Source organism: Chitinophaga sedimenti (genome assembly GCF_023156195.1).
GTDB classification, from domain to species: Bacteria; Bacteroidota; Bacteroidia; order Chitinophagales; family Chitinophagaceae; genus Chitinophaga; species Chitinophaga sedimenti.
Genome location: NZ_JAKUKA010000001.1, coordinates 3,170,024 through 3,284,939 on the forward strand (window position 1 = coordinate 3,170,024; position 114,916 = coordinate 3,284,939).

Here is a 114,916-nt window from a genome sequence, read left to right on the forward strand (position 1 = left end):
TCGAACGACCAGGCATAGTTCACTTCTTCCTTATTGAGCCCCGGAATCTTTTCCTTCATCCAGTCGCCTCCCCATGCACCGGCTTCAAACCAGGGGCGCACCCGGAAAGCGTTCGTGGCCAGTTGCTGTAGACCTGCGCTCACAGCCGCCTGCGTAGACCAGGTCAGCTGATCTTTCCACTGCCCGTCCGCAATAATTTCAATAGCCGGCAGTATCTGTTGCTTGTGTGCATTTAACACCACCCAGTCAACAAAGTAAAAACGCTTGTACGTTTCCGGATTATCGTCGCGCTGCTCCTTCCCAAGGTTGTTGGCGGTACCGGCGCGCATGCGGTATTGCAGTTCGTTCTTTGGCAGATCGATGTATACTACCGGCGCTTTAAGCCCCGTAAGCGCGGCACCCACACCAATAATAAGGGTGATACCTTCGGCTGCGGGCTGTATATTTTTCAGCTTGTCGGCTTCAAAAAATCTTCCAGTTTGATGGTGGCGCGTTTGCCCCACACACTGCCTTTTTCACCGAGGAATGGCGCTACCAGCGCTTCTATTGCTGCTGATGATTTCATCAGTGAAGCCGTATATATTACGTTCACCGTTACGCCTGCTGCCACCAGCTCGCGTTCCAGCGAAGCGCCGATGTATTCCCAGTCGTTACCAATGTAACCGTCTACCAGTATTACCGGTTGTCCCATCATCCAGTTAGCCAGGCTCGCATAACCGCAATGAATATTGCCCGCACCCAGGCTGGCAAAAGGATAGATGTCGTATACACCTGCCGGTGTAAGCTGTTTCTCCGCCGCAGATGCAGGCATCAGGGGTTGACTTGTCTTTCTCCAATTCATGATCGTATTCATTTTCTATCGCGCATTGATGTTGTTATTGAGAATAGCTTTGCATATCCATGCCGCACCGGACAAAGCAGAATTTTCACCCCGGTTGGAGATATGCACGGTAGTACGAATGCCATGTTGCCGCAGGCAGCTTTGCAACGCGGGCAAAAAGTAAGGATGCGCCTTGCGGATATTACCGCCGATCACCATCCGTTCCGCTTCGAACTGCGACAGCCAGGGGAACAGCACCTCTCCCAAAGAAGTACCTAATTCCGTAAACAGCTGCAAAGCAGTAGCGTCGCCCTTTTCGGCGAGTTCACCCAGGCATTTTACTTCATTCAGGCGTTCGCCGGTACGCTGGTGATATTCGTTCAGCAACCAGCGGGAAGAGATAAAGTCCTCCGCCATCGCGCCTTTGTAAGGCAGGTTATAGATGTAACCTTCCGGCGGTATACCATCTCCACTATGCAGGATGTTATTGTTATGCAGGAACGTGCCGCCGAGACCTGTACCCAACGTTACCGCCACCATACGGCTGCAGCCCGATCCCTCTCCGGCCCATGCTTCGCCGAGCGCAAAGCAGGACGCGTCGTTCTCGAAATAAATATCACCGGAAAACCCCAGTGCAGCCTGTAATGCCAGGCGGATGTTCATGCCGTACAAGGCTTCGTATTTAGCCACGCCTCTTATCTGCGAAATACCGGCGGGATAATCGAACGGACCCGGCATCGCAATACCGATAGCCGTTACATGGCCATTGGCCGCTTCGCATACCTGTTGCAGCGCGTTTGTCCAGCGATTGATAATATCTGCCGCATCCGCACCTGCGTTTACGGCTACTTTCACTTTGGACTCGTCCACCACTGCGCCATCGCGAAGACTTACAAGCGCTGCGGTGATATGTGAACCACCGATATCCGCACCGATTACATATTCATTGTTCATATGTTTGAACATATTAAAAATGGAAAAAAATATCCTTTTCCTGCGTGAACAAGAAAAGGATATCACTTACAGATCAACTTTCTGACCTGATCTCTATCGAATAAGTAAACTTGTCGGACCTGTAATAACCGACGTTATATTCAATGGGCCTGTCGCCCGGATCATATACAAAACGTTCGCGGAACAATACCGGGAATTTAGCATCTACCCCGAGTTTCTTCGCTACACCACCCGCCGCCATGGCGCTGATATGCTCACTGGAGCGTACCACGATGATATCGAATTTCTCGGACAGGAGTTCGTACAGCGGCCGGTTCAGATCATCGGTGTCCGACAGCGTGATACGTGGATGGAAATAACTTTCGAAGTAAACGATCGGCTCACCCTCTACACCCTTCAACTTGCTCAGTTTGCAGAGCGGCGTATTAATGGGAATATTGAAAAAGCTGGCCATCTTTTCGTCCGCCTTCGCTGTACCCAGTGTAAGCAATAGGTTCATGGTCGCGATGCCGCGCTTAGACATTTCCTTGGTGAAACTTTGCCAATCCTGCAAGCTGGTAGATAGCTGGCGCTGTGCCACCTTGGTGCCCACACCTTTCTTGCGGGCCAGCAGGCCCTCGTACTCCAGTTTGTTGGTCGCCTGGCGGATGGTATTGCGGGAAACGCCGAGCCGGTTCGCCAGTTCAACTTCCTTTGGAAGGAAGGTGCCATTCTGGTACTCTGGCGCGCTGATCAGCTTTCGCAGCAGTTCTTCAACCTGTACGTGGAGTGGAAGTTTACTTTTATGGTCTATTTTTAAACTCATGTTCGAATGTTCAAACATACTAAACTTTTGGATATTGGAAAATATTTTTTTGCTGTCCGCTAGTCCTTGCATTTATCCCAATCCGGCTCATACACTTCGTGCAATTCCCCGCATCGTCTAACGCCCTGCGAATGCGTTCTTTATCTGCCTCCGTTTCAAAAGTGAGAATGAATTTAGGACCTGTGCTGTAGAAGTATAGCTTTCCCCGGCTGGAGTCCATGCCTTTTCTGTATTTCACCTGCAGGCCGCTCAACATGGCTTCGGCGGATGCAGCTTCCACTTCTTTTTTAAATACGGCGATTAATGCGAGTTTATCTTTCATAGCGCGTTTCGTGGGTTGAAGATAAATATCAAAGCTGACAAACGGGCTGCTGTTTTGCTCCCGTTAAATTTTACGTATTTTGTCGCGTCAACCATTATCGGGGTAAAATATAGACATGGAGGATTCTACGGGAAACGATCCGGAATGGCTGATGCGGCTGTCGGAGGGAGACGAAGCCGCTTTCAGCAGCCTGTTTTCGCGGTATCACGACTTTATTTATTCATTTGCGGCGCGCATGACGGGCTCCGGCGCTATTGCGGAGGACGTGGTGCAGGAAGTGTTTTTAAAAGTGTGGTTGAACAGGGCAGACTTACCACAGGTGCAGAATCTCGGTGGATACATTAACCGGCTTACCCGCAATCATGTGCTCAACGGAATTAAACGCATGGCGCATGAAAACACGCTGCTCCAGAACATCCCGCCCGTGACAGGCAACCTGCCCCTGCCCGATGCCAGCGCCGAAATGCGGGAACTTTCTGCCCTCATCGACCAGGCGTTACGCCGCCTGCCACCCCAGCAACAACGCGTTTACCAGCTGAGCCGCACCGAAGGCCGTAAACATGAGGAGATTGCCGCCATACTCGGCATCTCCCGCGAAACAGTGAAAAAACACATGATGGCAGCGCTTCAGTCTATCAGAACCTACCTGTCCCGGCACGGTCGAATGCCCCTGTTCATCGCCGGTTGTCTCCTCGCCTGCCTCCATCAAAAATAATTTTCGTCCCGACTACCCCTATCTTCCTTCCCGTTTGTCATCTTGTTTTATTCCACCAGAAATACCCTTTGCATGCAATCATCCAGACTGGCGTACCTCGTGCGCAGACATTACGATCGTTTGAGTACCGCGGCCGAAAAGGCCGAGCTCATGACGCTTTTGCGTACGGATACCAACGATGCCGAACTGGACGTGTTGCTCGCAGAGCTGATGGAAGAACACCTGCCCGGCCATGAAGTGCCGGCCGGACAACAAGCTGCCGCTTTTGCGCAGTTCCGCCGGCAAACGCGCCCGGCAAAGGTGCGGCACCTCTGGCGGTGGACTGCCGCAGCAGCAGTGCTGGCGGTGGTAGTAACAGGCGGCCTGCTGCTCAGGCAGCCACCGGCGCGCACCGCAGGCTATCGTGGCCGACATTGCACCCGCCACCGACAAGGCCACGCTGACCTTATCCGACGGCTCGAAAGTAACGCTCGACAGCACCGGGCAACTGCAATTGCAGCAACCCGACGCCCAGGTCCGCCAGCAGGGCGGCCTGCTCGAATATGCAGCGGAACAAACCACAGGTCCCGTGCAATACAATACGCTGTCGACCCCACGCGGTGGCACCTTCCGGATCGTACTGCCAGACGGCACGAAGGTGTGGCTCAACGCAGCCTCCACCCTGCGGTACCCGACAGCATTCAATAAAAAAGCCGGCAGGTGGACATTACCGGCGAGGCTTACTTCGAAGTAGCGAAGCTGGCGGAAGCACCTTTCCGCGTGGCCATGCCGAACGGCGCAGCGGTAGACGTGCTCGGCACCAGCTTTAACATCCAGGCGTATGCCGATGTAAAAGAAATGACCACCACCCTGACCGCCGGCGCTATCCGTGTATCACAGGGTACACAACGTAACGCTGTCGCCCGACGAACAAGCGGTAGTTAGTAATGCGGCCATTACCGTGCAGCAACACGTGAACACTGAGCCGGTGCTGGCCTGGAAAAACGGCTTATTCCATTTTGATAACGCACCATTTAAAGAAGTGATGCAGCAGTTATCGAGGTGGTACGATGTGGATGTAGCTTATATGGGAGCTGTGCCCTCCCGCAAGTTCAGCGGGGAACTGCAGCGCAACCTGAGCCTTTTGCAGATTGTGGAAATCATGAACGAAAACAAGATGAATGTTCGCCTGGAAGAAGGCCGCAAATTAGTCGTATTGCCATAAAGAAGCCCCGGCTGCCACCGGGGCCTGAATGGCCTGGAATATCAACAAAGTCTGAGGGACTTATTATTAATCAACCAAACCATTGCAAAAGTATGCAAATCGCTGCGCTTTGTAAAGGGCACCTTGTGCCCCTCCCGAACCGGGTATTTATTTCTGGAATCAAAATCTGGCGAGTCATGAGAATTACCGCCTTGCTAATGTGCGTTTTCAGCCTGCATTTATCAGCCAAAAGCAGTGCGCAAACCATTACACTGACCACTAAGAACACACCGCTGCTGCAAATCTTTACCGAAATTAAAAGGCAGACCGGGTTTGTTGTATTTTATCCGCAGGACGTGCTGCAACAGGCCTCACCGGTATCCGTGTCGGCCCAACAGCAACCGCTGGAATCGTTCCTGCGCGATATCCTGAAGGACCGGGACCTTGCCTATTCAATCAAAAACCAGAACATAATCCTGCGCCGCAAAGACGCCCCGGTATATGTGGTACCTGCGCTACCCCTCCCGAGATCACAGGTGTGATCGTGGCCGACGATGGTACACCATTGCCGGGCGCTACCATCCAGGTAAAAGGAACACAGGTAAGAGCCATGACCGATGCAGACGGCCGTTTTAAGCTGGAGGCGGAATCAAATGCGGTACTGATCGTGACCTTTATCGGTTTCGAAACACAGGAAGTACGGGTGGGGCCGCGTAAGAATGTAACCGTATCGATGGTGCGCTCGGTAAGCGCGCTGGATGCGAGCATTGTACAGGGGTATGGCGTTACGTCGCGCAGGTATAGCACGAGTAATATTGCGAAAGTAAGTGGGAAAGACACGGAGATGATCCCTAATACCAATCCGTTAGCGGCGCTGCAGGGGCGGGTACCGGGCCTCGTGATCACTGCGAATAACGGGTTGCCCGGCGCACAATATAAAGTGGAAATCCGCGGCCGTACACAGGTAGAACGTTGGGGCGGTGGCGCCGGCGATCAGCCGCTGTTTATTATCGATGGCGTACCAATGGCTTCCAACAACGAAAATATCAATATGCTGCAATCGGCTATTTCCGCCAACTCTACCGGTGGTTTAAGTCCTTTTAACGGCATTAATACAGCAGATATCGAAAGTATAGAAGTGCTGAAAGATGCGGATGCCACTTCGATCTACGGTAGCCGTGGCGCGAATGGCGTAATCCTGGTTACCACCCGGCGCGCTAAAGCTGGCGGGCTCCAATTTAACATCAACGCAAATACCGGCGGCAGCCGCGCGGCTTTACCACGTATGCTGACCACCAAAGAATACATGGCGATGCGCAACGAGGCTTTCGCCAACGACGGCATCGTGAAAAACACAACCAATGCCTATGACATGTTGCTATGGGATTCTACCCGAGATAATAACCTGACGAAACAATTAATCGGCGGAACTGCCAGCTATACAAATATCCAGGCGTCTGCCTCCGGCGGTACGCAGCAACTGCAATACCGGGTGAGTGGCGGTTATAACCGTCAGACCGATATATTCCCCGGCACATTTCCGAACACCCGTTCGGCCGCCAGTTTTAGTTTAACAAGTCGTTCGAAAGATCAGAAGTTTACCATGACGGTGAACAGCAACTTCAGCGCGAACAAGAACACGAGCACGTCTTCGGACATGTCGATGAAGCTGACGCTGCCACCGAACTATAAACTGTACGATTCGCTTGGCAACATCGCCTGGAATGAAGGGGGTATCAAGAACGACAACCCGCTGGCGTACATGCTGCAAAGGTATACAGCAAATTCCGACAACCTGACGAGCAATGTCAACATGTCTTATTCCGTGTTGAAAAACCTCATCATCCGTGCTAACGTGGGTTACAACAGCATTAAAACGGATGAACTGCGGCTTACCCCCAGATCATCGATCAACCCGCTGGACGTATCCACACTGGCTTCCGCCCAATTCGGCAACAGTAAATTCGCCAGCTGGATCTTCGAACCACAGGCAGACTATATCGCCTATATCGGCAAAGGTAAGCTGACCGCCATGGTGGGCGCCACCTTCCAGAGCCAGAACAATAATGGTTACAGCTTCAGGGCGGAAGGATACACCAGTGATGAATTCCTGGGAACGCTGATCGGGCTGCCATCCACCGGTCTTAAAGCCGTGAACAGCATGGAAGCGCGTTATAAGTACCAGGCGTTCTTTGGCCGGGTCAACTACGTGCACGCTGAAAAGTATCTCCTGAACCTGACGGCCAGAAGAGATGGCAGCAGCCGCTTTGGCCCGAACTACCGCTTCTCTACCTTCGCCGCAGCCGGCGCAGGCTGGATCTTTACCAACGAAGATTTCATGAAAGAAATCCAGGTCATCAGTTTTGGTAAACTTCGCGGCAGCTATGGTACAACAGGCAACGATAAAATCGGTGACTACAAATACTGGACGCCTACAGCGTAGGAGTATTTACGCCTACATACGACGATTCTACCGCCCTTGTTCCAAGTGCACTGTTCAAACCAGATCTTCACTGGGAAATGAATAAAAAGCTGGAAGTCGCGCTGGAATTAGGCTTATTGAAAGACCGCATCCTGTTTACAACCGCTTATTACCAGAACCGTTCCAACGACCCGCTGGTAAACTACCCGCTGCCAAGCATGACCGGCTTCACTACCGTGACTGCTAACCTTGCTGGTGTAATGGTAGAAAACAAAGGCTGGGAATTGAGCGTAGCCGCTGAAAACTTCAAAAGGAAAAACTTCAGCTGGACTTCCAACTTCAACATCACCTTCCCTACCAACAAACTGCTTCGTTTCCCGGGACTGGCGCAGAGCAGTTACGCCACTACTTATAAACTCGGCCGCTCGCTGAACGTAATCCGGGCAGCACGATACACCGGTGTAGACCCGGTTACCGGCCTGTTCACCATTGAAGATTTCGATAAAACCGGCACCTTCTCTTCGGGCGACTATCAGTTCCTCGGCGATAAAGATCCTGATTTTTATGGCGGGCTTAACAACACCATACGATACAAACAATTTCAACTTGACTTCCTCTTACAGTTCACGAAACAAGTTGACCAAAACTGGATATCGGGGATGACCAGTGGCTTCACAATTATACCTGTCGGCGGCCTGCTCAATCTCCCGTACCTGGCCCTCGATCCGTGGCGCGCTCCCGGGGATAAAAAAGAACTGCAGAAGTATACTACCCGTACGTCCGCTTCCACTTCATTACAGGGTAACTATGCAGCCGGTTATTCCAGTGCCCTTTATACGGACGCCTCCTACCTCCGCCTGAAAAACGTGAACCTGTCTTACACGCTTCCTTCCGCGATCGCCAGGAAAATAAAGATGCAATCTGTACAGGTGTACACACAGGCGCAGAACCTGCTGACGTTCACGAACCGTAAAGGTATGGACCCGGAAACCGTATTCCTGTACAAAACACCGCCTTTGCGTACAGTGACAGCCGGCCTTCAACTCAATTTTTAAAGATCAATGAGAGATATCAATATGAAATCGATTATATATAGCTGTTTAGCGTTGGTCCTCTTAGTGGGATGCGACAAATTCGTGGATGTGCCGTTGCCCAACAGCCAGCTGAGCACAGCTTCCACTTTCGCCGATAATGATAAAGCCGGTTCGGCGATCCGGGGCATTTATGCCTCCACGCAAAATGCATTTGGCCCCGGCCCGTTCAGCGGCACCATGAGCAGCACCGCCGGCATGACCGCCGATGAGCTGATCAGGACTTCCTACAACGCCGACCAGGAAGCCGCCTTCCTTAACAACCTCGCACCCATGACGGCAATTATTGACGGCAGTTTATGGGGTAATTTCTATAATTACATCTACCAGTGCAATAACGCCATCGTTAACCTGGAGAAGTCTGCCGGTGTTACACCTGAGCGAAAAGTAATGCTGTTAAGCGAATCCAAATTCCTTCGCGCGCTGTCTTACTTCTACCTCGTAAACCTATATGGAAAAGTGCCGTTGCTGACGGGCACTGATTATAAAATAAACGCGCTCATACCCGAAACAGATACCGCCGCCATCTGGCAACTGATCGAAAGTGACCTGCGTTATGCTGTGGCCAACGGCGGTAGCGTCGCATACACCAAAACAGGCACCCGTAACCGGGCTGGCAGCAATGCCGCCACTGCACTGCTGGCGCGCGTGCTGCTTTACAGGAAGAATTGGGCAGAAGCCGAAATAATGTCCACAACGCTGATCAATAGCGGTCTTTATAAGCTGGACACACTCGGCGGCATCATGCTCACCACTTCTGCAGAACCTATTTTTTATCTTAACAATGCCGGCACTAATCTTTACGCACTCGAAGGTACCAGCATCCATGGCACAGCCCTGCAATACCGCCTGAGCCCTACCCTGCTGGCGAGTTTTGAAGCGGGCGACCAACGCCTCGTTAAGTGGACAAGGCCCAGCGCAGATGGTAAACTCGGTTTAGGGAAATATAAAATCATGACCGGTTCGGGCACTAGCGGTAAAGAGGAAGCGACCGTACTGTTACGCATCGCCGAACAATACCTGATCCGCGCCGAAGCCCGCGCCAAACGCGACAACCTGCCCGGCGCCATCGCCGACCTGGACGAAGTACGTAAACGCGCAGGCATTTCACTAATCGCCAACACCCTGCCGAACATTACGCAAACCGCGCTGGTAGATACGATCCTGCACGAACGGTATGTAGAACTGTTCGGTGAATTCGGCCACCGCTGGCTCGATGTAAAACGCATGGGGAAAGCCGACCAGATTTTCGGCGCCAACAAACCCGGATGGGAAACGACCGATGCGCTGTATCCCATCCCCGGAAAAGAAAGAGAAAAAAATCCTAATCTTGGACAGAATGATGGATATTAAAACTAGTAAAATGAAACAACTATTCCTGGCAATCGGACTACTCTCCGCCACCACAGGCTTTGCACAGCAACGTTACACGATCGTAGGTAAAATAGACGGCTGGAAAGGCACAGACAGTCTCACTTTAGTGAGCTTCGCCGGTACCGAAGCAAAACAGGAACCGTTCGTCGCCAAAGATGGCCGCTTTACACTGAGCGGTGAATTTACCACACCATTTACGGCCGCACTTCGCCTCGACAAACCCGCCCGCGCCGATGTTAAAGGCGCTCCGCGCGATAATATCCGCATCTGGATAGAAGCAGGAAAAATCACTCTTACCAGTAAGGACTCGCTGAAAACGCGCGCATCGTAGGCGGACCATTAAACGCCGACGCCATTGCGTTAAAAAATGCGACCAGTCCCATTACGAACAAGATGGGCGCATTGCGCATACAGGCCATGAAAGCTACGAAGGAAGATCGCGAAATGCCCGCCTTTAAAGCGCTCAATGACCAGTATTCCGCTTTGATAAAAGAGCTGAACGCCGCCAACGCTGACTTCATCCGTAAGCACCCAAAATCACTGGTAGCGCTTACGCAACTGAATGAAATGGCCGGTGCACGCATCGATTATGAAAAGATCGCACCGCTTTACGCCGCGCTGGATAGCAAGCTGAAAGCCACCGCTCTTGGTGTGGAACTCGGTGAGCGTATTAAAGTCGCAGCACAAACCATCGCCGGTGCGGTAATGCCGAACTTTTTGTCGTACGACACCGCCCGCGCCCCACTCGAACTGAAAACAGTACTGACCAGCAGCAAACTGACCCTGGTCGATTTCTGGGCCAGCTGGTGTGGCCCATGCCGTGCGGAAAACCCCAACGTAGTAAAAGCGTTCGAAGCGTTTAATGCGAAAGGCTTCAACATCATCAGCGTTTCGCTGGACGATAACGCCGACCGCTGGAAAGCCGCCATCATCAAAGACGGCATGCCCCGGTATCACGTTTCAGGTTTGAAGAAATGGGATGAGCCGGTAGCGAAACAGTTTGGCGTAAACGCCGTACCCGACAACTACCTGCTCGATGCAGACGGGAAGGTGGTAGGCCGCGGATTGAGAGGAGACGCGCTGTACGAAGCAATTGCAGCCAGGTTGAAATAAAACAGGAGAGGCTATAAACCGTGTGTTTATAGCCTCTTTTAATTACTTAGCGGTCAGCGCCTGGCTTTCGAATTTGATCCCTTCCCAGCCATGTTGCATGAACTGGCGGATGTTCTGATGGTCCGCCGCGTCCGGTGTGTTTAACACGGCCTGGTAGTGTTCCGCGAACAGGTACAATGTATCTTCCTTGCTAAGCTGCTGCAACTGGGCAAACGAAAACACTTTTGCGCTTCCCTGGTTCTGCGTCGCCTCGTTGTACGCATCGCCGTTTTTAAATGCCGCAGGTCGATGCTGGTAATACGTTTCTATAAATTCGAGCACCTCTTTAAAGGAGAGGGCATTTCTTTTTAGTTTGTCGAGTAAGGTGGACAGCTGTTCTTTCATCGGGCAAAAATAGGAATTTAAAACTCATACGCGCCGATGGAGCGGTTTTTACTAAATGAACGTCCGCTATAGTCGGTGTTTGGTTGTTGTACCGGCAAGCCCGCTCCCGCAGCAGGACTCTCCGCCCCAATACTCAAATCTTCCCGCAATAAAGGCGACTTGCCCGTAATACTGTGCTTCCCCGCAACACCGCGCCATTGGACATCTCCCTCATGGTACCAAAGGTTATTGGCGTATGCAAAACGGTCAGGTAACGTACCCTGATCAACACTGCACGCAGTGCGGAGCTGCGCGTCAACATAAACAATATTATTGCTGAAAGTATTATCACCACACCTCGCAAACCGCACCGTATCTTTATTCTCCTGTAAAATACGGATCACCCATCGGCCGGGTTTGTAAATGGTATTGTTTACCACTTCGCTGTGCGTACATCCCACAAAAGCAACCGGCACTTCCGACCCGATAAAGATGCAGCTGTATACCTGCAACCGCGTAGCTTCATAACGCGCGTCCGCCGGCCTGAAAAACGGGAGGCCGGTACTGCCACCCAGGTTAATCGCCCTGCTCCCGCAGTTTTTGAAATAACACGCCTCCACGCGAATATCGCTGCTCCCACCTTTCATCTGCACTGCATTCGACCCCATGTTCTCAAAATGGCATTGCCTTACCAGGCCATTGTGACACCCCACCATATCGATCCCGCTACCACCCTGCGCACCATTTTCAAAGCGGCATTCCACTATCGTCATTTCATCTACCCCGGACAATTTCAACAGGTCGTTATTACCCGTAGCAGCCATATCGCGGAACACACATTTTTCCAACCGGAGATGATGCGAAGGCGTGTCATAACTGCCCCCGTCATCGATATTAACCCCGTTGCCGGTTTGCCCCTTAAACGTGATCCCTTCAATATGCACATAAGCGATATCCGTACAATTCCAGGCCGTAACGCCCCCTTTAAATACCACATTTTTCTCCGCCAGGATGCAAATCCATTTATTAAATGTGCCCTGCAGCCGCAACGATTGATTCCCGGCATACTCCCCGCTGTGCAGCAGCAACGTATCGCCGGGCTTCGCAGCAACACCGGCAGCAGTGATATCGGCATACGCCTGGCCTGCGCCAATATGTAAAACAGCAGCGGAAACAGGTCGGCAAAACAGGAGTAAAAGGGCAAGAAAGCGCATATTTAAAAATACCATTTATCCATTTGTTTCATCTTTTTAATTAAACAGAAAGCATGGCGGCTGTGGGTACGGTTTTGCTGACGGCGATGGCCTGGGTAGTGTTTTTTGGATGGATGAACCGGTGAGAGGGTGGTTGAAGATGCGGTTAATTAAGTTGCCGATGAAGCTATCTCACTAAGAGGTAGCTTTTTTCCTGCATGATGGAATATTATCCTTCTTCTCTACCTCTTCACCATGCTTTCACCATGTCTTCACCATGCTTTAAAGATGCTTTGAAGCATTTTGTTAAAATACTATTACCGGTCAATATTTTCTCCAACTTGGACAACTTTTCCTCCATCCTGGCAAATTTTTCGGGCAGCTGCTGACCGATATTTGTGTTGTAATTCGATAAGCGCTAGAGAATACACCAAACAATCTTTAATTAATTCAAAAACATTTTCTATGAAACAAAAAAGGAACAGTATCATGCGTGGGGCCAGCGGCTCCTGGGCGACGAGCTCGTATTCAGACAAAGGGCAGGACAAACGATTATTAGTTTGCCTCCGACCCCTACTACAAAAGCACCAACGGCCGGACAAACTGCCGTTATGGAAAAATTCAAAGCGGCAATCGGGTATGCGAAAGTCGCAATCAAGGACCCTGAATTAAGGGCCGCTTATACACTCATAGCCCCTGCCGGCACATCCGGTTTCAACATGGCCTTTTCGGACTTTTACAGTTCCCCGGAAATTGTATCAACTGACGTCTCTGACTTCCGTAACAACGGTTACGTACTGGTGCAGGCAAAAGACGACTTCCGTGTAGCATCCGTTACCGTAACCCTCCTGAACGGCGAGGGTACAGCACTGGAAAGCGGCGAGGCCATTTCAACTCCCGAATCCGGGGAACTTTGGAGCTACAATGCCACAGGCGCCACCACAGACGCAGTAAGCCTGCGCATCGAAGTGCGCGACCTCCCAGGTAATGTGACCGCCCAGGAATTACCCCTGGCTGCATAAACGGGATATCATCAACAAAAGCCGGCCTCCGCGGGGCCTGCTTTTACTATTTTCTGACGGACGATGGTGTTACATTGAAACGCTTTTTAAAAGCCTTGCTAAATGAGGACAAGCTTCCATATCCTATTTCCAAGCCGATCTGCAACAGCGTTTGATCAGTTGTCTTAAGCAGCTCCAGCCCACGTTGCAGTTTTTGTTCCAACACCCACTCCTGCGACGACATTCCGTGCATTAACTTAAATCCTTCATTCAATTTTTTGGGATGTAATAATACACTGCTGGCCATTTCTTCTAAAGAAAGAAAAGTGTCCATGTTCTCCAATTGCAGCTTTCCGGCCGCAATTACCGCCGCACGATCTTCCTGTGTAAAGCGATAACCGCCGGGCGTTTTCACCAGATGCTCCGTCTCCGGTGCTTAAAGTACAACAACAATAAATCGATAAACCGCGCATAATGATGAAGCATCCGTTCTTCCTCCTCCATATCGCAATGCAATAACTGGTGCAATAAATTCCTTACCGGCTCCGTAATAGGACAAACATCACGTATATAACCATCCAATGAATCCTGTTGAAGACTGTTCCATATTTCAAATGTTCCGTAATACTTCAGTCCTACCACTTCCAACAGCTTTTCTGACAAATCCAACTGCAACAATGTATGCCGCCCCGCTTGCACAATTACCGGCAAGTTGAGGACCGGCATATACGACAGGTAATAAAACCCCGACGTGGCGAGAACATGGGGCATTTCTTCATCCGGGTATACCATTTCTCCCTCTAACATGTACATGATGGAAGCGGTGGGCTTCGGAAAACTCAACTGAAACTGAAAAGGCTGATTAACCTCCAACTCATGCAACCAAAGGCGATACCCATTTTCTTCGGAACATCTTTTCAGCAACGTCCCGAAAGGCCCTTTGATCAACTCCCCTTCTGCATAAGAAAAAATGCCTGATTCGTTAACATACGGTGTAGTCGTAATGTAAGGTTCCCATTCTTCGGGAAGACGGTAATTCATAAAAATGGCCACTGTGGGTTTTGCTCTCTGATGGTTAACCGGGGTTCATCTAATGTAAGATTTTTTCGCGAAAGCCGTCGTACCTTTACGCCATGGACCCCTACCAGGAAACATTCTCCACCTGGAACAAAGTGGCACAGGCCTACCAGGATAAATTCATGACCCTCGATTTGTATAACGGGAGTTATGATGCCCTACTGTCGCTGCTTAGCGGCAACGCCCGCGTTCTCGACGCCGGCTGCGGACCAGGAAACATCAGCCGGTACCTGTTGCAACAACGTCCCCTCCTGCAAATCACCGGTATCGATATATCGCCGAACATGATAGCACTCGCGGCTGCCAACAATCCGCCCGCATCATTTAAGGTGCTCGATTGCCGGGATATCGCACAGTTGCAGCAAACTTTCGATGGTATCGTCTGCGGCTTCTGCATTCCCTATCTATCCGCAGAAGATTGCCAGCGTTTATTCATCGATATCGCATCATTGCTGGAGGAAAAAGGCATTTACTATCTCAGTTTTGTGGCGGGCGAAACGGCCGGCTATCAGACAGGCAGCACCGGCGACAGGGTGTACTTTTATCATCATCCTGAAAAAGAAATTACAGCCGCTTTAAACACCGCGGGATTTATTACCTTACAGCAATTCCATATTCAATATGGAAACGATATTCACACCGTCATGATCGCTCAAAAACAATAATGCATGTCATTCCAGGCTTACATCGATAACATCAAAGCTAAAACAGGTAAAACACCCGAAGATTTTAAGCAACTCGCCGAAAAGAAAGGGTTCATGAAAAACGGCGAACCAGTGGTGAAAGCCACTGAAATCACTAATTGGCTAAAGGAAGAATTTGAACTCGGGCACGGACATGCTATGGCCATATACGCCACGTTTAAAGGAAAAACTTCGTAACCTTTACGCCCTGAAACCCGTAGGACCCATGCCCACCTGTTTCTTAAAGTAGTTAGAGAAATGTGCGAGGTCATCGAAGCCCAGCGTATACGCCACATCTGCCACCGGCCAGTTTGTTTGCTTCAATAATACCTTTGCTTCCTGTATCACACGCAGTGTAATCAGTTCCGTGGTCGTTTTTCCCACTATTTCTTTTAATACTTTATTCAGATGATTTACGTGCACCGACAACCGGCCTGCATAGTCGGCAGGCGTACGTAAGGAAAGCCGCTGAAGGGGGTTGTCCAGCGGGAACTGGCGTTCCAGCAATTCAACAAACATGGTGGATATTCTTTGTGCGGCATTATGCGGCTGTTCTACTACTGACATTGGCTGCAGCTTTTGCCCGTAATGGATCAGCTCCTGCACCAGGTTGCGCAGCAGGTCGTATTTATATTTATAATCGCTGTCGAGTTCCCGCAGCATTTTTCGAAAGATGTATTCTACCTCTCCCCGCTCCTGCACCGACAATTCAAACACAGGCGCCTGTCCCGGCTGAAAAAGCGGCAACTCCTCCAACACCATCGGCGCCAGGAAATCTGTCGTAAAAATGCAGAACATACCCGTCTGCAACATGGTTTCGGGCACCCAGTGATAAGGTATCCGCGGCGTGGCGAATAACAGTGCGTCTTCCGCGATGTCGATCACTTTATCCGCATATTCGGCACGGCTCTTACCATGTATCCAGCTGATTTTGTAATAATCACGCCGGCTATAGGGCATCACCCGTTCTTCACTGGCTTTGGCGAACAGTGCTGCCGTTTCAAACACGTTGAAATGGCCTATTTCCTTGGCTGTACCTTCGGGCGGCGATACGGCCGCCTGCCGGTAAAAGTCATCCAGTGACGAACGGGTGAGCATATAAAATTTGTATAGATCAAATGTAACACTTATTCACGTTACAGCTGCATACCGCCAGACGCTTCGATACGCTGACCGTTTACCCAGCGCGCCGCATCTGTACACAAAAACGCCACCACACCGCCAATATCTTCGGCTTCGCCAGGACGGCCCAGTGCGGTGAAGTTGCTCACCATCTGCTGCAACTGCTCATTGTTGCGCAGGTGTCCGCCGCCAAAGTCTGTCATGATCGCACCCGGCGCCACCACGTTCGCCCGAATACCACGACCGCCGAGTTCCTTCGCCAGGTACCTCGTAAACACTTCCACCGCCCCCTTCAACGAGGCGTACACCGACGATCCGGGGACCGACACACGCGTCAGGCCACTGGATACGTTCACGATACCACCGCCATCATTCAGGAGGGGCAACAGCTGCTGTGTGAGAAAGAAAACACCTTTGAAATGGATGTTCAGCAACTCGTCAAAAAAGCCTCCGTTACGTCCGGGACCGGTGAATAACCGCCGATACCGGCATTGTTAACAAGAAAATCGATCCTGTCGGTTCCAAAGTCTTTTGCCAGGGTAGCCTGCAGCGATGTTATAAAGTCCGGAAAGCGCTTTACATCACCGGTGTTAAGGGGGAGTGAGGCCGCCCGGTGTCCCTGTTGGCGGATGTCTGCCACTACTGCCTGCGCTTCTGCCTCTTTAGTAAGATAGGTGATGATCACATCGATGCCGCTGGCCGCTAACCGCAGGGCCATGTCTTTTCCTAAACCACGGCTGCCGCCGGTTACCAGTGCTATTTTGTTGTTGCTTTTCATTTTAGTTTGATTTGATAATGCAAAGATCCGCCGGAAAACCCTGACCATTGTTGTGCCATCCGATCCATTATTTGTAAAAATCAAATCATCGGGAAAGTTTTGCAGTAAAGTTCACAAGCGCTAACTTTCCGCCATGGATAACTACGCAATAGCAGACAATTTTTCCCTACTGGCCAAACTCATGGACATTCACGGGGATAATCCCTTTAAAGCGAAATCCTTTGCCAACGCCGCTTTCCAGATCGAAAAACTGACGGTGCAGCTGAAGGACACTCCTGCGAACGATATATTCCGCATCAAAGGCATCGGTGAATCCACCGGTAAAAGTGTATTAGAAATGCTGGAAACTGGCCGCAGTGCAGTGTTGGAAGATTATCTCGCCAAAACGCCCGCAGGTATCCCGGATATGATGCGTATCAAAGGCCTCGGCCCCAAAAAGATCGCCACCATCTGGAAAGAAATGGAGATCGAAGACCTGGGTGCACTGCTCTACGCCTGCAATGAAAACAGGCTGTTGCTCACAAAGGGATTCGGACAAAAAACGCAGGACAGCATCCGGCAAAGCATCGAATTCTTTTTGTCCAACCGCGAAAGGTATTTATATGCCGAACTGGAAACCTTCGCCCAACAGTTGGAAACAGCCTTACAGGAGCAGTTTGCACCCGCGCGCGTATCACTGTCCGGCGTTTTCCGCCGCAACCAGCCCGTCATCGACGAATTAGATGTAGTAATAGGAGTAGCACCCGAACTGGTACTCGAAAAAATAAAAACCTTACAGGGACTTACCATCCTCGAAAACACAAACGATGCCATATTCGTACAACACGAGCAGGGTATCAAAATAAAACTGTATGGCTGTGCGCCGGCTAACTTCGCGCAAAAGTTATTCATCACCACCGGCACCGAATCTTTCCTGGAGAAGTTTTATTTCGCCGCAGGAAATAGCATTCCGACAGATATATCCTCAGAAGAAGAGATATTCTCGCAGGCCAATATGCAGTTTATCGAGCCCTGCCTCCGGGAAGGCGGCAACGAGATAACCCGGGCACAGCAACAGCAACTGCCGGAACTTATCAATGTAACAGATATTAAAGGCATTATCCACTCCCACAGCCAGTGGAGCGATGGTCTCGAAAGCCTCGAAGCCATGGCCACTGCGGCCAAAGCACAGGGCTTCGAATACCGGTGATCAGCGATCACTCCCGTTCTGCGTTTTACGCAAACGGCCTGCAACCTGAACGCATCATCGCGCAACACCAACAAATTGATGAGCTGAACGCCAAACTCGCGCCGTTCAAAATATTCAAGAGCATTGAAGCCGACATATTAAACGACGGGAGCCTCGACTACCCTGACGAAATCCTCCGCACCTTCGATCTCGTGATAGCCTCGGTACACTCCAACCTGAAAATGCCACAGGAAAAGGCGATGGCGCGCCTCCTGAAGGCCATCGCTAATCCATACACGACTATCCTCGGTCACATGACCGGCCGGCTGTTGCTGAGCCGTAATGGTTATCCCGTAGATCATGAAGCGATCATCGATGCTTGTGTGGCCAATAATGTAGTAATTGAATTAAATGCGCATCCCCGCCGCCTCGATATCGACTGGAGTTATATCAGTTCCGCGATCAGCAAGGGCGCCCTGTTATCCATCGATCCGGATGCGCATGCTATCAGCGGGTATCGTGACATTTATTATGGAACGCTGGCGGCGCGTAAGGGCGGCATGGCCAAGCAGAACAATCTCAGCAGCTTCTCGCTGGCAGAGTTAGAAACTTTCCTGGCAGCAAGACGTGCTGCGAAAAACATATAACCGCTACCGTAAGCACCTAAAAAAGCCCTGCCGTTTCGCAACAGCAGGGCTTTCCAATTATAGCGTGCAAATCTTAAACGAGTTTAAAAAAGAAAGCCCGACTTGACAATCAGGCTTCTTCTCCAAATTAACTAGTAATGCAAAGTGGATAAAAATATGAGCTGAAGACGGTTTATGAGTTCTGCCGCAATCCACCCTGCGATTAATTATTTTAAAAAACAAGAGCCCGACACGACCATCAGGCTCCTTCTTTTTCTCCAATTTAGCTTAAGACAAAAATTTTTATTCAGTAGATGTATCGTTAATAAAGGTTGCTTCTTACATTATAACTATTCTCTGCAACTTCTCTTTTCAAGTATTACACTTCTGTCTGCCTCTTAAAAAAACGGGAGCCCGACACGACCATCAGGCTCCTTCTTTTCTCCAATTTAGCTTAAGACAAAAATTTTTATTTCGGAACGATTGTTATAATTTTTATGAGTTCAGAACGCTAACGCTTTAAAGATAACATCTATCACAAAGTATTGTTCAAATGTTCTTTTCTATTTCTTACATCAATAAGCAGTCACTTGCTTACTTTCATCTTCACTTCAAGAACCAGTTGTTTCATTTAATCAAATCTAAAAAAAAATTCTGATAGTTCATTAGGAACCCTAACTTTTTTAACACTTTTTCGTTCACACCGTTAACAAGGATTTGAGTAAACAGTGGCCCGATAGGACTATCAGGCCATTAACCAAGTTAACTATTAAAAGACACAACTAATTCGAATCTCAAATATTTTTATTACCATAAAGTGAATTCACATCAAATATGTGCATCCAACTTCAACCGGTAAACGAAAAGCGGTCATTGAAACAGTAAGTAATACTCACTATTTGAATGCTGCAACGAGCAAAGAACAAGTCCCCATTACTCATTTTTAAGTATGCTGCCCGGGGCACGCTTAACAACATCACAACAGCGTCTAACTATATAAACGTGCGCTATTCTTGTTCGGATTTAAAAAAGGATAAAAAAATATTCCTACAAATTAACATTCAGTTTAATCCGTAGGAATATTTAAATCAATGAGTAAACTTATGGTAGATAAACTTTCTGAAATACTATTTATGTATAATGAATCAATTTTTATAAATATTACCAGGTAAATCCGTCCAATCCCGGGCCGTACTCCGGCCTAAAAGTAACGCATCCCGATATCCTGCCCCTTCTTCCAGCCGAAACGATAGTTTACCATCAGCTCATGCGTGCCGGATTGCCCCCTTTGAGGTACCTTGCGGAAGCAAAGTCGTAAGCATAGGCAAACTGAAAGGCTTTACTCACCTGCACCTGTGCAAAGATACCCATCGTTTTCTCGGTTCTCCACGTACCGCCTACCCAAATCATGTTTTTGATTAACAAAGCAGCATTCAGATCCGCCTGTATGCCCGCACCCTTCACCTGGCGTATCATCAACCCCGGCCGCACTTTAAAGTCATCGTTGATATCCGCGAGGTAAGCACCGTGTAAATACAATGCCCGCTTGAATTGCAGCTTGTTTACCGAATTACCCATATCAAACTTCTGGAACGATGGTGATGATAAACCCAATTGAAATTTGTCGTTAAAGATCATAAAACCAAAGCCTACATCAGTCTTCCAATACTGCTGGTTCTGGCTGAACACCGGATCGTCCGTACCCAGCGACATATTATCTTCCTTCGTTTGCTCCATCCCCACTTTAACCCCCATAGACAAATACAGGTTCTCGTCCAGCTTCACTTTCTGCGATACGTTGGCATTAATGCCGGTTTGTTTAAAGACCGTAATTTTATCCTGTATGGCCGAAAACCCCAGCGTCGTATTGGACGCTTTCAGCGGCGTATAAAGGTAAAAGTGCCCGTCTGCGGCGCCCCTTCTACCCCCATCCACTGGTTGCGCAATTGTACCGTAGCACTCGAAGCACTATCTGTAGAGGGATACGCGGGGTTTATCACCATTGTATTAAAGTGATATTGCGAAGTCTGCGCATTCTGCTGGGCAGCTGCCGGTGTTGAAAAACACCAGCAGGCCGCGCAGACCATCAAAATCCTGTTAAGTTTAGTGTTCATAGGATTGACTTAAAATGTTATCGTTTCAACACCACGAAACCGGTGGTGCGATGTTCTTTACCGTTGCTGTCCCAAACAATGATCACGTAGAAGTAAGAACCGTCCGGCAACTCATTGCCTATTCCGGAGCCTGTGTTGGCACGGCCCCTGAAGCCGTTGGCCGTTGTGTTAGCGTATTTCGCCGAGCGGAATACCACACCACCAAACCTGTTCATCACCACTACTTCATGTTTCTGATATTTGTTAATGTTCTCGATCATCATTACCTCGTTACCTTTTCCATCTCCGTTCGGCGACAGTGCAGGATGTACACGCACATCACCACGGTTATCGTCGGTTGTGCGGCCATCGCGGAGGAAACGTTCTACGGAATCCGGTACGCCGTCGTTGTCAGAATCCAGGTCCAGGTAATTCGGGATGCCATCGTTATCGGTATCATCATCAGTTGGATCACCATTTTTATTGATATCCTCTTCTCCATCCGTCAGGCCGTCGCCATCGGTATCGCAAGCCAGGCAGAACGCATCATCGTTCAGGATTACCCCTACCGCCTTATTCCAGGCGCCGATCGCGGGTTGACTGGTACCACCGGATACATTTGCACTCACCAGTTTCACGGTAAAGAACTCATTCGCTTCCGGCGTTTCGTCACCAATCACCGGCACTGCGATATCGCGCTCGAGTGTCATGGCCGGGATTGTGATGCTCACGGTAGAAGCGTCGAAATCGTTACCAGGTGTAGCGCGACGTTTGTTCTGTACCACGCCCTCGCCTTCGAACGCATCTGCAAACGCATATTGCAGCGTAATATCGCGGGAGCTTCTGCGGCTCAGTTGTACGGTAAAGGTCGCCGGTGTAGTACCGCTGTTGCCTTCCGGCACTTTCACCGAATCTTGTTTAAAGATGATGGTGATCGCATCATTGTCTTTTACGTCTGTATGTGTACCGGTGGCGGTACCCAACTCGTAGTATGGCGTCGGACCGGTTACATAAGGTTTCAGGTCCAGTTTCAGGTATCCATCTTCGTCGTTGATGTCGTTGTCGTCCATCTGCACCTTGAAGTCTACACTGCTCGAACCAGCCGGGATCGTCACCACCATAGTATGATTGGTAATATGATAATTGCGGATCGCGTCGAAGTCTGCCCCGATCGTTACCGGCAGGTCTGCCGGCACTACGGCTGATGCTTTCAGCGTGAAATGGATCGCATCACCCTCATTTACGCTGCTTTCGGCAACGGTCAGTTCCACTTTCAGCAGATCATCGTCGCCGATGTTCATGGTGGCGCTGTTCGGTGTACCGGCCTCCCATGTCAGGCTGCCAAGTGCAGACGAGATGGTTGCCAGCGTAACCGTTACCGTTTCACCACTTTCCTGGTTGCTGTCGTCCAGCGGATAAACGGCGATCTGCACACTGTTGGCTCCGGCCGGGATGGTTACGCTGCCGGAGAGGGCCGTGTAATCCGTACCCGCGATAGCCGTGCCGCCTACAGTGTAATCCACTTTCACATCTGCAGCCGATGTGATTGCGCTATGCACAAATTTCACTTCGAAATGGCCAGGCGTACCCGGTTCCGCAGCATCATCCAATTTCGTTATGATGATACGACGGTCGGCCATATTAGCAGCTTCGTCATCGCTCAGCTGCATCGTTACCGGTGTATTGTCTACGGTCACCGCTACACTATGGTTATTCATAATAGTGGTCGCCGATTGTAATGTCAGGATAATCGTTTCGGTCACTTCAATCACGTGGTCGTCCTTCACCGTTACCGGTATGGTTACGGATGATTGTCCCGCCGGGATCGTCACCGTGTTAGAGGAAGCGATATCGTAATCCTGCCCGTTTATCGCGGTACCACTGATGGCGTACGTAATCTGCACATCTTTTTCGCGGTGGCGCCGCCCGACAATCTTACGCGGAAGCTGCCATTAGTCGCCGGTTCCGCAGCATCCGCCAGTTTTTCCACCAGGACGCTGTAAGCCGGTACATTATCGCCCGGGATCAGTACCGAAGCGTTATTAATGGTGAAGCCGGCTGTAGTAGCACGCATCACCAGTGTTTCGTCATCTTCTTCCTCGCCATCGGCCAGGGCAGTCAGATCGAATTCGGCACTGTTAGCGCCTGCATTGATCTGGATCGTCGCCGGCAGCGCGCTGTGGTCCGTACCGGTGGCGGTGGACGAAGCATCGGCCGACAGGCTGATCACGATCGGGTAATCGGCGGTGATGCCCGGGGCCAGTTGCACCTGCACCTTAGACGTGTTGCCTTCAGACAGGGAGGACGAATCGATGCTCAACTGGATATGCAGGTTACCCGGCACCAGGCTGGTAGCATCTGCGATAACCACGCTCGTGGCGAGTGACTGCGTATTGCCGTACACGTTCGCAGAAAGTGTCAGCTCCAGTGTTTCAGCGGCTTCGAGTACATTATCGTCCGCGCTGGCCGCCAGGATAAAGGTGGCGCTGTTCACACCAGCCGGAATTGTCACGCTGCCCGGGAAGCTATATTCGGAAGTGCCCAGCGAAGCCGAGCTGGCAGCGCCGCGGGCCAGGGATACGTTGATATCGCTGGTGGCGAGTATGCCCGATGGCAGGCTTACGCGGACGGTAGTGCTTTCACCTTCGTTGATGGTGGCAGCGTCCGAAGTAAAGGTCAGCTGCGTGTTCAGCGGATCGGTGCTGGTCGCGTCGTTAATGGTAAGGGTGGCCGCCATTACGCTAAACCCGGAGTAAGCACCTTCTACCACTAATGTTTCGGCAACTTCCAGCAGGTTGTCCGTATTCGTGCTGATGTTTACCATGTTGGACGCGTTGCCGCCTGCAGGAATGGTAAGCGTAGCGGGCAAAATACCATGATCGGCCGCTACCGCAGTGGAAGTAAATCCTTTATTAATGTTGATGTTGATGGCGTAAGCGGTAGTGATACCGGCAGGCAGCGTTGCCTGCAAAGTAGCGGCGCCGCCTTCGGTTACGTTGCCCGGTGTGAGCGCCAGCGTAATACTATTATGCAGGGTGATATCTACATCCACTACGTCCACATCGATCGTAGCGTGCGAGAACGCATACCCCGAAGCCGTGGGCTGGAGTTGCAGTTTTTCGGTTTGTTCGATGATGTTATCCGCAGCCGCAGTCAGTGTAAAGGAAACAGCCGCAGTGTTAGCCGGAATGGTGATACCGGACGGGATAGCGCCCGTAAAGTCGGCATCTGTCACCGTTGTTGCTGCTTGTGCCAGGTTGATCGTGATCGGGAAGGTGGAGGTTACACCGCCCGGCAGGCTGAATGTTACCGTTACCGCACCACCCTCGTTAATCGAAGCTGCACTCACGTTCACGTCAATTACCGGCGCAGGTGTCGTGTCAGTTATAGATACGATCGCGGTAGTAGTTTCGTTGTTGCCATACACCGTGGCAGCTGCATCTATATGTAAATCCTCTGTGGATTCTATATCGCTGTCGGCACCTGCGGTTACGCTGAACGTAACGCTGTTGTGACCCGCCTGGATCGTTGCGCTGGCTGGCAGCGTGTATTCACCGGTGTTGAGAGAAGCGCTGCTACCCGCGCCACGACTCAGATTTACCACGATATCCGCATCGGCAGTAATACCACTTGGCAATGATATTGTCATCGTAGCAGATGCGCCCTCTGCGATGGTCGTTGTCGCAGGATTCAGGCTGATCTTCGTATTCAGCGGATCAATGCCCGTTACATCAGTAATTGTAAGGGTGGCGGCATTCACGGTAAACCCGCTGGCAGTACCGTTCACCACCAGTGTTTCTGATGATTCGAGGATGTTATCCGACGCGGTTGTCAGCGAAGCTGTGGCAGAATTAATACCGGCGGGAATGATGATACTGGCCGGCAAAGCACCGTGATCAGCAGCTCCTGCGGTGGAAGCAACATCTTTATGTAAGGTAACGGTAATCGGGTAAGACGCAACCAGGGTGCCAGGCAGTGATGCGCGCAGCGTGCTGCCGCTACCTTCCGCTACCGAAGCTGGTGTTACCGATAAGGTCACCGTATTATTAGCTGCATAATCTCCATCTGCCACATCTACATTAATGGTAGACTGGGAGAAGGTATAACCTGTCGCGGTAGCGATCAGTTGCAGTTTTTCCAGTTCTTCTATGATATTATCTGCGTCTGCAGTAAGCGTGAACGAAGCAGCGGAAGCGTTAGCCGCAATCGTTACGCTGGCCGGGATGGCAGTCGTAAAGTCAGCATCTTCCACCGCCGGTGTCGCAGTACCTCTCGCCAGGTTAATCACGATCGGGAAGGTAGAAGTCACGCCACCAGGCAGACTAAATGTCACGGTTACCGCACCACCTTCATTGATAGAAGCCGCAGTTACGTTGACATCAATCACCGGTGTGGCAGTGGCATCTGTGATAGATACCACAGTTGTTGCGGTTTCGCTGTTGCCGTACACCATAGCAGCTGCATCTATATGTAAATCTTCCGTGGCCTCGATATCGGCATCGGTCGCAGCGCTCACTGTAAAGGTAGCGTTATTGAAACCTGCAGCGATGGTAACACTTGTTGGCAACGTGTATTCGCTGGTACCCAGCGATGCACTGCTACCCGCGCCACGGCTCAGGCTCACGGTAATGTCCGCCGCAGCGGTAATGCCCGCGGGCAGCGATACGGTCATATTAGCCGATGCACCTTCGGCAATAGTAGTCGTTGCAGGGCTCAGGCTGATTTTCGTATTCAGCGGATCGGTGCTGGTTACGTCGGTGATCGTCAATGTAGTAGTGTTCACTGTAAACCCTGTAGCCGTACCGTTCACCACCAGTGTTTCTGATGGTTCAAGCACATTGTCCGTATTCGTCGTCAGTGAAGCAGTAGCCGAATTGCTGCCTGCAGGAATCAGGATGCTCGCCGGTAGTGTACCATGGTCCGCCAGGTCTGCGGTAGAAGCAGCGCCCTTAGTAATAGTAACCGCGATCGGGTAAGATGCTACCAGCGTGCCGGGCAGCGATGCACGCAAAGTGCTGCCGCTACCTTCCGCCACAGACGTTGGGTTTACCGACAGCGTAACGGTATTGTTCGTCGGGTAATCACCGTCTACCACATCTATCGCAATCAGTGACTGGGAGAAAGTGTAACCGGTCGCAGTAGCGGTCAGTTGCAGTTTTTCCAGTTCTTCAATTATATTATCCGTTTCCGCAGTAAGCGTAAACGATGCAGATGAAGCGTTAGCGGCAATCGTTAGGCTGGTGGGTATTGCAGTCGTAAAGTCTGCATCCACTACCGCCGGTGTTGCCCCACCCTGCGCCAGGTTGATCACAATCGGGAAAGCAGATGTTACGCCGCTCGGCAGACTGAATGTCACGGTTACCCCATCACCTTCATTAATAGAAGTGGCGCTTATGTTTACGTCGATCACCGGTGTGCCGGTAGCATCTGTAATAGCAACAACCGCCGTAGCCGTTTCGCTGTTGCCGTAAACGGTAGCAGCTGCATCAATATGTAAATCTTCCGTGGCCTCGATATCACCGTCGGTACCGGCAGCTACGTTAAATGTAGCGCTGTTGTTACCGGCCAGGATCGTTACGCTGGCCGGCAGCGTGTACTCTCCAGTGCCCAGCGAAGCACTACTACCCGCGCCACGGCTCAGGCTTACCGCGATATCAGCATCGGCAGTAATACCCGCCGGCAGTGAAATGGTCATGGTGGCGGATGCGCCTTCTGCGATCGTTGTTGTCGCAGGACTCAGGCTGATCTTCGTATGCAGCGGATTGGTGCTGGTTACGTCCGTGATCGTGAGTGTAGTTGCATTTACGGTAAAACCGGTGGCAGTACCGCCGATCACCAACGTTTCTGATGATTCGAGGATGTTATCTGTAGCGGTTGTCAGCGCGGTTGTTGCGGAATTGCTACCTGCCGGGATCGTAATGCTGGCCGGTAATGTACCATGATCAGCAGCTCCTGCGGTAGAAGCCGCATCTTTATTTAAGGTAATAGTAATCGGGTAAGACGCTACAAGTGTACCCGGCAATGCAGCACGCAGCGTGCTGCCGCTACCTTCCGCCACCGATGCAGGTGTTACTGACAAGGTTACGGTATTATTGCCCGTGTAATCGCCATCTGCTACTTCTATATCGATAACAGACTGGGAGAAGGTATAACCGGTTGCCGTTGGCGCCAGTTGCAGCTTCTCCTGTTCCTCGATGATCTGGTCCGCTATGGCGTTCAGCGTCATGGAAGCGGAAGAAGTATTCGCCGCGATCGTCACGGAAGTCGGGATCGCTGCATCAAAGTCCGCATCTCCGGCTGCTGGTGTAACTGTATTTTTAGCCAGACTGATGATGATCGCCGAGCTGGAAGTCACGCCGGAAGGCAGACTGAAAGTGATCGTCGTTGAACCGCCTTCATTCACAGTTGCGGTGCTCACGTTCACGTCGATGACCGAAACGGTAGTCGCGTCCGTAATATGGATCGTGGTGGTCGCCGTTTCTACGTTGCCGTAAACAGTCGATTGGGCCAGGATCTCCGGGTCTTCCGCACCTTCGATCACCGCATCGGTTTCGGCATCCACTGTAAAGTTCACACTGTTTGAACCCGCGGGAATCGTTACACTCACAGGCATATCATAATCCGCGGCTGTGAGTCCCACACTGCTGCCAGCGCCGCTGCTCAGGGTTATGTTAATCGGGTTGCTGGCGGTAATGCCCGTTGGCAGCGACACCGTTACCGTAGTACTGCCGCCTTCCGCTATTGTGCTCAGCGACGGCGTCAGCGTCAGTTTGGTATTCAGCGGGTTGGTGCTGGTTGCGTCATTGATCGTCAGCGTAGCGGCCGATACGGTGAAACCGGTAATGGTACCTTCTGCGATCAGGGTTTCTGCTACTTCTAATATATTATCTGCAGCAGTTGTTACTGTAGTATTGGCAGATGCGTTGCTACCCGCAGCAATATGCAGCGTAGCAGGCAGCGCACCATGATCGCCCGTAGCTGCTGTAGACGAAGCTCCTTTGTTAACGGTAACGTCTATATCATAACTGGCCGTCAGCGTACCCGGAAGGCTCGCGCGGATAGCCGCACTTGTTCCCTCGGTTACGCTTGCTGGTGTAAAGCTCAGCGCGACAGGCATGCCAGCGGTATAGTCGGCATCGATAACGTCCAGGTCAATATCAGTAAGATCGAATGTATAACCGGTAGCCGATGGCGTCAGGCGGAGTTTCTCGAGTAACTCGATCATATTGTCCGCGCTGGCGTTCAGCGTCATCTGTACCATCGAAGCGTTGGCCGGAATGGTTACGGAAGTAGGAATTGGCGCGGTAAAGTCAGCATCCACAGCGGCCGGTGTAACTGTACCTTTCGCCAGGTTAATGGTAATCGGCGATGGAGAAGTATAACCGGAAGGCAGACTAAAGGTTACGGTAATGCCGCTACCCTCTGTCATCGATGCAGCCGGCACCGCTACGTGAATCTCCGGTATAATTGCTGCATCCTGCAAAGTCAGCGTAGCGTCGGCCGACAAATAAGCGCCGGAAGGATGCATTTCATCAATATAAACGATGAACATTTCATCACCATCGGTTACGCCATCGCTGTGCGTAGCCAGGTCAAAGTAGCCGCCATTCGCACCCTCAGGGAAAGTGAAAGTGGTCGGCACCGTGTATTGCGCGCCGGTCACCGTAGGATCGGTGTATACCTGCAGGCCTACGGTATAATTGAAACCAGTACCTATATATATATTGGAGGGCAGGTTTACCCACACTTTGATTGTTTCGCCTTTACCTAAAGTCGTCTTCTCCGGAACCATCGTTACCAGGAAGTTATTCTGGTCCATCGATGTTACGTCGGTAATATTGATACCGTTCCAGTTCTCTGAAAAGTTGGTTGCCGAGGCTTCCATCTCATAGTATTCCGCCACTTCGAGCGAATCGTCGGCAGCAGCAGTTACCACAAAGCTGAAATCGTGGGCGCCAGCCGGGATCGTCACCGTTGTCGGCACCCCGGTCAGGTCACCGTTGGTGGCAGTCGAAGAAGCCGTACGAGTTAATGTAACGGGGATCGCGAAGCCGGCCACGTAATCAGAAGGCAGGCTAACGGTAACAGTCGCAGTTCCGCCCTCCAACAGGTTCGGATTACTAACGTCCAGTCCCAGTTGCTGGCCGGTCATGCTGTCGTCGCCGTCGATCAGCACTTCCGCGCTGGTATGATTAAAAGTATAACCGGCCGCACTGAACGCAAGCTTCAGCTGCTCTATTTTTTCATACACATGATCATCGATCAGCGGCAGGCTGAGGGTTACAGAAGAACTGTTTGCCGGAATCGTGACCGATGTGGGAATACCACCTGCAATATCTGCGCTGGTTGCCACATCACCACTGCTGGTATTGGCCAGGTTGATAACGGTCGGTGTAGTTTCTGTATAACCGTCAAGGGTAAACGTAACCTCCCAGGTATTGCCTTCCAGCATGGTAATGCCGGAGCCGGGGTTAGTCGTTACAAGAATATTTTTACCGGTAGGTGTTGTTACCGCGGTAGTGGTATCTTCCACGATAATATTCATCGTCTGGGTTTCGGGGTGACCAAAGTAATCCACGGTCACATTCAGGATGAGGGTCTTGTCACCGTCTACCACCGCATCTCCCAAAAACTTAATCCGGAAGCTGGTAGCGCCACTGCCTGCCGGCACCACAACGGGCGAAGGCAGTTGATACTCGCTTGGATCCAGGGTAGAAGCAGGATCGGCCGATAAGGTCACGGTCATATCCTGCTCTGTAAAGCGGTTTGGCACAAAGTCCAGCGCGATATCCATCTCGTCCCCTTCCTGGTAAGTGGTGGTCCAGCTATACAGTGAGAACACGCGGTTCGCCGCGTTGGTGCTTTGCAGATCGGTCACGTCCGCACTGGCGCCTACCACGGAATAACCTGTGGCAACGCCTTCCAGTACGATCGTTTCGGTCGGCTCAAAAGTATCGTCATCAATGAACTTTACTTCACCGGTGATAGCATGCTCGCCGGCGGATATAATTACATAACTGTCCAGGTAGCTGTAATCAAAGCCGTTAATGGTAGATGTTGCCCCCGCGATATACTCACCATGATGTCCGAACCCGCCACCACCGGGCAGACTTGCTGTAAAGGTAAGCACGCCGTTTTCCGCCAGGGTAGACTGATCCACCGTGAGCGTAATAGGCATACCCGCGTAATAGTTGGCATCGATGATGTTGCTGCTGCCGCCGTTCACAACGAAGCCGGCCATCACCCCACCAAAGGAATAAGACTCTGTTTCTTCAATTATATTATCTGCCGCCAGCCCCAGCGTGTAAGTCGTGGAGTTAGCATCGGCAGGAATGGTTACGTCGACCGAATCTGTAATGACGGCATCGAAATCAGCAGCAGCTGTCGTAACATGAGAAAAGGCGATCCGCGCAGACAAAGCCTGCTCGGAAGTTACACCTGTTGGCAACGCCAGCAGGATCGAAGCATTCGCGCCTTCTGTAGCATCCGCAGCGGAAAGCGTTAATACTTTGTTTGCAGCATTATTTGCAGTTTCATCCGTTATCCTCATATATACTGAAAACGATTTGGGCGAACCTTCGAGCGTTGCCGTGGCTACGAGCTGCACAGAATCCGTCGTTTCCAGCACCAGGTCGTTCAGGGCATTAAAGTTGAACGTCGCTTCGTTGCTGCCTGCGGGAATTGTTACCGTAAACGGAAAAGTTGAGGGCGAAAAATCGGTTGCCTTCGCGTTACCGAGTCCCCTGTTAATAGTAACGGTTACCGGCGTAGCCAGGGCTGGACCATTCATCTTTACTTTGATGCTGGTGGAAGTGCCTTCGGCCAGCGTGGTAACGGTGGGAATCAGTTTAATGTCGGCCGCATCATCGTCCGCAATGGTATATACAGCGGTGGGATTGGTCGCGCTGATCTGCGCATATTTCAGGCAATCGGTCGAAATGCTCAGCGTTAATGTGCGGCTGTCTTCGATAACGGTGTTGCCTTTAATAACAATATTGGTAAGATCGAATTCCGCCGGCGTCATGGTGTAGTCGCCTGGCGGAATGGTTAAACTTCCGAGTATCTCATAATCTGTACCTGCCACTGCCGGGTGAGTACCCGATGGCGTAGCAATGATTTTAACCACCGTTGGTACACTGGTGGCGCCTGTAAACACCCTTAATTTAATTCCTTCCGGCGTGTGATCGTCCTGTCCTTCGTCACCACTGCCGGTGGCTGCCGAAAATCCAAGCACCAGCGGAAAATTATGGTCCTGGTAAGGTAACAGTACCGGGCTGTTGAGGTCTACCGCTGCATAAGATTGATTTTCATATCCTACCATGAAACGCTGCGTGCGGATCGGGTCGCGCGTGGGTGACATAGGGCCGTTGAACGTCACCACCTTATGTACGGCGATGCCTTTAGCGGCGACGGGCACCAAAGCGCCGTTGGCCACCATTTGCAGGGGAAAGCCGTTACCGGTTTTATTGTCCCTGGCATCGTCCTGTGCAGCGTACCAGGTAGTAAAACCTCCTTTAACCCGAAAAACGTGCGCGCCGCTTTCGGGGCTGCCGCAATCGCCGGGATCTTTATACACCGCCACCGTTTGCGGACGCGTGGTGGCGGGATAATACTCATCGCCGGAACTGGCATTATCGGCTATGAAGCCCATACCACAGGCCTCGCCTGCGATCATCGTTTTCTCTGACAAATAAATGTGTACCCAGGCGCCAGCTGCATCTTCCTTGGCGGTAACTATATAATCGAGTAAAAAATGACTTGCGCCATTTACATAGGTTACGACCGATTGTACCTGGTAGGTTGCATTATCACGGTCCTTTACATACCCCGTGCTGGTTACCTTCCAGGGATTCCCGGAAGTCCCGGCCCCCGACACCGCAGATATATTACAGTGTTTCAGGTATTGCGGCTCAAAAGGCGCCGTTACGTCGAACCGCGGTTCTATCACAATATAGGTACGCAATCCCCGGTCTTTCGGCGGTGCCGCCGGATTGAGGTTGGTTTCCCATTTGCCGTTCTTTTTAACGAGATACCCGGTATCCGTAACAAGGATCTGTAAACCATCGGTCAGGGTATTGCCCCCGGTGGGATTGATCGTTACAGTCGGGGCTTGCCCGAATACCTGGCCAGCCAGCAGCATTAAGCCCGTAATAAGTAGCCACAATGGCCGGTAACGCCTCTCGCGCGTGAGTAGAATTTGTTTCATAGGACAGGATAGGAATAATCTAATAATGGTTAAATGATATTACCTATGCTAAAATTTAACAGTGTCTGTATATATTGGTCACTCTTACACAAGGCTCACTCCGTAGCGGGAGAAAGCCCTGAGCGGCAGTTGATTAGCCTCCGCCCATTTATAACAATCCTCTCTCAAGTAACTTTAACGCTTTCAGGTACGGCTATCTATAATATGCAAATAGGGATATACGCTTGTTCCTGTCAGTCTTTTCCTGCTGTGGTGATTAGTGCCTAATTACCCTTAGTTTGGAGAAATAACATGTATAACTATTGTATTTACAGATAGTTCTACATTTTAACAATAAGCAAATCTATATTATATATAATATATAAACAAGAAAAAGTGGAAAAATATTTAATATATCTTTCTGATAAGCAGATTGTAGTGGGACAGGCAATAAGAAAAGGCTATGTCAGGAGTGAAAATATAGGTAGATTTGCAAAAATTATAACTGAATGTCTACCATTACGAAATCTACAATTGACTTTGACCTCAAGTACAAGGTAAAGGATATGTCGCTGGCCGAGTGGGGCCGCAAGGAGATTGAGCTGGCGGAAGCAGAAATGCCCGGTCTGATGGCTATCCGTGAAGAGTTTGGCCCGTCGCAGCCGCTGAAAGGCGCGCGTATCGCCGGTTGCTTACACATGACTATTCAAACAGCAGTACTGATCGAAACCCTGGTACACCTGGGCGCCGAAGTACGCTGGAGCTCTTGCAATATCTTCTCTACACAGGATCACGCTGCTGCTGCTATTGCTGCTGCAGGTATCCCTGTTTTCGCCTGGAAAGGTCTGAATGAAGAAGAATTTAACTGGTGTATCGAGCAGACCCTGTTCTTCGGCGGCGCTGACCGTCCCCTGAACATGATCCTGGACGACGGCGGCGACCTCACTAACATGGTGTTCGATGTTTACCCTGAGCTGATCCAGCATATTAGAGGGCTGAGCGAAGAAACCACTACCGGTGTTCACCGCCTGTACGAGAGAATGAAAAACGGTACGCTGGCCCTGCCTGCTATCAATATCAATGACTCTGTTACCAAATCCAAATTCGACAACAAGTACGGTTGTCGCGAGTCCTGTGTAGATGCGATCCGTCGCGCTACCGACGTGATGATTGCCGGTAAGGTTGCTGTTGTTGCTGGTTTTGGCGATGTAGGTAAAGGTTCCGCAGAATCACTGCGTGGCGCCGGCGCCCGCGTTATCGTAACTGAAATTGACCCGATCTGTGCACTGCAGGCCGCTATGGAAGGTTACGAAGTGAAGAAAATGGCTACCGCCGTTAAAGAAGCAGATATCGTTGTAACCACTACCGGTTGCCGCGACATCATCACCGGCGAGCACTTCAAACTGATGAAAGATAAAACCATCGTTTGTAACATCGGTCACTTCGATATCGAAATCGACGTTGCCTGGTTGAACAACAACTATGGTAAAACCAAAGTGGAAATCAAACCACAGGTGGATAAATATACCATCGACGGTAAAGATATCATCCTGCTGGCTGAAGGCCGCCTGGTAAACCTGGGTTGCGCTACAGGCCACCCTTCTTTTGTAATGAGTAACTCCTTCTCCAACCAGGTACTGGCGCAGCTGGAACTGTGGACTAACACCGCTTCTTACAAAAATGAAGTGTACGTGTTACCGAAACACGGATGAGAAAGTAGCCCGTCTCCACCTGAAAAAAATCGCAGTGGAACTGGACGAACTTACTACCGTACAGTCCGAGTACCTCGGTATTGCGAAAGAAGGTCCTTACAAACCCGATTATTATCGTTACTAGTAATGGCTTTACTATATCGTTCGAAAGCGGCTGCCTCTATGGCGCCGCTTTCTTTTTAACTAGATTTTTATTTCATCGTAGCCCAACAATCCGTTAATTTTGCGGCATGACCAAGCTGAGTGTAAATATCAACAAGATAGCCACCCTGCGCAATGCCCGCGGCGGCAATCTTCCGGACCTGTTAAAAGTAGCGGCAGACTGTGAGCGTTTCGGCGCGGATGGCATTACTGTTCACCCACGCCCCGATCAGCGGCACATCCGTTACCAGGACGTGCGCGATCTGAAACCACTGGTAACCACCGAATTTAACATCGAAGGTTACCCATCCCCCGAATTCATGGACCTGGTGCTGGAAGTGAAACCCGAACAATGTACCCTGGTACCCGACCCCCGGCGCCATTACATCCAACAACGGCTGGGACACTATACAATATGCCTCGTTCCTGAAAGACGTGATCGGCACGCTGAAGAAAGCCGGCATACGCGTATCTATCTTCCTGAACCCCGACGTTTCCAAAGTGGAAGGCGCCAAAGCCGCCGGGGCAGACAGAATAGAGCTCTATACCGGCCCGTACGCGGAAGAGTACCACAATGCCTTAACACAGCCGCAGAACTTTGCCCTGTTCAACGATTATAAAAACACGGCGAAAGCCGCCACGGAAGTAGGACTGGACATCAACGCCGGCCACGATCTGAACCTGGATAATCTTCGTTTCTTCAAACTGCACATCCCGCAGCTGAAGGAAGTATCCATCGGCCACGCACTGGTGTGCGACGCGCTGTATTTTGGACTGGAAAACACCATCCAGCTGTATAAAAGGTTACTGGTAGATTAAGTTCCACATCAACATAAAAGAAAAGCGCGGCCGTTAAATAGCCGCGCTTTTTTACGCCTTCTTAAGTTCTTCCCAACTCACCTCCCGGTAACGGGTGAAGATGAGCCATAACAAAGCGGCTGATAATACCACGAAAATCCCTTTCAGCGGTAAACTGTTTCGCACCAGGAAATGCGCTGCGCCAAATGCCATCGATACCAGAATACCTACAATGGATAAGAGGATACGGCCGCCCGACTGCTGCACGTTCTGCTCCATGGAAAAAGGTAATTTCCTCAGGAAGATGAAAGCAAATACGACACACAATACAATGATGTTCAGCAGGCCCAAAAGCAGGTCCGGTACAGCTTTTATTCCCCAGATCCACAACACGAAAGCGGTAATGAGCAGGTAATATGGGAGGAAAAATTTCACCATCAGTGCTTTGAGCGCACCGGCGAGTATTTGTCCGGGCGATTGCAACGGCGCCGCGTAATACACCCATCCCGCCTTAAATTTAGAGGAGTAACCCAATTGTGCAATAGCGGTGATAAAGGCGAAGCAACTTATATATAACAGGATAATATGCAGCTGAGAATCCGGAAGGTTGCGCCAGGCCTGCTCCGGTGTACCCCGGCTACCGGAAAACAACATATACGCGAACCAGATAAAAACGTAGGCCAGCGAAGGATATACTTTGAGTTTAAACTCGCGGCTGCGGCCGGTCATCAGCCATACCGCCTCAAAAGCCGTTTGCTCCAGGCGCCCGCGTGACAACCATTTGCCAATGTTGCGATAAAACTTGCGCTGGCTGCGTTGCGCCACCACCGCAGGCGTATCCCCGCCACTGCCCGATACCAAAGCCAACCGCCGGTTAAAGCTGGGCGCCAGGCGTGTCACCACCAGCCAGAGGCATAACATCGGCAGCACCAGCGCGCAGGCCAGCATCGCAATGTACACCATATCCCATCTGCCCAGCACCACACTTACCCAGCCGCCCGCAAACCAAAACGGTGGCAGGATGTAGAGGTAGGTATAGTCAAGGAGATGAATATCTTTCAGCGTAGCCATGTTCACGAGTTTCGGTACGAGATAATACATCGCAAACACCATGACCGAAAACGCGATCTGCAGGTAGTTAATGATCTCCTTAAACCGCTCTGGAGTGGTGATGCGGAGCGCTATGAGGTACAGCGCATTGATCATAAAGATGGTGAAGACGCTCGCGAAAAGGATCATCAAAATCAGCATCAACGCCCCTACCACCCCATATAGATAGCCCACGAGAATAATGCCCGGCACCGCCATGGGCACAATAATTTTGATACATGGATGAAGATGTGCAGCAGCCTGGAAAGCAATACAGTACGATCATTCACCGGTTTCGGCAGGATGATGAGGTTATCTTTTACATCGATGAGCACGTAAGTAAAATCCGATATTAACGTGAGCATCAGCATCGTCATAAAGGCGCAGCAATAGATGAACAGGTGCAGCAGCGGATCTTTTCCTATTTGAAAGAAAAAGAGATAGAAACAGCCCATAAGGAACGAGATGAACATCACGATCCCGGATGCGTTTTTCGATTCCTTCTTTTGCTTATGGCCACGCATCTGCGTATAGGCGTTGGGACGCCGGTCGTCCATCAGCAATTTAACGCGGAGGATGGCGAGCAGTTGCGGCATGTTGCCGCCGAGCTTTTCCCATAGCGGACGTAACAACACTACCAGTTTTAACATGAGTTTGTTCATAACAGGCGGTTTTAGTTGCCGAGGGCGTTAATGAAATCGTCGGCCACCCCGCTCAGGTTCTGGTCGCCGGTAAGGTGTGCGAAGATTTGCTCCAGCGTATCCCCTTCTGTTTGGCGCAATTGCTCAAACGTGCCATCGGCCACAATCCGGCCATCGTTGATGAGCACAATACGGTCGCTCACCTTCTCCACCACATCCATCATGTGTGAGCAGTAGAAAATGGTTTTTCCCTCGCGCTTCAACAGCGACATGATTTCTTTCACAATGATCACTGCGTTGGCGTCGAGGCCGGACAGCGGCTCGTCCAGCACAACAATCTGCGGATTATGCATCAGGCCTGAAATGATCAATACCTTCTGGCGCATTCCCTTGGAGAAAGTATCCATACGCTGGTCCTTTTCGTTGAGCAGTCCGAATGCGGTGAGCATTTTCACGGCGCGCTCCTCGATCAATGCATCGTCCATGTTGTATAACTTGCCGACAAACAGCAGGTATTCCATGGGCGTGAGCATGTCGTATATTTCCGCGTTCTCGGGAATGTACCCGATCAGGCTTTTAATCTCCAATGTGTTTTGGCGCAGGTCTTTACCAAGGATGGTCACATCCCCCTCGAAATCGCCGAGTAAGCCAATGAGAACTTTTACCGTGGTAGATTTACCGGCGCCATTAGGACCAATGTAACCAATGATCTGGCCCGGATGCACATCCAGGTTAATACCTTTTAATACCTGCTTTTGTCCATAACTTTTGTACAGGTTGCGAATGGAGATGATGGGCTGGGTATCCATACAATTGTTGTTTTACCACCCGATTTTATCGCCGAACGTGCCAAGGCCAGTCCATTGATTAAGCGGGATAGTGATGCCGAAATGATTAAATGCGTTTGCGTTCTGGTATAATGAGCGGGCATAGCGCAGTTGCAGCCTGGCAAACATCACGCCCACCCCGAAAGAGAGGCCGCTCATGCCTTTGCTTTGCAACAGCGCGAGCTCGGCGGCGCAGGTGATTGTAAGCGGCCGTTAACTCCACATGTTTGCCCACGGTAAATTGAGCGGCCAGCACAAAGTGCCGGAATATTTTGTCTACCGTACCTGCATTATTCGTAAGCGTATCGCCGTTTTCGATGATCTGTCCCTCTTCAAAGTCAGGGTCTGCATAGTTAATATCGAACTGGTAAATGTGGTGTAAAGTAGCAGACAATTGCAGTGGCACATGTTCCAGCTTTTTGAGATCCCAATCTGCAGATCGAAGGGCAGCGGTTCTTTGTCCTGCACGCCATAACTCTTTATCTGCGCCCCCATATTTTTAGCCACCAGCCCGGCCTGCCAGCCATTGGCAGAATCGAGGTAAGCGATGCCCAGATCGGCGCTGAAACCGGTGCTGCGGTATTGCTGATAACGCGAACGGATATATTTTAACGTAAGGCCATAATGCCATCTTTCTTCATATTGGCGGGATGCGGTTACCTGCCAACTGAGATCGCTGGGCTTAAACGAACCCTGCACATTGCCGCCCGCGTCTGTTTGCACGATGTTGCCATAGTTCACGAATTGCAAACTGGTAGCAAAAGTAGTGTTGATGGATTTGGCGTGGTAGCCGGCCATCACATGGCTGTAACTAACACCGGCGAAGTAGTCGGCATAGTTTACCGGAGATTGGTATGCATCGAAGGTCTTAACAATGCCGGATTAAGGAAGGCGATAGAGAGGTCGTCTGTCTGCAGCGCCACGTTCATATTGCCAAGGGCAGTGATTTGCGGCGCGGGGGCAGATCAAGGAAGGAGAACACATGTTTGCCGCCTAATACCCGGGCATGGGCCGGTATCAGGGAGGAAAGCATCAGGAGAAAGATGGCGGCGAATTTGTGCATATGTGTGCAAAATACGAAAATTGCGGAGTGGTGCGTAAACGATGTACCAATGTGCTCTCGGGCTAAGTATACATTGCCATCAAAACGGGGGCGTAAGCCATGTATACGTGGCCACCGAAACCGGCCCAACCGAGGCATGAGCCATGTATACGTAGCCTCCAAACGAGCGAAGCCGCCCTTCCGGACGGCCTCGTATAAACCCTTAAAACAATCAACATAAGTCACTTAACAAAGTAACGTACGTGCAGGTACTGCCACGATTGGCTGCAAATGCGTGCTATTTCTTTAATAACGCAGTTTCCAGCACTTGGTTCATTTGCTTCACGTAATGAAACTTCAAACCTTTAATATAGTCGGGATTGATCTCTTTAATATCCTTCTCGTTCTGCCAGCACAGGATCACTTCTTTAATACCCGCGCGTTTCGCCGCCAGTATTTTCTCCTTGATCCCGCCTACCGGTAACACCTGCCCGCGCAGCGTGATCTCCCCGGTCATGGCCAGGTAAGGTTTCACTTTACGTCCGGTGTAAACAGAGGCCAACGCCGTCAGCATCGTTACACCCGCACTGGGACCGTCTTTCGGCACCGCACCTTCCGGTACGTGAATATGCACGCTCTTGGTGGCGAACTTCTTGCTGTCGATATTATAATCCGCGGCATTCGCCGGAGGTAAGTCAACGCCGTGGCCGCCGATTCCTTCATCACGTTGCCCAGGTTGCCTGTCAGCTTCAGATCTCCTTTTCCATCGCTCAAACTGGTCTCGATAAACAGGATGTCCCCGCCTACATACGTCCAGGCCAGGCCAACGGCCACACCCGGCGGATTACCCACCTTATATATCTCGTTGCTATAACGGTTCTTGCCTAATATCTTCTCGATCTTCTCCTCCGTCATGGCATCCGGCACTTCTTCCTCGAGCGCAACATCTTTGGCCAGCGAACGCATGATCGCCGCGAACTGGCGGTCCAGCTCACGCACACCGCTTTCACGGGTATAGTCCTGGATGATTTTAGCGATGATAGCGTTGCTAAACTTGGTTTTCAGCTTAGCCAGGCCATGCGCCTCCTTCTGCTTCGGAATAAGGTGACGTTTCGCGATCTCTACTTTCTCCTCTACCGAATAACCGCTGAGGTCAATGATTTCCAACCTGTCGCGCAGCGCGGGCGGAATAGCCCCCAGGTTGTTAGCGGTGGCGATGAACAACACCTTGCTCAGGTCATATTCTGTTTCGAGGTAGTTGTCGTAGAAAGCGCTGTTCTGCTCGGGATCCAGTACTTCCAGCAAAGCCGAGCTGGGATCGCCGCGGTGATCGCTGCCGAGTTTATCGATCTCATCGAGGATCATTACCGGGTTGGAAGATTTGACTTTGCGGATCGACTGTACAATCCTTCCCGGCATAGCGCCGATATAGGTTTTACGGTGACCGCGGATTTCACTCTCATCGTGCAAACCACCCAGGCTCAACCGCGCATATTTGCGGCCGATAGCGCTCGCAATAGAGCGGCCCAGCGAGGTTTTACCGATGCCGGGAGGACCCACGAAACACAGGATCGGCGATTTCATGTCGCCCTTCAGTTTCAGTACGGCCAGGTATTCGAGGATGCGCTCTTTGATGCGCTCCATACCATAATGATCGTTGTCCAGTATCTTCTTCGCCTTTTTCAGGTCGTAACTGTCACTCGTATATTCGCCCCATGGCAGGTCCAGCAGCAGGTCCAGGTGATTGTACACTACAGAATAGTCTGGCGTGGTCGGGTGCATCCTTTCCAGCTTTTCTATGCCTTTGGTGAACAACTCCTGTGCAGCCTCGGTCCATTTCTTCGCCTCGGCCTTCCGCTTCATTTCCTTCACCTCACGGTCGTTGCTGTCGCCGCCCAGTTCTTCTTTAATAGATTTGAGCTGTTGTTGCAGGAAGTAATCGCGCTGCTGCTTATCCAGGTCCGCCTTGGTCTTGGAAGTAATCTTGTTCTTCAGTTCCGCCAGTTGCAGTTCGATCTGCAGGAGCTTCAACAGCAATTCGGCACGGGTGCGCACGTTGCTGATCTCGAGCAGCTGTTGCTTCTCTTTCAGTTCGCTGTTCAAGTTGGAAGAAACGAAGTGGATCAGGAAAGCGGCATTTTCGATGTTCTTCAGGATCATCGATGCTTCCGAAGGCAGGTTGGGCGATAGCTCAATGATCTGTCCCGCCATATCCTTGATAGAAGAAATGTACGCGCTGAACTCGGGGTCCTGTTCATCTACCTGCTCGTCATGCAGCAGATCGTAGTGAATTTTGAAGTAAGGATCGGTAGTTACCAACTCCGTAATCGCAAAACGTTTGCGGCCCTGGATGATAATAGTGGTGCCCCCGTCCGGCATTTTGATCAATTTTACAATTTTGGCAACCGTACCAACATTATAAAGATCTGCGAGCTCGGGTTCTTCTATATTACTGTCTTTTTGTGCAATAACGGCTATCATTTTGTCAGCCTTGTACGCGTCATAAACCGCTTTGATCGATTTGTCGCGGCCAACAGTGATAGGGATCACCACCCCGGGGAAAAGCACGGTATTCCGGAGGGGAAGCAGTATTAATTCCTGGGGTATCTTGTCGTCGTCCGAATTATCACCATCTTCATTTAAGGGAATAATAGGCATGAATTCCAGCTCATCTTCCGAATTCCCTAAATAAAATTTATGTAGTTCCATACTCATTAGCTGAAGGACAATCTGTCAGTAATCTGGCGTGAAAAACCCTTCTTTTTTAGATATGCTTATATAGTCAAGTTTGATGCCAAGGTAAGGAAAGCCTTTTAATGAAAAAAGGAGAAAAACAGGTTCCGGCCAAATTGTCCGGCATCCCGTTTTTCTCCCAGCCAGCTCCGCGTGCGGAGCTTATGAAAATGAATTTTTTATAATGTAACGCCTACACCAATCTGGATAGACTGATTTTTCCAGTTAGCGTCATCTACGGCGTCGCTGATACCTTTTACGTCAGTGAAGCCGATGATGTAACGGGCGCTGATGTTCACAATTGGCAGCTGGATCCAAAGACCGCCTACCCCCGACACGTCGCCGCCATGAAAAGCGTCGTCCATTCCCTGGAATACATTTTTGTTGCTGACCAGTGCACTAAACTGCGGTCCTACCTGTAATTTAATTCTATTAGTTCCCAGCGGAATATTAGCTAAAATGGGTACACTCAGGTAGTTAAGCTTGATTTTTTTACCATCGTTAGCTTCCAGGTTCTGGCCTTGATAAATTTCGCTGAAGTCATCGGTCGTTTTTACAGTAGCAGATGAGAATACCAGTTCACCCTGTACGCCGAAACCTTTGTGCAGGTTCACCTGTGCAAAACCGCCGAGATGATAACCGAGGTTAAACCCGTCTTTATAACCTTTACCATCCAGCTTACCAAGATTGGCGCCGCCTTTAATACCGAAATGCAACAGGCCACTCTGGGCGCTGGCGCTGGCGATCGTCATAAACGTGAAAGCGACCAGCGATAAAATGTTTTTTCATAGTGTGTGATGATTAAAATTATATGTTACTGTCAGGACGTTCCGTGTTTAGCGTTACCCCTATTAAACTGCGAATAAATTAAATTATTGCAGGTATGTTAATGAAGTGTTACAAAATGCATGCTAAAAATCAGAAGGTATAATTTACCGATGCAGTAAAATAACCGAACATACTCCTGTCATCGCCCTTTAACGGTTGAAACACAACGTACGAGGGGGCTACCGTCAGCTTTTTGTAGATGTACGAAACGCGGAGCGAAAGGTCGATGGCGCGGGGTTCGAAACTAGTATCAAGAATAGTTTCCTGCTCATTTTGGGTGATGCGGTTGATGTACCGCTTAAGACTTTTGCTGCGGGTAATGTACTGGCCCGCCTTGAGGTTACTGTAATAATTCGCGGTTCCGGCCGTAAAGGCAAGCACCGGCACAATCATCAGTGCATCATGTTCGCCGGTCAGTTCAGGGAAAATAAAGGTATGCCGCACATCGGCCATCATATTAAAGTCGCTGCCGGAAATGGTGCGGTTGAAAAAGCGGTTGACCTTAAAGGAACGTTGTCCCCAGCCATAATCCAGTATAAGCCCGGGTTCCAGCCACCATTTGCGGTATAGGTAGTAGGCGAACAACTCATTACGTATAGGGGTGAACGGCATATCGCTGGAATCGGCGTAAATGTAATGGGTGTAATTAATACCGGTAATGAAACTCCTGTTCTTCGTATAATCATAACCGGCGGAAAGGTCTGTTTCGAAAAGCGGCTTTTGGGTAGCATTAAACATGTAATAGGTCGATATGCTTGCAAACCCGCCGCTCTTATGAAAATAGGAAAGTGATGGAGAAAGAAAAGGTTTTAGTACGATGGGACGGTTTACATCTACCTTTTTACCACCGTAAGCCGGGTTGTTGCCATAACTCAGTCCTGCAACAAATTCGCTCTTCTCATTTGCATTCAGCAGCGAATCCAGCTGACGCTGTATTTCTGCCAGGTTTTGACCGGAAACGCGAAAACCGGACAGCAGCAATATAAAGATAAGAAAGCGATATGGCATCACCACTGATTAGATACGCAAGATAGCGGATTAGCGGCAATTTTCCGCGCGCGCCTACACCAGGTCGATCACCGTAATTTCCGGCAATATCCCCACCCTGCCCGGGTACCCCAGGAACCCGAACCCACGGTTCACATACAACTGCTGTTTACCATAGGTGTACAATCCCGCCCACTGCTTATAGAAGTACTGCGAGGGACTCCATTTGAACTTCGCGATCTCCACCCCGAACTGCATCCCATGGGTATGGCCGCTGAGCATGAGGTCTACATCCGGGTACTCCTTCAATACCGGGCATCCCAATGACTGGGGTCGTGCGACATTAATATCTTAAATGGTACGGCTTCCGTACCGGCATGCGCCTTTTTCATATCGCCGAACCGCGGAAAACGGGCATTGGCGCTCCAGTTCTCAATCCCTAACAGCGCGATCTGCTGTCCGTTACGCTCCAGGAGGGTATGCTCGTTCATCATCAGCTTCCAACCCATATCGCCATGAATCTCCTTGAGCTGGCGGAGGTTATCCTCCTTCATTTTGCTGTAATGGTCGCCATCGAAGTCGGGCCAGGGGTAATAATCGCCATAATCGTGGTTGCCCAATACGGAGTACACGCCCATAGGCGCGGTCAACTTGCTGAATACCTCTTTATAATGCTCCATCTCGATGGCGCGGTCGTTGACCAGGTCGCCGGTAAACAGAATAATGTCCGGTTTCTGGACAAGGATCATCTCCACACCTTTCGTTACTGCCGCTTTGTCTCGGAAACTGCCGGAATGAATATCCGATATCTGCACAATGCGCATCCCCTTAAAGGCCGATGGCAGGTTATTAAACCCGAGCTTCACTTTACGGACGTGATAATTATACTTATTGGAGAAGCCATACACCAGGGTGCCTACGAGGGTGCCGCCCAGGGCAAGGCCGGTGCGGGTGAGGAACTGCGAGCGGGTAATGCCCTGCTTAAAGCCTTCGGGGCCGATGTTTTCGGCCGGCTTTTTACGGAACAACCCAACAATCCACATGATGAGCCGGCGGACGTCATCTATCAACATAAAGATGGCCACCATCACCTTGGCCAGCACCGGGGCGATGAGCATGGTGCGGATATAGGTGAGCACCAGCGAGTTACCGTCGGCCGGGATAAACCGGTAGCCGGCAGCCAGGGCGAGGGCAGTACCGGACACGATCCAATAAACCAGGTTAGCGATGGAACGGGTCCGGGCAGATGCGTTTGCAAAAGCGGTACGTATGGCGAAAAAAACATAAATATCTAAAACTGCCAGGAAACCCAGCATGATGAAATAACCTGCTCCGGATCGCATTATCTATATATTATATTGATTCAAGGCTCAAAGTTAAGCTGTACTACCTTGATGACGATTACCTGCCCGTAAAATTGCAAACGTGGAAAAATAATTAACAATTGATACTGAAATACTTACTCATTCCAGGCGTTGAATATCAGTCGAATTTTAACATTTCTGCAACCGGGCGGGCATTTTTCCTCTGTGAATAAATAAATAGCGCAGCCACCCTCTTTTACGGGGTATTCGTTGTAATTTTGCCCGATTGAGTATGTTAAAAGACGGCAATTCGTATAATTTATCCTATTTTAACCTTTGAATTGAGACTTAAACAATGGCAAGAACAATCGCAATCGCCAATCAGAAAGGCGGCGTAGGTAAAACCACCAGCGCCATCAACCTGGCCAGCAGCCTGGCTGTATTGGAGTATAAAACACTGCTGGTGGATGCGGATCCGCAGGCAAACAGTACAACTGGTTTGGGCTTCGACCTGCGTAACATTACGCAGAGCCTTTATGACTGCATGGTAAATGATGTAGCCGCTAAGGACGTGGTACTTGAATCCGACACCCCCAACCTGAAGGTATTACCTTCGCACATCGACCTCGTAGGCGCTGAACTGGAACTCATCAACCACCCCAACAGGGAAAAAGTGATGAAACAGATCATCGACCCCATCAAGGACGATTACGACTTTATTATCGTCGACTGCTCCCCTTCCCTCGGCCTGATTACCGTGAACGCCCTGGTGGCTTCCGATTCGGTGATCATCCCGGTACAGTGCGAGTTCTTCGCCCTGGAAGGTTTGGGTAAATTATTGAATACGATCAAGATTGTACAAAGCAGGCTGAACACCGAACTGGAAATCGAAGGTATCCTGATGACCATGTACGATGGCCGTTTGCGCCTGAGCAACCAGGTGGTAGACGAGGTGAAACAACATTTCGAGGAAAGCGTGTTCAACACCATCATTCACCGTAACACCAAACTGGGCGAGGCGCCGAGCTTCGGTAAATCGGTTATTATGTACGATGCGGCCAGCACCGGGGCCATCAACTACCTGAACCTGGCGAAAGAGATCCTGCAAAAGCATAATTTCACTAAAATAAAATCAGAGGATAAAATCCACGGCTATAAACGATGACCAATCCGAATAAGAAAGAGGCGTTGGGTAAAGGTATCCGCTCGCTGTTGCAGAACATCGATACGGACCTGAAACAAACTACCAGTGCACTGGGAGAACAGGTGGTAACGCAGGCTACCGGTATTGAGCGTATTCCGCTCGACCAGGTAGAGGTGAATCCTAAACAGCCGCGTCGTGACTTCGACGAGCAGGCTTTGCAGGAGCTGAGCCACTCGATTAAACTGCATGATATCATTCAGCCGATCACGGTAGCCAGGGTAGCAAAAAATACCAGCTCATTTCGGGCGAGCGCCGTTTGCGCGCCAGCAAAATGGCCGGACTGAAAGACATTCCTGCCTACATCCGCCAGGTAAATGACCAGGAACTCCGGAACTGGCCCTGCTGGAGAACCTCCAACGCGAAAATCTGAACGCGATTGAAATAGCCCTCAGCTATAAACGCCTGATGGAAGAGTGTACGCTCACCCAGGAAGAAGTAGCCGACCGGATGGGCAAGGAACGGAGCACCGTTACCAACTACATCCGCCTGCTGAAACTGCCCCCGGACATCCAGGTAGCGGTACGAAGCGGCAAAATCAGCATGGGCCATGCCCGCGCACTCATCGGCGTGGAAAACGTAGAGAAACAGCTGTTCATCTTCAGCGAGGTGATGAAAGACGGGCTGTCCGTACGCCAAACCGAAGAACTGGTACGTAAAGTAACTTACATCGAAAAAGGTAACGTTAAGAAACCAGCTAAAAATACACTCCCGCCGCCCTACCAGAAGATCGAGGACAACCTTGCCTCCCACTTCTCTACCAAAGTGAAGCTGGACAGGAACAAACAAGGTAAAGGCAGCATCTCGATCGAGTTCTATTCAGATGAAGAACTGGATAGCATCCTCGAAAAAATTGAATTATACGGTGGAAAATAAAGCAGGGAATATAACCCGGTTGTCCTGTTGTTTCGGTACTGGCCCTGCTGGTATTGGGAGCAGCCATGCCCCTGCGCGCGCAGGTCGATACGACCAGCCGCGCCGCCCGGCAATTCCTGAAAGACAACCGTAAACCTGCTGCGGACACCCTCCGCAAAGCAGACTCCCTGCAAGCCGCGATCGATACCTTGCCTAAAGGCATCGTAATACGCGACTCTATCCACACCGCCCGTCCAAAAGACACCCTCATTCTGACTACCAAACGCGAACACGATCCGCGTAAAGCGGCCTTCTACTCTGCCGTGCTGCCGGGTATGGGGCAAATCTACAACCGCGACTACTGGAAACTTCCGCTCGTATACGGCGCCCTCGGCGTATCTACCGGCGTATTCATCTGGAACATGGACAATTACCGCACCTTCCGCGACGCTTACCGCGTACGGATGGCCAATGCGACTAATCCCAACTTCTCCGATGAATGGACGCAGAAAGGCTACGACGCCGCCGACCTTAAATACCTGCGCGATGCCTACCGGCAGTACGTGGATTACTCCGTGATCGTGTTCATCCTCGCCTACGGCCTCAACATCGTGGACGCTACCGTGTTTGCGCACCTGAAACAGTTCGATATGTCGGACGACCTCAGCATGCGCATCAGTCCAAAGGTGTTCGACACCAAAGCGGTGGGCGTAGCACTCACCTTTCAGCTGGGTAAAACCAACAGGAAAAAGTTCCAGAAGTCACTGTTTGCCCTGAGCAGATAAACTTTTGGCCATCATATCCTCCCTTATCTATTCCAATTATTACAATTACCAAACGCCATGAAAATAGCACTGATCGGATACGGCAAAATGGGCAAAGCCATAGAGGCGATCGCCGTTGCCAAAGGACACGAAATTTCACATATCATTGACCGGGACAGCCAACACCTGCTGGAAAAAGAAAACCTGCAGGGCGCCGATGTGGCCATTGAATTCACCACACCGGAAACCGCGTTTTCCAATATCCTGAAATGCTTTGAAGCAGGCGTTCCCGTTGTATGCGGCACCACCGGCTGGCTGGAGCATCTGCCGGAAGTAACCGCGGCTTGCCTCGAAAAACACCAGGCCTTTTTATATGCGAGCAACTTCAGCATCGGCGTAAACATCTTCTTTGAGTTGAATAAAAAACTCGCGGAACTGATGGGTCCTCATACAGACTACAACGTACAGATGGAAGAAATTCACCACACCCAGAAGAAAGACGCGCCCAGCGGCACCGCCATCACGCTCGCCGAGCAGATACTGGCCGCCAGCAAAGCCAAAAACACACGGGTAAACGAGGGCACCCATGACGCCGACAAACTGGGTATCGTGAGCAAACGCATTGATCCGGCGCCCGGCACACATATCGTAAACTACACCAGCACCATCGACGATATCACCATCATCCACACTGCTCACAGCCGCCAGGGCTTTGCTTCCGGCGCGGTAAAAGCGGCGGAATGGCTGAAAGATAAAAAGGGCGTGTTTTCCATGAAAGACGTGCTGAACCTCTAGCTCCCGCTTTTTCCATATATTTGCAGAAGGAGTAGCAAACAACGCTGTTACATTATGTTATCAAAAAGACTCAGTATGCGTTTCACGCATTGGTTCACCTGGCAGAGAATGTGGATAAAGGTCCCGTACTGATATCGGAAATCGCTTCGGAGAAAAACATATCGATCAAATTCCTCGAGAACATTCTCCGGAGTTGAAGAACGCCGGCATATTGGGCAGTAAAAAAGGTAAAGGCGGCGGATATTACCTGCTGAAACAACCGAAGGAAATTGCCATGGCGCGCATCATCCGTTTACTGGATGGCCCCATTGCCTTACTCCCATGTGTGAGCCTCAATTATTACGAGCGCTGCGATAACTGTAAAGACGAAGCTGTATGTGGCCTGCACGATGTGATGAGCCGCGTAAGGGATGCCAGCCTGAAGATATTGGAGAATAAGACCTTGAAAGATATCATAACGAAATCGTAAATACGGAACGAAGGAGTAGCGAAAGCTGCTCCTTTTTTTTGCCCCGGCGTCCCACCGGCAGCCCCCTTTGACCATCCTTACTACTGCTATCGGATGCACTTAGGATCCTCTTCGTATCAGGCTGATCTTTACAAGCTAAACCTTAGTATCTGCGGGCGTTTAGGCCCCATCGAAGTCTGCCAGGCCGTTTTACTAAGCTACCAACTACGGTTGGTGGTTCGGTGATGGTTCAGTGATGGTTCGGTGACGCCTAAACACTTAATAATCAATATATAAGGAAAACTACAAAAGTTAGTCTATCTTTTATATAGGATTTATGTATTTTTGTACCAAGGTTTAAGGAAGATACATGGAAGATATCAAGAAGATGCTGGCCCAGACTGACGACATCGCATCGGGCCTCAGATTGCTGACAGAGGAGTTTCCCGGGAAGGTGGCTTTTTCCACCTCCTTTGGGCAGGAAGACCAGGTTATTGCCGACATCATTTGGCGTAATAACCTGCCGATCAGGGTGTTTTCCCTCGATACGGGCCGGTTGTTCCGTGAAACCTACGACCTCATCGATCTTACCCGGGCCAGGTACAAAAAGGAAATAGAGATTTTTTTCCCCGAAACAGCCGATGTAGAAAGGCTTACCAGGGAAAAAGGATTCAACAGCTTTTACGATTCGGTAGAGAACCGTAAGGAATGTTGTTATATACGCAAGGTAGTACCCCTCAACCGCGCCCTCGAAGGGGTAAAGGTATGGATCACCGGGCTGCGTGCGGAACAGTCGGAAAACAGGTTGGGGATGGATGCGCTGGAACTGGACGAACAGCGGCAGCTGCTCAAGTATAATCCGCTCATCGAATGGTCGTACAGCGACGTACTGGCCCACCTCGAAAAATACAACGTGCCTTACAACAGGCTGCACGATAAAGGTTTTATCAGCATCGGCTGCGCGCCCTGTACCAGGGCCATAGAACCTGGCGAACATCCCCGCGCCGGCAGATGGTGGTGGGAAGATTCTAAGAAAGAGTGCGGACTGCACAGTCACAACACGAATACGCAAAACGAGCAGGTACCGGCGGCCAGCAAATAAGCCCCGCACGGTCGGTAACTAAACTATCGATATGAACAGTATTAAATGGCAATTTCCACGCGCGCTGGAAGACGAAGCGATCTACATCCTGAGAGAAACAGCCGCACAATTCGAGCGTCCCGCTATTCTTTTCTCCGGTGGTAAGGATTCTATTACCATCGTTCGCCTGGCGCAAAAAGCTTTCTATCCGGGTAAAATCCCCTTCCCCTTATTACACATCGATACCGGCCATAACTTCCCCGAAACTATCCAGTTCCGCGACTGGCTCGTGGAAAGTCTGGGCCTGGAGCTGATCGTACGGAACGTACAGGACAGCATCGACCAGGGTAAAGTGAAGGAAGAATCCGGCAAATACGCCAGCCGTAACGCCCTGCAAACCGTTACCCTGCTGGATGCTATCGAAGAACTGAAGTTCGACGCCTGCATCGGCGGCGCCCGTCGCGATGAAGAGAAGGCACGCGCGAAAGAACGCATCTTCTCCGTACGCGACGAATTCGGCCAATGGAACGCCAAGATCCAGCGTCCCGAACTGTTCGATATGCTCAACGGCAAAATCAACATCGGTGAAAATGTACGCGTGTTCCCCATCTCCAACTGGACGGAACTGGACGTATGGAACTATATCCGCGAAGAAAAACTCGAAATACCCTCCATTTACTTCTCCCACGAACGCGAGATCATTGAGCGCGACGGTATGTACTGGCCGTACTCCACCTTCCTCAATACGACAGACGAAGAAAAGCCTTTCGTATCGAAAGTGCGCTTCCGCACCGTGGGCGATATGACCTGTACCGCAGCGGTAATGTCCGAAGCCGATCAGCTGGAAGACATCATCGCCGAGATCATGGAAGCCAAGATCTCCGAACGCGGCGCGCGTATCGACGACAAACGCTCCGAAGCCGCCATGGAAAAGCGCAAACAGGCCGGGTATTTTTAATCATTTCAAACTGTAATCAATGGACGTTTTACGTATAACCACCTCCGGTAGTGTAGATGATGGCAAAAGCACCCTCATAGGCCGGCTGCTGTACGATACTAAATCTATCCCCCAGGATAAAATGGAAGCGCTGCACGCCGCGTCCAAACGCAAGGGGCTGGACTTTACCGATCTTTCCCTGCTGACCGACGGCCTCATCGCCGAGCGCGAACAGGGCATCACGATCGATGTGGCGCACATCTACTTCTCCACCCCCAACCGCAAATATATTATTGCCGATACGCCCGGCCACTTCGAGTACACCCGTAACATGGTGACCGGCAGCTCCACCGCACAGGTATCCCTGATCCTCATCGACGCCCGCAAAGGCATCGTGGACCAGACCTACCGCCACTACTTCATCGCCAACCTCCTGCGCATCAAACACCTGGTGGTGTGCGTGAACAAGATGGACCTGGTAGATTATGCACAGGAACGGTTCGACGAAATCGTGGAAGATTTTAAACAGCTGACCGCACAGGCCGCGTTTAAAGAGCAGGAAGTGAAGTTCATTCCCGCCTCGTCCCTCTATGGCGAAAACGTGGTAACACGCAGCGAAAAAATCAGCTGGTATGATGGGCCTACGCTGCTGGATTACCCGGAACAGATCGACTTTTCGCACGAAGGTGACGCGCTGCCCGCACGCCTCCCGGTACAGTACGTGATTCGCCCTAAAAGCGAAGCGTTCCACGACTTCCGCGGCTTTGCCGGCAAAATTGCCAGCGGCAGCTTTAAAGTGGGCGACGAGATCGTATCGCTCCCCTCGCAACACCGCAGCAAAATCAAATCAATAGAAAAATTCGAAACCCAACTTAACGAGGCGCATGCCCGCGACAGCGTGGTCATTACCCTCGAAGATGAAATAGACAGCAGCCGTGGCAACATCCTGGTGAAAGCCGGTGAAGAGCCGCAGGCGCTGAAAGAAATCACCGCAAACGTGTGCTGGATGGACCAGACGAAACTGGTGGCGGGTAAAACATACCTGCTCCAACATGGCATCAACCGCGTAAAAGCGAAGGTGCAGGGCATTCAACACGTTATCGAAGTAACCACGCACCGCCAGCAGGACGATGTGAAGGAACTCGGCCTGAACGACATTGGTAAAATCACCCTGAAAGTGGCCAGTCCTATTTTTGCAGACCCTTATATACAAAATCCGGCCAATGGTTCGTTTATTCTTGTGGACGAATTCAGCAACTCCACTGTAGCGGTGGGTTTCGTAGAATAACCCGTTATCATTTTATCAACTATAAATGTGCAAAGGAGGACAGCGTGTCCTCCTTTTTGATAGATTGATATAAAAAAGGAGCCCTTAAAAGAGCTCCCGTATCTTCAAATCTCTAAAAAATCTACTTCTTCAAATTCTTCAACATATCCGTTGTCATCTTTTCCAGGTCGTACTCCGGCTTCCAACCCCATTGCTCGCGGGCAGCGGTATCGTCGATACTCTGCGGCCAGCCGTCGGCAATCTGCTGGCGGTAATCCGGCTCATAGCTGATGGTGAACGATGGGATATGTTTCTTAATTTCTTCACTGATCTCCCTGGGAGAAAAGCTCATACCCGAAAGGTTATACGCAGAACGGATCTTGATCTTGGCGGAGTCGGCCTCCATCAGTTCGATGGTGGCGCGGATAGCGTCGGGCATGTACATCATGGGCAGGTAGGTGTCTTCGCGCAGGAAACACTCATATTTGCCCTCTTCCAGCGCTTCGTGGTAGATTTCCACCGCGTAGTCGGTGGTACCGCCTCCCGGGGCTGATTTATAGCTGATAAGGCCCGGGTAACGCAGGCTGCGCACGTCGATGCCATAACGGTGATTGTAGTACTCGCACCAGCGCTCGCCGGCAAACTTGCTGATGCCATAGATGGTCGTAGGCTCAATGATCGTATGCTGCTCGGTATCCTGTTTAGGAGAGTTAGGACCGAATACGGCAATAGAGCTCGGCCAGTAAATTTTATCCAGCCCTTCTTCTTTAGCAATGTCCAGCACATTCAGCAGGCTTGCCATGTTGATGTGCCAGGCCAGCAGTGGATTCTTTTCGCCGGTGGCAGATAAGATGGCCGCCAGCAGGTAAACCTGGGTGATGTTGTGACGGATCACCAACACGTGCAACATTTCCTTGTTCATCACATCCAGCGATACATAGGGGCCGGTCCCTTTCAGCAGTTCGTGCTCCTCCCGCAGGTCGGACGCCACTACGTTCTGATCGCCATACATTTTACGCAACGCCAGGGTAAGCTCTACTCCAATCTGTCCGCAGGCGCCGATAACAAGGATCTTATCTTTCTTCATTTTTTAAAGTTGATGGGCAAATTTAAATGTTGGGTGTAATATTACCCGGTTCCCCCTATTTATAAACTATGTCATTAATTCCATGACAAAACAATAACAAACCACTTCGCGGATAGGTTGTAACGGCTTCTTTTTATCATCCCTTTGCCATGCTTCCGCATTATTCGCGAATTCCTTTATTTTGCAGTATGAAAACGTTAAAACATTTACTCAAAGAACAATATAACCCAGACAATTTCTTTCTCATTGCCGGCCCCTGTGTGGTAGAAAGCGAAGAATTGCTGACTACCGTAGCCGAAAAGGTATCCGGTATCTGTAAAAGACTCAACATCCCTTACGTTTTTAAAGCATCGTACCGCAAAGCAAACCGCACTTCCATCCACTCCTTTACCGGTGTGGGCGACGTGGAAGCATTGGAGCTGTTGCAGAAAACAGGCCAGCGTTTTAACCTGCCCGTCACCTCCGACATCCACTCTGCCGCCGAAGCCGCTATGGCTGCTGCTTATGTAGATATACTGCAGATCCCGGCGTTTCTTTGCCGCCAGACGGACATCCTGATCGCTGCCGCCGAAACCGGCAAGGTAGTGAATGTGAAAAAGGGTCAGTTCCTGAGCGGCGAGTCCATGAAATTCGCGGTAGAAAAAGTGAAAGGCGCAGGCAATGACCACGTGATGCTTACCGAACGTGGTACCACCTTTGGTTACCAGGACTGGTGGTAGATTACCGCAACATTCCCATTATGAAGCACCACGGCGCACCGGTGATCATGGACTGTACGCACAGCCTGCAACAGCCTAACCAGAGCAGCGGCGTAACCGGTGGTAACCCGCAGATGATCAGCACCATTGCCAAAGCAGCTATTGCTACCGGTGCAGATGGCCTGTTCATCGAAACTCACCCCGATCCTTCCTGCGCACTGTCCGACGGCGCCAACATGCTTCGCCTCGACCTGTTGGAAGGCCTGCTGGAAGACCTTGTGAAAATCAGACAAGCTGTAAAATAAATAACGAAAGGGCCGGTGATTCCGGCCCTTTTTATTGTAACATAATACCTGCCGCAGGAGAAGAAATAGTAGAACACGGCGTATTTCTGCTATGCGGAATAAATTTTGTATATTCAGTTTGCACTAAACCATTTCATGTTATGATCCAGATCTCCGATGTAAGAGTTAGCGACAGGGTACTCGTAAACTTTGAGGGACAGCTGATTGAAGGTACCGTTCTCGAAGTGAACCATGAGGATAGGCAAGTATGTGTATTAACGCATGAGCAACAGGAATTTTGGTATTCGGTGGAGGATCTTTTCCCCATTACCTTAAATGAAGCCGAACTGGTACGCCTGAAATTCCACCAGGAAGACCCCGAAAATGGCAGCACTATTTATGTGCGCGGCCCTTTCAAGGTAGAGTTTCACGGGCAGGACAAACTGGCGCTGGTATACCGCGACGAACGCCGCGAAATACAGGGTCCGATTACCGTGCACCAATTACAGAACCACTACGAGTCCATGACGAAAGTGCATCTCGAGTAGTTTCTTTTTCTTTATTCCAGATTGATAAACTAACTGTTCCCGGCAGCTCACTGTCGGGCATGGAAAATATTGCTCCGGGCGTTGTATGACGTCCGGCAGGGGCTTATTGTACTTAACGGCAGGATATTACAGGTAGCGCAGCGGGTTGCGGCGGCCGTTGGTGATGTAATTTTTCATGTTTACCCAAAACGCGAGTATCATGTAAACAATCACCGGTGAGCCGATCGTGAGAAAACTGGCATAAATAAAGAACAGGCGTATCCGGGAAGTAGCCATTCCCAGTTTAGCCCCTATGGCTGCGCAAACGCCAAAGGCCTGCCATTCCATAAAGTCTTTTAAACGGTTCATATATCAAATTTATCCTAATTATTTAGGAAAACAAAATACCATACGCACGTGTTTTGTACAATTATTGCGGATGATCTAATGACAAGATCATGGCATCTGTTGGTCAATTATTAATTTATTAAATTATTTTAACCTCCATTTATGCCTATTACCGACAATTAGCTTAATGGAGCATCAGTCTCTTTTGCAATAGACACCCGTTTTGTGTAACTTTGCGAAGCATTTATAACCGCTTTTAAATAATTTTTTCCATGGTGTTTGATATTGACATGATTAAAAAATTGTATGCGGCTCTCCCGGGTAAAGTGGAAGCAACCCGTAAGATGCTAGGCAGACCGCTTACACTCGCCGAAAAGATCCTTTACGCCCACCTTTATGCGCCATCGACGACTTCGTATGAAAGGGGCAAATCCTATGTAGAATTCGCACCAGACCGCGTAGCGATGCAAGACGCTACGGCCCAGATGGCCCTGCTGCAATTTATGACCTGCGGCCGCGCATCGGTGGCAGTTCCCTCTACCGTTCACTGCGATCACCTGATACAGGCAAAAACCGGCGCTGCTGCCGATCTGGCGACTGCGAACCAAACGAACAAAGAGGTATATGATTTTCTTTCCTCTATTTCCAATAAATACGGCATCGGTTTCTGGAAACCGGGTGCCGGTATCATCCACCAGGTAGTACTCGAAAACTACGCCTTCCCCGGCGGTATGATGATCGGTACCGACTCCCACACCCCTAACGCAGGCGGTTTGGGCATGGTAGCCATCGGTGTTGGCGGCGCTGACGCGGTAGACGTAATGGCTGGTCTTCCGTGGGAGCTTAAAATGCCGAAACTGATCGGCGTACACCTGAAAGGTAAAATGAGTGGCTGGACTTCCGCCAAAGACGTGATCCTGCAGGTGGCCGGCCTGCTTACTGTAAAAGGTGGCACCGGCGCTATCGTGGAATATTTTGGTGAAGGTGCGGACAGCATGAGCGCTACCGGTAAAGCAACTGTGTGTAACATGGGCGCCGAAATCGGGGCTACCTGCTCCCTCTTCGCTTACGACGAAAAAATGAGCGCTTACCTGAAAATCACCGGCCGCGCAGAAGTAGCTGAGCTGGCAGACGGCGTACGCGACCACCTCCGTCCGGATGCAGGCGTTTACGCCGATCCTGGCAAGTTCTACGATCAGCTGATCGAGATCGACCTGGATACGCTGGAACCTTTCGTAAACGGTCCGTTTACCCCGGACCTGGCATGGCCTATCTCCAAATTCGCGCAGGCCGTGAAAGAAAACAACTGGCCCGAGAAACTGGAAGTAGCCCTCATCGGCTCCTGCACCAACTCTTCTTATGAAGATATCAGCCGTTCCGCCTCCCTGGCGCAACAGGCTATCGATAAAAACCTGGAAGTGAAGTCTGAATTCACGATCACACCGGGTTCTGAACTGGTACGTTTCACCATCGAGCGCGACGGCATGCTCAACACCTTCGATAAGATCGGTGGTGTAGTGCTGGCAAATGCCTGCGGCCCCTGTATCGGTCAATGGGCACGTCACATCGATGATCCGAACCGTAAAAACTCTATTATCACTTCTTTTAACAGGAACTTCGCGAAACGTAATGACGGCCTGGCATCTACCCACGCTTTCGTAGCTTCTCCCGAAATCGTAACGGCACTGGCCATCGCAGGCGACCTTACCTTTAACCCGCTTACAGATACCCTTACCAACAGGAATGGCGAAAAGGTGAAGCTGGACGAACCCAAAGGTTACGAGCTGCCTCCTAAAGGTTTTGAAGTAGATGATCCGGGTTACCAGGCCCCTGCGGCCGATGGTAGCGGTGTACAGGTAATCGTATCCCCTACATCTGATCGTCTCCAGCTGCTGGAAGCATTCAAACCATGGGAAGGCACCGATCTGAAAGGCCTGAAACTGCTGATCAAGGCAAAAGGTAAATGTACCACCGACCACATTTCCATGGCAGGTCCATGGTTGAAGTACCGCGGTCACCTCGACAACATTTCCAACAACATGCTGATCGGCGCGATCAACTACTTCAACGATAAAACAGATACCGTTAAAAACGAACTGACCGGCGAATATGGTTCCGTTCCGGGTACACAACGCGCTTACAAAGCCGCAGGCATCGGTTCTGTGGTAGTAGGCGACGAAAACTACGGTGAAGGTTCTTCCCGCGAGCACGCGGCCATGGAGCCCCGCCACCACGGGTGTTCGCGCAATATTGGTGAAATCTTTCGCCCGTATCCACGAAACCAACCTGAAAAAACAGGGCATGCTGGCATTGACGTTCAACGACAAAGAGGATTATGAAAAAGTGCAGGAAGACGACAGCATCGATATCGTTGGACTGGCTACCTTCACACCCGGCAAACCGTTAACAGTGGTGCTGAACCATAAAGACGGCAGCAAAGACGAGATCGTGGTGAACCACACTTACAATGAACAACAGATACAGTGGTTCATTGCAGGTGGCGCACTTAATGTGATCCGTGCTGAGTTTGCGAAAAAGCAATAATAGTTTAGTCGCTATAATGTTCAAGCCCCGGCAATTGCCGGGGCTTTATTTTTTAGTCTGATTAATATTGCTCCAACTGCACTACATTACCGCCGCTGGGATAAAAGGTAATACCGCTCACCGTTACAGGTGTGGTGCTATACGCGGGAATATAGGCGGAACCATAGTTCACCATTACATGGGTACCTAAAGGCATCGCACTCACAGGCGTCAGCTTTACATCATATACACCATCGGTGAATACCCAGTTATCTGCCGGGTTATAAAAGCCCGCCTCCATGTAATAGGTGATGGGCGACCCAGACGTACCTACCGGCGTAAAGGTGACGTAGAAATCGTAATCCGTCATGTTATTACCATAGGTATAAGCATTGCCGAATACCACGGAGTTAACAAACGCCTTACCGTCAAAACCTCTTTCAACAGCAGGTTTCAGCACCATGCTGCGGGCATTCACATAAGATGCAGGGACTGCCAGCAACGCTGACAGGGAAAACAAAATGGCTAACTTTTTCATAGTTTCAAATAATAATTAAAAGGGTGATGGATCTATTAATAACGCCCCGCGCGCCAGGGCATGATCAAACGCAATACTTCGCTTACCCGCCGGTGGCAGGCATTTCAGGTTATCAAATCAATACTAAAGTATGTTGATGACAGGTTATAGACAAACAAATCAACAATATCAATTTACATCAAAATAATTAGAAAAAACAACCTTTTAACCACACTGCTAAACACCATAATACCCGATTACTTTTAGCGCAGCAAAACGCCATAACACTTACCAGTAAAGTATTTCACCCGCTAAACAAAAACCAGGCAGCTGCTGCTAAACATTACCACCAGCGCGACGAAACACTTGCTATCAGCGCATCACTTTTTTCTATCTTTTTTATGTTGAAAGCATTAGCAACATAAAACGACGGGGAAATTGGCAAAGAAGTTAATGATGCATATTTTGTATCTTAATAAAAATATTTCGAAGGATGCAGCATATCACCGGCAAGGTATGGCAACAACTATCCGCCTCCTACCCTTCTCACCAGGCCCTGTTTCAATCGGCCTTTGAACATATCAACGAAGCCTACAGCGGCCCCAACCGCCACTATCATAACCTGGAACACCTGAGCCAGATGCTCGGCCTGCTGGAGCAGGTGCGCGATAAAGTAAAAGATCCCGACAGCATGGCGTTCGCCATCTTTTTCCATGACATCATTTACAAGGCAGGCAACAACAATAACGAAGAGAAAAGCGCCGAAGAAGCGGCCAACTTCTGGAAATGCTGGGCTATTCGCCCGCCGGCATCCGCAAAGTAAGCGAGTGGATCATTGCTACCAAAACACATGGCGATACAGCAGTGGACAGCGACCTGAGTTATCTGCTCGACATTGACCTGGGTATTCTTGGGGCGCCGTTAATGTCGTACGTGGAATACACCCGGCAGATCCGCCAGGAGTACCGTATATTCCCCGATCTGCTGTATAATCCAGGGCGCAAAAAGGTGTTAAAACACTTCTGGACATGCCGTTCATTTACAACACGCCCGAATTCCGCGCCCAATTTGAACAGCAGGCCAGGGAAAACATCACCTGGGAGATAGGAACATTGTAAGGTTAGTCGTCGGTTTTCTCAACACTGCTTAACAGGGAGCCGGGTTTGATCCGGGGTTTCTTTAACCCGAAGCGGCGGCCTACGCTCACCCGGAAACTGCCTACGCCAAAAGTCTGGTACGTACGCGCTACGGGCGATTGCCCCCTGGTGATCACTTCTACATAATGCACACCCGCAAAATACCGGTCGGAGTTATAGCCGGCCGACAAACGGATCGTGTTGTTAAACTGCCAGCCAATTTCCGGAGTTTGTCGTGGCCCTCCGCAAAACGCATGGCTGTGGAGTTGATGCCCAGTCCGCCCGAAAGCGAGCCGGTTGCGTAAAAATTCTTGCGGTAAACGAACGTATAGGCATACCCGACATTGCCTACTAATGTAAAGATGCTGCTCTTGCTGAACTGCAGTCCGTCGAAGAATTCAGGATTGCCTGTAGGAACAAGATTGGAGTCCGAACGAACTTCCATACGGTATACCTCGCCACCGGCGATAAAGGAACCCGCACTCCGCTTCTGCCATTCGTTTTGCACGAAAGCCGCACGGTACGAGAATTTGCTGTCGTTGAAGATATACTGCACTTGTGCCCCGAAGTTGGTGTGGTACAGGTCTCCCCGTTTCGGGAAGCCATCACCGGGCTGGTAACCGGGAATAAAACTGCGCGGGTTCGCGATATAGAAGCCTTTATAATAATTGCCAATCAGGTCGATGGCGAGTTTACGCAGGTAGAGGTGCGTTTGCAGATCGATGAACTTTGTTTTACCGCGTTCCTCATCATCCCTATTAATGAACGGCACGTTGAACACGAGGTTCAGTCCCAGCAACTCGTAGTTAGCGCCTACTCCCAGCGTAAAGCGGTTATTGGGGCGGTACAGCAGCTCGCGGCCTTCACCACGATCATTTAAATCGTAGTAAGAATATTTGCGCTGGCCAAGCAGCCGGAAAGTAACATCTGTAAGGTATTGCGATACGTAGATCGTATCGTTATGTGTGCGCAGGGCGCGTTTCAGCCAGCCCTCCTTCTGCTGCGCCAGGGCGCAGGAAGTAGTTATACAAGCGAAAATAAACAGTAGCAGGCCTTTTTTCATGGAACAGACAAGATAACAAAATAAGCCGTTTATCGCGGCAGCTCAATCACTTCTAATTGTGAGATGTTACCGCTGTCCAACACAAACCGTACCAGCGTTTTTACCTTATGCCAGCCCTGGTGGCCGCAGGCGCCCGGGTTAATATGCAGCAGCCCCAGTTTGGGATCACGCACCACTTTGAGGATGTGGGAGTGCCCGGTTATATAAAGGTGTGGCGGGTATTTGTGAATGATTTCCTTAATGGACGGTGCATATTTGCCGGGATAACCGCCAATGTGTGTAATCCATACTTTTACATCTTCGAGAATGAAGCGGTTTACTTCGGGATAACGTACGCGGAGATCGGCGCCATCGATGTTGCCCCATACCGCGCGGAAGGGTTTAAACGCTTCCAGTTTGTCGGCCAGTTCCGCATTGCCGATATCGCCCGCATGCCATATCTCATCTACCTGGCCAAAGTACTTAAATACCAGCGGGTCCGGTGATTGTGGGTATCCGACATTAATCCGATTCGCTTCATATAGCAGGCAAGATACTGACTTTACTGCTGAAAATAACCGGCTACGGTTTCAAACACAATGGAGGCGGCCAGCTTCGCGGTGCGATTATCCACATCAAAAGAAGGATTCAATTCAGCGATATCCACCCCCAAGCTTTCCACTGTACAGGATTTCGCGGTAACACTCCAGGAACACCGCATCGGGCAGAATACCATTGTAGGCGGTGGCGCTTACCCCCGGCGCGAAGGCGGCGGCGAATACATCGAGACAGGTGGTAAGATAAATTTTATCTACACTGTCGACGAACAGGTGCAGGTTGCGGAATAATGATTCTCTTTTAAGGTGATGGAAATACTCGCCGGGCAGATGCATTACCCCGAGCGCGTCGGCCGTATCGAACAGGCGGCGGGTATTGCTGTTCTGCTGAATACCGAGAGCGAGGTAGTAGAAGTCACGTCCCGTTTGCCGGCAATCTTCCGCCAGCTGCCAAAAGCCGGTGCCGGAACTGGCGCCTTCAGCACCGGGCTGCCGCAGGTCGAAGTGCGCATCAAAATTAATCAAACCGATCGCTGACTGTTGATAGCTATCATAGATGCCACTGGCGTGACCATATGTTATTTCATGGCCGCCACCGAACAACACGGGCAAATACCCGGCTTCGATGATTTGCTTCACCGTCACCGCCAGCGCCTGCTGCGCACCGGATAAATCGCCACCGGTGCAATTAATATCCCCACCATCGATCAGCAGATGTCCATCGAAATGCACCGGAAACGCGGCACAGCTGCGGCGCAGGACCAGTGGCCCCTGTGCCGCGCCAACGCGGCCTTTATTACGACGAACGCCTTCATCACTGGCAAAACCTACCAGCACAATGCCTTTCTGTTCTTCCTGTAACGCGGGTAAATTTTCTTTGCCCAGGTCGATGCATTGAACCACCTGGTGCCAGCGCAGCATGTCCGGGTCGGTACCATCTGTTCTGCCCTGCCAGTAGTCCTGCACCGGCGCGTTATAAAATGGCGAACGTATCATAACATGATGATCTTTTGTCCCTGTTTCCAGAGCGTAGTGGGTTTTAATTTACCCTGGTAATATAAAATATCGCGATAATCTTCTGCTTCATATGCCTGGAAGTCGGCATCCATACCGGGTTGCAGCGCCCCAACACCAGCCAGGCCCAGTGCCTTGGCGGCCCTAACGGTAAGCCCGGCAAATACCTCGGCGGTGCTCAGCTTTTCGGAAGCACTCATCACGGCGGCCTGCATCAGCAAATCCCCCATCGGCGCAGAGCCGGGGTTCCAGTCGCTCGCAATGGCTACACAAGCGCCGGCATCCAGCAGCTTGCGCGCGGGCGCGTAAGGCATGCCTAAACCCATGGAGGCGCCGGGTAACACCACCGCTACTGTTTCGGAAGCAGCCAGTTCCTGTATTTCCTTATCCGTACTGGCTTCCAGGTGATCGGCAGACAATGCGCCGCATTCCACGGCCACGGTGCTACCACCAGCTGTAAACTGATCGGCGTGTACCGTAAACGCGAAACTTTTGCGGCAGCGGCTTTGAGGTAAGTACGCGCAGCTGACTGCGAAAAGGCTGTTTCTTCAATGAAGATGTCCACGCGATGTGCGAGGTCGTGTTCTTTTAACACTGGCAGCAGTTCGTCCAGCGCCCACTGCAGGTATTCGGCCTCCGTACCTTCAAAGTCGCGCGGCTTGATGTGTGCGGCCAGGCAAGTAGCTACCAGCGTTGCCTGCGTATGTTGCGCGGCATACTTGATGGCGCGCAGTATTTTAATTTCCGAATAAGCATCCAGCCCGTAACCACTTTTCACTTCGATCGTCGTTACTCCTTCCTGGAAGTGGCGGTTAGCGCGGGAGATCAGGCTTTCGGCAAGCGCCTGCTCTTTAGCAGCACGGGTTTTCGTTACGGAATCCCAGATGCCGCCACCGGCGCGGGCAATGTCCAGGTACGACTTTCCGGCAATGCGCATCGCGTAATCGCGGCTACGCGTACCATCAAAACAAATGTGTGTGTGACAATCGACAAAGCCGGGCAGCAATACCGATGGCTGTTTGCAGAGGTCCGTATCAATGCCCGGATGTGCGGCGGCCAGTTCGTCAAAAGGGCCTACGGCCACGACTTTACCCTCATGGGTAATAACGCCGCCGTTGCCGATAATATCCAGCTGTTCGTCCTGCAAAGCACCTTTCAGCGGCAGTCCGGCCATGGTAATGATTTGTGCAAAAGGTCCTGTTAAACGCATGCGCAAAATTAAAACTGCAAATTAAAATCCTGTTGCCATTGTTGTGCTTTTTCGTAACCGGCATCGGCATGACGGAAGATGCCCAGCGCCGGATCGTTGTGCAGTACACGGCGCAAACATTCGGCCGCGCGGTCGCTGCCATCGGCCAGCACCACCATGCCCGCATGTTGCGAATAACCCATGCCTACACCACCTCCATGGTGAAACGATACCCAGGTAGCACCGCCTGCGGTGTTAGACATCAGGTTTAACAGTGTCCAGTCGGACACGGCATCCGAACCATCCTTCATCGCTTCCGTTTCGCGGTTCGGCGAAGCCACGGAGCCACAGTCGAGGTGGTCGCGTCCGATAACGATCGGTGCTTTTACCTTACCCGATTTTACCAGGTCATTAAAGATCAATCCGGCCTTTTCCCTTTCCCCCATGCCCAGCCAACAAATGCGTGCGGGTAAACCCTGGAACGCCACGCGCTCCTGTGCTTTGCGCAGCCAGTTATGTAAAGGCCCATTATCCGGGAACGCTTCCATCAGCGCCCGGTCAGTGGTATAAATATCTTCCGGGTCACCACTCAGCGCCACCCAGCGGAACGGCCCCTTACCTTCGCAGAACAATGGACGAATATACGCCGGCGTAAAACCCGGGAAGTTAAATGCATTTGCTTCTCCGCCTTCCCTGGCGAACTCGCGCAGGTTGTTGCCATAGTCGAACGTGATGGCGCCGCGCTGTTGCATTTCCAGCATAAAACCAACGTGGCGGGCCATACTCTTAAGGCTGCGCTGTTTGTAAGCTGCAGGATCAGCTTTGCGCAAAGCCGCCGCCTCGCTCAGCGACAGGCCATTGGGCACATACCCGTTGATCGGGTCATGTGCGGAAGTTTGGTCGGTGAGAATATCGGGAATGATGTTATCCTTTAAGAGTCTTTCGAGCAGATCGCCGGCATCCATGACAACGCCAATGGAAATCGCTTCTCCTTTTGACTTTGCCTCCATCGCCCATTGTATGGCTTCTTCATACGAATGCGTCATGCGGTCGATGTACTTCGTATCGATGCGTTTCTGGATACGCGTTGCATCAACATCCGCACCCAGGAAGGTAGCCCCGGCCATGGTCGCGGCCAAAGGTTGTGCGCCGCCCATACCGCCGATGCCGGCAGTAACGAGCAATTTACCGGACAGGTTGCCATTAAAATGCTGGCGGCCGCACTCGACGAAGGTCTCATACGTTCCCTGTAAAATGCCTTGTGTGCCGATGTAAATCCAGCTGCCGGCGGTCATTTGTCCGTACATCATGAGACCTTTGGCGCGCAGTTCGTTGAAGTGCTCCCAGGTTGCCCATTTTGGAACGAGGTTGCTGTTGGCCAGCAGTACACGCGGCGCCTGCGGATGCGTGCGTACGATGCCCACCGGTTTACCGGACTGCACGAGCAGCGAATGATCATTATCCAGCGTTAAAAGAATTGCTATGATCTTCTGTAATGCTTCGCGGTTGCGGGCTGCCTGGCCAATGCCACCGTACACCACGAGTTCATCGGGATTTTCGGCTACTTCATGATCGAGGTTATTGAGCAGCATGCGCAATGGCGCTTCTGTTTGCCAGGACTGTGCATGCAGCTGTGCACCACGCGGTGCTTTATAGTGCGGGTGTGCCGCGTATTGCTTAAGAAAGTCTGAATAATTCATGATAAGGTCCGTTGAGGTTGATATTTTGCGCATGCGCCACGTGGTTGGCTACACGCACGATGGAATGATCGGCGATGATGGTATGCAATGCTGCGATATCCGTAGCGAAGATGCGGTCCGCAGCAGCGAAACTTACTTTTTCGCGGGTGAACTTATGCACGGCTTCAATAACGGCAGCGGAACGTAATGGCCGCCTGAAATCCACGGCCTGTGCGGCGTACAACAGTTCTACCGCCGGGATATATTCGAGATTGCCCAGTACCTGGTGCAACTTGCGGCCACTGATGGAACCCATGGAAACGTGGTCTTCCTGGCCAAGCGAAGTAGGCACACTATCCGCACTGGCAGGGAAACAGAGCGTTTTATTCTCCGTCACCAAAGCAGCCGTGGTGTACTGCGGGATCATGAAACCGGAGTTGAGACCGGCGTCCTGGATAAGCAGTTTCGGCAGGCCATAACGTCCTTCGATCATCATATAACAACGGCGGTCGCTGATGTTGCCCAGTTCCGCGGCGGCCACGGTGGCGTAATCCAACGGCAGGGCGAGTGGTTGTCCGTGGAAGTTGCCACCGCTGATCGTATCGTCGGCAGCGAAGATGATCGGATTGTCGGTGACCGCGTTCAGTTCTATGGTGGTCAGTTCCTCCGGTGTTTCCAGGCGGTGCGGGAAGCCCCGTGTACCTGCGGCATGCAGCGCAGGGAATACGGATCCTGTACGCGGCCGCAATCTACGTGCGATGCCATGATTTCCGAAGCATCGAGCAGGGCGTGCAAACGGTGCGCTACGAGCTGGTTGCCTCTATACGGGCGAATCTCGTGCAGGCGCGGATCAAAAGGCTTGTGGGTACCCATAAGTCCTTCCAGCGACATAGCACCGATGATATCGGCGGCCTCCAGCAGGTTGTGGAAACGCTGTACGGCTTTCACCGCATGCGCTAAGATGAATTGTGTGCCGTTGATGAGCGCCAATCCCTCTTTGGGACCCAGCGCGATGGGCTGCAACCCTTCCTGTTGCAGCACGGTGGCAGCGGGCAGGCGTTCGCCTTTATACCACACTTCGCCGAGCCCGATGAGGGGGAGAAAGAGGTGCGAGAGTGGTGCCAGGTCGCCGGATGCGCCTACAGAGCCTTTTTCCGGTACGAGGGGCGTAACACGGTGATCGATATGCCATATGATACGCTCGATCGTAGCCAGTGCTGCGCCGGAGTACCCCTGTGCAAGCGCCTGTACCTTGGTGATGAGCATGATGCGGGCAATTTCCTCCGCGATGGGCGCACCTACGCCAACACTGTGGCTTTGCAGGATATTGTACTGCAGTTTGCGCGTATCTTCTTCAGAAATCTTAGTGTCGCACAACGGGCCAAAGCCCGTGTTGATGCCGTATACCGTGGTGTGTTGCTGTACAATTTCCTGTACGTGGGCATGGCTGGCTTTGATGCGTGCCACTACATCGGGGTTCAACTGCCCTTTGATATGGCCGGCTGCGATACCGAGTGTTTTGGCGACCGTAAGCTGGTCCGAACCATAATGAAATACCTGGTCCATAAATTTATTTTTCGAGTTCCTTAAAGATGCGGTCAGAGAGTGATTGTTTGTCGAGGCTGGCCTCCAGTCCGGCGAGGCCGTCGAGCAACTGTTTGCTGCGAGCGTCGGCTTCGGACACTGCCTGCATGCAGACGGCGATGGCTTTCCAGATGGGCTGCACTTTGGCGAGCAGCGCCTTGCCTTTCACCGTGAAGGCGACGCGTTGCCGGCGGCCGTCTTCTTCACACTTTTCCGTTTTTACAAGACCTTTCTTTTTTAACCCGGCGATCAGCTGGCTGATAGCCGAATGCGACACTTCCAGTTCGGTGGCAATATCCTGCAGCGTAAGCGCTGGCCGTTGCGACATCAGGTAAAATACCGGGAACCAGGAAGCGTCGAAGGCGATGCCTTCATATTCGTACACCTTGTTTACCTCGGCGAGAAAGTATTCGCTGAGGCGGCGGAGGCGGGTGCCGAAAATGAGATAACCGAGGGATGGATAAAAGCTCATCGGATTAAATTATATAAGCACTTATATAATTACAATATTAAAGGAAAAAACGGATACTGGAAAAGAAAAAGGTGGAAGATGGGCTTTTCGTGCACTATCCGTGCTCTCCCCGTGCACTGTTCAAGCACTCCCCGTGCACTCCCCGTGCACTCCCCTATAGAGATTTTGCATTTTAGCTGCGACACTTTGCGACAATCACGACATATGGCGACAATCACGACACATAACGACAATCCGCGACAACCGGGTTGGCAGGATGCAATTGCAGGGTTAATTTTACATCGTTGAATAGTAAGGAAGTGATCAACGGTGGCCGTGGATAACATCATAAAGCAGGATACATGATGATGCGCTTTGACTATTGCAGTACACAATTGCTTAGCGGCATAAAGACAGGGCATAACAAAGCCGCTCGCGGTATACACGAGCGGCCCGTCCATATTTTGGATGCTTACTTTTTTGCTGTCTTTTTCTTTACATCGAACCAGAGCGGGGAATCATCGTCCACGTCGCCGTTGTAATTGATGAAAAGCTCCTCGCCTTTTTGATGGCACGGCGGGTAATGATGCTCATGGTTTCTTCGGTGAAGTCCATTTCATACTCGCAGTTTGGATCGTAAGCGTGGTTGTAAATGCTGCAAAAGCCAAGTGCAACGCAGGATTTGGTTTCCCGTTTACCCCAAAGGAAGAGGTAATTATGCAAAAAGGTTTTGTCTGCCTTCTCGGTATCGTCGTATGACAATACCAGCACGGGGGATGTTTCGATGCGCGTACCTGCGGGGATCGCGTCTTTTGTATAAACACCGCGACCTTTGCCGGGTGATTTCTTGATATGCAAATATGGCTTAATCATAATGAACTGTAAGTGCTTCACGCCTTTACGGGCGTAAAGTAACATTAAACAAACAAGTTATCAAAATTTGATGTATTATCTAAATTCCAAAACGCTTATATATTTTTGCACAATAACCCGAGCAGTATGATCAACTATAATCCGAAAGAGTGGTTTACCTTTATTTTCCGGTTGCACAAGGCGGACACAGTGAGGAAATTGACCCCCATGTTCTTTTACCTTGGACTATATGCCGCCGCGGTGGCTTTCCTGGAACTAAACGTCTTTCAGCTTTCTAAAACACACAGCGAACATCTTAAAAACATATCGCTGATGCATGGCCTGCTGGGCTTTGTTATCTCTTTGTTGCTGGTGTTCCGCACCAATACCGCGTATGATCGCTGGTGGGAAGGCCGTCGCCAGTGGGGTACACTGGTAAACGTCAGCAGAAGCTTAGCCATCAAACTACAGGCCATTTTACCGGAAGGGCATCCGGCGCGGGCATACTTCCGCACCATGATCCCCAACTTTGCCTTCAGTATGAAGCAACACCTGCGCAACCAGTATCACCCCGGTGAGCTGGAACTGGACGAGCCACACGAGCTTTCGCAGGAAAAGCACATGCCTAACCAGATTTCGGCACACATGATGCGTAAGGTAATAGCACTGCACCAGGAAGGACTGCTGACAGGTGAGCAACTCATTTTTATGAATGAGGAACTGCGCTCGTTTACAGATGTGTGCGGCGCCTGCGAACGTATCAAGAACACGCCCATACCCTTTTCGTATAGCGTGTTCCTGAAGAAGTTCATCTTCTTTTATGTGATGACATTGCCCCTCGGGTATGTATTCAGCGTAGGCTACATCATCATACCGATGATCGTGTTTATCTTCTACGTACTGGCCAGTCTTGAGCTGATCGCCGAAGAAATTGAAGACCCGTTTGGCACGGACGCGAACGACCTGCCGGCCGACACCATCTGTAACAACATCCGGCTGCATGTACAACAGGTGCTTTAACATTATTATACTTATTTTCGCACCGTGTCAGGTTTATGGAAAATGAAGCATTATTAGAAAAATACGAGGAGCTCGCTGCCCAAAAAGCGCAAGGGGAGCTTAAAGTATACCTGGACGACCAGCTGATTACCGATATCGCCGACCTGATTTATGAATTGCCCGACGAAGGAGGCAACATCATTGAACAACTGACGATAACGCGTGCGGCGGCCGCTTTCAGGATATTGGAATTCCCCGCGCAGGAAGAGGTGATCCGGCAACTGCGTCCATCCAAAGTGGCAGAGTTGATGAACGAACTGCCGCCGGATGACCGTACCGCATTCCTGGGCGAACTGCCCAGTGCGGCCGTGAAAGAGCTCATTAAACTGCTGGACCCCGAAGAACGTAAAGTGACACTTGCCCTGCTGGGATACCCCGAAACCAGCGTAGGCCGTATCATGACACCGGACTACCTTGCTGTTAAATCCACCTGGACCGTTCAACGGGTACTCGACCACATCCGCCGCAATGGCCGCGATTCCGAAACCATCGATGTAATTTATGTACTGGACGACAGCGGCAAACTGCTCGATGACTTCCGTATCCGCGAGTTCCTGCTCGTAGCGCCCGACACCGAAGTGAGCACCCTGATGGACGACCGCTTCGTCGCCCTGAACGTAAATGACGAACAGGAAGAAGCCATCCGGGAGTTCCGTATGGAAAACCGTGTGGCACTGCCCGTAACCGACGACAATGGCATCATGCTCGGCATTGTGACCATTGACGATATGTTATGGATCGCCAACGAAGAACATACCGAAGACATTCAGAAGATCGGTGGTACCGAAGCCCCTGGATGAACCTTACCTCGATATGCCCCTCCTGAAACTGATTAAAAAACGGGTGGGCTGGCTCATCATCCTCTTCATCGGCGAAATGTTAACCGCTACCGCTATGGGCTTCTTCGAGGATGAAATTGCGAAAGCTGTAGTACTGGCGCTCTTTGTACCGCTTATCATCTCCAGCGGCGGCAACAGCGGATCACAGGCATCTACACTTATTATACAGGCTATGGCACTGGGTGAAATCAGCATCGGCGACTGGTGGCGCGTCATGCGCAGGGAACTTATTTCCGGTGTATTGCTGGGCGGTGTGCTCGGGATCATAGGCTTTACGCGTATCCTGTTGTGGAACCAGCTTTTCCATAGTTACGGCGAACACACGGTGCTCATCGGCATGGTCGTAGGCATTTCACTGGTGGGCGTGGTATTGTGGGGAACACTGTCGGGATCCATGTTGCCTTTGTTATTAAAACGCCTCGGCGCGGACCCGGCCACTTCGTCTGCCCCGTTCGTAGCCACGTTGGTAGACGTAACAGGACTGATCATCTACTTCTCCGTAGCCTATACGTTTATGAGCGGGATTTTACTGTAACGCCATAGTGTTCTACTTTCACTTCGCCGCCGTTTCTTTTCTTCTGTATGATGAAAAGATAGTCGAACTGCTGCTCTCCTATTGAATCTACCGGCGGCTTTACGTCCAGCGCCTCCATCATGGGCAGCAACGTATTGCTATGACCGATGATCAGCAGCTTTTTACCCCAGTCGTCGCGGCGGGTTATTTCATAAATCAACGATTCGCCGGTACTGTCCGGCTGATAAATAGCAGTATCGATGTGAGCCAGCAGCCGGAGCGAATCGGCGGTTTGTCCGCTACGCATCAGCGGCGTACAGTAGATTTTAGCGATGCCCGAATCGCGCAGCCGCCGGTACAGGTCACCCGCACGTAGATGTCCTTCAGCGGTAAGCGTTGAGTCTGCGCCCGGATGCTTTTCGGCATGGCGCACCATAAACACCGTACCTGTAAGGAAGGTACTGTCTTCCGTTACCGGGATCAATGTTTTAGGCGTTTCGCGTGGCTGGCAGGCGGCCAGGAAGACAACCACTGCTACGAATTTAACTGCTTTCATGGGCACCGTTCATTATATTGTGTCAATATTAAATAATTTAAACCAACTTTTGGGAACAACAACCATATGATACAACCAAAATCCCTCCTGCTATTGCTGGCGTTGCCGTTGTCCGCGCAACTACAGGCGCAGCAACTCAGTGTAGAAAAGATCATGCGTGATCCCAAATGGATCGGCACCTCGCCCTCGGGCCTGTTCTGGAGCAGCGACAGTAAAACACTGTACTTTTCCTGGAATCCCGACAAAGCGCCCTCGGATTCGCTGTACTACATTGGCACCAGCGACCGGAGTCCCCGTAAAACCATAGCAGCAGCGCGGTCGGAGGTACAGTCCACCGCCGACGTTACCCGGAATAGCGCCCGCACCCAATACCTCTACAACTTATCCGGCGATATCTACCTCCGCGATGTGAAATCCGGCAAAACCACCCGCATTACACAAACCGCCGCCTACGAAAGCGGCGAACGTTTTGGCTTTAATGACCGCCGCATTGTATACCGCAGCGGTACCGACCTCTTTGCATGGGACATCAGCACTGGTTTGACCGAACAACTGACACGTTTCCTGGCCGGCGATAAACCCGCGGCAGCTGAAAATAAAGAAGAAGGCGCCCCCGCCGAAAAATGGCTGAAGGCGCAGCAGCTGGAACTGATCGACGTACTTGCCTCCCGCAAGGAAAAAGAGAGGCGGCAGACGCTTTCCGTAAAAGCCTGACCCCCACGAAAGAGCAGCGCGCCTTATACCTGCAGGGTAAAAGCCTGGGACAAACGAGCATCAGTAACGACGGACAGCTGGTTGCCTACACTTTAATGAAATACAGCCGCGGCACCAGCACCGATGTGCCTAACTATGTAACCGAGAACGGGTATACGACAAACATTAATGCACGGGCGAAAGTGGGTACGGAGGGACAGGTATCTTCCGAACTGTTCCTGTACGACCGACAGCGCGACACCGTGTATACCGTGAACCTTAGCGTAATACCGGGCTTAACAGACAAACCCGCTTACCAGCAAAACGACACCTCGAAAGCTGCTAAGCGCGACTTCCGCATCGGCGGACTGCACTGGTCGCCCGACAGCCGTTATGTGATGGCAGACATCCGTTCCAACGATTCGAAAGACCGCTGGCTGATGCTGCTCGATGCTGCGAACGGGCAATTGAGCACGCTGGACAGGCAACGTAACGAAGCCTGGGTGAATTACAGCATTATCAACGACCTTGGCTGGCTGAACGACCATACGATCTGGTACCAGTCAGAAGCCACCGGGTATGCGCATCTGTACACAATGGATGTTCGTGCTAAAACACAGCGGCAGCTGACTTCCGGGAATTATGAAGTACAACAGGTGAGCCTCTCCAACGATAAAAATGCTTTTACCTGCATACCAACGAAACCCATCCGGGTGTGGTTAAACTTTACCGCCTCCCTGTTGCCGGCGGCAAAGCAGCGGCGCTCACCACATTGGAAGGCGGTATAGAAGCGCAATTGTCGCCGGACGAAAAATGGATCGCGTTCCGCTATTCCACGTCGAACCAGCCATGGGAATTATACCTGCAGGAAAACAAACCGGGAGCTACAGCCGTGCAGATTACCAGCCTGGCACAGTCGGCCGAGTTCAAAACATATCCCTGGCGCACGCCGGAAGTGCTGACCTTTGCCGCCCGCGATGGCGCTAACGTTTATGCCCGCTTATACACACCCGATCCCGCGAAAAAGAACGGTGCGGCGGTCATCTTTGTCCATGGCGCCGGCTATCTGCAGAATGCACACAAATGGTGGAGCAGTTACTTCCGCGAATACATGTTTCACAACCTGCTGACCGATATGGGCTTTACCGTACTGGACATGGACTACCGTGGCAGCGCGGGCTATGGCGCGGAGTGGCGCACCGGTATTTACCGCCACATGGGCGGCAAGGACCTGACGGACCATGTAGACGGTGCTCATTTCCTCGCTAAAAACTATGGTGTGGATCCTAAGCGGATCGGCATCTACGGCGGCAGTTACGGCGGCTTTATTACCCTGATGGCGATGTTTACCACGCCCGGCGAATTTAAAGCCGGTGCGGCCCTTCGTTCTGTCACGGACTGGGCGCACTACAACCACGGCTATACCCAGGCGATCCTGAACACACCAGTAGAGGACAGCATTGCCTTTGCACGGTCATCTCCCATCTACTTTGCCGAAGGATTAAAAGGCCATTTGCTGATGTGCCACGGCGTGGTGGACACGAACGTGCACTTCCGGACATCATCCGACTGAGCCAGCGGCTGATCGAACTAGGAAAGGATAACTGGGAACTGGCCGTGTATCCGGTGGAGGACCACGGGTTTGTGGAGCCATCGAGCTGGACGGACGAATACAAGCGCATCCTGAAGCTGTTTACGACGAACTTACTGACACCTTAATAACAATGGGGCCTCCGCAAGGGGGCCCCTTCTTATGCCGGCAACATTACGTATATTTACTATCCCTAGCCCTTATTTAATTAATATTATGATGAAGTTGAGAAGTAGCCTGACCGTCGTATTGTGTTTGTTGCATTGTGTTGTTTGTTCAGCGCAATCCAAAGCGAAACCCACCAATGCCCGCCAGCCCAAATACCAGGGGCTTTTATGGGAAATCAGCGGCAATGGGTTAAAGAAACCCTCCTACCTGTTTGGCACCATGCACGTTAGCGCCAAACTCGCCTTTAACCTGAGCGATTCCTTTTACTACTGCATTCGTAATGTAGATATTGTAGCCCTTGAAACGAACCCGGAAGAGCTGCAGGAAGATTTCTCGCAGTCGTTCCGCCTCAAAGCCAGTTCCAGCCAGCTATTGGGAAGAGCGATGGCCGGCAGGCTGGAGCAATCATCCTTTACGATTAACGGCTATGCACCGGCCATCCGTGCGGCGTTCGGCTACCGTCCCGAAATGATCAATCATTTGTTGTACCGCAGCTACGCGTCGAGAGAGGATTATGAAGAAGATACCTTCCTCGACATGTACATTTACCAGGTAGGTAAACGATACGGCAAACGCGCCACCGGCGTGGAAAACTTCCAGGAGTCGGAGAAGCTGATGATGCAGGCATACCGCGATGCGGCCAAAGAACGCCGCAACCGCAAAACCGTGAGCCGCACCAGCAGCATGAACGATGATGCCAATACGCTAACGGATGCTTATCGCCGTGGCGACCTCGATATGCTCGATTCCATATCGAACAACAGTTACGACTCGCCCGCTTTCATGGAAAAATTCCTGTACAGGCGCAATGAGATCCAGGCCAATTCCATCGACTCCATTTCCCGGAAAGAAAGCATTTTCGCCGGTGTGGGAGCCGCGCATCTGCCGGGCGACAGGGGCGTTATCAACCTCCTGAGAAAGAAGGGATATAAAGTGCGGCCTATCACGGTAAACAACCGCGATCACCTTCAAAAAGACGAAGTGGAAAAATTGACCGCGCCGGTAGTTTTCTCTCCTTATACTTCCCCGATAAACTGATACAGTTAGACATTCCCGGCAAGCTGTATAACTTTAACGGCATTTCGTTACTGAACCAATTACAGTACGCCGACCTGGCAAACGGCGCTTACTACCTCGTAAGCCGCGTAAAAACCAATGCCCTGGCCCTGGGACAAAAACAGGACGATGTGCTGAAGAAGATCGACAGCCTGCTGTACGAAAACATTCCGGGCAGGATCATTTCCAAAGAAAACATCACCAATAACGGTTACCCGGGTTACGATATCCAGAGCCGTACGCGCCGGGGCGACCTGCAGCGTTACCAGTTATTTGTGACGCCTTTTGAAGTATTAGTGTTTAAAATGAGCGGCAACAAGGATTATGCGGCCGGTGAAGAAGCGAAACGTTTCTTTTCTTCTATTAAGTTGACACCGTTGCCTGCCACCCGGTGGACCACCTTCACCGCGCCCTCCAACTTGTTCAGCATCCAGCTGCCACATACCCCGCATATCGGCGAAAACGGCTCACGCCGCGATATTTCCAAACGGACCGAATATGAGGCGCTGGATAAAAATACCGGCAACAGTTATATGGTGACCGTGTTTAACGCCCCCGGCAATGCCCGCCTGATGGAAGACAGTGTGGAAATGGGGTTCGCGGAAGAAAGCCTGCAACAATCGGAGTTCGTGAAACAACAGGAGAGCCGCAAGTTCATGCAACACCGCGGTTACCCCTGCCTCGAAATTGTGAACCTGAACAATGACCTGTCGCACACCCGCACCCGCATCATTTTACAGGGCATTCACTACTATGTGATCAGCGCACGGTATAAAAAAGATAAAAACACCACACAGGCATTCTTCGATTCGTTTAATCCCGCTGTTTCGCAATACTACGACTTCAGCGAGTACAAAGACAGCATCCTGCTCTTTACCGTTAAAACACCCGTGAAACCCGCTGATTCAGAAGAACAGTTGGCCGAACTGATGGGCGTAGGACTGGGAGAAGAGGATGATGAAGACCGCAGTGCTTATCTCAACACCGCACGTACATTTTCCAGCGACAGCACCGGTGAACAGGTAACCGTGTTGTACAACCGCTATGGCAAATACTTCCATATAAAAGACAGCGCCGGCTTCTGGAAAAACCTCGAAGCGGAAAGCACCAACGATGGCGATATGATCCTGGCCCTGAAGAAGTACGAACGCCTGCCCGGTTATGAAAGCCTGCTCATCACCACCCGCGACACCAATTGTTCACGTGCGCTGATGCAGAAGAGTTTCCTGAAGAACAATATGCTTTACACCCTGGTGGCGGTAACGGATACACTCAATGGTCCCTCTGATTTTGTACGTACGTTCTTTGAGACATTTACGCCTGCAGATACCGCGAACAACAATGCTATTTATACCAGCAAAGCGCCACTCCTGTTTAAGGACTTTTACAGTGCGGACAGCATTACCCGCAAACAGGCGCGGAAACGTTACATGCACGTACAATACGACGACAATGACGCCGATACGCTCATCGCTATGTTGAACCGCTGGACACCCGCCGAAAAAAACTACCGGACATTAAGACAGGGCTCATCAACGAGCTGGGCGGGCTGAAACACGACAGCATCCTGCCCTGGCTCCGCAGCGCCTACCTGCGCGCCAACGATACCGCAGCTTTGCAGAGCGCTATTTTAAAAGCGATGTTGCAACAAAAAACCAGGGCTTCCTACGATACCTTCGAAGAACTGATCCTGAAAGAGATCCCCATCTTCACTAATGATATGGCGGTATACGAGCTTACGCGGGCCATGAACGACAGCCTGGAACTTTCAGCAACCCTCTTCCCGCAGCTGCTGCAAATGACAGCGCTGGAAGATTACAAGCAGCCGGTGTACCGCCTGCTGGCTACGCTGGTGGACAGTAACCGCATCAACCCTTCGGCTTATGCATCTTATGTTGGACAAATCGCCTTCGAAGGCCGTATTGACCTGCAGAAGTCGATGATCGGCGCGCAGGAAGCGGAAGACGACGAGGACAATAGACGCAGCACTTACAACCGCAATTACCGGTATATACAGCGACAAGGCAACAGTCTGCATAACTTCGCAGTGCTGCTATTGCCCTACCGCCAGGAGAATAAAAACGCCGCCCGCTTCTTTGAGAAATATGAAACCACCAAAGACCCGGACGAGCAGATAGCGCTGGCAATCCTTTACCTGCGCAACAACCTGCCGGTGAAAGACAGTCTGCTCAAATCCCTGGCGGGCAAAGACAGGTACCGCGCAACCTTATGGTCCGCATTGAACGAAATTAACCGCCTTGATAAGTTCCCGGCGGGCCAGGCAAAACAGGCGGACATTGCCCGTTCGTTGTTATACAACCTGCAGCAATACAACAGCCGTTTTGATACGATTGCGCTGGTGGGCAGGCAGATTACTACCTATAACTTTTCGAAGAAAACAGTTTACTTCTTTAAATACCGGCAAAAAGATGATACCCAATGGTACATGGCCCTTTCGGGTCCTCAACCGGAAAATGCCAACGGCATTTCGGACGACATGGAGCTCAGCTCACTCACCGGCGTGCCTTTGCAGGACGACAAGCCTGTAATCCAGCAGTTCAACAGGGCGCTGAAGCTGGTAAAATACCGCGGAACAAGGCGTTACGACTACGATATGGATTATACGTCCACAGTGGATTTCGACGAATAAACGGGCTATAGGGGTACTTTTTGGTTTTTTATTAAGATATTGCAGCCACAAAGCAATTAGAAGTAGAAGAAAAAAATCAATCAACAACCTCAATTAGTTATTATTCTTATGTGTGGAATCGTTGCCTATATCGGCCAGCGGGAGGCCTATCCCGTGGTTTTAAAGGGACTGAAAAGGCTGGAATATCGTGGTTATGACAGCGCCGGCGTAGCCCTTATCAATGATGGCGAACTGAAAGTGTACAAAAAGCAGGGAAAAGTAGCCGGGCTCGAAGACTTCGTGACCGGCAAAAACCTGAGCAGCACGATCGCCATCGGGCACACCCGCTGGGCCACCCACGGAGAACCCTGTGACAGGAATGCACACCCGCATTTGTCGGGCGACGGCAAACTGGCCATGGTGCACAACGGCATCATCGAGAATTATGCTCAACTGAAGCAGGAGCTGCAGAAAAAGGGCCATACGTTTGCGAGCGATACCGATACCGAAGTACTGATGCACTTTATCGAGGAAATTAAACACTCGAACCAGTGCGGTACCGAAGAAGCGATGCGCATTGCGCTGAAACGTGTAGTAGGCGCGTACGTAATCCTGATCGTAGACCAGGATAATCCGGGTACGCTGCTCGCCGCGCGTAAAGGTAGTCCACTCGTGATCGGCGTAGGTAAAGGAGAGCACTTCCTCGCTTCCGATGCCTCTCCCATCGTGGAATACACGAAAGAAGTAGTGTATGTAAACGATTATGAGATCGCCATTTTAAAGGCGGATGAGCTGATCCTCAAAAACATCTCCAACGAAGTACAAACGCCGTACATCCAGAAGCTGGATATTGAACTGGCAGCCATTGAAAAAGGCGGCTATGATCACTTTATGCTGAAGGAAATTTTTGAACAACCGCAAACCATTTTCGACAGTCTTCGCGGCCGCCTGGACGCCAAGGCCGGCACCCTTACGCTGGGCGGTATCCGTGGCGAGTACGAAGACATGCTGAAAAATGCGAAACGCATCATCATGGTAGCCTGTGGTACTTCGTGGCACGCGGGCCTGATCGCTGAATATGTGATAGAAGAACTTTGCCGCATTCCCGTCGAAGTGGAATACGCATCGGAGTTCCGCTACCGCAACCCGGTAATCGGCGAAGGTGATGTCATTATCGCGATTTCGCAGAGTGGTGAAACGGCTGACACCCTGGTGGCGATCGAAGCTGCTAAAAAGAAAGGCGCGATCATCCTCGGCGTTTGTAACGTAGTAGGTTCTTCGATCGCACGCCTGTCGCACGCCGGCGCTTACACCCACGCAGGACCGGAAATCGGCGTGGCGAGCACCAAAGCGTTTACCGCGCAGCTGGCCGTACTGAACATGATCGCGCTGAAAATCGCGAAAGACCGCGGTACCATTACCGATCAGCGTTACCAGTACCTGCTCAACGAGCTGGACGCCATCTCCGACAAAGTAGCCGCAGCCCTGAAGCTGAGCGATGAAATAGCGACCATTGCTGCTAAGTACAAAGACGCACGCGACTTCCTGTACCTTGGCCGTGGTTACAACTTCCCGGTAGCCCTCGAAGGCGCGCTGAAGCTGAAGGAAATTTCGTACATCCACGCCGAAGGCTACCCCGCCGCGGAAATGAAACATGGTCCGATCGCGCTGGTAGACGAGCACCTCCCCGTAGTGTTCGTGGCGACGAAAGACAGCTATTATGAAAAAATTGTTTCGAACATACAGGAAATCAAAGCGAGAAAAGGTAAAGTAATTGCCGTAGTAACCGAAGGCGACGAAACCATCCGCGCGCTGGCCGATGATGTGATCGTGGTGCCGGAGGCAGATGAGCTGGTAGCGCCTATTTTGTCCGTAATACCGATGCAGCTGCTCGCTTACCATGTAGGCGTACAAAAAGGGTACGATGTGGACAAACCACGCAACCTGGCTAAATCGGTAACTGTGGAATAACGTTTAATTACTCGTGAATGAATCATATCCTCAAAAGGCCGCTCACCGAACTTGGTTACAATTTCGTGGGCGGCGAACACCTTCCCGAAGGCAAAAACGAATACTTTCTCCGCGACCAGCAACGGTCGTCGGCTATTGTATACCGTAAATTGTCGGCGCTGGAGCTGGAAACCTTAGTGCGGAACGACAATACCTCCGACGACTGGAACAACATCCACGGTATCGGATGAATTTAACCCGCAGCTCGTAAAACATTGTCACTTTTTTGGCCTGGTGCGCATCGGTAAACTGGAACCCTACTTCACGGAGTTTCATAACCTGCGACTCCCCGTGGGCTTATATAACAGCACGATCGCCTCCTGCGACTTTGGTGACAATGTGGCCGTGCACAATGTGAATTTCTTATCGCATTATATTATCGGGAATGAAGTACTGATTGCGAACGTTAGTGAAATGGCAACAACCAGTCACGCTAAATTCGGCAACGGTATTTTAAAAGAGGGGGAACCGGAAAGCATCCGCATCTGGCTGGAGCTATGCAACGAAAACGGTGGCCGCAGTGTGCTGCCCTTCGATGGCATGCTGCCGGGCGATGCTTACCTTTGGACGCGTAACCGTAACGATAAAGCGTTGCAGCAGCAGTTTGCCGCCTTTACCGAAAACAAATTCAGTAAACAAAGGGGGTATTATGGCATGGTCGGTGACCGCTCGGTTATCAAAAACGTGAAGATCATTAAAGACGTCATGATCGGCACGGACGCTTACCTGAAAGGCGCCAACAAACTGAAGAACCTCACGATTAACAGCAACGCCGAAGCGCCCTCGCAGATCGGTGAAGGCTGCGAAATGGTGAACGGCATCGTGGGTTACGGCTGCCGCGCGTTCTATGGTGTAAAAGCCGTACGTTTCGTGATGGCCTCCCACTCACAATTGAAATACGGCGCCAGGTTGATTAACTCTTACCTCGGCAATAATGCTACGATTTCCTGCTGTGAAGTATTGAACTCGCTGATATTCCCTGCACATGAGCAGCACCACAATAACTCGTTTTTATGTGCAGCGCTCATCATGGGACAAAGCAATATGGCGGCCGGCGCGACCGTGGGTTCTAACCACAACTCAAGGGGTGCCGACGGTGAAATTATTGCAGGCCGCGGGTTCTGGCCGGGACTTTGTGTGAGCCTGAAGCATAACTCCATGTTCGCAAGCTTTACGCTGATCGCGAAAGGCACCTACATGAATGAACTGAACATCCGCTACCCTTTCAGCCTGGTGAGTAATGAAGAAAATACCAATACGCTGAAGATCATGCCGGGTTACTGGTTCATGTACAACATGTACGCGCTGGCCCGCAACAGCTGGAAGTACGTGGACCGCGACAAACGGACCGAACGCATTCAGCACATCGAATATGACTACCTCGCCCCCGATTCCATGGAAGAAGTAATGGAATCACTGGAGCTAATGGAGTTGGCTACCGGTCGTGCTTTACTGGACGGCAGCGGCGACGATGAACTGGCGAAACAGAAAGGTCGTGAAGCTTTGCTGAACAACCCGGAACAGGTAGCGCAACTGGACATATTCGCTACAGAAGCGGAAAACAGCCGGCGTAAAGCGTACCTGCTAAAAGTGCATAAGGCATATCCCCTGTTCCGCGAGCTGGTGGTGCTATATGCTGCACGCAACCTTGCTGCGCAGAACGACCTGGATACATTTGAAAGTGTTATAACACTGGCAAAGGATGCTACACGCAGCAGCTGGCAGAACATTGGCGGGCAGCTGATGAAATCCGGTACCGTAGAAGACATGAAGGAACGCATCCGCAATGGAAAAATCGGCAGCTGGCAACAGGTGCACGAGGTATACCAGCAAGCAGGCGAACAATACGCAAAAGATAAACTACAACACAGCATTGCCTGTATGCTGGAGTCACAGCGTATCGCCGCAGAAGACCTGACCAAAGAGCAGCTGAATAAACTGCTGGAACAATCGGTGTACACCCTTGGCATGCTCACGGAAAACATCTACCGTTCGCGTGAGAAAGATTACAACAACCCATACCGCCAGATGGTGTATGATAGCAAAGAAGAAATGGAAACGGTGATCGGTCGCCTGGAAGATAATGGTTTTATCCAGCACACCATCGCCGACCTGAAAGCGTATAAAAACAAGTGAAAGAACTGATCAAGCAATGGGAGCTGTAAAAACACGCTGCGCCTGGTGTAATAAAGACGAACTATACCAGGAGTACCACGACAAAGAATGGGGCACACCCAACCACGACGATCAGCACCTGTTTGAAATGCTGAACCTCGAAGGTGCGCAGGCCGGACTAAGCTGGTACACCGTACTGACCAAACGTGAAAATTACCGCCAGGCATTTGATAACTGGGATGCGAAAAAATCAGCAAATACACCGATAAAAAAATCGCTGCGTTGTTGGAAAACCCTGGTATCATCCGCAATAAACTGAAGGTAAATGCGGTAGTAGGAAATGCAAAAGCATTTTTGAAAGTACAGGAAGAGTTTGGAAGTTTCGACAAATACATCTGGTCGTTCGTGGGTGGCAAACCCGTGCTGAACAAGTTTACCAGCCTGGGTCAGGTGCCCGCTAAAACCGCCGTATCCGATGCCATGAGCAAGGATCTGCTGAAGCGCGGTTTTAAGTTTGTAGGTTCTACCATTTGTTATGCTTTTATGCAGGCCACGGGCATGGTTAACGACCATGTGCAGGGCTGCTGGAGGTTTAAGAAGTAAATAAGGGGCTGACCAAAAAGTAAAATGAAGGCTTGAGAATCCTTAAACGATGACATGTCTCCATCAGGTACCCGAATAAATTAGGGCTGACCAATACTTTTTGGTCAGTACCTTCTTTATAACTTATCATTACTGTGAATAGCTTCTTTCCAGGCGTAGTTGTTCTTATGCAACCACCAAAGATAAAGCGCTAGTGCCACCAGCTCTCCGCGAAACACGAAGCCGCCCCCATGTGCAAGCCGCATCCACATCGTGTAACAGCAAATACCAACGGCCATATAGGCTACAATGATCCCCAGCATCACACCCCATTTTTGCTCGAACAATAATCCGGCTGCTACCACGCCATGCAGGATAAATAGTGCCAGTACGAACACCTGTGCAAACTTATCGCTGCCGCTATCTTCTATGCCATAAAGTTGTACGGAAACGTTCAGAAATGGCGAAGCTGCTAGTAGTAAAATACTAAGACCACCGACGATAAGAAAACACCAGCTGCAGATCGTAATGATCAGCGGGCGAAGTTGCTTGCGGGTTTTCGAGTCGTCTTCAAAATTGAGATCTACTTGATCAGAATGGGCCATAAGGTATAAGGATTCAATACGCCCAAAATAAACAAAAGAAGGCGCCGTTAAGCGCCTCTTTTACCTTTCTGGAAGTATTACCCCAGGAATGATTGCATTACGCTGTAAAAGAATGACTTAGGTACTACATCCACCCTCACTTTTGTGAGGCCGCGGTTATAGAACCCCAGCTTTTTAGCAGCGGCCTGTGTAAGGTCTACCACGCGGGTATTTGCCGCATGCAGGCGGTCGGTCACCTTTACGACTACCCATTTGTTATTGCGCAGATTAGTCACTTTGATAAAAGTGCCCATCGGCAGGGTATTGTGGGCGGCGGTCATCGCACTATTGTCGAATACCTCACCGCTGAAGGTTTTACGTCCATTAAACTTTTGGGCGTAAAAGCTGGCGGTACCTTCCTTTTTACAGCTTTTTGTTGCTGCTGGGCCTGCACGGCCGGCGCAATGGCAAACAGCATCATCAGTACGGTAATAGTCCATTTCTTCATACCCGCCATTTTGCAACAACCGTTCCAGAAAGACGAATACATCAACATAAAATATATAAATTGCTTATGTACATACATACACTTGTAGAAAGTCAGATGTTTGTCAATCCTCGATCAATATCTCACTGATCTCTTTATTATTGATGAAGTTCATGTCGGTGAGCGTCATGAAGAAGAAATAGAGCTCACGTTGTTCTTTGGCGCTCAGGGGAATACCGCTCTTCACTAGCGGATCGGGATTAGCGCCGGCTTCTACGCCCTTGTTATAATGCTCAAATACACGGAAGATGTCGTAAAACCTGCCATCGTGCATATAAGGCTGACTCCGTAAAATATTACGCAGGGAAGGAACTTTAAATTTAAGATAATCGCCGGTGCTATTAGTGATGCGCATGCGGCCCACATCGTTGAGGGCGGGATTGTAAGGCAACCCGTTGCTGCGGAAGCTGCCATCCGTAAACAGCGGCTCTTTGTGACAGCTGGCGCACTTGGCCTGAAACGTAGCGTAACCGCTGGCTTCTTCCGTTGTAAATGCCACACCCTGCACCTTGCGCATAATGCTGTCGTACTTGGATTCGAAGGAGTTCATCGTGGCCATAAACTGCGCCAGTGCGCGGAAAGTACGTTGGGTAGTCACTTCCGTGGTGCCGAATGCCGCTTTGTACATGCCGCGGTATTGGGCGTTGGATTGAATTTTATTGATCACGTTCTGCAGGTCCTCTCCCATTTCGTTGGGATCGGTGAGCGGCGTGAGTGGTTGAATTTCTAAATTATTCACCCCGCCGTCCCACATAAAATCTTTCTGATAAATTAGATTGAATAATCCGGGAACGGTGCGGGTGCCGGTGTTGTTGCCCACACCATGGCTCAGCGGATGATCGTAATGCGAGAACGCCGCAAACTGCTGGTGGCAGAAGCCGCAGGACACGGTACTGTCGCGCGACAGGCGCGGATCGTAGAACAGGCGGCGACCTAGTGCAATGCCTTCGCGGGTGAGCGGATTCTGGCTCATATCGTATACCGTAGCCGGGAAGTAATCGGGCAGTTGTAACGTATAAGGTACCGGCGCGGAGCCGCCCTGGTCGCTCTTACGACAGGCCCACACGAGGAAAAAGATACAAACGATATAAATAAACTTCCTGATCATTCCGACACGGCGACGCTGGTGAACATGTTACTGTAATTCTGCGAAAACTTGTAGCCATCGATGCCGGGCGTATGCACTTTATTGATGGTGATAAAACTGATCGGGTTGGGCGTATTGAACCAGGTGGCCACATCCGCGGTGAGCGCGATGTGGGTATTATCGGGCACTTTAAAGCTGCCGGTGTTCAACGCGACTGTTTGCAAGGAGTTGTACTCCCCTTTAAATCCGCCTACGTGAAAAACCAGCGAAGTATCTGCCGCGGTGGAGACTTTGGAGGTACCTTCAAACTTAGCCATGATGTAACCGCTGTTCCAGCTCCAGAACATACCGCTTAATGGATCCAGCGCGCCCGTTTGCGCGCCGCTTACGTTCCGGATGCTATCTACCCCAATCGTGAACGACATGCCCGTATAATCGCCGAATGGCACGTTTGCGATAGTCAGCTTTTTGGATTCGGGTACGGCTTCATCGACAAAGTAATATTGGCCGTTGATGCGTACTCTGGAACCGTCGGCCCTGGTAAAAGTGAAATTACTGAGGTAGTATTTGAATGCGGTCACCGTAAAGGGTTGACCTAGAGCGTTCGTATAGCTGGTATTGGCCAGGGCGAGCGGCGCCTGGTTTACTTTATGCTGAATGCTGACGGTAATCGTACTGCGCGTCGTCTCCTCATCTTTCTGGCAACCCGGCCCCCAGATAAGGAGCAGGAGCATGATCAGGCAATAGCGGTTTACAGGCTGGGTCATAAAGCTGGTTTGTATCCTGAAGGTACGATGAATTTGCCGGATTGGTGGCCTGCGTTGGCCGATAAAAAAAGCGCGCCTGCCGATTTGTTGGCAGGCGCGCAAAGCGTTTTATGACAGGGCATTAAAGTGCCCGGTCGAGCTTATATCCTTTGGTGGCGAACCAGAATACCACGGCGAAGCAGAACAGCGGTACCAGGTAGGCCATTTGGATGTTAGAGGCGTCAGAAATAAGACCCATCAACGGCGGGCAAATAGCGCCACCTACGATAGACATGATGATCAGCGAAGAGCCCAATTTAGCGTCCGCACCCAGGCCATCAATACCCAATGCAAAAATGGTAGGGAACATGATAGACATGAAGAACGGTACCGCCAATACGGTCCATACGGCCACATTGCCTTTAGTGGTCATCGCAATAATCAGCAACAATACGTTTACAGCAGCGTAAATTGCCAGCAAGGTTGGTGGTTTTACCAGGCGCATCAAACCAGTACCTACAAAGCGGCCGATCATGAAACCGGTGCCTGCCACGGATCCCAGTAACAGGGCCGCATCCTTTTCGCTGATCCCTGCCGAAAATTTAGCAAAGCGGATAAAAAATGCATTCACACCTACCTGTGCACCGATGTAAAAAAACTGTGCGATCACTGCGGCTACCAGGTGTTTGTGACGGAGAATCCCCCTTTGGACCCGGTCGCATCTATCTCCGGATTATCCTGCTCTTTTACATCCGGCATTTTGGTGATGATAAACAACACCGCTACGAGCAATACCACGAAACCAATGACCATGTAAGGCATTTTTACGGTTGACGCTTCGCTGGCCTGGTAAGCTGCTAACTGCGCCTGCGACATTGCCGCTATCTGCTCATTAGTATACTCTGTACCGGACAAGATATACTTCAAACCGATGATGGGACCGAGCATAGCGCCCACCCCATTAAAGGATTGTGCAAGATTCAACCTGAAGGTAGCTGTTTCCGGTTTACCCAAAATGGTTACGTATGGATTGGCCGCTGTTTCCAGGAAAGTTAATCCGCTGGCGATGACAAACAATGCCACCAGGAAAAAACTATACTGCCCGGAGTTTGCCGCGGGAATAAACAGGAACGCACCAACTGCATATACCAGCAATCCAAATATAATCCCGGTTTTATAACCAAACTTTTTCATCACATATCCTGCGGGCATCGCCATCACGAAGTAGGCAAAAAATATGGAGGAATCAATAAAAGATGATTGTGTGTCTGTTAGCTGGCAGGCTTTTTTAAGGTGCGGGATCAGCACCGGGCTCAGGTTGTGTATGAGCGCCCAGAGAAAAAACAGGCTGGTCACCAGGATAAACGGAAACAGGTAATTGCCTGTTTTATTGCCGCCCGTGGTGGTGTACGTGGAATTGCTTACTGCGGTTCCGGCCATAGATCTGTTGTTTTATGTTGTTGTTATAGGTATTTGTATCAGAATAAAAATAGTTAGCTGATAGATCTGTCGAGGTGCGTGTAACCGCCATCTACATAAACGATCTGGCCAGTGGTGTGCGCGGATCGGTTGCTCAGCAGGAATACGGTCATCGCTGCGATCTCCTCGGAAGTGGTCATTCTTTTTCCAGTGGAATCTTAGCAGTGATGGAGGCCAGTTTCTCTTCCGGGTTCGGCAGTGAATTGATCCAGGTTTCGTATAAGGGTGTCCATACTTCGGCAGGAATAACCGTGTTTACACGAATGCTGTGCTGTAGCAATTCCACTGCCCACTCACGCGTTAAAGCGTTGATCGCGCCTTTTGATGCGGCATACCCCGAGGTGTTCCCCTGTCCGGTCGTGGCCACTTTGGAACCGATGTTCACGATATTACCTTTCGTGGCCTTCAGGTAAGGCAGTGCGTAGTGCGCCAGGTTGTAATAATGCGAAAGATTATTCTGTAAAGAAGCCATGAACTTTTCCGGGTTGCCGCTTTCCAGTCCTACGCCATCGTTGGCGCCGGCATTGTTCACCAGCGCGTCGATGCGGCCGTAAGTCTTCACGGTAGCGTCGATCACTTTCCTGCAATCGCCAGCCTGCCCCAGTTCGGCCACCACGCCCATCGCGCGGCCACCTGACGCGTTAATGGCAGCTACCGTTTTATCATTATCGGCAGCATTGCGGCCTGCAATCACTACGATAGCGCCTTCTTCGCCCGCGAGGCGGGAAATGGCTTCACCAATACCTTTGGCGCCACCGGTTACGATCACCACCTTATCATTCAGTCCTAAGTTCATTTATGTCGTTTTATTGTGTTTTATAGCTTGTAAAAAGTGCGGGCATTGCCACCCATGATCATGCCTACTTCCGACCTGGAGAAGCCGGAGATATAGTTTTCAAGAATGCCTTTCACCGATTCGTAATCCGCTGCCAGCAAACACACCGGCCAGTCGGACCCAAACATCGTACGGCTGGAGCCAAAGGCGGTGAGCACGACTTCGAGCATGGGTGAAAAGTCGTCCTGCTCCCAATGTTCCCAGTCGGCCTCCGTAACCATGCCGCTTAGTTTGCAGTATACATTGTGGTGATGACCGATCGCACGCATGTGCTGTGCCCAGTCGTGGCTGAGTTCTTTCTTAAAATCGGGTTTGGCAAGATGATCTATGACGAACCGCTGTTCGGGAAACCTGCCTACAAATTCCACTACCGCAGGCAATTGATGCGGGTACACCAAAATATCATACGTGAACTTGTACTTGCCGAGCAGCGCAATCCCTCTACAAAAATCTTCCCGCAGCAGGAAGCGGTCGTCCGCCTCGCCCTGCACAATGTGCCGAAAGCCTTTTAGTTTGGGAAATTGTGCGAAGTGCTGCAGGCGTTCCTCCAGGTTATCGGCCCGTAAATCGACCCAGCCCACCACGCCTTTGATAAAGTCGTTTTTATCCGCTAAATCGAGCAGGAAGTTGGTTTCTTCTTCTGACTGATCGGCCTGCACGGCCACGCAGCCGTCCACATGATTAGCAGCCAGTACGGGACCGAGGTCAATCGGCAGAAAATCGCGCTGAATCGGCGGGTCCATCCGGTATCGCGTACCGGATCGTAGCGCCAGAAGTGTTGATGGGAATCAATAATCATACGTGAAATACTGTTTGTTTAATGACCAGTGTTGTACCAGCTGCAATAATCGTGGCTTATAATTCAAATATTTTATCCATTATGAGCCATTTCTCCCCGGGTTTGGCTACGGGCAGGGCCTGCTGGTATTTCCACATCAGCTGTTCCCATTCCTGCACCTTCGGATTGTTAGCGTCCATCGCACTTTTGCGTTCAAATGAAAAGCTGTCGTTTACTTCCATGATCATGAACAGACGGTTCCCGATCCGGTAGATTTCCATCTTTTCGATGCCTGCACCGGTGATGCTGGCTTTGATCTCGGGCCATACTTCGCGGTGGTAGTGTTCGTACTCCGCGATCAACGCGGCATCGTCCACCAAATCCAACGCCAGGCAATATCTATTAACGATCATAATTCGTTGTTTAACTATTTCCATGCAACAGCCTGCTGACGCGAGGCGCCCAGGCCGTCAATACCCAGTTCAATCACATCGCCCGCTTTCAGGTATACCTGCGGGTTCATACCCAAACCAACGCCAGCCGGCGTACCTGTAGAAATCACATCGCCCGGGAGCAGGGTCATAAACTGGCTGAGGTACGATACGATGAACGGAACTTTGAAGATCAGGTTGGCGGTAGTACCGTCCTGGTATTTATTGCCGTTTACCGTGAGCCACAGGCGCAGGTTGTTGATATCCTTGATCTCGTCTTTCGTCGCCATCCAGGGACCAAGCGGCGCGAAAGTGTCGCAGCTCTTTCCTTTTACCCATTGGCCGCCCCGTTCGATCTGGAACTCACGTTCGCTGTAATCGTTGTGCAGGGCATAACCGGCGATATGATCTTCGGCATCTTTCTCTTCGATATAAGCAGCCTTTTTACCGATAATAACGGCCAGTTCTACTTCCCAGTCGGTTTTTACACTGTTCTTAGGGATCACGAGGTCATCGTTCGGCCCTACCAGTGCGGTGGTTGACTTAAAGAAAACGATAGGTTCTTTGGGAATAGCGGCGTTGGTTTCCTTCGCGTGATCGGCGTAATTAAGACCGATACAAATGATTTTGGAAGGACGCATGATCGGCGAACCCAAACGGGTTCCTTCGGCTACTTTGGGGGCAGTGGCGCTATTGGCATTCCACCATTGCTCTAACCGGGCCAGACCATCAGTTTCAAAGAATTTCTCTCCAAAATCTTCTCCGAAAGAAGATACATCAAACATGCCTTCGCTGGTTACAACACCTGGTTTTTCAGCGCCGGGTAAACCGAACCTTATCAGTTTCATATCGTTTATTTAAATTTAATTTTTCTCAGTGTTTTTACTTCGAGCCTGCCGTTCCTTACACGCAATTGTTTGGACTCTTTAAATTCGCCATCCATCTTCAAACCGAAATAGACCATATCGTCCTGCGCCACCATGAGCCAGGGTTCAATGCTGGCAGGAATATAAAACGTTTCATCATCAATAAGTCCGCCGAAAGCGTAATGCAGTTTCACAGAATCGCCTGGCAGCTGTTCCAGTTTCACGATAAAGTCTTCAATGATCACTCCGGACTTGATATTCTTTTTATACGCTTTTACCAGCGGCTGATTTTTCAGGAAAGCGCCAAGTCCCATCGGACCTTCGACATACTGCCAGATTTCCCTGGGTGGTGAAGTATGCCAACGCACACGCACAAACGGACTGTCTGGTATAACATGATAGTAACGCGTCTCCTTATTGCTTTTGATCACGCCGATATAAGCGCTGTTCGGCTTATCCCACACCACGCGGTACAGTGCGGTATCGGCCCCCTGTTGCAGCAGGTCCAAATCAAATACCTGTTCTGTGCTGTTGAGGTTGCCAAGCGTGGCTTTGATGCGTACTTTACCGGTGTCTTTATCCCTGTTTTCCAGGGTTACCGTAACACTGCCATCGGGTGTTGCAGGGACAAAAGGAACGGAATCTTTTCCGCTGGTGCTGGTACCGCCGGAGTTACAGGCGGTAGCGAAGGTGGCCAGGGCCAGTACAAATAATATTGCGTTGCGTTTCATAGGGTGGAAAATACGATTAATTGTTCAGTCGTATAAACCCACCATCAATGGCATAGTCCGAACCCGTAATAAAACCGGCTTCGTCGGAACAGAGGTACAGGCATTGCCAGGCCACTTCGTCCGGTTTGGCCATACGACCTATCGGCTGGGTTTTAGACAGCTTTTCGAACATTTCCGCTTCGCGGCCGGGGTAGTTTTTGGCGATAAAGCCATCAACGAACGGCGTGTGCACGCGGGCGGGCGAAATGCAGTTGCAGCGGATGTTATCGGCCAGGTAGTCTTTCGCTACCGACAACGTCATCGTTAACACCGCGCCTTTACTCATCGAATAAGCGAACCTGTCGGGGATGCCCACGCTGCTGGCGATAGAGGCCACGTTCAGGATCACGCCACCTCCCTGCTTTTTCATTTGTGCCACGCTGGTGAACATGCAGTTGTACGTGCCTTTCACGTTCACATTATATATGCGGTCGAGATCTTGTTCCGATGTAGTTTCCAGCTTGCCGATGTGTGCGATGCCAGCGCAGTTGACGAGAATGTGCAATGCGCCGGAGAGGTCGACGATCTTGTCCATCACCGCCTGTACGGCTGCCTGCTCGCTCACGTTCACACTATGCACGTAGCCCTGCCCGCCGGCGGCTGCGATGGCAGACAAGGTTTCCTGTCCGGCCGCTTCGTTCAGTTCCAGGATATGCACCACTGCGCCCTGCCCGGCAAAACATTTTGCCACGGCCTGACCTATTCCGCTACCACCGCCGGTTACCACGGCAATTTTTCCATCTAATCGAAACAAGTTCATCTTTTCTTAATTTAAGGGTTCTAAAGTACCTATTTTACAAAGGCGATTACGATCCTTTTTTACCCGTATTAAATACAATCTTCGCCATTGAGGCGTTCATCAAATCAAATCCGGTGAAAAATATATTTATTTCAATACTGTTGCTTGTGCCTGCCGCCCTGTCGGCGCAGCAAATTCCCTGAACAAATATGGCCTTCCCGTGGTGAATGATATTCGTTTATATCAGCAGCTGGCGGCCAAAGATTCCAATATGCGGCTAGTAGACGTGGAGGCTATGATCCCGGGCATTGCGAAAGACATCCGATATGCCACGGTGAACAATTTTACGAAACAGGCATTATATAAACAAGCCCGGGTTTTCCTTCGGTTGCCGGTGGTGAAAGCCCTGCTGGCCGTGCAACAGGAGCTTAACCGATTGGGCTATGGACTTAAAATATTTGATGGATATCGACCGTACGCTGCGACCGAAAAAATGTGGGCGATCGTGCCGGACGACCGCTACGCGGCAAACCCGGCCAATGGCTCGGGACATAACCGCGGCGCGGCAGTGGATCTGACCATCATCCACCTGAAAACAAAAAAGAAATACAAATGCCCACCGGTTTCGATGATTTTACCGAACGGGCGCACCATAACTACCCGCTAAAAGATAGCACCGTGGCCGCAAACCGCCGCCTACTGAAAACAGTAATGGAAAAACATGGCTTTACATCGCTGGAAACAGAATGGTGGCACTATTTTTTCCGTAACCCTAAACAATATCCGCTGATGGATATCGCTTTTGAAGATCTGGACGTTAAATAAAAAACCATCGCATATGAGAAACCTGCTGTTCCTGTTTTTGTTAATCGGCTGTACGAAAAGCAACTCCACTAACCCGGACACCTATCCGCAGGAAAAAATGCTGGATGTAGCATATGGCACGGACGCACGTCAGAAAATGGACGTATACCTGGCCGCAAATCATGATACTACTACCCCGTTCATCGTATTTATCCATGGGGGCGGATGGACGGCCGGCAACAAGGAAGACATGCATGGCTTCCGGGACCATTTCCTGACCAAAGGCATCAGCAGTGCGAGTATCAGTTACCGTTACGTGAGCGGCAGCGTACATCATGAAGAACTGATGGCCGATGTGACTAAGGCGATCAATTTAATTCAGGAGATGGATAACTGGCATTCCCGTAAAACGAAGTTCATCCTTTGCGGTGGCAGTGCCGGTGCGCATATGGCTTTGCTGTACACCTACAAATATGCCTCGCAGGCACAGGTGGGCGCCGTTATATCGATGGCCGGGCCTACAAAACTCGACCAGGTAAAGTTCTGGAATATGCAAAATCTATTGGCCTTATCGGTGTGGTAAACGCAGTGGCGGGTGCTGCTTATACTACGGGACAACCTGTGAACGCAAAATTTTCACAGGCGAGCCCGATTAACTATGTGGCCAATGTGCCTACATTGCTGATACATGGTACGATTGATAATATCGTTCCGTACGAGCAGTCGACTTTACTGGAAGCAGAGCTGAAGGCGAAGAGCGTACCGTACAAATTAGTGCCACTGACCGGTGCGGGACATGATCTGGGGACGGGTAACCTGGCGAATGTGTTGTTGATTTCGAATGAGATTTCAGCGTGGGTGAATAGGTATGGGAAATAAAAAGGCCGGGCGCCAATGGCCCGACCCTCACTTATACGTTGGCTGATTATGTCTTAGTAGATCTTGTTCAGGGCATCGACATAAGCATGAACAGATGCATTTACAATGTCGGTGGAAGTGCCGAAACCGTAATAGGATTTACCTGCGTGCTTTACGTGCATATTTACTTTACTCACATCTTCACTGCCGCCGTGCATAGACTGGATGCTGAACTCATCCAAAGTAATATCATCTTTAATGATCTCATGGATCGCGTTGATGGTTGCGTTCACCGGACCATTGCCCGCTGCGCTCGCCTCTTTCTCTTCACCATTGATCTTCAATTTCACGGTCGCCATCGGACGCAGGGGATCACCACAGACAACCTGCAATAAAGTTACTTTAATTGCACCTTCCGCGTAGACTTTTTCCTGGCCGTCGCCCATTAACATTTGAAGGTCGTGGTCGCTTATTTCTTTCTGCTTATCGGCTACTTCCGGAAGCGCTGGTACACTTCGTCGAGGTTCACTTTATCGATCTTATAGCCCAGCCTTTCCAGGTGATGTTTCAACGCGTGGCGGCCACTGCGGGCAGTAAGAATAATAGAATTCGGATTGATGCCGAGATCTTCCGGATCGAGGATCTCGTAGTTCTCGCGATGCTTGAGTACGCCATCCTGGTGAATACCGGAGCTGTGCGCAAACGCATTGCGACCAACGATTGCCTTGTTCGCCTGTACGGGCATACGCATCATGGTGCTTACCAGGTTGCTGATGCCATAAATACGTTTAGAGTTGATGCCGGTGTTGTAACCCAGGCCATGGTGCGTTTTCAGGATCATAGCCACTTCTTCCAGCGATGTGTTACCTGCTCTTTCACCAATACCATTGATGGTACACTCTACCTGCCTTGCACCGTTCATAATGCCGGCGATAGAGTTGGCGGTGGCCACACCGAGGTCATTGTGACAGTGTACAGAAATGATGGCCTTATCGATGTTAGACACATTATCCACCAGGTATTTGATTTTTGCACCGTATTGGTCGGGCAGACAATAACCATTGGTGTCCGGTATGTTTACCACAGTAGCGCCGGCAGCGATGACCGCTTCGATCATGCGGGCAAGAAATTCATTGTCTGCACGGCCGGCATCTTCTGCATAAAACTCTACATCATCGGTGAATTTGCGGGCATACTTAACCGCATCTACGCCACGTTGCAGGATCTCATCGCGGGTACTGTTGAATTTATACTTGATGTGCATGTCGGAAGCGCCGATACCGGTGTGGATACGGCCACGTTTTGCAAAACGCAGGGCTTCCGCAGCAGCGTCAATATCTTTTGTATTGGCGCGGGTAAGCGCGCAAATAATGGGTTCTGATACCGCTTTGGATATTTCCACTACGCTCTGGAAGTCGCCAGGGCTGGAAATAGGAAAACCAGCTTCAATTACATCTACGCCTAACGCCTCCAGCTCTTTCGCTACTTCAATTTTTTCAACAGTGGTCAGCTGGCAGCCCGGCACTTGTTCACCATCGCGCAGGGTGGTATCGAAAATATAGACTCGGTTTTTATCCATTGTTAGTGTGTTTTTCGAATAATTTATCTGGATTAGTTCAGGTTGTCCAATACTTTGGCGCCCATTGCATCTGTACCGAGAATGAACTCGTTGGCAGTGTGTTTGGTCGCAATGTCCATGGTGCGGTAGCCCTGGCGCAGTGTGGCGTCTACGGCTTTGATCACGCGCTGTGATTCATCTTTCAAACCGAAAGAAATATCGAGCAGCAGCGCAGCGCTCAGGATAGAGGCCAGCGGGTTCGCCAGACCTTTACCCGCGATATCGTGCGCAGAGCCGTGTATGGGTTCGTAGAAGCCGATAGCGTCGCCAACGGAGGCAGATGCGAGCATGCCCATAGAGCCTGCAATCTGCGATGCTTCGTCGGTGAGGATGTCACCGAACAGGTTGCCGGTTACCACCACATCAAAACGTTTCGGATCTTTAATCAGCTGCATCGCCGCGTTGTCGATGAACATGTGTTCTGTTTCCACATCGGGATACTCTTTTGCAATTTCCTGCACTACTTCTCTCCACAACCGGGAGGCTTCGAGCACATTCGCTTTATCTACAGAGCAGAGGCGTTTCTTGCGGGTGCGCGCAGCTTCGTAAGCCATGCGGGCAATGCGTTCTACTTCATACTTATGATAGATCATCAGGTCGGACGCAGAAGTGCGGTCTTCGCTGCGTTTCTTCTCACCAAAATAAACATCACCTGTCAGTTCGCGGAAGAAGAGGATATCAGCTCCCTGGAGAATTTCCGGTTTGATGCTCGAAGCCTGCAGCAGGTCGTCGAACAATTTAATCGGGCGCAGGTTGGCATATAAACCAAGCTCTTTGCGGATTTTCAGCAGCCCCTGTTCAGGACGCACTTTCAATGTAGGATCATTATCGTACTTAGCGTGACCGATCGCGCCAAACAGGATAGCGTCGCTTTTGCGTGCTTTTTCCAGCGTTTCGTCGGGCAGCGGGTTGCCGGTAGCTTCGATCGCTACGTGGCCCATGATGCCTTCGTCAAACGTAAACGTGTGTTTGTAGTTTGTTGCAATTACTTCCAGTACCTTTTTGCCCCAGGAAGTTACTTCCTGTCCGATGCCGTCTCCGGGTATTACCAGTATCTTTTTTCTACTCCCATTGTTTGTAACAGTGCTTGAGTGGTATGATTTGATTTAGAAATTGAATGGTCGTGATGCTTCGTATTTTTCGATGTTGCTGCGCTGGCTCAACAGATAATCGATATCGTCGTACCCGTTCAGCAAACATGTTTTTTTGTAGGCGTTGATGTCGAATGATTCTCTTTCGCCCGTGCTTTTAATAGCGATGAACTGCTCCTGCAGGTTCACTTCCACTTCGGCTTTCGGATCGGCCTCTACCGCCTGGAAAATCTTGTGCAGGAATCCTTCACTAACGGTAATGGGGAGAAGAAAGTTGTTCAGCGCGTTATTTTTGAAGATGTCTGCGAAGAAGCTGCTCACCACTACTTTGAGTCCGAAGTCGGCGATAGCCCAGGCAGCGTGCTCGCGGGAAGAGCCGCAGCCGAAGTTTTTACCGGCTACCAGGATCTTACCACTATAAGTAGGATTGTTCAGCACGAAATCTTTCGGCTGGTTGTTTTCATCGAAGCGCCAGTCGCGGAACAGGTTTTCGCCAAATCCTTCGCGGGTGGTCGCCTTCAGGAAGCGCGCGGGGATGATCTGGTCGGTATCGATGTTTTCTATCGGCAGCGGTATCACTGTAGACACCAGGTTCTTAAATATCTTTTCCATAGTTTGATGCGATGTTTTACAGCGAGGATGCAGGCTTAACGGCCAGCACTCTCAGTCTTTTGTAATCGGCGGTCCACTTGCCATTGGCGAAATGCGTTGGCTCCATCAGCCTTTGCGTTTCTTCGAGGATGGCGTTGCGTTCGTCGGTTTCCATGCCGGCAAAAAGTGCGAGCCGAACATTTCCAGCCAGCGGATGATGCCATTTTCCTGGTCCTTTAACGTAGTGGGCCGGTCGAAGTAATGCACGCGGTTCACGCGGAAGCCCGCGTTTTCGAGCACTGTGGTATATTCAGCCACGGAAGGAAAATACCAGAACGGCGTGTAAGCCTTTCCGTACTTGCTCATGGCTTGTGCCGGGGCTTTCAGGATGCCGGCCACATTGTCCTTCCCTCCCATTTCGAGTACCAGCCGTCCCCCTGGCTTCAGGTGTTTGAACATTTGCACGGCTGCGCTTTCCTTTTCGCGTACCCAGTGCAGGGTAGCGTTAGAAAAGATCGCGTCGAACTGTTCGTGCAGCTCCATGTGTGCAATGTCAGCCGTTGCAAAGTCCGACCCCGGGAAGTGCGCCTTTGCACTTTTGATCATGCTGGCGCTCTGATCGATCCCTTTTACAGAAGCGCCGGTCGCCGCGATTTCCACGGTCAGCTCCCCGGTTCCGCAGCCGGCGTCCAGGATTCTTTCACCCTCCAGCGGCTGCAGCCACGAAAGAAGGTCGCTGCCATATTGAAATACGAAACTGTGTTGTTCTTTATATAAACCGGCGTCCCAGGTGCTCATATACGTTTGTTTTAAATCATTTCTCTTACATCGGTCACTTTGCCGGTGATGGCTGCGGCAGCCGCGGTGAGCGGACTGGCGAGGAAGGTGCGGGCGTTGGGGCCCTGGCGACCTTCAAAGTTCCTGTTGGAAGTAGAAATACAGTATTTACCGGCAGGTATCTTGTCTTCGTTCATACCCAGGCAGGCAGAGCAGCCGGGCTGGCGAAGATGAAAACCTGCTGCTTCAAATATCTTATCAATGCCTTCTTCAATGGCCTGTGCCTCTACCTGTTTGGACCCAGGTACGATCCACACGGTCACATCGTCGGCTTTCTTTTTACCTTTTACGAAGTCGGCCACCAGGCGCAGGTCCTCGATGCGGGAATTGGTACAACTGCCAATGAACACGTAGTCCACTTTTTACCCAGCAGCTGGGCGCCCGGCTCGAGACCCATATAGTCCAGCGATTTCTTGAAAGAAGGCTTTTCGCTGTCGTCGAGCTGTGCCAGGGCGGGAATGTGCTCGGTAACGCCCATGCCCATGCCCGGGTTGGTACCGTAGGTTACCTGGGGCTCGATGTCTTCCGCGCGGAAGGTGAGTACCTGGTCAAACTCGGCGTCTACATCGGAGAACAGCGTTTTCCAGTAGTCGAGGGCCGCATCCCAGGCTGCGCCTGCCGGAGCGAACTCGCGACCTTTAATATAATCGAATGTCACATGATCGGGGGCGATCAGGCCGCCGCGGGCGCCCATCTCGATGCTCATGTTACAGATCGTCATACGGCCTTCCATGCTCAGGCTGCGGATCGCCTCGCCGGCGTATTCCACGAAATAGCCGGTAGCGCCGGATGCGGATATCTTGGAAATAATATACAGGATGATGTCTTTGGACAGTACGCCTTTTTCAGTTCGCCCGTCACTTCGATTTTCATGCGCTTAGGCTTGTACTGCAGGATGCACTGGGTAGCCAGTACCTGTTCTACCTCAGACGTACCGATACCGAAGGCGATAGCGCCGAAAGCACCATGGGTGCTGGTATGGCTGTCGCCGCATACGATGGTCATGCCCGGCAGGGTGATGCCCAGTTCAGGGCCGATCACGTGAACGATACCCTGGTAGCGGTGGCCCAGGCCGTACAGCTCTACGCCAAATTCTTTTGTATTCTTGGTCAACATCTCCACCTGGTGGCGGCTCAGGGCCTCTTTGATCGGCAGGTGCTGGTCGATGGTGGGTACGTTATGGTCGGCCGTGGCCCGGGTCTTGTTCGGACGGAACACGGGAATACCGCGCTTGCGTAAACCGTCGAAAGCCTGGGGACTGGTCACCTCATGTATAAAATGGGTATTGATGTAAACGGCATCTGGGTGGTCCGCCTTGCTCGTCACAACGTGGCCATCCCAAATCTTGTCAAATAGTGTTTTTCCCATCCGTAATAAACTTTTATTTTGTTGCGTTCCTTATTTTTGTGATCGCCTCTGATTTTTATACCTTCAAATCTAACAGGTCGTATCTAAACGGCTTTGGCTAAATTTGAATCTTTTACGATCCGCAAAGCGGGTGAATTCAATCTAAATCATTGAAAAACAGCACACTACAACTATAATTCAACGATGCCCAACAGTTTAAACGATGCGCTTTTCATATTAATAAAAACACTTACTAAAGCCGAAAAAAGGAACTTTCAGCTCGCTTTCAATAAAAATAACGACAACGAGGAGGTGCTTTTTATACAGTTGTTCAACGTCATGGACCGGATGAAGGAATATGACGAGGAGGTAATTTTGAAAAAGGTACCGGATATCAAAAAACAGCAATTATCGAACGTTAAAGCCCATCTTTATAAACACTTACTGACCACCCTGCGCCTGTTGTACAAGCAGAAGGACCCGTTGATAGAGCTGCGGGAGCAGTTGGATTATGCCCGGGTACTGTATAACAAGGGATTGTACACCCAGAGCCTGAAGCTGCTGGCTAAAGCCAAGACCAGTGCACGGGAGCAGGAAGAAGTGATGCTTTGCTACGAGATCATCGAGTTCGAAAAACTGATCGAATCGCGTCATATTACCCGGAGTCTTGAGAACCGGGCGGAAGAACTGAGTGGCGAGAGCCTGGAAATCAACACCCAGCTGAACCATATCAGTAAACTGTCTACCCTTAGCCTGCGGATGTACGGCCTGTACCTGAAGCTGGGCCACGCCCGTGATGAAAAGGACGTGCTCATGATGAAGAGCTTCTTCGAAACGAACCTTCCGGGGCAACTGCAGCCCAATATGAGTTTTTACGAGAAAATATACATGTACCAGGCGCATTGCTGGTACTACTATATATTGCAGGACTTCGCCATGTATTACCGGTATACGCAGAAGTGGGTCGACTTATTCACCGAATACCCTTCGCTGTTAAAAACCGACCAGGACATGTACGTGAAGGCCATGCACAACCTGCTGACGGCGCACTTTTATACCATGAACCATGGTAAGTTCGCCGAAACGCTGAGCGCCTTCGAGTGCTATATCGACCAGCACCAGGACAGTTTCAACGAAAACACGCGGACATCTTCATTTGTGTACCGTTATACGGCGAAACTGAACCGTCACTTCCTCGGAGGGGACCTTTACGGAAGGGCTGGCCATGGTACCGGAGCTGGAAACGCAGATCGCCGAACACCAGCTTACGGTGGACCAGCACCGGGTATTGGTGTTTTACTATAAGATTGCCTGCCTGTACTTTGGGAGCGGGGATAACAATAATGCCATTGTCTACCTGAATAAAATAATTCACCTGCGCATCGGTAACCTGCGGGCCGATATACAGTGTTTTGCGCGTATACTTCACCTCATCGCCCACTATGAGCTGGAAAATTACAGCCTGGTAGAATACCTGATCAAGTCTGTTTACCACTTTATTGCGAAGAACAAAGACTTGAGCAGTGTGATGGAAGAGATATTAAAATTTTTGCGCAAGAATATGTATGCCCATCCCAAGGACTTGATAGAGGCATTCAAAGATCTGAAGCAAAAACTGGTGAATATTTCCCAGAACCCATATGAGAAAAGATCGTTCCTTTACCTGGACATCATTTCCTGGCTGGAAAGCAAAATCGAGGGAATCCCTGTACAGGACATCATCCGCAGGAAATTCATCAACAAGGAGAAAAGAATATAAAAGTGTAAATCACTGATGATCAGCATTGGATTTACATCATAAAAACCGTGCATCTATCTCCACACTTTTCGATAAAAAAAATGTGTCCTGGTGTAAAAAATAATGCCAAAAAACGGATTCCGGTTACCAGTGGGAATCTTCTAAAAACCCACATAGTTTTTCCACACCTGTTAGCAACTTTTAAAGGTTACCCACGACCTCACTCCTTACATTTGCAACAGTTCTTGACATTGTTGATTTGGTTTGTACCGGAAAATACGCCGGTACAATTAATAGGGAATCGTGTGAGATTCACGAGCAGACGCGCTACTGTGATTCCCGGGCCCGTGCAGTAAACGGTTCAGTTTTACTTCCAACATCCCCCTTGCCACTGTGTTGATCACGGGAAGGCCGGAAGTAAAGGGAAAGCCAGGAAACCTGCCAGAACAACAGATTTGTCAAAACCTTCGCGTAATAAGGTATTGGCGAAAGTAACCTTCACCGGTAACTGCCGGCACCGTTATCTGCCGTCGTACCCAATTCATTATCGCACATTGCACACCATATAAAAACTAATTGATGAACACGGAGAATGAAATCCTGCTAAAGGAGAACAAGGACAGGTTTGTGCTGCTACCAATTAACTACCCCAAAGTGTGGGAAATGTACAAAAGGCATGAAGCGAGCTTTTGGACGGCTGAGGAGATTGACCTGAGCGGCGATCTGAAAGACTGGGCTGCCCTCAATGATGGCGAGCGTCACTTTATCAGCCATGTACTGGCCTTCTTTGCTGCAAGCGATGGCATCGTGAACGAGAACCTGGCAGTGAATTTCATGAGCGAAGTACAGATTCCTGAAGCACGTTGCTTTTATGGTTTCCAGATCATGATGGAGAATATCCACTCTGAAACTTATGCTTTACTGATCGATACATATGTAAAAGATCCCGTAGAAAAAGATCGCCTGTTCCATGCGATTGAGACCGTTCCTGCTGTTAAGAAGAAAGCGGAATGGGCACTGCGCTGGATCGAGAACGGAACTTTCGCAGAACGACTGGTAGCTTTCGCAGCAGTGGAAGGTATCTTCTTCAGCGGCTCTTTCTGTTCTATTTTCTGGTTGAAGAAACGCGGCCTGATGCCGGGTTTAACTTTCTCCAATGAGCTGATCAGCCGTGACGAAGGCCTGCATTGCGAATTCGCCTGCCTCCTCTTCAGCATGCTGGAAGGTAAGATCAGCGAAAAACAAATCCAGGAGATCATCGGCGACGCGGTAACCATCGAAAAAGAATTCATCACAGAAGCCCTGCCGGTAGCATTGATCGGTATGAACGCCGACCTGATGAAACAATATATTGAATTCGTGGCAGACAGGTGGCTCGCAGAGCTGGGCGCCGGCAAACTGTTCAACGCAAGTAATCCATTCGACTTCATGGAAATGATTTCGCTGCAGGGTAAAACGAACTTCTTCGAAAAACGTGTTGGCGATTACCAGAAAGCAGGCGTAATGGGCGGCAAAGACACGCAGACCTTCAGCCTGGACGAAGACTTTTAGGACGAACATTTTTTTGAATACATCTGCTTACATCAGACTATAATTAACCACCCAATAAATTCGAGCATATGTTTGTTATAAAAAGAGACGGAAAGAAAGAATCCGTAAAATTTGACAAGATCACTGCGCGTGTCGAGAAACTTTGTTATGGGCTTGCGCCTGAATATGTGGACGCTGTTGACGTTGCGAAGAAAGTAATTCAGGGCCTGTATGATGGCGTTACCACCAGCGAATTGGATAACCTCGCTGCGGAAACTGCCGCCTCACTCACCACCAAACACCCGGACTACGCGCTGCTGGCCTCCCGCATCGCGGTGAGCAACCTGCATAAAAATACGATCAAGTCTTTTAGCCAGACGGTTAAAAAACTGTACGAATACCTCGATCCGAAAACCGGCAAATCTGCCGCGCTGATCGCTGACGATGTATACGAGATCATCAACGCAAACGCGGAACTGCTGGACTCTACCATCATTTACGACCGCGATTTCGGTTTTGACTATTTCGGTTTTAAAACGCTGGAGCGTTCTTACCTGCTGAAAACAGATGGTAAAATCGCAGAGCGTCCGCAACATATGTTCATGCGTGTATCTGTCGGTATCCATAAAGAAGATATCGAATCTGCGATCAAAACTTACCACCTGATGAGTGAGCGCTGGTTTACACATGCGACGCCTACCCTCTTCAACGCCGGTACGCCTAAACCGCAGATGTCTTCCTGCTTCCTGCTCACTATGCAGGGCGACAGTATCGACGGCATTTACGATACCCTGAAACAAACCGCCAAGATCTCCCAGAGCGCCGGCGGCATTGGTCTCAGCATCCACAATATCCGCGCAACAGGATCTTACATCAGCGGCACCAACGGTACCTCTAACGGTATCATCCCGATGCTGCGCGTGTTTAACGACACTGCACGCTACGTAGACCAGGGCGGTGGTAAACGTAAAGGTGCTTTCGCCATTTACCTCGAACCGTGGCATGCCGACGTGTTTGAATTCCGGACCTGCGTAAAAACCACGGTAAGGAAGAAATGCGTGCCCGTGACCTGTTCTACGCCCTGTGGGTATCTGACCTGTTCATGAAACGTGTGGAATCAAATGGCGACTGGAGCTTGTTCTGTCCGCACGAAGCACCGGGACTGGCCGACAGCTGGGGTGAAGAATTCGAAAAACTGTACGAACAATACGAAAAAGAAGGCCGCCAGCGCAAAACCGTAAAAGCGCAGGACCTCTGGTTCGCTATCCGGATGCACAGATCGAAACCGGTACACCTTACCTGTTGTATAAAGATTCTGCTAACCGCAAATCCAACCAGCAGAACCTGGGTACAATCAAAAGTTCCAACCTGTGTACAGAGATTATCGAGTACACGTCTCACGATGAAGTAGCCGTATGTAACCTGGCTTCCCTGGCGCTGCCACGCTTCGTGATCGACGGTAAATTCGACCACCAGAAGTTATACGAAGTAACGTACCAGGCGACTTTGAACCTGAACAAAATCATCGACAATAACTACTACCCGGTTGAAGAAGCACGCCGCTCCAACATGCGCCATCGCCCTGTGGGCCTGGGCGTACAAGGCCTGGCTGATGCATTCATCCTGATGCGTTATCCGTTCGAGAGCGAAGAAGCAAAACAGCTGAACAAAGAGATTTTTGAAACGATCTACTTTGCAGCCATGACAGCTTCCAAAGATCTTGCGGCGGTAGACGGCCACTACGAAACTTATCCCGGCTCTCCGCTGTCTAAAGGCATTATGCAGTTCGACATGTGGGGCGTAACACCCACCGCGCGTTGGGACTGGGCTTCCCTGAAAGCGGAAGTGAAAAAATCGGGTGTACGCAACTCCCTGCTGGTAGCGCCGATGCCAACTGCATCTACCTCCCAGATCCTCGGTAACAACGAGTGTTTTGAGCCGTACACTTCCAACATTTACACCCGTCGCGTACTGAGCGGTGAGTTCGTAATTGTAAACAAACACCTGCTGAAAGACCTGGTAGACCTGGGCCTGTGGGATAATGATATGAAAAACCAGATCATTGCTAACAACGGTTCAATCCAGAAAATCGAGCAGATTCCTTCTCAACTGAAAGAGCTGTACAAAACCGTTTGGGAAATCAAACAACGTACGATCATCGACATGGCGGCCGACCGTGGCGCGTACATTTGCCAGAGCCAGTCGCTCAACCTGTTCGTGGATACCCCTTCTGCGGCAAAACTGACTTCCATGCATTTTTACGCCTGGAAACAGGGTCTGAAAACAGGCATGTACTACCTGCGCACACAGGCTGCTACACAAGCGGTACAGTTCACGGTGGAAAAACAAGGCGGTCAGCAGATGCAGCCGGTTATCCAACAAGGCGGCGCCGAAAAACAGAGGAACTGGACGTTCCGGTAGGCGCGGTTTGTACGATGGAAGAAGGGTGTGTTACCTGCAGTGCATAAGACTATCTTACTATAACCATTCAATGAAGGCCGCCTCACAGGGCGGCCTTTTTGTTTACCTGCCTGCTTTCATATTAAGGCTTTAATCGCAGGAAAAACTTAACTTTTCGCCGGCAGCATCTTTGTGCTTACAGACCGAAACAACAACAAAGGGCATCAACAACAGTCCATAGCTATTATAAATGTCGGGATGAAAACCAATATCAACCTGAACTGCCCATAAACTACCCTCCTGTGCCATAAATCGATTATATTAGAGACACACTACCTGAAAGAAGAAAAAAACTAGTAACCATGAAACACATGAAAATGGCCATGGCCGCCTTGATGACAGGCGCCTGTGTCGCGGCCGCCTTATCCTGGAAAACGGATAACACGCCACCATTACCCAAAGCGCCCCGCCCTAACATCATCCTCATCCTGGCCGATGACCTGGGCTATTCGGACCTTGGCTGTTATGGCGGCGAAATCCACACGCCTAACTGGACTTCCTGGCCAATAACGGCCTCCGCTACACGCAGTTTTATAACACCTCGCGCTGCTGCCCTACCCGCGCTTCTTTGCTTACGGGGCTTTACAACCACCAGGCGGGCATTGGTAAAATGAGCGAGCGCGAAAATGCGCCGGGCTACGAAGGCGCCATTAAAAGCAATGCGGTTACGCTGGCGGAGGTACTGAAATCTGCCGGTTACCACACGGCAATGTCAGGCAAATGGCACGTATCCAACACCCTGGTACAATCCACACCGCAGGAACAACTGAAGTGGCTGAATCACCAGTCACAGCACGACCGGTTTTCCCCGCTGGCACAGTATCCGACACAGCGCGGATTTGAGAAGTACTTCGGTACCATCTGGGGAGTGATCGACTTCTTTGATCCGTTCAGCCTGGTGAGCGGCACGCAGCCGATCAACACCGTGCCGAAGGATTATTACCACACCGATGCGATCAATGACACTGCGGTAGCCTATATCCGTGAATATTCGAAATCAAAGGAGCCGTTTTTCCTGTACATCGCCCACAACGCGCCACACTGGCCGTTACAGGCGTTGCCGGAAGACATTGCAAAATACAAAAACACCTACACGGCGGGTTGGGACGCGATCCGCAAAACGCGTTACGAGAAGATGGCCAAACTCGGCCTGATCGATACCAACACCACCAAACTTTCGCCCCGCTGGAAAAGCGACCTGTCCTGGGAAAACAACCCCGACAAAACCTGGGATGCGGAAGCCATGGCCGTTCACGCTGCAATGGTGGACCGCATGGACCAGGGCATTGGCCGCATCATAGAAACCCTGCGACAGACGGGCGAACTCGATAACACGCTCATCCTCTTCCTGTCGGACAATGGCGCCAGCGCGGAAAACTGTGCGGCTTATGGTCCCGGCTTTGACCGGCCCAGCGAAACCCGCGATGGACGGCCGATTGTCTACGCCACTAAAAAAGAGGTGATGCCCGGTCCCCAGACAACCTACAGTTCCTTAGGACAACGCTGGTCCAACGTCGTGAATACACCTTATGAATACTGGAAAGCCGAGAGCTTCGAAGGTGGTGTAAAAACCCCGCTCATCGCCTACTGGCCCAAAGGCATCAAAGCGCCAAAGGGCGGTTACAGTGCGCAGAACGGCCATGTGATGGACTTTATGGCGACGTTCACGGAACTGGCGGGCGCTGAATACCCATCAAACTACAATGGACAGGCGATTACACCGACAACCGGCATCAGCTTAACGCCATCGTTTTATAACAAAAAATCGGCAGGTCATGCGACGCTGTTCAACGAGCACTTCGGCGCCCGTTATGCGCGCCAGGGCGACTGGAAATTGGTGAGCCTCAGCAACGACACCACCTGGCAGCTATACAACCTCGCGACCGACCGCACAGAAATGAAAAATCTGGCCACACAACATCCCGAAAAAGTGAAGGAACTCGCCGCCCTGTGGCGCGACTGGGCGAATACCCACAACGTGTTTCCGAAACCGGGCAGGAATTAAAATATTGCACCAACATTTTACCTCGATCAGCCGCCGTTGTGTTGTCACTCACTTCGGCGGCTTTTTCTTTCCTCACCATGCAAAAATACACCCTCGTCCCGCCGAAAAGTTTGCCAGGATGGAGGAAAAGTTGTCCAGGATGGAGGAAATAGTGTGGGCTGATAGTATTTTATCAAAAAGCCTCAAAGCATCTTCAAAGCATGGTGAAGACATGGTGAAAGCATGGTGAAGAGGTAGAGAACAGGGGGAATATAATACCATGTATATTTGCAGCGTGATTTACAGGAACATACGCAAAGAAGACAATGCCCGCCTCGCCGCGATCATTCGCGCAGGCATCTCCGAATTCGACGTACCAAAAGAAGGTACCGCCTACACCGATCCTACTACGGACGATTTATTTACGCTGTTTCAAACGCCCGGCTCCCTACTGTGTAGCCGAAGAAGATGGCCTTATCCTGGGCGGCTGCGGCGTATTCCCGACGGCCGGACTGCCTGATGGTCATGGAGAGCTCGTACGCTTTTTCCTGGCCGCAGAAGCCCGTGGCAAAGGACTGGGCCGCGAACTCATGGAGCGCACTTTCGAAACAGCTAGGCAACTAGGTTATACGCATCTTTACATCGAATCTTTCCCCGAAATGACCAAAGCGGTAAGCATGTACGAAAAAGCAGGTTTTACCTATCTCGACGCCGCACTGGGCAACTCCGGGCATTACGCCTGTAATGTGTGGATGTTGAAAACGTTATAAACAATTAGATTTCATCGCTACTAAAAAAATTAGTAACTAGCGCTCTGTTAAAATATTGTCCCCGATGAAGGAAAAAGTTTCAGTTACCGATAGCGGCATTCAATCGTCCGGATTAGCCAAAGATTACATGGAAGCAGTTGCAGAATATATCTGGAACGGATTTGATGCGGCGGCAACGACGGTTGAACTCATTTTTGACACCAATGAAATAGGCTCCATCAACAGTCTCTCTATCCGCGACAACGGTTCCGGCATCGACGCATCATTGCTGGCCAATACCTTCGGAAACTTTAACGATTCCATTAAAAGGCAAACATTCCAGAAGTCTTCTTCCAACATCAAAGGGAACAAAGGCAGGGGTAGATTTTCCTTTGTTGCTTTCGGTGGCAAAGCCATCTGGGAAACGGTTTACTTCGATGCCAAATCGAACAAACATGTGGAGTATGATATCACCATCTCCGGGAACTCCAAAGACTTTTACGAACCGCAACATCAGCAAACATCTGCCAGCACAGCGACCGGCACCACGGTAACGATCACGGACCTGTTCGATGTGACCGGCTTTTCTTTCCAGGCGGATGCATTCAAAAGCTATCTCGCAAGAGAGTTCGGCTGGTTCCTCCTGCTGAACCAGGAAAAGGAATACCAGCTGAAAATAAACGATGTGCCTGTTGATTATTCAGATATCATCATCGAAAAAGATGTGCATGTTTTCGCTATAAAAGGTGCGGACGGGCAGGACAACATCTTCAAAATTACTTTTGTCAGGTGGAAAGAAAAGATCGGTGATAAGTTCTATTTCTATTTCCTGAACTCCCAGCAAAAGGAAATCTTCAAAGACCTTACCTCTTTCAACAATAACGCTATCGGCTTTAACCACAGCGTATACGTAGAGTCGCGCTACTTCGACCGGTTCAATGCGCACGACGAGCAACACTCGCAGAATTTATTCGAGAACAATAAGCATAACAACGTTTTCAAAACGTTGATGAGTAAGTTGCATGACATTGTCCGCACCAAGCAAAAAGAGTTTGTACAGGGCGAAGCGGCGATAAGACTCATTGAGACCTACGAGAAAACCGGCGCTATTCCCGAATTCAAAAACAACAAACAGGACCAGGCGCGGAAAGCGGAACTGATATCGGTCGTAAAAGCGCTGTATTGCATTGAGCCCAGAACCTTCCAGGGATTGAACAAGGAGCAGCAAAAACTGAGCATCGGGCTGATCAACTTGTTGCTGGACGCCGGTAAAAGGCCGCAAATCGTTGAGCTGATCGGGCAAACGATCAACTTGACGTCGGAAGAAACGCAACAGTTATTGGGTGCGTTGCATAAGGAAAAATAATATGAAAAAGCTCCCATTCTCCGGGCTTTTTTTTATGGAAACATTTTCTGTAACTGTTCGTAAATGAATGGCGCTTTCCAGACAACACCAAGTTCGGGCAACATTTCCTGTGCCGCATAAATACCGATAAATTGATCCACCGGATAAGCCAGGCGTAAACGCTCCCCTGTCGACGTATAATAATCATCGATATGCGCATACACCGGCGAACCCGACATGCCCGGCTTCGTATTGGAATCGATCAGCACCACTGGCTTATCATCATAATCAAAATAAGGCTCAGAGGCTACCGTTCCCTGTTTATACACGGGGAAGAAACCGACAGATCTTCGTCCGAATGGAAACCCGACGATCATCACATTATCCATCGCCCTCAACTGGAATTTCTCTAATTGCGCGCCGATGTTTACGGGAAAGTATTTTACTTCTTTCATGGCGGGAAGTGGGATTGCAACAATGTCGGCCAGCATCGTATCGTTATGTCTCAGTTCGCGCCAAAGGGGCTTTCCACTCGCATCGTGTAAAGGCAGCTTCACCTGTTTAAAATTGCCTGCGGTATCTTTATTGAAGAAGATCCAGAGCCTGTCCGGCACATGACTGCTCATCAACGGTCTGCCATAAGCATTGTACTCGCGGTTCGTCACCACATGCCAGTTCGTAATGAAATAGTTTTTATGATTGACTTCGACCACGAAACCGGTGGCGCTGCCGAGATACGCCGTATCGGCGAAAATACGCACCAGCAGACTCGAACGGCTGGGATAACTTACCTGTTGGGCAAACGCTGCATTGGCAAGCAGTAAAAAGAAAAGCAGTTTTTTCATCTCCCTAAAAATAAAAAAAAGACCCGGCCTTTCAACCGGATCTTTCTATCACTGAATTGCATTCACTAACTATTCTAACACTAACAAATTCACATCTTTATTTTTCAACCACGCCGCGTCTTTCAACTTCTGCAGGTTAATCACGCCCACCACATAGCGGTAGCTGGGTGATTCATACTTTTCAGAAATGTTGTAGAAGGCCGACAGGTCTACCTGGTCCGGTGTTTTGTAACGCAGGTATACTTTCAACTGTACGTCGTTCGTGAAAATCGGCGAGTTGTTCTGGATAATCTTTTTGTATTCGTAGCGGTAGTTGTACAACAGTGCGGAGATGTCGGACAGTACAGCGCTGCCGGTAGCGGTACCACCCGCACCTTTACCTACGAAGAACTGTTTGTCGGTAAATGCGCTTTCGAGCAGGATACCGTTGTACTCGTTGTACACATCATACAGCAGGTTGTGTTCCCTGATCAGGTGCGGCAACACGTAGGCATTTACGTGGCCGTTAGACCGGCGGCAGGAGCCGATCAGCTTGATGGTGCAGCCGCGTTGCTTCGCAAACTGGATATCGAAATCGTTTAGGTGACTGATACCAAAATTGTACACCTCTTCCGGTTTCACAAAGGTTCCGAAAGCGTGCAGCAAAAGAATGACAATCTTAAATTTAGGATCGTGCCCTTCGATGTCAAGCGTAGGATCGGTTTCTGCGAAACCCAGTTCCTGGGCCTGTTGCAGCGCCACATCGAAGCTCAGGTTATCTTCAAATATTTTTGTGAGGATGTAATTGGTAGAGCCGTTACAGATACCTTCCACTGCATTCAGCAGGTCGTTATCGTAGTATTCTTCCAGGTTACGGATGATGGGAATACTTGCGCAGCTGGATGCTTCGTACAGGAACGGCGCTTTATTCTCTACCTGCAGCTGGTACAGTGCAGGCAGGTTTTCCGCGATCATACGTTTGCTGGCGCTCACTACCGCCTTGCCGTTACGCAGCGCGGTACTTACAATGGTATACGCATCTTCCGTGTTGTTGATCAGCTCTACCACCACATCGATGGTAGGATCGTCGAGAATATCGTTGGGATCAGTGGTAAAATAGCTGGCGTCTATAGGACGCGGTTTATTCGGGTCTTTAATACAGATTTTCTTGATACGGGCATTGATGCCTTTCGTCCTGTTCAACACTTCGTATAAGCCCTGGCCTACTACGCCAAATCCGAAAATACCGAGATTAATGATTTTCTTTTCCATACTTATTGTAATACAGTAATTTGTTTTCCTAATGGTTGGTTTAATTTATCTAAGGCCTGTTTCAGGTCGTTGATCAAATCTTCTACATCTTCGATGCCTACCGACAGGCGGATGGCGCTGTCCTGCACCCCTGCTTTGCGGCGGAAGTCTTCGGGTATAATGCGATGCGTCATCGTTACCGGGTGGGCCAGCATACTTTTTACGCCGCCAAAACTTTCGGCCAGTTTAAAGAGTTTGGTGCTGTTCACGATGCGGATCGCATTTTTAATGTGATCATCCTTTAAAGAGAAAGTTACGATGCCGCCATACCCCTTCTGCTGCTTACGCGCAATGTGATGGTTTTTATGCGTGGCCAGTCCCGGGTAAAACACCTTATCCACTGCGGGATGCTCGTTGAGCCACGAGGCAATGGCCAGTGAATTGGCGCATTGCTTTTCGAGTCGCAGCGACAGTGTTTCGATACCGCGGATGGTAAGCCAGGCTTCAAAGGGGCTAAGAATACTACCGGAAATGTTCTGGTTGAATTTCAGCTGATCGGCCAGCACTTTGTTGTTTACCACCACGAGGCCAGCGATCACATCGGTGTGGCCGGACAGGTACTTGGATGCACTGTGCACCACGATGTCGGCACCCAAGGGGATGGGCTTCTGCAGCAGCGGGGTGGAAAAAGTGTTATCTACTACCAGCAGGATATTATGCTGCTTCGCGATTTTGCCGATCGATTTAATATCGGAAATCTTTAACGTAGGATTGGTGGGCGACTCCAGCCAGATGATTTTAGTTTTGGGGTGATTTTCTCCAATACCTTATCGGTATCGGTGGTGTCCACGAAATTCACCTTGATGCCGAAGCGTTCGAACATCGAATGAAAAATCTGGAAGATGCCCCCGTAAGTGTCTTCCACTGCCATGATCTCATCGCCGGTTTTAAGCAGTTTAAGTACGGCATCGATAGCTGCCATACCGCTGGCGAACGCGAAGCCCGCGTACCCTTCTTCCAGGCCGCAGATCAGATCTTCCAGCACCTTACGGGTGGGGTTATTGGCGCGCGAAAACTCGAACCCTTTGTTAATGCCGGGCGACTCCTGTACGAAAGTAGACGTTTGATAGATGGGCACCGAAATGGCGCCGGTCAGTTCGTCTACCGGAATACTATGAATCAATTGTGTGGATGGTTTCATAAACGGCTGAAATGATTGGTATGATTTACGAAATCGGGGTTCCTGAATAAAAAATTATCCGTAGCGGCGGGAGCGTAGGGGCATAAAAAAGCCCTTCCGCGTTGGAAGAGCTTTATGCATTTATAGTGCGATAAATTAAAATCTCTGCCAACTTATCTTTCCCCGGTGTGAACCAGGGCCGGAATTAGCACCTTTTCCCGAATTACTCCGGAATGGTTGCTAAGGCTTCGCAGGGCCAGTACCCTCTGCCTTTCTGGATAAGTAAATATTTAAGAACTGCGCTGCAAAGTTAACGGAGTATAAAGCATATTTCCAAATCGGAGTGGGAGGAATTTTTTAGAACAAGAAGAAAAACGTAAACTTGATAAAGCGAAAGAAGATATGGAAACCATTGTTAACCCGGTACTTACCGAAGCCCTGCTGCAATATATCTGGCAGGCAGGCCTTTTCAACAGCACGACCTGACCACCATTACCGGCGAGCCGGTACGCATTATCAAACCCGGGATGCTCAACCGCGATACAGGGCCCGATTTTTCCGGCGCGCTCATTAAAGTGGGCAACATCCTTTGGGCGGGAAATGTGGAACTGCACCTGCAAACCTCGGGCTGGCGCAAACACCGGCACCATAAAGATCCGAACTACAACAACGTGGTGCTGCACGTGGTATTTGAGCAGGACACCCCACCGGAAAAACTGCCATCCATTCCCTGCATAGAGCTACAGGACCGGATTCCCAAGTTTTTACTGCATCGTTACGCACGCCTGATGCGCGACCAGGCCTTTGTACCCTGCGCGGGCCTGGCCCGGCAAGCATCGCCGCTGATCTGGCAGGGATGGAAGGAGCGCATGCTGGCGGAGCGCTGGGAGGCAAAGGCTGGCGTATTCCGCGAATGGCTGGAGCAAACCCGCTATAACTGGGAAGAAGTATGTTACCGTGCGGTGGCGCAGGGTTTAGGTATGCCTGTAAACGCAACGCCCTTCCTGCAACTTGCAAATATTACCCCGCACCTGCTACTGGCCAAACACAAACCGCATTTGTTCCAGCTGGAAGCACTCCTCTTCGGACAGGCAGGCCTGCTTGCAGGCGATATGCCCGATGCCTATTCCCGTAAACTGGCCCAGGAATATGCGTTCCAGCGGCATAAATACAAATTGCAGCCCATGGCCGGGCACCTGTGGAAGTTTTTGCGGATGCGTCCAGGCTCCTTCCCTACCCTGCGCATTGCCACGCTGGCGGCGCTCGTACACCACACCCATCACCTGTTTTCGCGGCTGCTCGAGGCGGGCACGCCCGAAGAAATGACCCAACTGTTTACAGTGCAGGTATCGCCCTACTGGCAACAACACTACCGGTTCGGGAAATCCATGGATAAACCCGGCGGCATTGGCGCCGTGACCATCCGCAACCTGTTGGTCAATACTGTTTGTCCCCTGCTGCACCTGTATGCACAACACAACCAGGTGCCACACCTGCATATGCGGGCATTGCGGCTGATAGAAACACTGGAGGCGGAAGACAACGCGACTACCCGCGGCTGGGAGGAAATTGGCGTGGGATGTAACAATGCAATAGATTCCCAGGCCCTGTTGCAATTAAAACGATATTACTGCGATCAGAAGCGATGTTTGGATTGCGCGGTAGGTGCACATTTGCTGGGGAAAGCTTAAAAAGCCGCCCGTTGTACGGGCGGCCCTATGTTTACCAATTGAATTTTACGTCCTGTACAATGTCGGGATGAAGGCTTTTGGCAACGGGGCAGGTCAGCGCCGCCCTTTCCAGGATCGTGCGCTCCTTTTCTCCGAGGCCATGCCCTTCCGGCATTGTCATTTCTACATTGATGCCGGTGATGCGACGCGGTTCGGTGCCCATGATTTTCAGGATGCTCACCTTCGTGCCGTCGATGTTCCAGCCGTGATTGCGGGCGGTGATTCCCATAATGGTGAGCATGCAGGAGCCCAGTGCACTGGAAACCAGGTCGGTAGGCGAAAAGCGTTCACCTTTGCCGTTGTTGTCTACCGGGGCGTCCGTTTCCACCACGGAACCCGACCGTACATGGGTGGAAGTTGTTCAATTCGCCGTTGTATACTATCTCTGCGGTTTGCATTTACTAACGTTTTAAAACTCAAAATAAAGGTAAAAACGGAGATCCAGGCAACGTTTTGCCCCTAATTTATGTATGTTTGTATAGGAGTAAAACATAAAACGTAAAGGCGCGTTTAATAAAATATAATCCACCCGACTGTGAAAAAATCATACTTAATCTTACTGTTGTTGCTCGCGGGAGGTACCTTGCAGGCACAGAGCAGCAAACAAACCAGAAAGGAAGAAAAGGAGCAGAGGAAACTGAAGCGGATTTCGATCTTCAAGGAAATAGAGGAGGGCGAAAACACTTTTAACCGTGAGTTTTCAATGGGCGGCCGTATCAACACCGATGGCTGGAGCGGTTTCACGGAACTGGCTTATAAAAATCCCGCACCAATACCAATTACTTCCAGTTTGAATTTGCCGAGAAAAAGCATCCCAAGCAAGACCGTGCCACCAATATGATCACCACCAACTTTGGCTGGTTCAATACGAATCCTTACGTGTATGGCAAACAAAATAACTTCTTCCAGGCGAAATTCGGGGCCGGACAGCGCAAACTGATCGGCGGCAAAGGCAACAAAAACGGTGTGGAAGTAACCGGTATCTATTACGGCGGCGTGTCCCTGGGCCTGCTGAAGCCTTACTACCCGGACCTGATGGAGACTGCCAACGACATTAACAACCGTGAACTCACCAAATATACGCCCGAAAACCGTGACCGTTTCCTGGAGCGTACGCTCATCTATGGCGGCGGCGGCTTCTTTAAAGGTTGGGGCGATATGGAATTTGCCCCTGGCCTCCACGCCAAAACAGGCCTCCGGTTCGATTGGGCACGCTTTAACGATGTGATCAGCGCCCGGAAGTGGGTGTAAACGCCGAAATTTACTCCAAAGAAGTACCAATTATGGTCGAATATGACCCTAAACGCTTCTTTTTCAATGCTTATCTATCTTTACAGTTTGGAAAGCGCTGGAATAAGTAACTTTGTGTTTTAAAAGCTAGGAATTGAGATGCAAGAACTACCCGTTATAGCAGCCGAACCAGCTGCGCCAAGAGTGAAAAAACCCGACTGGCTTCGCGTGAAGCTGCCCATCGGGGAGAGTTACAGACAGGTAAGGAACCTGGTAGATACCCATAAGTTACATACCATCTGCGAAAGCGGTAACTGCCCTAACATGGGCGAATGCTGGGGAGCCGGCACCGCTACCTTTATGATACTGGGCAACGTGTGCACCCGCAGCTGCGGTTTCTGCGCCGTAGCCACCGGTCGACCCGATGCGGTAGACTGGGACGAACCGCAACGTGTAGCTGAAGCCATCATGCTGATGAAAGTGAAACATGCGGTAATTACTTCTGTGGACAGGGACGAACTGAAAGACGGCGGCTCCATCATCTGGGCCAACACCATCAAAGCAGTGCGCGCCCTGAACCCGAACACCACCATGGAAACACTGATTCCCGACTTCAGGGGCCAGTGGGAAAACCTCCAGCGCATCATTGAAGTAGCGCCGGACGTGGTGAGCCACAACCTGGAAACCGTAGAACGCCTCACCAAACAGGTGCGCATCCAGGCAAAGTACCACCGCTCCCCGGAAGTGATCCGTCGCCTGAAAGAAGGCGGCATGCGTACCAAAAGCGGTATCATGCTGGGCCTGGGCGAAACCAAGGAGGAAACGATCCAGAGCATGCAGGACCTCCGGGACAACGGTTGCGATGTAGTAACCCTGGGCCAATACCTGCAACCCACTCCCAAACACCTGCCGGTAGTACGCTTTGTACACCCCGACGAGTTTGCGGAACTGCGTGAAGCCGGTTACGCCATGGGACTTGATTATGTGGAAGCTGGTCCGCTGGTACGTTCTTCTTACCATGCGGAGAAACATATCTTCAGCGGAAGAAAATAGGTTTAGATCAAATAAAAGAAACGGCCGGTACGAGTGTACCGGCCGTTTCTTTTATCTTTGCATGACAAATACATGCAAATACACACCACCCTCCAAAAAGGCTCCTACCACCCACAACACAACGAAGATTTCCTGATTACTGCTAATATTGGCCATGGCCGCCTGCTTTGCGCCATTATGGACGGCTGCACGATGGGGATTGACAGCCATTTCGCCTCCACCCTTACAGGAAAAGTGCTGCGTAGAATAGCCGTGGAACATGACTATCGGGCGTTTTACGAAAATGGACAACCTCCCGTAATAGCCGATCAGCTTAAAGCCATCTTGAAGGAATTAATCAGCACTTTAAAAACGGTAAAGCAACAATTGCTGCTCGACCCCAAAGAGCTCCTGACCACCCTCCTGCTGCTCATTACGGACAACAAACACGGACAGCTGTTGGCCATCGGCGACGGCGTGGCGCATATCAATGGTCAGCTGACAGTATTCGACCAGGATAACCGTCCGGACTACCTCGGATATCACCTTGAAAAAGACTTTGAAGACTGGTATGGCGCACAAACACAACGCCTGTACTTCGAACAACCCGAGGATGTGAGCATTGCATCCGACGGGGTGCTGCTTTTTGAGCGAACAACGGCCGAAATATCTAATATCAATCCAATGGAATATTTGTTGCGGGACAGCAGTCGCGCGGACAAAGCGGATATGTTGGAATTAAAATTAAAAACGTTGGAGTTTGAACATGGACTGGTACCGGGAGACGATTTGGCAATTATTCGTTTATTGCGGACTGTCCCAGCGCATTAACGCTTCCTGCGCATATTTCTGTGCAAGGTCGTCGATCTCACCGGGGGTGGGATGCAATGCAATTCGCCGGACAGCAGCCAGTAATGCAGAGTTAAGATAGGTAACGGGCGTGTATACAATTAGTGCGGATATCGTCCAGGCTTTCCAGACATCATCATTCGTAGCGAAAATATCCAGTATCCAGGA

Annotated in this window: 118 protein-coding genes, 12 pseudogenes and 2 riboswitches (2 of these 132 cut by a window edge); of the genes and pseudogenes, 65 read left to right on the forward strand and 65 right to left on the reverse strand. The window is 50.6% G+C overall.

Annotated elements, in window-relative coordinates; translation table 11 throughout:
- From MKQ70_RS17995 to MKQ70_RS18015, 4 genes and pseudogenes are all read right to left on the reverse strand, one after another.
- A pseudogene (locus MKQ70_RS17995) lies at positions 1-853 on the reverse strand (class I mannose-6-phosphate isomerase); it reaches 928 nt to the left of the window's first position.
- Positions 854-856: 3 nt separating this feature from the next.
- Positions 857-1,774, reverse strand: a complete 918-nt coding sequence (locus MKQ70_RS18005; RefSeq protein WP_248073095.1) for an ROK family protein — start codon at positions 1,772-1,774, stop codon at positions 857-859.
- A 73-nt stretch (positions 1,775-1,847) separates the two neighbouring features.
- Positions 1,848-2,579 carry a GntR family transcriptional regulator gene (locus MKQ70_RS18010; protein ID WP_248073097.1) on the reverse strand — a complete coding sequence of 244 codons (732 nt, stop codon included), beginning with the start codon at positions 2,577-2,579 and terminating at the stop codon, positions 1,848-1,850.
- Positions 2,580-2,598: 19 nt separating this feature from the next.
- Complete coding sequence (locus tag MKQ70_RS18015; protein ID WP_248073098.1) at positions 2,599-2,901, reverse strand: hypothetical protein; 303 nt, start codon at positions 2,899-2,901, stop codon at positions 2,599-2,601.
- A 115-nt stretch (positions 2,902-3,016) separates the two neighbouring features.
- Between MKQ70_RS18015 and MKQ70_RS18020 the strand changes: the two genes are divergently transcribed.
- Positions 3,017-3,616, forward strand: a complete 600-nt coding sequence (locus tag MKQ70_RS18020; RefSeq protein WP_248073100.1) for an RNA polymerase sigma factor — start codon at positions 3,017-3,019, stop codon at positions 3,614-3,616.
- A 78-nt stretch (positions 3,617-3,694) separates the two neighbouring features.
- Here the strand turns inward: MKQ70_RS18020 and MKQ70_RS18025 are convergent, their stop codons facing one another.
- Positions 3,695-4,030: a hypothetical protein gene (locus tag MKQ70_RS18025; RefSeq protein ID WP_248073102.1), complete on the reverse strand. Its 336-nt coding sequence runs from the start codon at positions 4,028-4,030 to the stop codon at positions 3,695-3,697.
- Between MKQ70_RS18025 and MKQ70_RS18030 the strand changes: the two genes are divergently transcribed.
- The 9 genes from MKQ70_RS18030 (at position 4,020) to MKQ70_RS18070 (ending at position 10,799) form a co-directional block, all read left to right on the forward strand.
- Positions 4,020-4,349 (forward strand): FecR family protein, encoded by a 330-nt coding sequence (locus tag MKQ70_RS18030; RefSeq protein WP_248073105.1) that lies wholly within the window; start codon positions 4,020-4,022, stop codon positions 4,347-4,349. The genes MKQ70_RS18025 and MKQ70_RS18030 overlap by 11 nt on opposite strands.
- Positions 4,316-4,540, forward strand: coding sequence for a FecR domain-containing protein (locus MKQ70_RS18035; RefSeq protein ID WP_248073107.1), 225 nt, complete (start codon positions 4,316-4,318; stop codon positions 4,538-4,540). The genes MKQ70_RS18030 and MKQ70_RS18035 overlap by 34 nt, the downstream gene beginning before the upstream one ends.
- Positions 4,485-4,820, forward strand: coding sequence for a FecR domain-containing protein (locus tag MKQ70_RS18040; RefSeq protein WP_248073110.1), 336 nt, complete (start codon positions 4,485-4,487; stop codon positions 4,818-4,820). Before MKQ70_RS18035 ends, MKQ70_RS18040 begins: the two co-directional genes overlap by 56 nt.
- 176 nt (positions 4,821-4,996) lie before the next feature.
- The gene (locus MKQ70_RS18045) at positions 4,997-5,341 is read left to right on the forward strand and encodes an STN domain-containing protein (RefSeq protein WP_248073113.1); all 345 of its coding nucleotides are present in this window, start codon (positions 4,997-4,999) and stop codon (positions 5,339-5,341) included.
- The gene (locus MKQ70_RS18050; protein ID WP_248073115.1) at positions 5,338-7,242 is read left to right on the forward strand and encodes a SusC/RagA family TonB-linked outer membrane protein; all 1,905 of its coding nucleotides are present in this window, start codon (positions 5,338-5,340) and stop codon (positions 7,240-7,242) included. Before MKQ70_RS18045 ends, MKQ70_RS18050 begins: the two co-directional genes overlap by 4 nt.
- Before the next feature lie 77 nt (positions 7,243-7,319).
- Positions 7,320-8,276, forward strand: a complete 957-nt coding sequence (locus tag MKQ70_RS18055; RefSeq protein ID WP_372489990.1) for a SusC/RagA family TonB-linked outer membrane protein — start codon at positions 7,320-7,322, stop codon at positions 8,274-8,276.
- Between the two features lie 63 nt (positions 8,277-8,339).
- Complete coding sequence (locus tag MKQ70_RS18060) at positions 8,340-9,665, forward strand: RagB/SusD family nutrient uptake outer membrane protein (protein WP_248073117.1); 1,326 nt, start codon at positions 8,340-8,342, stop codon at positions 9,663-9,665.
- Between the two features lie 10 nt (positions 9,666-9,675).
- Positions 9,676-10,017, forward strand: a complete 342-nt coding sequence (locus tag MKQ70_RS18065; protein ID WP_248073119.1) for a DUF4369 domain-containing protein — start codon at positions 9,676-9,678, stop codon at positions 10,015-10,017.
- A gap of 62 nt (positions 10,018-10,079) precedes the next feature.
- A complete protein-coding gene (locus MKQ70_RS18070; protein WP_248073121.1) occupies positions 10,080-10,799 on the forward strand; it encodes a TlpA family protein disulfide reductase in 720 nt (239 codons plus the stop codon).
- Positions 10,800-10,841: 42 nt separating this feature from the next.
- Here the strand turns inward: MKQ70_RS18070 and MKQ70_RS18075 are convergent, their stop codons facing one another.
- Together MKQ70_RS18075 and MKQ70_RS18080 are read right to left on the reverse strand one after the other, a co-directional pair.
- Complete coding sequence (locus MKQ70_RS18075; protein ID WP_248073122.1) at positions 10,842-11,183, reverse strand: HopJ type III effector protein; 342 nt, start codon at positions 11,181-11,183, stop codon at positions 10,842-10,844.
- A 17-nt stretch (positions 11,184-11,200) separates the two neighbouring features.
- Positions 11,201-12,376, reverse strand: a complete 1,176-nt coding sequence (locus MKQ70_RS18080) for a right-handed parallel beta-helix repeat-containing protein (RefSeq protein WP_248073124.1) — start codon at positions 12,374-12,376, stop codon at positions 11,201-11,203.
- Positions 12,377-12,966: 590 nt separating this feature from the next.
- Here MKQ70_RS18080 and MKQ70_RS18085 point away from each other — a divergent pair.
- On the forward strand, positions 12,967-13,377 hold the full coding sequence (locus MKQ70_RS18085) for a hypothetical protein (RefSeq protein ID WP_248073128.1): 411 nt from the start codon (positions 12,967-12,969) through the stop codon (positions 13,375-13,377).
- 46 nt (positions 13,378-13,423) lie between these two features.
- Here the strand turns inward: MKQ70_RS18085 and MKQ70_RS18090 are convergent, their stop codons facing one another.
- Positions 13,424-13,771 (reverse strand): helix-turn-helix domain-containing protein, encoded by a 348-nt coding sequence (locus MKQ70_RS18090; RefSeq protein WP_248073130.1) that lies wholly within the window; start codon positions 13,769-13,771, stop codon positions 13,424-13,426.
- Positions 13,768-14,397: a hypothetical protein gene (locus MKQ70_RS18095; protein ID WP_248073132.1), complete on the reverse strand. Its 630-nt coding sequence runs from the start codon at positions 14,395-14,397 to the stop codon at positions 13,768-13,770. Before MKQ70_RS18095 ends, MKQ70_RS18090 begins: the two co-directional genes overlap by 4 nt.
- 92 nt (positions 14,398-14,489) lie before the next feature.
- Here MKQ70_RS18095 and MKQ70_RS18100 point away from each other — a divergent pair, with 92 nt between their 5' ends.
- Positions 14,490-15,098, forward strand: a complete 609-nt coding sequence (locus tag MKQ70_RS18100) for a class I SAM-dependent DNA methyltransferase (RefSeq protein WP_248073134.1) — start codon at positions 14,490-14,492, stop codon at positions 15,096-15,098.
- 3 nt (positions 15,099-15,101) lie between these two features.
- Positions 15,102-15,314, forward strand: coding sequence for a DUF4287 domain-containing protein (locus tag MKQ70_RS18105; protein ID WP_248073137.1), 213 nt, complete (start codon positions 15,102-15,104; stop codon positions 15,312-15,314).
- Between the two features lie 3 nt (positions 15,315-15,317).
- On the opposite strand, the gene MKQ70_RS18110 is transcribed toward MKQ70_RS18105, so the two are convergent.
- The 3 genes from MKQ70_RS18110 to MKQ70_RS41325 are packed head-to-tail and all read right to left on the reverse strand — an operon-like array spanning position 15,318 to position 17,016.
- On the reverse strand, positions 15,318-16,214 hold the full coding sequence (locus tag MKQ70_RS18110; protein ID WP_248073139.1) for a helix-turn-helix domain-containing protein: 897 nt from the start codon (positions 16,212-16,214) through the stop codon (positions 15,318-15,320).
- 38 nt (positions 16,215-16,252) lie between these two features.
- Positions 16,253-16,672 carry an SDR family NAD(P)-dependent oxidoreductase gene (locus MKQ70_RS41320; protein WP_308199060.1) on the reverse strand — a complete coding sequence of 140 codons (420 nt, stop codon included), beginning with the start codon at positions 16,670-16,672 and terminating at the stop codon, positions 16,253-16,255.
- Complete coding sequence (locus MKQ70_RS41325) at positions 16,666-17,016, reverse strand: SDR family NAD(P)-dependent oxidoreductase (RefSeq protein WP_308199061.1); 351 nt, start codon at positions 17,014-17,016, stop codon at positions 16,666-16,668. Before MKQ70_RS41325 ends, MKQ70_RS41320 begins: the two co-directional genes overlap by 7 nt.
- A 133-nt stretch (positions 17,017-17,149) precedes the next feature.
- On the opposite strand from MKQ70_RS41325, the gene MKQ70_RS18120 reads away from it, so the two are divergent.
- A complete protein-coding gene (locus tag MKQ70_RS18120) occupies positions 17,150-18,205 on the forward strand; it encodes a helix-hairpin-helix domain-containing protein (RefSeq protein ID WP_248073142.1) in 1,056 nt (351 codons plus the stop codon).
- Positions 18,202-18,831: a PHP domain-containing protein gene (locus MKQ70_RS18125; protein ID WP_248073145.1), complete on the forward strand. Its 630-nt coding sequence runs from the start codon at positions 18,202-18,204 to the stop codon at positions 18,829-18,831. Before MKQ70_RS18120 ends, MKQ70_RS18125 begins: the two co-directional genes overlap by 4 nt.
- A 1,239-nt stretch (positions 18,832-20,070) precedes the next feature.
- On the opposite strand, the pseudogene MKQ70_RS18130 reads toward MKQ70_RS18125, so the two are convergent.
- The 3 genes and pseudogenes from MKQ70_RS18130 to MKQ70_RS18145 all read right to left on the reverse strand — a co-directional run bounded on the left by MKQ70_RS18130 (position 20,071) and on the right by MKQ70_RS18145 (position 32,043).
- Positions 20,071-20,924, reverse strand: a pseudogene (locus MKQ70_RS18130) (PorP/SprF family type IX secretion system membrane protein).
- Positions 20,925-20,941: 17 nt separating this feature from the next.
- Entirely contained in the window at positions 20,942-22,807 is a 1,866-nt protein-coding gene (locus MKQ70_RS18140; RefSeq protein WP_248073152.1) for a Calx-beta domain-containing protein, read from the reverse strand.
- The gene (locus MKQ70_RS18145) at positions 22,771-32,043 is read right to left on the reverse strand and encodes a beta strand repeat-containing protein (protein ID WP_248073154.1); all 9,273 of its coding nucleotides are present in this window, start codon (positions 32,041-32,043) and stop codon (positions 22,771-22,773) included. Before MKQ70_RS18145 ends, MKQ70_RS18140 begins: the two co-directional genes overlap by 37 nt.
- Before the next feature lie 611 nt (positions 32,044-32,654).
- Here MKQ70_RS18145 and ahcY point away from each other — a divergent pair.
- Positions 32,655-33,924, forward strand: a pseudogene (gene ahcY / locus MKQ70_RS18150) (adenosylhomocysteinase).
- Positions 33,925-34,030: 106 nt separating this feature from the next.
- A pseudogene (locus MKQ70_RS18155) lies at positions 34,031-34,760 on the forward strand (pyridoxine 5'-phosphate synthase).
- A gap of 51 nt (positions 34,761-34,811) precedes the next feature.
- Here the strand turns inward: MKQ70_RS18155 and MKQ70_RS18160 are convergent.
- The 10 genes and pseudogenes from MKQ70_RS18160 to MKQ70_RS18210 form a co-directional block, all read right to left on the reverse strand.
- Positions 34,812-36,047, reverse strand: a complete 1,236-nt coding sequence (locus MKQ70_RS18160) for a hypothetical protein (protein ID WP_248073157.1) — start codon at positions 36,045-36,047, stop codon at positions 34,812-34,814.
- Positions 35,999-36,490 carry a hypothetical protein gene (locus MKQ70_RS18165; protein ID WP_248073160.1) on the reverse strand — a complete coding sequence of 164 codons (492 nt, stop codon included), beginning with the start codon at positions 36,488-36,490 and terminating at the stop codon, positions 35,999-36,001. The genes MKQ70_RS18160 and MKQ70_RS18165 overlap by 49 nt, the downstream gene beginning before the upstream one ends.
- An 11-nt stretch (positions 36,491-36,501) precedes the next feature.
- Positions 36,502-37,278, reverse strand: a complete 777-nt coding sequence (locus MKQ70_RS18170; protein ID WP_248073163.1) for an ABC transporter ATP-binding protein — start codon at positions 37,276-37,278, stop codon at positions 36,502-36,504.
- Positions 37,279-37,290: 12 nt separating this feature from the next.
- A complete protein-coding gene (locus tag MKQ70_RS18175; RefSeq protein ID WP_248073168.1) occupies positions 37,291-37,455 on the reverse strand; it encodes a hypothetical protein in 165 nt (54 codons plus the stop codon).
- Positions 37,456-37,572: 117 nt separating this feature from the next.
- Positions 37,573-38,172, reverse strand: coding sequence for a PorV/PorQ family protein (locus tag MKQ70_RS18180; protein WP_308199491.1), 600 nt, complete (start codon positions 38,170-38,172; stop codon positions 37,573-37,575).
- A 464-nt stretch (positions 38,173-38,636) separates the two neighbouring features.
- Positions 38,637-41,053 (reverse strand): annotated as a pseudogene (gene lon / locus MKQ70_RS18190) (endopeptidase La).
- 197 nt (positions 41,054-41,250) lie between these two features.
- Positions 41,251-41,823: a porin family protein gene (locus MKQ70_RS18195; RefSeq protein ID WP_248073176.1), complete on the reverse strand. Its 573-nt coding sequence runs from the start codon at positions 41,821-41,823 to the stop codon at positions 41,251-41,253.
- 166 nt (positions 41,824-41,989) lie between these two features.
- Complete coding sequence (locus tag MKQ70_RS18200; RefSeq protein WP_248073180.1) at positions 41,990-42,907, reverse strand: hypothetical protein; 918 nt, start codon at positions 42,905-42,907, stop codon at positions 41,990-41,992.
- A 54-nt stretch (positions 42,908-42,961) separates the two neighbouring features.
- Positions 42,962-43,195, reverse strand: a complete 234-nt coding sequence (locus tag MKQ70_RS18205; protein ID WP_248073183.1) for a metallophosphoesterase family protein — start codon at positions 43,193-43,195, stop codon at positions 42,962-42,964.
- Positions 43,192-44,229, reverse strand: coding sequence for a metallophosphoesterase (locus MKQ70_RS18210; protein WP_248073186.1), 1,038 nt, complete (start codon positions 44,227-44,229; stop codon positions 43,192-43,194). The genes MKQ70_RS18205 and MKQ70_RS18210 overlap by 4 nt, the downstream gene beginning before the upstream one ends.
- Positions 44,230-44,545: 316 nt before the next feature.
- Here MKQ70_RS18210 and MKQ70_RS18215 point away from each other — a divergent pair, with 316 nt between their 5' ends.
- The 9 genes and pseudogenes from MKQ70_RS18215 (at position 44,546) to MKQ70_RS18255 (ending at position 51,559) form a co-directional block, all read left to right on the forward strand.
- On the forward strand, positions 44,546-45,355 hold the full coding sequence (locus MKQ70_RS18215) for a ParA family protein (RefSeq protein WP_248073188.1): 810 nt from the start codon (positions 44,546-44,548) through the stop codon (positions 45,353-45,355).
- Positions 45,352-45,764, forward strand: a pseudogene (locus MKQ70_RS18220) (ParB N-terminal domain-containing protein). Before MKQ70_RS18215 ends, MKQ70_RS18220 begins: the two are co-directional and overlap by 4 nt.
- Before the next feature lie 11 nt (positions 45,765-45,775).
- A complete protein-coding gene (locus MKQ70_RS18225; RefSeq protein WP_248081450.1) occupies positions 45,776-46,267 on the forward strand; it encodes a ParB/RepB/Spo0J family partition protein in 492 nt (163 codons plus the stop codon).
- 65 nt (positions 46,268-46,332) lie between these two features.
- Positions 46,333-47,031, forward strand: a complete 699-nt coding sequence (locus MKQ70_RS18230; RefSeq protein ID WP_248073191.1) for a DUF5683 domain-containing protein — start codon at positions 46,333-46,335, stop codon at positions 47,029-47,031.
- A 57-nt stretch (positions 47,032-47,088) separates the two neighbouring features.
- Positions 47,089-47,805, forward strand: coding sequence for a 4-hydroxy-tetrahydrodipicolinate reductase (dapB, locus tag MKQ70_RS18235; protein ID WP_248073194.1), 717 nt, complete (start codon positions 47,089-47,091; stop codon positions 47,803-47,805).
- A 110-nt stretch (positions 47,806-47,915) separates the two neighbouring features.
- Positions 47,916-48,274 (forward strand): annotated as a pseudogene (locus tag MKQ70_RS18240) (RrF2 family transcriptional regulator).
- Positions 48,275-48,623: 349 nt separating this feature from the next.
- Positions 48,624-49,355, forward strand: a complete 732-nt coding sequence (locus tag MKQ70_RS18245) for a phosphoadenylyl-sulfate reductase (protein WP_248073198.1) — start codon at positions 48,624-48,626, stop codon at positions 49,353-49,355.
- A 31-nt stretch (positions 49,356-49,386) separates the two neighbouring features.
- Positions 49,387-50,292: a sulfate adenylyltransferase subunit CysD gene (cysD, locus tag MKQ70_RS18250; protein WP_248073200.1), complete on the forward strand. Its 906-nt coding sequence runs from the start codon at positions 49,387-49,389 to the stop codon at positions 50,290-50,292.
- A 19-nt stretch (positions 50,293-50,311) separates the two neighbouring features.
- Positions 50,312-51,559, forward strand: coding sequence for a sulfate adenylyltransferase subunit 1 (locus MKQ70_RS18255; protein WP_248073202.1), 1,248 nt, complete (start codon positions 50,312-50,314; stop codon positions 51,557-51,559).
- Between the two features lie 121 nt (positions 51,560-51,680).
- Here MKQ70_RS18255 and MKQ70_RS18260 read toward each other — a convergent pair whose 3' ends face one another.
- Positions 51,681-52,625 carry an NAD-dependent epimerase/dehydratase family protein gene (locus MKQ70_RS18260; RefSeq protein WP_248073206.1) on the reverse strand — a complete coding sequence of 315 codons (945 nt, stop codon included), beginning with the start codon at positions 52,623-52,625 and terminating at the stop codon, positions 51,681-51,683.
- A gap of 188 nt (positions 52,626-52,813) precedes the next feature.
- Here MKQ70_RS18260 and MKQ70_RS18265 point away from each other — a divergent pair, with 188 nt between their 5' ends.
- The 3 genes from MKQ70_RS18265 to MKQ70_RS18270 all read left to right on the forward strand — a co-directional run bounded on the left by MKQ70_RS18265 (position 52,814) and on the right by MKQ70_RS18270 (position 54,155).
- Positions 52,814-53,344 (forward strand): DAHP synthetase I family protein, encoded by a 531-nt coding sequence (locus MKQ70_RS18265; protein WP_282456587.1) that lies wholly within the window; start codon positions 52,814-52,816, stop codon positions 53,342-53,344.
- Entirely contained in the window at positions 53,338-53,628 is a 291-nt protein-coding gene (locus MKQ70_RS38780) for a hypothetical protein (RefSeq protein ID WP_308199062.1), read from the forward strand. The genes MKQ70_RS18265 and MKQ70_RS38780 overlap by 7 nt, the downstream gene beginning before the upstream one ends.
- Positions 53,629-53,768: 140 nt before the next feature.
- A complete protein-coding gene (locus MKQ70_RS18270; protein ID WP_248073208.1) occupies positions 53,769-54,155 on the forward strand; it encodes a hypothetical protein in 387 nt (128 codons plus the stop codon).
- Positions 54,156-54,281: 126 nt separating this feature from the next.
- Here the strand turns inward: MKQ70_RS18270 and MKQ70_RS18275 are convergent, their stop codons facing one another.
- Complete coding sequence (locus MKQ70_RS18275) at positions 54,282-54,503, reverse strand: PspC domain-containing protein (protein WP_248073210.1); 222 nt, start codon at positions 54,501-54,503, stop codon at positions 54,282-54,284.
- Positions 54,504-54,754: 251 nt separating this feature from the next.
- Between MKQ70_RS18275 and MKQ70_RS18280 the strand changes: the two genes are divergently transcribed.
- Complete coding sequence (locus MKQ70_RS18280) at positions 54,755-56,821, forward strand: aconitate hydratase (protein WP_282456588.1); 2,067 nt, start codon at positions 54,755-54,757, stop codon at positions 56,819-56,821.
- Complete coding sequence (locus MKQ70_RS38785; protein WP_308199063.1) at positions 56,736-57,026, forward strand: hypothetical protein; 291 nt, start codon at positions 56,736-56,738, stop codon at positions 57,024-57,026. The genes MKQ70_RS18280 and MKQ70_RS38785 overlap by 86 nt, the downstream gene beginning before the upstream one ends.
- Before the next feature lie 61 nt (positions 57,027-57,087).
- On the opposite strand, the gene MKQ70_RS18285 is transcribed toward MKQ70_RS38785, so the two are convergent.
- Entirely contained in the window at positions 57,088-57,543 is a 456-nt protein-coding gene (locus tag MKQ70_RS18285; RefSeq protein ID WP_248073211.1) for a hypothetical protein, read from the reverse strand.
- A 472-nt stretch (positions 57,544-58,015) separates the two neighbouring features.
- On the opposite strand from MKQ70_RS18285, the gene MKQ70_RS18290 reads away from it, so the two are divergent.
- On the forward strand, positions 58,016-58,345 hold the full coding sequence (locus MKQ70_RS18290) for a hypothetical protein (RefSeq protein ID WP_248073212.1): 330 nt from the start codon (positions 58,016-58,018) through the stop codon (positions 58,343-58,345).
- Positions 58,309-58,629, forward strand: coding sequence for an HD domain-containing protein (locus MKQ70_RS18295; protein ID WP_248073213.1), 321 nt, complete (start codon positions 58,309-58,311; stop codon positions 58,627-58,629). Before MKQ70_RS18290 ends, MKQ70_RS18295 begins: the two co-directional genes overlap by 37 nt.
- A 13-nt stretch (positions 58,630-58,642) precedes the next feature.
- On the opposite strand, the gene MKQ70_RS38790 is transcribed toward MKQ70_RS18295, so the two are convergent.
- From MKQ70_RS38790 to MKQ70_RS18345, 11 genes and pseudogenes are all read right to left on the reverse strand, one after another.
- Positions 58,643-58,810, reverse strand: coding sequence for a restriction endonuclease subunit S domain-containing protein (locus MKQ70_RS38790; RefSeq protein WP_372489992.1), 168 nt, complete (start codon positions 58,808-58,810; stop codon positions 58,643-58,645).
- Positions 58,798-59,721, reverse strand: coding sequence for a DUF4421 domain-containing protein (locus MKQ70_RS18300; RefSeq protein ID WP_282456591.1), 924 nt, complete (start codon positions 59,719-59,721; stop codon positions 58,798-58,800). Before MKQ70_RS18300 ends, MKQ70_RS38790 begins: the two co-directional genes overlap by 13 nt.
- 29 nt (positions 59,722-59,750) lie before the next feature.
- Positions 59,751-60,248, reverse strand: coding sequence for a metallophosphoesterase family protein (locus MKQ70_RS18305; RefSeq protein WP_308199493.1), 498 nt, complete (start codon positions 60,246-60,248; stop codon positions 59,751-59,753).
- 14 nt (positions 60,249-60,262) lie between these two features.
- On the reverse strand, positions 60,263-60,382 hold the full coding sequence (locus tag MKQ70_RS38795) for an arginase family protein (protein WP_308199065.1): 120 nt from the start codon (positions 60,380-60,382) through the stop codon (positions 60,263-60,265).
- Positions 60,354-61,253 carry a formimidoylglutamase gene (hutG, locus tag MKQ70_RS18310; protein WP_282456592.1) on the reverse strand — a complete coding sequence of 300 codons (900 nt, stop codon included), beginning with the start codon at positions 61,251-61,253 and terminating at the stop codon, positions 60,354-60,356. The genes MKQ70_RS38795 and hutG overlap by 29 nt, the downstream gene beginning before the upstream one ends.
- Positions 61,250-61,690: an amidohydrolase family protein gene (locus tag MKQ70_RS18315; protein WP_248073214.1), complete on the reverse strand. Its 441-nt coding sequence runs from the start codon at positions 61,688-61,690 to the stop codon at positions 61,250-61,252. The genes hutG and MKQ70_RS18315 overlap by 4 nt, the downstream gene beginning before the upstream one ends.
- Positions 61,621-62,481 carry an imidazolonepropionase-like domain-containing protein gene (locus MKQ70_RS18320; RefSeq protein ID WP_248073215.1) on the reverse strand — a complete coding sequence of 287 codons (861 nt, stop codon included), beginning with the start codon at positions 62,479-62,481 and terminating at the stop codon, positions 61,621-61,623. Before MKQ70_RS18320 ends, MKQ70_RS18315 begins: the two co-directional genes overlap by 70 nt.
- Positions 62,482-62,489: 8 nt before the next feature.
- Complete coding sequence (gene hutU, locus MKQ70_RS18325) at positions 62,490-64,160, reverse strand: urocanate hydratase (protein ID WP_248073217.1); 1,671 nt, start codon at positions 64,158-64,160, stop codon at positions 62,490-62,492.
- Positions 64,138-65,705 (reverse strand): annotated as a pseudogene (gene hutH / locus MKQ70_RS42350) (histidine ammonia-lyase). The gene hutU and the pseudogene hutH overlap by 23 nt, the downstream one beginning before the upstream one ends.
- 4 nt (positions 65,706-65,709) lie before the next feature.
- Positions 65,710-66,195, reverse strand: coding sequence for a MarR family winged helix-turn-helix transcriptional regulator (locus MKQ70_RS18340; protein WP_248073223.1), 486 nt, complete (start codon positions 66,193-66,195; stop codon positions 65,710-65,712).
- 474 nt (positions 66,196-66,669) lie between these two features.
- Positions 66,670-67,047, reverse strand: coding sequence for an SET domain-containing protein-lysine N-methyltransferase (locus MKQ70_RS18345; RefSeq protein WP_248073225.1), 378 nt, complete (start codon positions 67,045-67,047; stop codon positions 66,670-66,672).
- Positions 67,048-67,173: 126 nt separating this feature from the next.
- Here MKQ70_RS18345 and MKQ70_RS18350 point away from each other — a divergent pair, with 126 nt between their 5' ends.
- From MKQ70_RS18350 to MKQ70_RS18360, 3 genes are read left to right on the forward strand one after another with little or no spacing between them, the layout of a single operon-like run.
- Positions 67,174-68,046, forward strand: coding sequence for a bestrophin family protein (locus MKQ70_RS18350; RefSeq protein ID WP_248073226.1), 873 nt, complete (start codon positions 67,174-67,176; stop codon positions 68,044-68,046).
- Between the two features lie 35 nt (positions 68,047-68,081).
- On the forward strand, positions 68,082-68,885 hold the full coding sequence (locus tag MKQ70_RS18355) for a magnesium transporter (RefSeq protein ID WP_248073228.1): 804 nt from the start codon (positions 68,082-68,084) through the stop codon (positions 68,883-68,885).
- The gene (locus MKQ70_RS18360) at positions 68,863-69,459 is read left to right on the forward strand and encodes a magnesium transporter (RefSeq protein ID WP_248073231.1); all 597 of its coding nucleotides are present in this window, start codon (positions 68,863-68,865) and stop codon (positions 69,457-69,459) included. Before MKQ70_RS18355 ends, MKQ70_RS18360 begins: the two co-directional genes overlap by 23 nt.
- On the opposite strand, the gene MKQ70_RS18365 is transcribed toward MKQ70_RS18360, so the two are convergent.
- Positions 69,437-69,994 carry a histidine phosphatase family protein gene (locus MKQ70_RS18365; RefSeq protein ID WP_248073234.1) on the reverse strand — a complete coding sequence of 186 codons (558 nt, stop codon included), beginning with the start codon at positions 69,992-69,994 and terminating at the stop codon, positions 69,437-69,439. The genes MKQ70_RS18360 and MKQ70_RS18365 overlap by 23 nt on opposite strands.
- A gap of 66 nt (positions 69,995-70,060) precedes the next feature.
- On the opposite strand from MKQ70_RS18365, the gene MKQ70_RS18370 reads away from it, so the two are divergent.
- The 11 genes and pseudogenes from MKQ70_RS18370 to MKQ70_RS18420 all read left to right on the forward strand — a co-directional run bounded on the left by MKQ70_RS18370 (position 70,061) and on the right by MKQ70_RS18420 (position 80,859).
- Positions 70,061-70,708: a TolB family protein gene (locus tag MKQ70_RS18370; RefSeq protein ID WP_248073236.1), complete on the forward strand. Its 648-nt coding sequence runs from the start codon at positions 70,061-70,063 to the stop codon at positions 70,706-70,708.
- A complete protein-coding gene (locus MKQ70_RS18375) occupies positions 70,618-71,475 on the forward strand; it encodes a DPP IV N-terminal domain-containing protein (RefSeq protein WP_248073238.1) in 858 nt (285 codons plus the stop codon). The genes MKQ70_RS18370 and MKQ70_RS18375 overlap by 91 nt, the downstream gene beginning before the upstream one ends.
- Positions 71,403-72,260 carry a S9 family peptidase gene (locus MKQ70_RS18380; protein WP_248073242.1) on the forward strand — a complete coding sequence of 286 codons (858 nt, stop codon included), beginning with the start codon at positions 71,403-71,405 and terminating at the stop codon, positions 72,258-72,260. The genes MKQ70_RS18375 and MKQ70_RS18380 overlap by 73 nt, the downstream gene beginning before the upstream one ends.
- Positions 72,209-72,406, forward strand: coding sequence for a hypothetical protein (locus MKQ70_RS18385; protein WP_248073245.1), 198 nt, complete (start codon positions 72,209-72,211; stop codon positions 72,404-72,406). Before MKQ70_RS18380 ends, MKQ70_RS18385 begins: the two co-directional genes overlap by 52 nt.
- 88 nt (positions 72,407-72,494) lie before the next feature.
- Positions 72,495-73,484 (forward strand): TraB/GumN family protein, encoded by a 990-nt coding sequence (locus tag MKQ70_RS18390; protein WP_248073247.1) that lies wholly within the window; start codon positions 72,495-72,497, stop codon positions 73,482-73,484.
- 149 nt (positions 73,485-73,633) lie between these two features.
- Complete coding sequence (locus MKQ70_RS18395) at positions 73,634-75,055, forward strand: hypothetical protein (RefSeq protein WP_248073249.1); 1,422 nt, start codon at positions 73,634-73,636, stop codon at positions 75,053-75,055.
- Positions 75,056-75,141: 86 nt separating this feature from the next.
- A complete protein-coding gene (locus tag MKQ70_RS18400; protein ID WP_248073250.1) occupies positions 75,142-76,152 on the forward strand; it encodes a hypothetical protein in 1,011 nt (336 codons plus the stop codon).
- Between the two features lie 108 nt (positions 76,153-76,260).
- On the forward strand, positions 76,261-78,102 hold the full coding sequence (gene glmS, locus MKQ70_RS18405; protein WP_248073251.1) for a glutamine--fructose-6-phosphate transaminase (isomerizing): 1,842 nt from the start codon (positions 76,261-76,263) through the stop codon (positions 78,100-78,102).
- Positions 78,103-78,119: 17 nt separating this feature from the next.
- Entirely contained in the window at positions 78,120-78,332 is a 213-nt protein-coding gene (locus tag MKQ70_RS18410; RefSeq protein WP_248073252.1) for a hypothetical protein, read from the forward strand.
- 43 nt (positions 78,333-78,375) lie between these two features.
- Entirely contained in the window at positions 78,376-80,277 is a 1,902-nt protein-coding gene (locus tag MKQ70_RS18415) for a DUF4954 family protein (protein WP_248073253.1), read from the forward strand.
- Between the two features lie 16 nt (positions 80,278-80,293).
- Positions 80,294-80,859, forward strand: a pseudogene (locus MKQ70_RS18420) (DNA-3-methyladenine glycosylase I).
- 116 nt (positions 80,860-80,975) lie between these two features.
- On the opposite strand, the gene MKQ70_RS18425 reads toward MKQ70_RS18420, so the two are convergent.
- The 13 genes from MKQ70_RS18425 to MKQ70_RS18485 all read right to left on the reverse strand — a co-directional run bounded on the left by MKQ70_RS18425 (position 80,976) and on the right by MKQ70_RS18485 (position 89,721).
- Complete coding sequence (locus MKQ70_RS18425) at positions 80,976-81,443, reverse strand: hypothetical protein (protein WP_248073255.1); 468 nt, start codon at positions 81,441-81,443, stop codon at positions 80,976-80,978.
- A 77-nt stretch (positions 81,444-81,520) separates the two neighbouring features.
- Positions 81,521-81,949 carry a septal ring lytic transglycosylase RlpA family protein gene (locus tag MKQ70_RS18430; protein WP_248073258.1) on the reverse strand — a complete coding sequence of 143 codons (429 nt, stop codon included), beginning with the start codon at positions 81,947-81,949 and terminating at the stop codon, positions 81,521-81,523.
- Between the two features lie 84 nt (positions 81,950-82,033).
- Entirely contained in the window at positions 82,034-83,077 is a 1,044-nt protein-coding gene (locus MKQ70_RS18435; protein WP_248073261.1) for a cytochrome-c peroxidase, read from the reverse strand.
- A complete protein-coding gene (locus MKQ70_RS18440; protein WP_248073264.1) occupies positions 83,074-83,823 on the reverse strand; it encodes an MbnP family protein in 750 nt (249 codons plus the stop codon). The genes MKQ70_RS18435 and MKQ70_RS18440 overlap by 4 nt, the downstream gene beginning before the upstream one ends.
- A gap of 121 nt (positions 83,824-83,944) precedes the next feature.
- On the reverse strand, positions 83,945-84,472 hold the full coding sequence (locus MKQ70_RS18445; RefSeq protein ID WP_248073266.1) for an MFS transporter: 528 nt from the start codon (positions 84,470-84,472) through the stop codon (positions 83,945-83,947).
- Between the two features lie 5 nt (positions 84,473-84,477).
- The gene (locus MKQ70_RS18450; RefSeq protein WP_248073268.1) at positions 84,478-85,242 is read right to left on the reverse strand and encodes an MFS transporter; all 765 of its coding nucleotides are present in this window, start codon (positions 85,240-85,242) and stop codon (positions 84,478-84,480) included.
- A gap of 53 nt (positions 85,243-85,295) precedes the next feature.
- Positions 85,296-85,421 (reverse strand): SDR family oxidoreductase, encoded by a 126-nt coding sequence (locus tag MKQ70_RS18455; protein WP_248073270.1) that lies wholly within the window; start codon positions 85,419-85,421, stop codon positions 85,296-85,298.
- Positions 85,418-86,077: an L-fucose dehydrogenase gene (locus MKQ70_RS18460; protein WP_248073271.1), complete on the reverse strand. Its 660-nt coding sequence runs from the start codon at positions 86,075-86,077 to the stop codon at positions 85,418-85,420. The genes MKQ70_RS18455 and MKQ70_RS18460 overlap by 4 nt, the downstream gene beginning before the upstream one ends.
- Positions 86,078-86,097: 20 nt before the next feature.
- Entirely contained in the window at positions 86,098-86,859 is a 762-nt protein-coding gene (locus tag MKQ70_RS18465; RefSeq protein WP_248073272.1) for an amidohydrolase family protein, read from the reverse strand.
- A 112-nt stretch (positions 86,860-86,971) separates the two neighbouring features.
- Positions 86,972-87,307 (reverse strand): L-rhamnose mutarotase, encoded by a 336-nt coding sequence (locus MKQ70_RS18470; protein WP_248073274.1) that lies wholly within the window; start codon positions 87,305-87,307, stop codon positions 86,972-86,974.
- A 14-nt stretch (positions 87,308-87,321) separates the two neighbouring features.
- The gene (locus tag MKQ70_RS18475) at positions 87,322-88,173 is read right to left on the reverse strand and encodes a fumarylacetoacetate hydrolase family protein (RefSeq protein ID WP_248073276.1); all 852 of its coding nucleotides are present in this window, start codon (positions 88,171-88,173) and stop codon (positions 87,322-87,324) included.
- 5 nt (positions 88,174-88,178) lie between these two features.
- On the reverse strand, positions 88,179-88,922 hold the full coding sequence (locus MKQ70_RS18480) for a hypothetical protein (protein WP_248073279.1): 744 nt from the start codon (positions 88,920-88,922) through the stop codon (positions 88,179-88,181).
- 16 nt (positions 88,923-88,938) lie between these two features.
- On the reverse strand, positions 88,939-89,721 hold the full coding sequence (locus MKQ70_RS18485; protein WP_248073282.1) for an SDR family NAD(P)-dependent oxidoreductase: 783 nt from the start codon (positions 89,719-89,721) through the stop codon (positions 88,939-88,941).
- Between the two features lie 199 nt (positions 89,722-89,920).
- Between MKQ70_RS18485 and MKQ70_RS38800 the strand changes: the two genes are divergently transcribed.
- The 4 genes from MKQ70_RS38800 to MKQ70_RS18500 are packed head-to-tail and all read left to right on the forward strand — an operon-like array spanning position 89,921 to position 91,383.
- Positions 89,921-90,367, forward strand: a complete 447-nt coding sequence (locus MKQ70_RS38800) for a M15 family metallopeptidase (RefSeq protein ID WP_308199067.1) — start codon at positions 89,921-89,923, stop codon at positions 90,365-90,367.
- Positions 90,313-90,525 (forward strand): M15 family metallopeptidase, encoded by a 213-nt coding sequence (locus MKQ70_RS38805; protein WP_282456593.1) that lies wholly within the window; start codon positions 90,313-90,315, stop codon positions 90,523-90,525. Before MKQ70_RS38800 ends, MKQ70_RS38805 begins: the two co-directional genes overlap by 55 nt.
- Before the next feature lie 13 nt (positions 90,526-90,538).
- The gene (locus tag MKQ70_RS18495; protein WP_248073285.1) at positions 90,539-91,087 is read left to right on the forward strand and encodes an alpha/beta hydrolase; all 549 of its coding nucleotides are present in this window, start codon (positions 90,539-90,541) and stop codon (positions 91,085-91,087) included.
- Positions 91,081-91,383: an alpha/beta hydrolase family protein gene (locus tag MKQ70_RS18500; RefSeq protein ID WP_248073288.1), complete on the forward strand. Its 303-nt coding sequence runs from the start codon at positions 91,081-91,083 to the stop codon at positions 91,381-91,383. Before MKQ70_RS18495 ends, MKQ70_RS18500 begins: the two co-directional genes overlap by 7 nt.
- Positions 91,384-91,436: 53 nt before the next feature.
- Here MKQ70_RS18500 and MKQ70_RS18505 read toward each other — a convergent pair whose 3' ends face one another.
- From MKQ70_RS18505 to MKQ70_RS42355, 7 genes and pseudogenes are all read right to left on the reverse strand, one after another.
- Positions 91,437-91,808 carry an alpha-isopropylmalate synthase regulatory domain-containing protein gene (locus MKQ70_RS18505; RefSeq protein WP_248073291.1) on the reverse strand — a complete coding sequence of 124 codons (372 nt, stop codon included), beginning with the start codon at positions 91,806-91,808 and terminating at the stop codon, positions 91,437-91,439.
- Between the two features lie 44 nt (positions 91,809-91,852).
- Positions 91,853-92,941, reverse strand: coding sequence for a 2-isopropylmalate synthase (locus tag MKQ70_RS18510; RefSeq protein WP_248073295.1), 1,089 nt, complete (start codon positions 92,939-92,941; stop codon positions 91,853-91,855).
- Between the two features lie 32 nt (positions 92,942-92,973).
- Complete coding sequence (gene leuB / locus MKQ70_RS18515) at positions 92,974-94,086, reverse strand: 3-isopropylmalate dehydrogenase (protein ID WP_248081455.1); 1,113 nt, start codon at positions 94,084-94,086, stop codon at positions 92,974-92,976.
- Positions 94,087-94,683 (reverse strand): 3-isopropylmalate dehydratase small subunit, encoded by a 597-nt coding sequence (gene leuD / locus MKQ70_RS18520; RefSeq protein ID WP_248073298.1) that lies wholly within the window; start codon positions 94,681-94,683, stop codon positions 94,087-94,089.
- Positions 94,684-94,788: 105 nt separating this feature from the next.
- The gene (locus MKQ70_RS18525) at positions 94,789-95,460 is read right to left on the reverse strand and encodes a class I SAM-dependent methyltransferase (protein ID WP_248073300.1); all 672 of its coding nucleotides are present in this window, start codon (positions 95,458-95,460) and stop codon (positions 94,789-94,791) included.
- A gap of 11 nt (positions 95,461-95,471) precedes the next feature.
- Entirely contained in the window at positions 95,472-95,849 is a 378-nt protein-coding gene (locus tag MKQ70_RS38810; RefSeq protein ID WP_308199069.1) for an aconitase family protein, read from the reverse strand.
- A pseudogene (locus MKQ70_RS42355) lies at positions 95,786-96,867 on the reverse strand (3-isopropylmalate dehydratase large subunit). The gene MKQ70_RS38810 and the pseudogene MKQ70_RS42355 overlap by 64 nt, the downstream one beginning before the upstream one ends.
- A gap of 183 nt (positions 96,868-97,050) precedes the next feature.
- Here MKQ70_RS42355 and MKQ70_RS18540 point away from each other — a divergent pair.
- The 9 genes and pseudogenes from MKQ70_RS18540 to MKQ70_RS18570 all read left to right on the forward strand — a co-directional run bounded on the left by MKQ70_RS18540 (position 97,051) and on the right by MKQ70_RS18570 (position 106,673).
- Positions 97,051-98,151: a hypothetical protein gene (locus MKQ70_RS18540; protein WP_248073302.1), complete on the forward strand. Its 1,101-nt coding sequence runs from the start codon at positions 97,051-97,053 to the stop codon at positions 98,149-98,151.
- Complete coding sequence (locus MKQ70_RS18545; RefSeq protein WP_248073303.1) at positions 98,072-98,605, forward strand: hypothetical protein; 534 nt, start codon at positions 98,072-98,074, stop codon at positions 98,603-98,605. The genes MKQ70_RS18540 and MKQ70_RS18545 overlap by 80 nt, the downstream gene beginning before the upstream one ends.
- A 222-nt stretch (positions 98,606-98,827) precedes the next feature.
- Positions 98,828-99,044: riboswitch (cobalamin riboswitch) on the forward strand.
- 119 nt (positions 99,045-99,163) lie between these two features.
- Positions 99,164-100,135, forward strand: coding sequence for a ribonucleoside-diphosphate reductase small subunit (locus tag MKQ70_RS18550; protein WP_248073304.1), 972 nt, complete (start codon positions 99,164-99,166; stop codon positions 100,133-100,135).
- A 68-nt stretch (positions 100,136-100,203) separates the two neighbouring features.
- Positions 100,204-101,525, forward strand: a pseudogene (locus MKQ70_RS38820) (ribonucleotide reductase barrel domain-containing protein).
- Positions 101,417-102,535: a ribonucleoside-diphosphate reductase subunit alpha gene (locus MKQ70_RS38825; RefSeq protein WP_282456594.1), complete on the forward strand. Its 1,119-nt coding sequence runs from the start codon at positions 101,417-101,419 to the stop codon at positions 102,533-102,535. Before MKQ70_RS38820 ends, MKQ70_RS38825 begins: the two are co-directional and overlap by 109 nt.
- A gap of 341 nt (positions 102,536-102,876) precedes the next feature.
- Entirely contained in the window at positions 102,877-103,188 is a 312-nt protein-coding gene (locus tag MKQ70_RS42360; RefSeq protein WP_372489994.1) for a hypothetical protein, read from the forward strand.
- Positions 103,074-104,579, forward strand: a complete 1,506-nt coding sequence (locus tag MKQ70_RS18560; RefSeq protein WP_372490123.1) for an arylsulfatase — start codon at positions 103,074-103,076, stop codon at positions 104,577-104,579. Before MKQ70_RS42360 ends, MKQ70_RS18560 begins: the two co-directional genes overlap by 115 nt.
- A 305-nt stretch (positions 104,580-104,884) precedes the next feature.
- The gene (locus MKQ70_RS18565; protein WP_248073305.1) at positions 104,885-105,328 is read left to right on the forward strand and encodes a GNAT family N-acetyltransferase; all 444 of its coding nucleotides are present in this window, start codon (positions 104,885-104,887) and stop codon (positions 105,326-105,328) included.
- A gap of 64 nt (positions 105,329-105,392) precedes the next feature.
- Positions 105,393-106,673, forward strand: coding sequence for an ATP-binding protein (locus MKQ70_RS18570; protein WP_248073306.1), 1,281 nt, complete (start codon positions 105,393-105,395; stop codon positions 106,671-106,673).
- A 32-nt stretch (positions 106,674-106,705) separates the two neighbouring features.
- On the opposite strand, the gene MKQ70_RS18575 is transcribed toward MKQ70_RS18570, so the two are convergent.
- The 3 genes and pseudogenes from MKQ70_RS18575 to MKQ70_RS18585 all read right to left on the reverse strand — a co-directional run bounded on the left by MKQ70_RS18575 (position 106,706) and on the right by MKQ70_RS18585 (position 109,928).
- On the reverse strand, positions 106,706-107,497 hold the full coding sequence (locus MKQ70_RS18575; protein WP_248073307.1) for a S1 family peptidase: 792 nt from the start codon (positions 107,495-107,497) through the stop codon (positions 106,706-106,708).
- 69 nt (positions 107,498-107,566) lie between these two features.
- Entirely contained in the window at positions 107,567-108,748 is a 1,182-nt protein-coding gene (locus MKQ70_RS18580; RefSeq protein ID WP_248073309.1) for a homoserine dehydrogenase, read from the reverse strand.
- Positions 108,749-108,750: 2 nt separating this feature from the next.
- Positions 108,751-109,928: pseudogene (locus tag MKQ70_RS18585) on the reverse strand (trans-sulfuration enzyme family protein).
- A gap of 149 nt (positions 109,929-110,077) precedes the next feature.
- A riboswitch (SAM riboswitch) is annotated at positions 110,078-110,192 on the reverse strand.
- A gap of 167 nt (positions 110,193-110,359) precedes the next feature.
- Between MKQ70_RS18585 and MKQ70_RS18595 the strand changes: the two are divergent.
- Positions 110,360-111,598, forward strand: coding sequence for a DUF2851 family protein (locus MKQ70_RS18595; protein WP_282457435.1), 1,239 nt, complete (start codon positions 110,360-110,362; stop codon positions 111,596-111,598).
- Positions 111,599-111,629: 31 nt separating this feature from the next.
- Here the strand turns inward: MKQ70_RS18595 and MKQ70_RS18600 are convergent, their stop codons facing one another.
- On the reverse strand, positions 111,630-111,968 hold the full coding sequence (locus tag MKQ70_RS18600; protein ID WP_248073313.1) for an OsmC family protein: 339 nt from the start codon (positions 111,966-111,968) through the stop codon (positions 111,630-111,632).
- Between the two features lie 204 nt (positions 111,969-112,172).
- On the opposite strand from MKQ70_RS18600, the gene MKQ70_RS18605 reads away from it, so the two are divergent.
- The 4 genes from MKQ70_RS18605 to MKQ70_RS18620 all read left to right on the forward strand — a co-directional run bounded on the left by MKQ70_RS18605 (position 112,173) and on the right by MKQ70_RS18620 (position 114,730).
- Entirely contained in the window at positions 112,173-112,478 is a 306-nt protein-coding gene (locus MKQ70_RS18605) for a hypothetical protein (protein ID WP_248073315.1), read from the forward strand.
- A complete protein-coding gene (locus MKQ70_RS18610; RefSeq protein WP_248073317.1) occupies positions 112,475-112,888 on the forward strand; it encodes a hypothetical protein in 414 nt (137 codons plus the stop codon). Before MKQ70_RS18605 ends, MKQ70_RS18610 begins: the two co-directional genes overlap by 4 nt.
- 138 nt (positions 112,889-113,026) lie before the next feature.
- Positions 113,027-113,920, forward strand: a complete 894-nt coding sequence (gene lipA, locus MKQ70_RS18615) for a lipoyl synthase (protein WP_248073318.1) — start codon at positions 113,027-113,029, stop codon at positions 113,918-113,920.
- Positions 113,921-113,992: 72 nt separating this feature from the next.
- Positions 113,993-114,730 (forward strand): protein phosphatase 2C domain-containing protein, encoded by a 738-nt coding sequence (locus MKQ70_RS18620; RefSeq protein WP_248073320.1) that lies wholly within the window; start codon positions 113,993-113,995, stop codon positions 114,728-114,730.
- 119 nt (positions 114,731-114,849) lie between these two features.
- Here MKQ70_RS18620 and MKQ70_RS42365 read toward each other — a convergent pair whose 3' ends face one another.
- Positions 114,850-114,916, reverse strand: partial view of a DUF5071 domain-containing protein gene (locus MKQ70_RS42365; RefSeq protein WP_372490124.1) — the end only. Its footprint extends 203 nt past the window's final position; 67 of the gene's 270 nt are visible here — the last part of the coding sequence; its start codon lies off the right edge, out of view; the stop codon is at positions 114,850-114,852.

Bases quoted from the DNA above. Each gene is read 5' to 3' on its own strand.
- MKQ70_RS18005 (WP_248073095.1), bottom strand. From the start codon at position 1,774: ATGAACAATGAATATGTAATCGGTGCGGATATCGGTGGTTCACATATC.
- MKQ70_RS18010 (WP_248073097.1), bottom strand. From the start codon at position 2,579: ATGAGTTTAAAAATAGACCATAAAAGTAAACTTCCACTCCACGTACAG.
- MKQ70_RS18015 (WP_248073098.1), bottom strand. From the start codon at position 2,901: ATGAAAGATAAACTCGCATTAATCGCCGTATTTAAAAAAGAAGTGGAA.
- MKQ70_RS18020 (WP_248073100.1), top strand. From the start codon at position 3,017: ATGGAGGATTCTACGGGAAACGATCCGGAATGGCTGATGCGGCTGTCG.
- MKQ70_RS18025 (WP_248073102.1), bottom strand. From the start codon at position 4,030: ATGTCGGCCACGATAGCCTGCGGTGCGCGCCGGTGGCTGCCTGAGCAG.
- MKQ70_RS18045 (WP_248073113.1), top strand. From the start codon at position 4,997: ATGAGAATTACCGCCTTGCTAATGTGCGTTTTCAGCCTGCATTTATCA.
- MKQ70_RS18055 (WP_372489990.1), top strand. From the start codon at position 7,320: ATGAATAAAAAGCTGGAAGTCGCGCTGGAATTAGGCTTATTGAAAGAC.
- MKQ70_RS18065 (WP_248073119.1), top strand. From the start codon at position 9,676: ATGAAACAACTATTCCTGGCAATCGGACTACTCTCCGCCACCACAGGC.
- MKQ70_RS18070 (WP_248073121.1), top strand. From the start codon at position 10,080: ATGGGCGCATTGCGCATACAGGCCATGAAAGCTACGAAGGAAGATCGC.
- MKQ70_RS18075 (WP_248073122.1), bottom strand. From the start codon at position 11,183: ATGAAAGAACAGCTGTCCACCTTACTCGACAAACTAAAAAGAAATGCC.
- MKQ70_RS18080 (WP_248073124.1), bottom strand. From the start codon at position 12,376: ATGCGCTTTCTTGCCCTTTTACTCCTGTTTTGCCGACCTGTTTCCGCT.
- MKQ70_RS18085 (WP_248073128.1), top strand. From the start codon at position 12,967: ATGGAAAAATTCAAAGCGGCAATCGGGTATGCGAAAGTCGCAATCAAG.
- MKQ70_RS18095 (WP_248073132.1), bottom strand. From the start codon at position 14,397: ATGAATTACCGTCTTCCCGAAGAATGGGAACCTTACATTACGACTACA.
- MKQ70_RS18100 (WP_248073134.1), top strand. From the start codon at position 14,490: ATGGACCCCTACCAGGAAACATTCTCCACCTGGAACAAAGTGGCACAG.
- MKQ70_RS18105 (WP_248073137.1), top strand. From the start codon at position 15,102: ATGTCATTCCAGGCTTACATCGATAACATCAAAGCTAAAACAGGTAAA.
- MKQ70_RS18110 (WP_248073139.1), bottom strand. From the start codon at position 16,214: ATGCTCACCCGTTCGTCACTGGATGACTTTTACCGGCAGGCGGCCGTA.
- MKQ70_RS41325 (WP_308199061.1), bottom strand. From the start codon at position 17,016: ATGAAAAGCAACAACAAAATAGCACTGGTAACCGGCGGCAGCCGTGGT.
- MKQ70_RS18120 (WP_248073142.1), top strand. From the start codon at position 17,150: ATGGATAACTACGCAATAGCAGACAATTTTTCCCTACTGGCCAAACTC.
- MKQ70_RS18145 (WP_248073154.1), bottom strand. From the start codon at position 32,043: ATGCTGCTGGCTGGCCAGGTATTCGGGCAAGCCCCGACTGTAACGATC.
- MKQ70_RS18160 (WP_248073157.1), bottom strand. From the start codon at position 36,047: ATGGCGGTGCCGGGCATTATTCTCGTGGGCTATCTATATGGGGTGGTA.
- MKQ70_RS18165 (WP_248073160.1), bottom strand. From the start codon at position 36,490: ATGAACAAACTCATGTTAAAACTGGTAGTGTTGTTACGTCCGCTATGG.
- MKQ70_RS18170 (WP_248073163.1), bottom strand. From the start codon at position 37,278: ATGGATACCCAGCCCATCATCTCCATTCGCAACCTGTACAAAAGTTAT.
- MKQ70_RS18175 (WP_248073168.1), bottom strand. From the start codon at position 37,455: ATGAGCGGCCTCTCTTTCGGGGTGGGCGTGATGTTTGCCAGGCTGCAA.
- MKQ70_RS18195 (WP_248073176.1), bottom strand. From the start codon at position 41,823: ATGACGATCGCCAGCGCCAGCGCCCAGAGTGGCCTGTTGCATTTCGGT.
- MKQ70_RS18200 (WP_248073180.1), bottom strand. From the start codon at position 42,907: ATGCCATATCGCTTTCTTATCTTTATATTGCTGCTGTCCGGTTTTCGC.
- MKQ70_RS18210 (WP_248073186.1), bottom strand. From the start codon at position 44,229: ATGCGATCCGGAGCAGGTTATTTCATCATGCTGGGTTTCCTGGCAGTT.
- MKQ70_RS18215 (WP_248073188.1), top strand. From the start codon at position 44,546: ATGGCAAGAACAATCGCAATCGCCAATCAGAAAGGCGGCGTAGGTAAA.
- MKQ70_RS18230 (WP_248073191.1), top strand. From the start codon at position 46,333: ATGCCCCTGCGCGCGCAGGTCGATACGACCAGCCGCGCCGCCCGGCAA.
- dapB (WP_248073194.1), top strand. From the start codon at position 47,089: ATGAAAATAGCACTGATCGGATACGGCAAAATGGGCAAAGCCATAGAG.
- MKQ70_RS18245 (WP_248073198.1), top strand. From the start codon at position 48,624: ATGGAAGATATCAAGAAGATGCTGGCCCAGACTGACGACATCGCATCG.
- cysD (WP_248073200.1), top strand. From the start codon at position 49,387: ATGAACAGTATTAAATGGCAATTTCCACGCGCGCTGGAAGACGAAGCG.
- MKQ70_RS18255 (WP_248073202.1), top strand. From the start codon at position 50,312: ATGGACGTTTTACGTATAACCACCTCCGGTAGTGTAGATGATGGCAAA.
- MKQ70_RS18260 (WP_248073206.1), bottom strand. From the start codon at position 52,625: ATGAAGAAAGATAAGATCCTTGTTATCGGCGCCTGCGGACAGATTGGA.
- MKQ70_RS18265 (WP_282456587.1), top strand. From the start codon at position 52,814: ATGAAAACGTTAAAACATTTACTCAAAGAACAATATAACCCAGACAAT.
- MKQ70_RS18270 (WP_248073208.1), top strand. From the start codon at position 53,769: ATGATCCAGATCTCCGATGTAAGAGTTAGCGACAGGGTACTCGTAAAC.
- MKQ70_RS18275 (WP_248073210.1), bottom strand. From the start codon at position 54,503: ATGAACCGTTTAAAAGACTTTATGGAATGGCAGGCCTTTGGCGTTTGC.
- MKQ70_RS18280 (WP_282456588.1), top strand. From the start codon at position 54,755: ATGGTGTTTGATATTGACATGATTAAAAAATTGTATGCGGCTCTCCCG.
- MKQ70_RS18285 (WP_248073211.1), bottom strand. From the start codon at position 57,543: ATGAAAAAGTTAGCCATTTTGTTTTCCCTGTCAGCGTTGCTGGCAGTC.
- MKQ70_RS18290 (WP_248073212.1), top strand. From the start codon at position 58,016: ATGCAGCATATCACCGGCAAGGTATGGCAACAACTATCCGCCTCCTAC.
- MKQ70_RS18295 (WP_248073213.1), top strand. From the start codon at position 58,309: ATGCTGGGCTATTCGCCCGCCGGCATCCGCAAAGTAAGCGAGTGGATC.
- MKQ70_RS18300 (WP_282456591.1), bottom strand. From the start codon at position 59,721: ATGAAAAAAGGCCTGCTACTGTTTATTTTCGCTTGTATAACTACTTCC.
- hutG (WP_282456592.1), bottom strand. From the start codon at position 61,253: ATGATACGTTCGCCATTTTATAACGCGCCGGTGCAGGACTACTGGCAG.
- MKQ70_RS18320 (WP_248073215.1), bottom strand. From the start codon at position 62,481: ATGCGTTTAACAGGACCTTTTGCACAAATCATTACCATGGCCGGACTG.
- hutU (WP_248073217.1), bottom strand. From the start codon at position 64,160: ATGAATTATTCAGACTTTCTTAAGCAATACGCGGCACACCCGCACTAT.
- MKQ70_RS18340 (WP_248073223.1), bottom strand. From the start codon at position 66,195: ATGAGCTTTTATCCATCCCTCGGTTATCTCATTTTCGGCACCCGCCTC.
- MKQ70_RS18345 (WP_248073225.1), bottom strand. From the start codon at position 67,047: ATGATTAAGCCATATTTGCATATCAAGAAATCACCCGGCAAAGGTCGC.
- MKQ70_RS18350 (WP_248073226.1), top strand. From the start codon at position 67,174: ATGATCAACTATAATCCGAAAGAGTGGTTTACCTTTATTTTCCGGTTG.
- MKQ70_RS18355 (WP_248073228.1), top strand. From the start codon at position 68,082: ATGGAAAATGAAGCATTATTAGAAAAATACGAGGAGCTCGCTGCCCAA.
- MKQ70_RS18365 (WP_248073234.1), bottom strand. From the start codon at position 69,994: ATGAAAGCAGTTAAATTCGTAGCAGTGGTTGTCTTCCTGGCCGCCTGC.
- MKQ70_RS18370 (WP_248073236.1), top strand. From the start codon at position 70,061: ATGATACAACCAAAATCCCTCCTGCTATTGCTGGCGTTGCCGTTGTCC.
- MKQ70_RS18375 (WP_248073238.1), top strand. From the start codon at position 70,618: ATGGCTGAAGGCGCAGCAGCTGGAACTGATCGACGTACTTGCCTCCCG.
- MKQ70_RS18390 (WP_248073247.1), top strand. From the start codon at position 72,495: ATGATGAAGTTGAGAAGTAGCCTGACCGTCGTATTGTGTTTGTTGCAT.
- MKQ70_RS18400 (WP_248073250.1), top strand. From the start codon at position 75,142: ATGTTGCAACAAAAAACCAGGGCTTCCTACGATACCTTCGAAGAACTG.
- glmS (WP_248073251.1), top strand. From the start codon at position 76,261: ATGTGTGGAATCGTTGCCTATATCGGCCAGCGGGAGGCCTATCCCGTG.
- MKQ70_RS18410 (WP_248073252.1), top strand. From the start codon at position 78,120: ATGAATCATATCCTCAAAAGGCCGCTCACCGAACTTGGTTACAATTTC.
- MKQ70_RS18425 (WP_248073255.1), bottom strand. From the start codon at position 81,443: ATGGCCCATTCTGATCAAGTAGATCTCAATTTTGAAGACGACTCGAAA.
- MKQ70_RS18435 (WP_248073261.1), bottom strand. From the start codon at position 83,077: ATGATCAGGAAGTTTATTTATATCGTTTGTATCTTTTTCCTCGTGTGG.
- MKQ70_RS18440 (WP_248073264.1), bottom strand. From the start codon at position 83,823: ATGACCCAGCCTGTAAACCGCTATTGCCTGATCATGCTCCTGCTCCTT.
- MKQ70_RS18450 (WP_248073268.1), bottom strand. From the start codon at position 85,242: ATGGCCGGAACCGCAGTAAGCAATTCCACGTACACCACCACGGGCGGC.
- MKQ70_RS18455 (WP_248073270.1), bottom strand. From the start codon at position 85,421: ATGACCACTTCCGAGGAGATCGCAGCGATGACCGTATTCCTGCTGAGC.
- MKQ70_RS18460 (WP_248073271.1), bottom strand. From the start codon at position 86,077: ATGAACTTAGGACTGAATGATAAGGTGGTGATCGTAACCGGTGGCGCC.
- MKQ70_RS18465 (WP_248073272.1), bottom strand. From the start codon at position 86,859: ATGGACCCGCCGATTCAGCGCGATTTTCTGCCGATTGACCTCGGTCCC.
- MKQ70_RS18470 (WP_248073274.1), bottom strand. From the start codon at position 87,307: ATGATCGTTAATAGATATTGCCTGGCGTTGGATTTGGTGGACGATGCC.
- MKQ70_RS18475 (WP_248073276.1), bottom strand. From the start codon at position 88,173: ATGAAACTGATAAGGTTCGGTTTACCCGGCGCTGAAAAACCAGGTGTT.
- MKQ70_RS18480 (WP_248073279.1), bottom strand. From the start codon at position 88,922: ATGAAACGCAACGCAATATTATTTGTACTGGCCCTGGCCACCTTCGCT.
- MKQ70_RS18485 (WP_248073282.1), bottom strand. From the start codon at position 89,721: ATGAACTTGTTTCGATTAGATGGAAAAATTGCCGTGGTAACCGGCGGT.
- MKQ70_RS38805 (WP_282456593.1), top strand. From the start codon at position 90,313: ATGCCCACCGGTTTCGATGATTTTACCGAACGGGCGCACCATAACTAC.
- MKQ70_RS18495 (WP_248073285.1), top strand. From the start codon at position 90,539: ATGAGAAACCTGCTGTTCCTGTTTTTGTTAATCGGCTGTACGAAAAGC.
- MKQ70_RS18505 (WP_248073291.1), bottom strand. From the start codon at position 91,808: ATGGGCGACGGCCAGGAAAAAGTCTACGCGGAAGGTGCAATTAAAGTA.
- MKQ70_RS18510 (WP_248073295.1), bottom strand. From the start codon at position 92,941: ATGGATAAAAACCGAGTCTATATTTTCGATACCACCCTGCGCGATGGT.
- leuD (WP_248073298.1), bottom strand. From the start codon at position 94,683: ATGGAAAAGATATTTAAGAACCTGGTGTCTACAGTGATACCGCTGCCG.
- MKQ70_RS18525 (WP_248073300.1), bottom strand. From the start codon at position 95,460: ATGAGCACCTGGGACGCCGGTTTATATAAAGAACAACACAGTTTCGTA.
- MKQ70_RS18540 (WP_248073302.1), top strand. From the start codon at position 97,051: ATGCCCAACAGTTTAAACGATGCGCTTTTCATATTAATAAAAACACTT.
- MKQ70_RS18545 (WP_248073303.1), top strand. From the start codon at position 98,072: ATGGTACCGGAGCTGGAAACGCAGATCGCCGAACACCAGCTTACGGTG.
- MKQ70_RS18550 (WP_248073304.1), top strand. From the start codon at position 99,164: ATGAACACGGAGAATGAAATCCTGCTAAAGGAGAACAAGGACAGGTTT.
- MKQ70_RS42360 (WP_372489994.1), top strand. From the start codon at position 102,877: ATGAAACACATGAAAATGGCCATGGCCGCCTTGATGACAGGCGCCTGT.
- MKQ70_RS18565 (WP_248073305.1), top strand. From the start codon at position 104,885: ATGCCCGCCTCGCCGCGATCATTCGCGCAGGCATCTCCGAATTCGACG.
- MKQ70_RS18570 (WP_248073306.1), top strand. From the start codon at position 105,393: ATGAAGGAAAAAGTTTCAGTTACCGATAGCGGCATTCAATCGTCCGGA.
- MKQ70_RS18575 (WP_248073307.1), bottom strand. From the start codon at position 107,497: ATGAAAAAACTGCTTTTCTTTTTACTGCTTGCCAATGCAGCGTTTGCC.
- MKQ70_RS18580 (WP_248073309.1), bottom strand. From the start codon at position 108,748: ATGGAAAAGAAAATCATTAATCTCGGTATTTTCGGATTTGGCGTAGTA.
- MKQ70_RS18610 (WP_248073317.1), top strand. From the start codon at position 112,475: ATGATCACCACCAACTTTGGCTGGTTCAATACGAATCCTTACGTGTAT.
- lipA (WP_248073318.1), top strand. From the start codon at position 113,027: ATGCAAGAACTACCCGTTATAGCAGCCGAACCAGCTGCGCCAAGAGTG.
- MKQ70_RS18620 (WP_248073320.1), top strand. From the start codon at position 113,993: ATGCAAATACACACCACCCTCCAAAAAGGCTCCTACCACCCACAACAC.